The sequence below is a fragment of the Priestia sp. YIM B13486 genome, from assembly GCF_042787865.1.
Taxonomy (GTDB): domain Bacteria; phylum Bacillota; class Bacilli; order Bacillales; family Bacillaceae_H; genus Priestia; species Priestia megaterium.
The window spans coordinates 613,318-698,312 of record NZ_JBHZOZ010000003.1; the positions used below are offsets into that span (position 1 = coordinate 613,318).

At 37.0% G+C, this 84,995-nt stretch carries 91 protein-coding genes, 1 rRNA gene and 1 other annotated feature (1 of these 93 running past the window's edge); of the genes, 66 read left to right on the forward strand and 26 right to left on the reverse strand.

Annotation, left to right across the window (positions count from 1 at the left end):
• A protein-coding gene (locus ACFX4G_RS11580) for a DUF4183 domain-containing protein (protein WP_230183529.1) crosses the window boundary here: on the forward strand, window positions 1-351 show its 3' portion. 12 nt of this gene lie to the left of the window's left edge; 351 of the gene's 363 nt are visible here — the last part of the coding sequence; its start codon lies off the left edge, out of view; it ends in the stop codon at window positions 349-351.
• Window positions 352-408: 57 nt separating this feature from the next.
• Here the strand turns inward: ACFX4G_RS11580 and ACFX4G_RS11585 are convergent, their stop codons facing one another.
• Entirely contained in the window at window positions 409-543 is a 135-nt protein-coding gene (locus ACFX4G_RS11585; RefSeq protein WP_013083673.1) for a hypothetical protein, read from the reverse strand.
• Window positions 544-623: 80 nt separating this feature from the next.
• A complete protein-coding gene (locus ACFX4G_RS11590) occupies window positions 624-1,115 on the reverse strand; it encodes a hypothetical protein (protein ID WP_013083672.1) in 492 nt (163 codons plus the stop codon).
• Window positions 1,116-1,522: 407 nt separating this feature from the next.
• Here ACFX4G_RS11590 and ACFX4G_RS11595 point away from each other — a divergent pair, with 407 nt between their 5' ends.
• The 3 genes from ACFX4G_RS11595 (at window position 1,523) to ACFX4G_RS11605 (ending at window position 3,738) form a co-directional block, all read left to right on the forward strand.
• The gene (locus tag ACFX4G_RS11595) at window positions 1,523-1,942 is read left to right on the forward strand and encodes a hypothetical protein (RefSeq protein WP_230183530.1); all 420 of its coding nucleotides are present in this window, start codon (window positions 1,523-1,525) and stop codon (window positions 1,940-1,942) included.
• A gap of 72 nt (window positions 1,943-2,014) precedes the next feature.
• Entirely contained in the window at window positions 2,015-3,031 is a 1,017-nt protein-coding gene (locus ACFX4G_RS11600) for a glycine-rich domain-containing protein (RefSeq protein ID WP_377574713.1), read from the forward strand.
• 128 nt (window positions 3,032-3,159) lie between these two features.
• Entirely contained in the window at window positions 3,160-3,738 is a 579-nt protein-coding gene (locus tag ACFX4G_RS11605; RefSeq protein ID WP_028409020.1) for an HAD-IA family hydrolase, read from the forward strand.
• A gap of 2 nt (window positions 3,739-3,740) precedes the next feature.
• Here ACFX4G_RS11605 and ACFX4G_RS11610 read toward each other — a convergent pair whose 3' ends face one another.
• From ACFX4G_RS11610 to ACFX4G_RS11620, 3 genes are all read right to left on the reverse strand, one after another.
• Window positions 3,741-4,337: a mechanosensitive ion channel family protein gene (locus ACFX4G_RS11610; RefSeq protein ID WP_025751311.1), complete on the reverse strand. Its 597-nt coding sequence runs from the start codon at window positions 4,335-4,337 to the stop codon at window positions 3,741-3,743.
• Window positions 4,338-5,179: 842 nt separating this feature from the next.
• Complete coding sequence (locus ACFX4G_RS11615) at window positions 5,180-6,202, reverse strand: hypothetical protein (protein WP_377574716.1); 1,023 nt, start codon at window positions 6,200-6,202, stop codon at window positions 5,180-5,182.
• A 969-nt stretch (window positions 6,203-7,171) separates the two neighbouring features.
• Window positions 7,172-8,635, reverse strand: a complete 1,464-nt coding sequence (locus ACFX4G_RS11620; protein ID WP_013083667.1) for a hypothetical protein — start codon at window positions 8,633-8,635, stop codon at window positions 7,172-7,174.
• A gap of 311 nt (window positions 8,636-8,946) precedes the next feature.
• Between ACFX4G_RS11620 and ACFX4G_RS11625 the strand changes: the two genes are divergently transcribed.
• The 5 genes from ACFX4G_RS11625 (at window position 8,947) to ACFX4G_RS11645 (ending at window position 15,004) form a co-directional block, all read left to right on the forward strand.
• The gene (locus ACFX4G_RS11625) at window positions 8,947-9,828 is read left to right on the forward strand and encodes an HAD family hydrolase (RefSeq protein WP_230184827.1); all 882 of its coding nucleotides are present in this window, start codon (window positions 8,947-8,949) and stop codon (window positions 9,826-9,828) included.
• 577 nt (window positions 9,829-10,405) lie between these two features.
• Complete coding sequence (locus ACFX4G_RS11630; RefSeq protein ID WP_377574720.1) at window positions 10,406-11,230, forward strand: pyruvate, water dikinase regulatory protein; 825 nt, start codon at window positions 10,406-10,408, stop codon at window positions 11,228-11,230.
• Window positions 11,231-11,350: 120 nt separating this feature from the next.
• Window positions 11,351-12,853, forward strand: coding sequence for a malate:quinone oxidoreductase (locus ACFX4G_RS11635; RefSeq protein WP_377574723.1), 1,503 nt, complete (start codon window positions 11,351-11,353; stop codon window positions 12,851-12,853).
• 246 nt (window positions 12,854-13,099) lie between these two features.
• Window positions 13,100-13,759: a 2OG-Fe(II) oxygenase gene (locus tag ACFX4G_RS11640; RefSeq protein WP_377574726.1), complete on the forward strand. Its 660-nt coding sequence runs from the start codon at window positions 13,100-13,102 to the stop codon at window positions 13,757-13,759.
• Window positions 13,760-14,179: 420 nt separating this feature from the next.
• The gene (locus tag ACFX4G_RS11645; protein WP_377574729.1) at window positions 14,180-15,004 is read left to right on the forward strand and encodes a thermonuclease family protein; all 825 of its coding nucleotides are present in this window, start codon (window positions 14,180-14,182) and stop codon (window positions 15,002-15,004) included.
• Window positions 15,005-15,069: 65 nt separating this feature from the next.
• Here the strand turns inward: ACFX4G_RS11645 and ACFX4G_RS11650 are convergent, their stop codons facing one another.
• Window positions 15,070-15,213 (reverse strand): hypothetical protein, encoded by a 144-nt coding sequence (locus tag ACFX4G_RS11650; RefSeq protein WP_153254062.1) that lies wholly within the window; start codon window positions 15,211-15,213, stop codon window positions 15,070-15,072.
• A gap of 159 nt (window positions 15,214-15,372) precedes the next feature.
• Here ACFX4G_RS11650 and ACFX4G_RS11655 point away from each other — a divergent pair, with 159 nt between their 5' ends.
• The 9 genes from ACFX4G_RS11655 (at window position 15,373) to ACFX4G_RS11695 (ending at window position 23,535) form a co-directional block, all read left to right on the forward strand.
• Entirely contained in the window at window positions 15,373-15,927 is a 555-nt protein-coding gene (locus ACFX4G_RS11655) for a GNAT family N-acetyltransferase (RefSeq protein ID WP_013057535.1), read from the forward strand.
• 197 nt (window positions 15,928-16,124) lie between these two features.
• Window positions 16,125-16,685 (forward strand): hypothetical protein, encoded by a 561-nt coding sequence (locus ACFX4G_RS11660; protein ID WP_034651039.1) that lies wholly within the window; start codon window positions 16,125-16,127, stop codon window positions 16,683-16,685.
• A 199-nt stretch (window positions 16,686-16,884) separates the two neighbouring features.
• Entirely contained in the window at window positions 16,885-17,715 is an 831-nt protein-coding gene (locus ACFX4G_RS11665) for a YitT family protein (protein WP_377574732.1), read from the forward strand.
• Window positions 17,716-18,024: 309 nt separating this feature from the next.
• Window positions 18,025-18,438 (forward strand): DUF4395 domain-containing protein, encoded by a 414-nt coding sequence (locus ACFX4G_RS11670; RefSeq protein WP_377574735.1) that lies wholly within the window; start codon window positions 18,025-18,027, stop codon window positions 18,436-18,438.
• Window positions 18,439-18,681: 243 nt separating this feature from the next.
• Window positions 18,682-20,205, forward strand: coding sequence for a nickel ABC transporter substrate-binding protein (nikA, locus tag ACFX4G_RS11675; RefSeq protein WP_377574738.1), 1,524 nt, complete (start codon window positions 18,682-18,684; stop codon window positions 20,203-20,205).
• A gap of 2 nt (window positions 20,206-20,207) precedes the next feature.
• A complete protein-coding gene (gene nikB, locus ACFX4G_RS11680; protein WP_014459612.1) occupies window positions 20,208-21,149 on the forward strand; it encodes a nickel ABC transporter permease in 942 nt (313 codons plus the stop codon).
• Window positions 21,146-21,952: a nickel transporter permease gene (gene nikC / locus ACFX4G_RS11685; RefSeq protein WP_377574742.1), complete on the forward strand. Its 807-nt coding sequence runs from the start codon at window positions 21,146-21,148 to the stop codon at window positions 21,950-21,952. Before nikB ends, nikC begins: the two co-directional genes overlap by 4 nt.
• A 5-nt stretch (window positions 21,953-21,957) precedes the next feature.
• Complete coding sequence (locus ACFX4G_RS11690; RefSeq protein WP_323618302.1) at window positions 21,958-22,755, forward strand: ABC transporter ATP-binding protein; 798 nt, start codon at window positions 21,958-21,960, stop codon at window positions 22,753-22,755.
• A gap of 9 nt (window positions 22,756-22,764) precedes the next feature.
• On the forward strand, window positions 22,765-23,535 hold the full coding sequence (locus ACFX4G_RS11695; protein ID WP_377574747.1) for an ABC transporter ATP-binding protein: 771 nt from the start codon (window positions 22,765-22,767) through the stop codon (window positions 23,533-23,535).
• A gap of 65 nt (window positions 23,536-23,600) precedes the next feature.
• Here the strand turns inward: ACFX4G_RS11695 and ACFX4G_RS11700 are convergent, their stop codons facing one another.
• The gene (locus ACFX4G_RS11700) at window positions 23,601-23,897 is read right to left on the reverse strand and encodes a hypothetical protein (RefSeq protein ID WP_377574750.1); all 297 of its coding nucleotides are present in this window, start codon (window positions 23,895-23,897) and stop codon (window positions 23,601-23,603) included.
• Window positions 23,898-24,151: 254 nt separating this feature from the next.
• On the opposite strand from ACFX4G_RS11700, the gene ACFX4G_RS11705 reads away from it, so the two are divergent.
• Window positions 24,152-24,547, forward strand: a complete 396-nt coding sequence (locus tag ACFX4G_RS11705; RefSeq protein WP_377574753.1) for a P-loop NTPase family protein — start codon at window positions 24,152-24,154, stop codon at window positions 24,545-24,547.
• A gap of 38 nt (window positions 24,548-24,585) precedes the next feature.
• Here ACFX4G_RS11705 and ACFX4G_RS11710 read toward each other — a convergent pair whose 3' ends face one another.
• The gene (locus ACFX4G_RS11710; RefSeq protein ID WP_377574756.1) at window positions 24,586-25,974 is read right to left on the reverse strand and encodes a DUF2254 domain-containing protein; all 1,389 of its coding nucleotides are present in this window, start codon (window positions 25,972-25,974) and stop codon (window positions 24,586-24,588) included.
• Between the two features lie 104 nt (window positions 25,975-26,078).
• Between ACFX4G_RS11710 and ACFX4G_RS11715 the strand changes: the two genes are divergently transcribed.
• Window positions 26,079-26,525 carry a DUF4385 domain-containing protein gene (locus ACFX4G_RS11715; RefSeq protein WP_377574759.1) on the forward strand — a complete coding sequence of 149 codons (447 nt, stop codon included), beginning with the start codon at window positions 26,079-26,081 and terminating at the stop codon, window positions 26,523-26,525.
• Here ACFX4G_RS11715 and ACFX4G_RS11720 read toward each other — a convergent pair whose 3' ends face one another.
• Window positions 26,526-27,839 carry a hemolysin family protein gene (locus tag ACFX4G_RS11720; RefSeq protein ID WP_377574762.1) on the reverse strand — a complete coding sequence of 438 codons (1,314 nt, stop codon included), beginning with the start codon at window positions 27,837-27,839 and terminating at the stop codon, window positions 26,526-26,528. It lies immediately after the preceding gene.
• 269 nt (window positions 27,840-28,108) lie between these two features.
• Between ACFX4G_RS11720 and ACFX4G_RS11725 the strand changes: the two genes are divergently transcribed.
• Entirely contained in the window at window positions 28,109-30,142 is a 2,034-nt protein-coding gene (locus ACFX4G_RS11725; protein ID WP_377574765.1) for a Na+/H+ antiporter, read from the forward strand.
• 47 nt (window positions 30,143-30,189) lie between these two features.
• On the opposite strand, the gene ACFX4G_RS11730 is transcribed toward ACFX4G_RS11725, so the two are convergent.
• Window positions 30,190-30,726, reverse strand: coding sequence for a histidine phosphatase family protein (locus tag ACFX4G_RS11730; protein ID WP_013083645.1), 537 nt, complete (start codon window positions 30,724-30,726; stop codon window positions 30,190-30,192).
• Window positions 30,727-30,989: 263 nt separating this feature from the next.
• Here ACFX4G_RS11730 and ACFX4G_RS11735 point away from each other — a divergent pair, with 263 nt between their 5' ends.
• Entirely contained in the window at window positions 30,990-31,871 is an 882-nt protein-coding gene (locus tag ACFX4G_RS11735; protein ID WP_377574768.1) for a M23 family metallopeptidase, read from the forward strand.
• 30 nt (window positions 31,872-31,901) lie between these two features.
• Here the strand turns inward: ACFX4G_RS11735 and ACFX4G_RS11740 are convergent, their stop codons facing one another.
• Window positions 31,902-32,360 (reverse strand): hypothetical protein, encoded by a 459-nt coding sequence (locus tag ACFX4G_RS11740; RefSeq protein WP_377574771.1) that lies wholly within the window; start codon window positions 32,358-32,360, stop codon window positions 31,902-31,904.
• Window positions 32,361-32,559: 199 nt separating this feature from the next.
• Here ACFX4G_RS11740 and ACFX4G_RS11745 point away from each other — a divergent pair, with 199 nt between their 5' ends.
• The 4 genes from ACFX4G_RS11745 to ACFX4G_RS11760 all read left to right on the forward strand — a co-directional run bounded on the left by ACFX4G_RS11745 (window position 32,560) and on the right by ACFX4G_RS11760 (window position 35,535).
• Window positions 32,560-33,204: a GntR family transcriptional regulator gene (locus ACFX4G_RS11745; protein WP_377574878.1), complete on the forward strand. Its 645-nt coding sequence runs from the start codon at window positions 32,560-32,562 to the stop codon at window positions 33,202-33,204.
• Between the two features lie 78 nt (window positions 33,205-33,282).
• Window positions 33,283-34,314: a zinc-dependent alcohol dehydrogenase gene (locus tag ACFX4G_RS11750; protein ID WP_377574774.1), complete on the forward strand. Its 1,032-nt coding sequence runs from the start codon at window positions 33,283-33,285 to the stop codon at window positions 34,312-34,314.
• A complete protein-coding gene (locus ACFX4G_RS11755; protein ID WP_377574777.1) occupies window positions 34,311-35,072 on the forward strand; it encodes a glucose 1-dehydrogenase in 762 nt (253 codons plus the stop codon). The genes ACFX4G_RS11750 and ACFX4G_RS11755 overlap by 4 nt, the downstream gene beginning before the upstream one ends.
• Before the next feature lie 70 nt (window positions 35,073-35,142).
• Complete coding sequence (locus tag ACFX4G_RS11760) at window positions 35,143-35,535, forward strand: hypothetical protein (RefSeq protein ID WP_377574780.1); 393 nt, start codon at window positions 35,143-35,145, stop codon at window positions 35,533-35,535.
• Between the two features lie 10 nt (window positions 35,536-35,545).
• On the opposite strand, the gene ACFX4G_RS11765 is transcribed toward ACFX4G_RS11760, so the two are convergent.
• Window positions 35,546-35,776, reverse strand: a complete 231-nt coding sequence (locus ACFX4G_RS11765) for a hypothetical protein (RefSeq protein WP_043981603.1) — start codon at window positions 35,774-35,776, stop codon at window positions 35,546-35,548.
• Between the two features lie 263 nt (window positions 35,777-36,039).
• Between ACFX4G_RS11765 and ACFX4G_RS11770 the strand changes: the two genes are divergently transcribed.
• On the forward strand, window positions 36,040-36,552 hold the full coding sequence (locus ACFX4G_RS11770; protein ID WP_377574783.1) for a P-loop NTPase family protein: 513 nt from the start codon (window positions 36,040-36,042) through the stop codon (window positions 36,550-36,552).
• 79 nt (window positions 36,553-36,631) lie between these two features.
• Here the strand turns inward: ACFX4G_RS11770 and ACFX4G_RS11775 are convergent, their stop codons facing one another.
• Together ACFX4G_RS11775 and ACFX4G_RS11780 are read right to left on the reverse strand one after the other, a co-directional pair.
• Complete coding sequence (locus ACFX4G_RS11775) at window positions 36,632-37,303, reverse strand: glyoxalase (RefSeq protein WP_230184846.1); 672 nt, start codon at window positions 37,301-37,303, stop codon at window positions 36,632-36,634.
• Between the two features lie 39 nt (window positions 37,304-37,342).
• Window positions 37,343-37,744 carry a hypothetical protein gene (locus ACFX4G_RS11780; protein ID WP_028408992.1) on the reverse strand — a complete coding sequence of 134 codons (402 nt, stop codon included), beginning with the start codon at window positions 37,742-37,744 and terminating at the stop codon, window positions 37,343-37,345.
• A 129-nt stretch (window positions 37,745-37,873) separates the two neighbouring features.
• Here ACFX4G_RS11780 and ACFX4G_RS11785 point away from each other — a divergent pair, with 129 nt between their 5' ends.
• Window positions 37,874-39,109, forward strand: a complete 1,236-nt coding sequence (locus tag ACFX4G_RS11785; RefSeq protein ID WP_230184847.1) for an MFS transporter — start codon at window positions 37,874-37,876, stop codon at window positions 39,107-39,109.
• A 21-nt stretch (window positions 39,110-39,130) separates the two neighbouring features.
• Window positions 39,131-39,436: a GNAT family N-acetyltransferase gene (locus tag ACFX4G_RS11790; protein ID WP_230184848.1), complete on the forward strand. Its 306-nt coding sequence runs from the start codon at window positions 39,131-39,133 to the stop codon at window positions 39,434-39,436.
• A 109-nt stretch (window positions 39,437-39,545) separates the two neighbouring features.
• Here ACFX4G_RS11790 and ACFX4G_RS11795 read toward each other — a convergent pair whose 3' ends face one another.
• Together ACFX4G_RS11795 and ACFX4G_RS11800 are read right to left on the reverse strand one after the other, a co-directional pair.
• Complete coding sequence (locus ACFX4G_RS11795; RefSeq protein WP_097825101.1) at window positions 39,546-40,457, reverse strand: DMT family transporter; 912 nt, start codon at window positions 40,455-40,457, stop codon at window positions 39,546-39,548.
• 167 nt (window positions 40,458-40,624) lie between these two features.
• Window positions 40,625-40,771: a hypothetical protein gene (locus ACFX4G_RS11800; RefSeq protein ID WP_013057506.1), complete on the reverse strand. Its 147-nt coding sequence runs from the start codon at window positions 40,769-40,771 to the stop codon at window positions 40,625-40,627.
• 220 nt (window positions 40,772-40,991) lie between these two features.
• On the opposite strand from ACFX4G_RS11800, the gene ACFX4G_RS11805 reads away from it, so the two are divergent.
• Window positions 40,992-41,882: a LysR family transcriptional regulator gene (locus ACFX4G_RS11805; protein WP_377574790.1), complete on the forward strand. Its 891-nt coding sequence runs from the start codon at window positions 40,992-40,994 to the stop codon at window positions 41,880-41,882.
• 84 nt (window positions 41,883-41,966) lie between these two features.
• Entirely contained in the window at window positions 41,967-43,139 is a 1,173-nt protein-coding gene (locus ACFX4G_RS11810; protein ID WP_377574793.1) for an iron-containing alcohol dehydrogenase, read from the forward strand.
• A 38-nt stretch (window positions 43,140-43,177) separates the two neighbouring features.
• Here the strand turns inward: ACFX4G_RS11810 and ACFX4G_RS11815 are convergent, their stop codons facing one another.
• Window positions 43,178-43,510 (reverse strand): hypothetical protein, encoded by a 333-nt coding sequence (locus ACFX4G_RS11815; RefSeq protein WP_377574796.1) that lies wholly within the window; start codon window positions 43,508-43,510, stop codon window positions 43,178-43,180.
• A 199-nt stretch (window positions 43,511-43,709) separates the two neighbouring features.
• On the opposite strand from ACFX4G_RS11815, the gene ACFX4G_RS11820 reads away from it, so the two are divergent.
• The 7 genes from ACFX4G_RS11820 (at window position 43,710) to ACFX4G_RS11850 (ending at window position 50,233) form a co-directional block, all read left to right on the forward strand.
• A complete protein-coding gene (locus ACFX4G_RS11820) occupies window positions 43,710-44,747 on the forward strand; it encodes an EAL domain-containing protein (protein ID WP_230184850.1) in 1,038 nt (345 codons plus the stop codon).
• A 172-nt stretch (window positions 44,748-44,919) separates the two neighbouring features.
• Entirely contained in the window at window positions 44,920-46,164 is a 1,245-nt protein-coding gene (locus tag ACFX4G_RS11825; RefSeq protein ID WP_098248237.1) for a YeeE/YedE family protein, read from the forward strand.
• Window positions 46,165-46,466: 302 nt separating this feature from the next.
• Window positions 46,467-47,573, forward strand: coding sequence for a CapA family protein (locus ACFX4G_RS11830; protein WP_377574800.1), 1,107 nt, complete (start codon window positions 46,467-46,469; stop codon window positions 47,571-47,573).
• A 92-nt stretch (window positions 47,574-47,665) separates the two neighbouring features.
• On the forward strand, window positions 47,666-47,851 hold the full coding sequence (locus tag ACFX4G_RS11835) for a DUF4083 family protein (RefSeq protein ID WP_097825097.1): 186 nt from the start codon (window positions 47,666-47,668) through the stop codon (window positions 47,849-47,851).
• Between the two features lie 100 nt (window positions 47,852-47,951).
• Complete coding sequence (locus ACFX4G_RS11840) at window positions 47,952-48,170, forward strand: hypothetical protein (RefSeq protein WP_377574804.1); 219 nt, start codon at window positions 47,952-47,954, stop codon at window positions 48,168-48,170.
• A gap of 119 nt (window positions 48,171-48,289) precedes the next feature.
• Window positions 48,290-48,775 (forward strand): GNAT family N-acetyltransferase, encoded by a 486-nt coding sequence (locus ACFX4G_RS11845; protein ID WP_377574807.1) that lies wholly within the window; start codon window positions 48,290-48,292, stop codon window positions 48,773-48,775.
• Window positions 48,776-48,901: 126 nt separating this feature from the next.
• Entirely contained in the window at window positions 48,902-50,233 is a 1,332-nt protein-coding gene (locus ACFX4G_RS11850) for a TIGR00366 family protein (RefSeq protein WP_377574809.1), read from the forward strand.
• 43 nt (window positions 50,234-50,276) lie between these two features.
• Here ACFX4G_RS11850 and ACFX4G_RS11855 read toward each other — a convergent pair whose 3' ends face one another.
• Window positions 50,277-51,116, reverse strand: a complete 840-nt coding sequence (locus ACFX4G_RS11855; protein ID WP_377574812.1) for an SDR family oxidoreductase — start codon at window positions 51,114-51,116, stop codon at window positions 50,277-50,279.
• Window positions 51,117-51,340: 224 nt separating this feature from the next.
• Between ACFX4G_RS11855 and ACFX4G_RS11860 the strand changes: the two genes are divergently transcribed.
• From ACFX4G_RS11860 to ACFX4G_RS11870, 3 genes are all read left to right on the forward strand, one after another.
• Window positions 51,341-52,303, forward strand: coding sequence for a carbohydrate ABC transporter permease (locus ACFX4G_RS11860; RefSeq protein ID WP_013057494.1), 963 nt, complete (start codon window positions 51,341-51,343; stop codon window positions 52,301-52,303).
• Entirely contained in the window at window positions 52,303-53,130 is an 828-nt protein-coding gene (locus ACFX4G_RS11865) for a carbohydrate ABC transporter permease (protein WP_013057493.1), read from the forward strand. Before ACFX4G_RS11860 ends, ACFX4G_RS11865 begins: the two co-directional genes overlap by 1 nt.
• Window positions 53,131-53,200: 70 nt before the next feature.
• Complete coding sequence (locus ACFX4G_RS11870) at window positions 53,201-54,484, forward strand: ABC transporter substrate-binding protein (RefSeq protein ID WP_323618320.1); 1,284 nt, start codon at window positions 53,201-53,203, stop codon at window positions 54,482-54,484.
• Window positions 54,485-54,606: 122 nt separating this feature from the next.
• On the opposite strand, the gene ACFX4G_RS11875 is transcribed toward ACFX4G_RS11870, so the two are convergent.
• Window positions 54,607-54,930 (reverse strand): YnfA family protein, encoded by a 324-nt coding sequence (locus ACFX4G_RS11875; protein ID WP_162214445.1) that lies wholly within the window; start codon window positions 54,928-54,930, stop codon window positions 54,607-54,609.
• A gap of 311 nt (window positions 54,931-55,241) precedes the next feature.
• Here ACFX4G_RS11875 and ACFX4G_RS11880 point away from each other — a divergent pair, with 311 nt between their 5' ends.
• Window positions 55,242-56,228, forward strand: coding sequence for an MBL fold metallo-hydrolase (locus ACFX4G_RS11880; protein WP_043982729.1), 987 nt, complete (start codon window positions 55,242-55,244; stop codon window positions 56,226-56,228).
• Between the two features lie 40 nt (window positions 56,229-56,268).
• Here ACFX4G_RS11880 and htpX read toward each other — a convergent pair whose 3' ends face one another.
• Entirely contained in the window at window positions 56,269-57,141 is an 873-nt protein-coding gene (gene htpX / locus ACFX4G_RS11885) for a protease HtpX (protein ID WP_043982731.1), read from the reverse strand.
• 252 nt (window positions 57,142-57,393) lie between these two features.
• Between htpX and ACFX4G_RS11890 the strand changes: the two genes are divergently transcribed.
• Both ACFX4G_RS11890 and ACFX4G_RS11895 read left to right on the forward strand, forming a co-directional pair.
• Window positions 57,394-57,720, forward strand: coding sequence for a PadR family transcriptional regulator (locus ACFX4G_RS11890; RefSeq protein ID WP_097825092.1), 327 nt, complete (start codon window positions 57,394-57,396; stop codon window positions 57,718-57,720).
• Between the two features lies 1 nt (window position 57,721).
• Window positions 57,722-58,399, forward strand: coding sequence for a DUF1129 family protein (locus ACFX4G_RS11895; protein WP_097825091.1), 678 nt, complete (start codon window positions 57,722-57,724; stop codon window positions 58,397-58,399).
• A 172-nt stretch (window positions 58,400-58,571) separates the two neighbouring features.
• Here ACFX4G_RS11895 and plsY read toward each other — a convergent pair whose 3' ends face one another.
• Complete coding sequence (gene plsY, locus ACFX4G_RS11900; RefSeq protein ID WP_043982735.1) at window positions 58,572-59,159, reverse strand: glycerol-3-phosphate 1-O-acyltransferase PlsY; 588 nt, start codon at window positions 59,157-59,159, stop codon at window positions 58,572-58,574.
• Window positions 59,160-59,809: 650 nt separating this feature from the next.
• Between plsY and ACFX4G_RS11905 the strand changes: the two genes are divergently transcribed.
• From ACFX4G_RS11905 to ACFX4G_RS11960, 12 genes are all read left to right on the forward strand, one after another.
• Window positions 59,810-59,998, forward strand: coding sequence for a hypothetical protein (locus ACFX4G_RS11905; RefSeq protein ID WP_225049418.1), 189 nt, complete (start codon window positions 59,810-59,812; stop codon window positions 59,996-59,998).
• 307 nt (window positions 59,999-60,305) lie between these two features.
• The gene (locus ACFX4G_RS11910) at window positions 60,306-60,617 is read left to right on the forward strand and encodes a hypothetical protein (RefSeq protein ID WP_043982736.1); all 312 of its coding nucleotides are present in this window, start codon (window positions 60,306-60,308) and stop codon (window positions 60,615-60,617) included.
• A 129-nt stretch (window positions 60,618-60,746) separates the two neighbouring features.
• Window positions 60,747-61,487, forward strand: coding sequence for a GH25 family lysozyme (locus ACFX4G_RS11915; protein WP_080781705.1), 741 nt, complete (start codon window positions 60,747-60,749; stop codon window positions 61,485-61,487).
• A 34-nt stretch (window positions 61,488-61,521) separates the two neighbouring features.
• On the forward strand, window positions 61,522-61,848 hold the full coding sequence (locus ACFX4G_RS11920; RefSeq protein WP_162214441.1) for a nucleoside triphosphate pyrophosphohydrolase: 327 nt from the start codon (window positions 61,522-61,524) through the stop codon (window positions 61,846-61,848).
• A 174-nt stretch (window positions 61,849-62,022) separates the two neighbouring features.
• Window positions 62,023-62,967, forward strand: coding sequence for a DNA-binding transcriptional repressor DeoR (locus ACFX4G_RS11925; protein ID WP_026106623.1), 945 nt, complete (start codon window positions 62,023-62,025; stop codon window positions 62,965-62,967).
• Between the two features lie 5 nt (window positions 62,968-62,972).
• On the forward strand, window positions 62,973-63,296 hold the full coding sequence (locus ACFX4G_RS11930; RefSeq protein ID WP_097825087.1) for a hypothetical protein: 324 nt from the start codon (window positions 62,973-62,975) through the stop codon (window positions 63,294-63,296).
• A 182-nt stretch (window positions 63,297-63,478) separates the two neighbouring features.
• Entirely contained in the window at window positions 63,479-64,780 is a 1,302-nt protein-coding gene (locus tag ACFX4G_RS11935; RefSeq protein ID WP_097825086.1) for a pyrimidine-nucleoside phosphorylase, read from the forward strand.
• Window positions 64,781-64,801: 21 nt separating this feature from the next.
• Window positions 64,802-65,476: a deoxyribose-phosphate aldolase gene (gene deoC / locus ACFX4G_RS11940; protein WP_013057476.1), complete on the forward strand. Its 675-nt coding sequence runs from the start codon at window positions 64,802-64,804 to the stop codon at window positions 65,474-65,476.
• 59 nt (window positions 65,477-65,535) lie between these two features.
• Window positions 65,536-65,934, forward strand: coding sequence for a cytidine deaminase (locus tag ACFX4G_RS11945; protein ID WP_013057475.1), 399 nt, complete (start codon window positions 65,536-65,538; stop codon window positions 65,932-65,934).
• A 19-nt stretch (window positions 65,935-65,953) separates the two neighbouring features.
• Window positions 65,954-67,135 (forward strand): NupC/NupG family nucleoside CNT transporter, encoded by a 1,182-nt coding sequence (locus ACFX4G_RS11950; RefSeq protein ID WP_013083603.1) that lies wholly within the window; start codon window positions 65,954-65,956, stop codon window positions 67,133-67,135.
• Window positions 67,136-67,283: 148 nt separating this feature from the next.
• Window positions 67,284-67,898, forward strand: a complete 615-nt coding sequence (locus tag ACFX4G_RS11955) for an AmiS/UreI family transporter (RefSeq protein ID WP_377574819.1) — start codon at window positions 67,284-67,286, stop codon at window positions 67,896-67,898.
• Between the two features lie 43 nt (window positions 67,899-67,941).
• Window positions 67,942-68,186, forward strand: a binding site (T-box leader).
• 67 nt (window positions 68,187-68,253) lie between these two features.
• Window positions 68,254-69,477, forward strand: a complete 1,224-nt coding sequence (locus ACFX4G_RS11960; RefSeq protein WP_377574822.1) for an MFS transporter — start codon at window positions 68,254-68,256, stop codon at window positions 69,475-69,477.
• Between the two features lie 86 nt (window positions 69,478-69,563).
• On the opposite strand, the gene ACFX4G_RS11965 is transcribed toward ACFX4G_RS11960, so the two are convergent.
• Window positions 69,564-70,355, reverse strand: a complete 792-nt coding sequence (locus ACFX4G_RS11965; RefSeq protein WP_377574825.1) for a hypothetical protein — start codon at window positions 70,353-70,355, stop codon at window positions 69,564-69,566.
• 281 nt (window positions 70,356-70,636) lie between these two features.
• Complete coding sequence (locus tag ACFX4G_RS11970) at window positions 70,637-71,689, reverse strand: LLM class flavin-dependent oxidoreductase (protein ID WP_377574828.1); 1,053 nt, start codon at window positions 71,687-71,689, stop codon at window positions 70,637-70,639.
• 320 nt (window positions 71,690-72,009) lie between these two features.
• On the opposite strand from ACFX4G_RS11970, the gene ACFX4G_RS11975 reads away from it, so the two are divergent.
• The 5 genes from ACFX4G_RS11975 (at window position 72,010) to ACFX4G_RS11995 (ending at window position 77,097) form a co-directional block, all read left to right on the forward strand.
• Window positions 72,010-72,822, forward strand: coding sequence for an amino acid ABC transporter substrate-binding protein (locus ACFX4G_RS11975; protein ID WP_025751375.1), 813 nt, complete (start codon window positions 72,010-72,012; stop codon window positions 72,820-72,822).
• Window positions 72,823-72,973: 151 nt separating this feature from the next.
• Complete coding sequence (locus tag ACFX4G_RS11980; RefSeq protein WP_097825080.1) at window positions 72,974-73,783, forward strand: SRA domain-containing endonuclease; 810 nt, start codon at window positions 72,974-72,976, stop codon at window positions 73,781-73,783.
• Window positions 73,784-73,965: 182 nt separating this feature from the next.
• Complete coding sequence (locus tag ACFX4G_RS11985; RefSeq protein ID WP_377574832.1) at window positions 73,966-74,877, forward strand: NAD(P)/FAD-dependent oxidoreductase; 912 nt, start codon at window positions 73,966-73,968, stop codon at window positions 74,875-74,877.
• Between the two features lie 241 nt (window positions 74,878-75,118).
• Window positions 75,119-75,403, forward strand: a complete 285-nt coding sequence (locus ACFX4G_RS11990) for a putative immunity protein (protein ID WP_377574835.1) — start codon at window positions 75,119-75,121, stop codon at window positions 75,401-75,403.
• Between the two features lie 338 nt (window positions 75,404-75,741).
• Window positions 75,742-77,097: a TrkH family potassium uptake protein gene (locus tag ACFX4G_RS11995; RefSeq protein WP_377574838.1), complete on the forward strand. Its 1,356-nt coding sequence runs from the start codon at window positions 75,742-75,744 to the stop codon at window positions 77,095-77,097.
• A 289-nt stretch (window positions 77,098-77,386) separates the two neighbouring features.
• Here ACFX4G_RS11995 and ACFX4G_RS12000 read toward each other — a convergent pair whose 3' ends face one another.
• Together ACFX4G_RS12000 and ACFX4G_RS12005 are read right to left on the reverse strand one after the other, a co-directional pair.
• On the reverse strand, window positions 77,387-78,094 hold the full coding sequence (locus tag ACFX4G_RS12000; RefSeq protein ID WP_377574842.1) for a class I SAM-dependent methyltransferase: 708 nt from the start codon (window positions 78,092-78,094) through the stop codon (window positions 77,387-77,389).
• 561 nt (window positions 78,095-78,655) lie between these two features.
• Window positions 78,656-79,090, reverse strand: coding sequence for a GNAT family N-acetyltransferase (locus ACFX4G_RS12005; RefSeq protein ID WP_377574846.1), 435 nt, complete (start codon window positions 79,088-79,090; stop codon window positions 78,656-78,658).
• Window positions 79,091-79,684: 594 nt separating this feature from the next.
• Between ACFX4G_RS12005 and ACFX4G_RS12010 the strand changes: the two genes are divergently transcribed.
• The 4 genes from ACFX4G_RS12010 to ACFX4G_RS12025 all read left to right on the forward strand — a co-directional run bounded on the left by ACFX4G_RS12010 (window position 79,685) and on the right by ACFX4G_RS12025 (window position 83,898).
• Window positions 79,685-80,356, forward strand: coding sequence for a hypothetical protein (locus tag ACFX4G_RS12010; RefSeq protein WP_377574849.1), 672 nt, complete (start codon window positions 79,685-79,687; stop codon window positions 80,354-80,356).
• A 22-nt stretch (window positions 80,357-80,378) separates the two neighbouring features.
• Window positions 80,379-80,768, forward strand: coding sequence for a hypothetical protein (locus tag ACFX4G_RS12015; protein WP_377574852.1), 390 nt, complete (start codon window positions 80,379-80,381; stop codon window positions 80,766-80,768).
• A 634-nt stretch (window positions 80,769-81,402) separates the two neighbouring features.
• Window positions 81,403-82,758 (forward strand): purine-cytosine permease family protein, encoded by a 1,356-nt coding sequence (locus ACFX4G_RS12020; protein WP_043978993.1) that lies wholly within the window; start codon window positions 81,403-81,405, stop codon window positions 82,756-82,758.
• A 939-nt stretch (window positions 82,759-83,697) separates the two neighbouring features.
• Window positions 83,698-83,898, forward strand: coding sequence for a cold-shock protein (locus ACFX4G_RS12025; protein ID WP_025751380.1), 201 nt, complete (start codon window positions 83,698-83,700; stop codon window positions 83,896-83,898).
• Between the two features lie 249 nt (window positions 83,899-84,147).
• On the opposite strand, the gene ACFX4G_RS12030 is transcribed toward ACFX4G_RS12025, so the two are convergent.
• Entirely contained in the window at window positions 84,148-84,348 is a 201-nt protein-coding gene (locus ACFX4G_RS12030) for a cold-inducible protein YdjO-related protein (protein WP_043978988.1), read from the reverse strand.
• 362 nt (window positions 84,349-84,710) lie between these two features.
• Between ACFX4G_RS12030 and ACFX4G_RS12035 the strand changes: the two genes are divergently transcribed.
• A 16S ribosomal RNA gene (locus tag ACFX4G_RS12035) occupies window positions 84,711-84,995 on the forward strand; the annotation flags it as partial.

Genomic DNA, 84,995 nt, shown 5'->3' on the forward strand with positions numbered 1-84,995 from the left:
TCTTACGGCTGCAATCACTATACAACCTCTTGTTCAACACCTTTTATTAAGCTTCCCGTGTTGCCTCAGCAGGAATTTAGATATATATTTCCGAAAAAAGTTCGCATCTTTGAATACTATACGGTAGCCGGAGGCAGCAAGCGCATCTTTACAGATCAAGATGCGTTAAAAGAATACGGCACTCAGCATATATTGGATCCTGAGAGCTACTCATACAGTAATCTATTCATAAACGGTGTGTTACAGCCTTCCTCCAATTACAGCGTCCAAAGAGGACTTCTTATCATTAACACGGAGGATATTCCTTTAGAAAAATCACCCGTGATTTTACAAATGATTAAAGTAATCTAACTTTCAACCACAAAATGCGAAGTACACATGCCTGCACATAAAAAAACAAGGTGAACGTTAGTCAGTTCCACCTTGCTGTGATTCTTCTTTTTTAACCGGAGCGTCACGCTTGAACATGTGATAGTAGGTAAACCCCAAGCATAGAGCGCCGGCGATTGAACAAAAATATTGCAAAAAACGGACGAAATCCATTGGAATGACCTCCCATTTTCAGTTTCGCTTCTAGTATGTACAGGGAAGTGAAATAATATGTGAAAAAGGGAGGTTTTCTCTTATAGTTCGTATGGTTCTTGAAGAGTAAGGTAAGGCTGCAGATCTTCAAGACCCAGACGCTTATTTAATTGTCTTTTCATTAAATCGTACTGGTAGATGAGGTGAAATTGATTTTTTTTCGGTGTTTCACAGCGAATGTATGTTTCTTGCCCGTTCTTGTCTGTGAAATGAATGGTTAATTCACCGAAATAGCGTTGAACAGGAGCTCCGTGAAGGCCTTTTTCATTTTTGACAACCTTTGAAAATTCTGCTCGTTGAATACGGTTAAATGGAATAATAGCTACTTGATTGATAACAAGACGCTGATCGTACATGTCAATTTTAGATATGGAAATTTGATTAATTCCTTCTGCAAATTTAACATGCCCGTTTACAGAAACAAGCGGTTTGCGATCCTCAGGATCAACAGCGCCTTGAGGGCGCTTAATGACGTAGAAGCTAGCTACGCCAAGTGCTACGATACCAACCACAACAATAAGTGCAAACATCATTTTGCATTCCACCTCCTGAGTATAGATGTGTAATCTGAATTTAACAGCAAGCTGTTTCAGTTGCCATATTGCCTCAACAATAAGGGTAGAGAAAAGCAGTTCGGCAGTTCATTATAAGTATATACATACGTTCGACAATATGGTGTGATATTCCTTCTTATTATGACTTTTTTACGACAAAATGGGCAAAACTCTTTTCGAAAATGAAGTGAATCAGTTACAATTTAAGGATAAGGTACCAAATTTCTTTTTTATCTCAAAAAAGTGCAGAAAAGCGTAAAAAATTCTAGGTACTTTCTCATATTTTTACTATTTTTATAGAATTTATTCCAATTTCTAATCCTTTATCGTGTATAATCTCTTGTGTGCAGCATGATATACATAAAGGTGTAAGGAGGCACAGTTCATTGTCTTTATCAGCAAAAAAGATATTATTATTAGTTTTAGTAGTTATATGTTTAGTGTTAGTTGTGATGCAATTCATAAATCGATCAGCAGAGCCGACTTCCGAACAGGTCCAAGAAACACTGAGTAAGCTTCCTGAACAAGAAACCGTTAAAGAAAAAGCAAAGGGCGACGAGGAAGCCCACAAATATCGAGTGTATTATATTACTATTGAAAAAATCGAAAATGGTACATACAGCGGAACAACAAAAGAAGGAACGGGCATTAAATTTTCCGATAAAAATTTAAATGAACCGATTCCAAGCAATTTAAAAAAAGGGGATATCGTTAAAGCATACTTTGATCTTGAATATAGCACCAAAGGTCTAGTCAAAGTAGAAAAGGTAGACGAGATGCCCGATGATGAGGAGAGCTCAAGTTAATTGAGCTCTTTTTTTGTATTTTACGAATGTGGTAAAATATTGAATATATAGACGCGGTATAGGGGGAAGAAGATGATAACAGCAATTATAGTAGGAGCGGTAATTCTTTTAGCTTTGATTATTAAAGGGATTGAAAAGCCAAGGGGATTTCGCTTGTATAAAGAGGAGCTTCCAGATGAGCTCGGAATACATGAAGGTAATGGTTTTGAAGATATTGTTCATTCACTAGAAGATTCTTTACCGAAAGCCTATGTTCAACAGGTAAAGCAGCGTATAAAAGGGGGAAATACAAAAGACGATGAAGTAGAATGGACGTTTTTTGAGATGAAGCGCTACTTTTTATTAAATGCAGTTATCAAAGACGTACCGATGTTTAGTGCAAAAGTAGATGAAGTGTGGCACGAAATGATCATGTTTACAGTGGATTATAAGCGTTTTACAGAACACTTTTTCAGCCGTTTTTTGCATCACCAGCCAAATGTAGATACAACTCCATCCCCACAGCCGGATAAGCGAGCATTCTTCGATTGGATGTATGCTCATTTGTTTGACATAACGGGCAACAGCCGACTGCTTTGGGGGAAATTTTTTCAGCATCCGCTTGATAAAAGTACACTTCAAGATTTTCAAAGATTGTCAGAAAATGAATTACTAGATCGCTATTTTTTAAGAAACGGCAAATGGGAAAAACAGCAGAGAGCCCTGATTCAAACGTTAAAAGAAGAAATCGATGCTGCTCGAAAGAGAAAAAAAGCAGGCGGATCAACTTATTTTAAAAAAACGGCTAAAAAAGGAAATGTATCAAACGAACTTCTTCTTCAAGGCTTTGTTTTTTATTCTCTCTACAAAGCCACCAACTTTTCAAGCCATATGAATGAGTTGCTGCTATATAAAAAAACGATGTATGCGGGAGATACAGCCTCTTACAGCGGCTATAGCTGTTCAAGTCCAGGGGAAGACAATCGCCACCATCACCAACACGATGGAGGGCATCACCATCATGACAGCGGCAGCAGCTGTTCGAGTTCAAACTGCAGCAGCTCTAGCTGTTCAAGCTCCAGCTGCGGGAGTGGGTGCAGCAGCAGCTGATAAAGTAAAAAAACTCGTATAAAACGAGTTTTTTTACTTTAAATGCAACGACGACAAAATGGTTCACTGACAAGCAATGAAAAATTTGGTATAATCGTTACGTTTTTAAAAAAGGAGAGACAGTAAAAATGAATATTTTATGGGACTTTGATGGAACCATCTTTGATACCTATCCAACGATTGTAAAAGCATTCAAAGAATTACTAACAGATCAAACGATTTCAGAAGACGATATTTTAAAACAAATGAAGATATCTTCTGACGTAGCAATTAAGCACTTCGATATTGAAAAATCTTTGTTTGATAAACACTTCCATGTGCTCGAACAGAAAATCAATCCTAAAGATAAGCCTGCTTTTCCTCATGTAGAAGACGTACTGAGCTTTGCGGATACAAATGTAATTGTTACGCATAAATCTAGACAGTCTACTCTTGATATTCTGGCATTTTTTAATATGGAGCACTATTTTACGGAGATTATTACAAAAGATGATGGCTATAAACGGAAGCCTGATAGCGGCGCTTATGCCTATCTTCACGATAAGTATCAGCTCGATTTAGTGATTGGAGACCGCGAGCTTGATTTAAAACCTGCCCGTGAACTGGGAATCAAAACATGTGCATTTCAAAATGACGACATTGAAGCAGATTATCACCTTACATCATACGATCAATTTTTTACAACAGTAGTAAATAAAAACTCGTGAAGCTATTCTTCACGAGTTTTTATTTGTTCAGGCTTATGTACTTCGGGAATTTCACCGAGCGTATAGTTCGCTACTTTTGTAATGTTACTATTAGCAAAGAAGTAAAACTCTCCGTCAACTCCGCGAATTTTTGTCGTGCGCAATCCAATTTCTTCAACAGTTCCTTTCGTATCATTTATGGATACGTGATCTCCTACTGAGAATTGATCTTCAAATAGAATAAAAAAACCGTTTAAAATATCTTTAATCAAATTTTGTGCACCTAAGCCTGTAATAAATCCTGCTACACTAATACCAGCTAAGAGTGCTTTCATATTAATTCCGATTGCCTCTAAAGACGTAATAAGTACAATAAAATACACTACGTACATGACAATGCTCAGACAAAGCTTTTTCAGCGTTATTTCTTTACGTTCATTGTACCTCAGCAGTTTAGTTTTAAATCTGAAATCAAAGATTTTATTAATTACACTGCGAGCAAACCTGATAACGATTTGAGCAATAATGAAAATCAAGATAATCTTTATAATTACTTCACTAATGTCAATCCACTTACCGGTATTAAATAAAGTTTGCTGTACCCACTGTATGTCTTTCATGACTAAGTCCCTTTCTTGCTTTATAAAATTTTCTCTACTGAATAGTATAATTTATTTTTAAAAATATACTACTAGAATTTATGAAGAGGCGTTTAAACTATTATTTTATTTTAATTTATTTGTAGTTGGTATATGAAATGAAAACTCCTTAATTTAGAAAAAGAAAAAATCCTCAGGTATAGATATCTTTAAAACATTTCTTTATACAAATATTAAATAAAACCTTATAGCAGAGATTAAGATAGATCTTATTAACAAACATTATATACAGATATTAAAGAAAGAAAAATCCTTTAAAAACCCAATGATATCAAGGGTTAGCGAGGAAAATGCTTTTCAATAAATAACTTTGTGGAAAATAGCCCTTTTTTGTGAACAGCATCCTTTAGCTAAAGGATGTTTTTTATAACAACAGATATAGAAACTATTTTATTCACTATGTTTTTTCTTCTGCAATAGACGAATTTTAAAACTCATAGTATGAAGATTTCTATTAAAAGTATGAATTATTTCCACTGTGGATAAAAATAGTCGTGTTAAAGAGTAAATAACCTGGAAATTATCGTTAATAAAAAAATAAAAGGGATGTTTTTATTAACAAAAAGGATGATATAACATTAATTGAATATGTTTTCTTTCTTTTGTGGATAAGTATGAAGGTATTTTTTTAGCAATATTCCGTAGTTATACACAAGAAATATCATTTATTTGAACTCATTACGTTTATATAGATAGGATAATGGGATTGGATAGCTGCAAAATGGGGTGTTTGTTTGCATTATTTGTATCAAAAAGAGAAGAGAAAGGAGAGAAAATAAAAAAAGGCATGCCAAAGAAGCCCCTCATGAAGCTGTAAGTTCGGCAGGGACTTGATCTTGAAGATTTTTTGAAAGCTCTTTTCGAATGAGCGTACGGATTTTTCCACCGTAATTTTCAACGACTTGAGCATCATGGCGGAAGAAGGCCTGTTCAATCAGCGAATAAAGGGCAGACTTCACTCGTTCAATACCATATTCAAAAGAAAGCTGAACCAAATCAGCGATGTCTTCGTTTTGGAATGAAGACATAACAATTCCGGTAGAATCTGTGCTATGTCCAGATAATTTTACAAAAATCTCTTCAATAGTACGTCGAATCGCCGCATCGTATTGATCTTTCTTTTCTTGTTTTGACATCTTGCCATTTTTAGCTCCGTCTTTTAAAACAAAGAAAATAGTAGATCCTTGGACAACGGTTTTAAATGCGCTCGTCTGTGTTTCAGCTATTTTTTGCATCATACCTTTGTAGTGAGTATATTTCGGCGTGAAAATTTTATAATCATTAAAGCTAATTTTTGAAGTGTTTTCTCCAGGATTAAACTGACGCTTAATCGTATCGTTGTCATAAACCAATTCTTTGCGCAGCTCTAAGCGAAGGGCATTTACGTTTTCAATTAGAATAAGTTCTTCAAAGCGAGTATATTCTAATTCCATAAACCCAAAGCCGTGTTCTTCAAAATATTGAGGATAGGGAACAATACAAATATTGATTCCTTTGCCGCTGCGAGAATAGGAAATTAATTCTGTTTCTGCTAATACTATATTGTTGTTGCGAACTGTTCGAACGGTACAGTTCAAAGCAGCTGCAATCTCTTTTTCAGAAACATCACAAATAATACCTCTTTCATCAACGTGAAGGAAGTGATAAAAAATTAATTGTGAAATTTGAGATTTAGATAAACGGTGATGCTCTGCCACTGTTTTGATTGTAGGGTTCCCATGAGCGTCTAGGTCCATGTAATCTTCAATATCTTTATATTTTTCTACGGTGCTAGACAATTGGCGAATAATTTGTTTTCCAATTTTCGCAAATTCTTTTTTTATCATGAGAATCCCTCCAATCTATTTCATATCAACAATAATTTATTAGGGTAAAATAACAAAGAATACCTTGTGAAAATTATATCAATAAGAAACAGAATCGCAAACGAACGAGTAGTACGCTAAAAACGGCAAAAGGTTCAAAGAATGCTGTCATATCAAGGGGTGCAGCGTGTAGGTTTTTTAGTACGACAAAAACGGCAAAAGCAAGCAAGCGCCGGCAGAACAGTGTTTGTTACGATCAGTAAAAATCAAAAAAAACTTTATGCGTTTTAGTACGTAAAAAACGGCAAAAGGCTCAGTGTAGTACGCCAAAAATAGCAAAAGTGAAGAGTAGTACGCTAAAAACAGCAAAAGTGATCTCAAATCACCTAAAAAAAGGTAAAAAAATCACTTCTCTGATCGTTGTAAATAGCACAATGAATTTCATTAGTACGTCAAAAATGGCAAAAGCTATTTTTAGTACGTGAAAAACGTCAAAAACGACGTAGTAGTACGACAAAAACAGTAAAAGTTTTCGTTTGGTACGTCAAAAATGGCAAAAGCTTTATATGTGCTGCGAAAAAAATAAAAAATGGGGTTTGAAAAGGCAATAACAAAGGGAAAAGCAACGTTTAGTACGCAGAAAACGGCAAAAGTAGTGAAGGAGTACGTCAAAAACGGCAAAAGGTAGGATTGTTTTACGGGAAAAAGAGAATAATTAACAATTAATAAGTGATTACGAGTAAATAAAATGAATGTAGTACGTCAAAAATGGCAAAAGAATCAGAGTGGTACGTCAAAAACAGCAAAAGGTAGTAATTAGTACGCTAAAAACGGCAAAAGAAACGAACAGGTACGTCAAAAACGGCAAAAGCTTCTGGTTAGTACGTTAAAAATGACAAAACTTCCAAACTATGAAATAAAAGTAGAGGGATATTTTGTATTTATAAGCTGAAAGTGGCAAAATATCAAATAAAAAAGGAAGGGAACAATTTACCCTTCCAATGTTTCTCTATGTTCTCCTCCAAAATAGTCTTGAATTTCATAATTTTGAAGAGGAATAAAAGAGATTTCAAATCCTTGAAGTTTTTGCTGATAACTTTGGATCAGTACTTGATTGCTAACAAACTCTGCTAGAGATTCATTAATTAATTTTAGATTGACATCAATTTTCTTTGAACGAAAACGAACTTTTGAAGCAAAATATTGATACGGGTAAAAATGAGTGTAAGACTTCTCTTGTAAATAACAATCTAATCGCTCTTTTTGAAATGCATACAGCAGCAAAGAAGACAGCGAGTTATCTTTAAACTTTTTAATAACGTCACTGTAAATTTGTACAAACTGCTGATTTAAAAAGCCTTGATGCGTATCGTCGCTAAATACGATGGTTGCATATCGTCTGCCCGTTACTTCATCGGTTTCAATAACAGCTTTTTGGAAGAAGTTTATCGCAAATTTTGTATCTCTGGAATTTTTCTTCTTCGCTACACCTTCTACGTGGTACCTGGCAATTTTCATAATGCGGGCTTCAACCGCTTCATAGTTTTTTACACCTTTTGAATTATAAATTTCTTTCACGATATCCGCTAAATCAAGAGTCACCGTTTTTTCTTTATAAAACATCTCGTCGCGCTGTGAAAGAGCAAACTGGATAATTTGGGAATCTTTTGGGTCTAAAACCATATTTCGTTTGGAAAGAACGGTTTGATTATCATTCACAGGGATAATGGTGCGAATGAAATATTCTTCATCAACTTTATAGTCATTATATAAAACGACTTCTTGGGAGTTTGTTTTAACTTCCATATTGGTTTTAAGAGAATGACTTTCGTTTGAGAAGATAGGGGCCTCTACCCACGAATTTAATCGTTTATCAATCCAGTTACTCAAATTTCCATTGTATTTTTCTAATATGATTTCAGCAATTAAAAAAGTAAAGTCCGTGTGAAATGCTTTCTCTATTTGATAATTCATTTTTGAATCTAAATAAGGAAAATCGGTGATGTTTGTTTTTTTACTTTTAGCCCATGCCTCTACTTCTTTTAACTTTATCTTTAAAATATCTTCAGGTTTTTCCACGCCAAACAGCTTTTTTAAGTGTTCGGTATCCACTTTTTTATCCATCACTTTTTTGGCCAATTCAATGTCTTCAAAAATAGGATTAGGCTTTTCTGCTTTAATATCTTTTTTTAACGTTTGCAGCCAGTTTTTCTTATTTGATTGTCTTCTTTTGTAGGCCGGGTTTCGTATTTCCTTAGGATTTATTAATTTATTCTCTAAAACAAACGTATCTTGCAATATATTTAAAATGTAGTCTTCTATAAAATCTTTTTCATTCGAAAAAAACGAATGAGAATCATATAAAAAGTCTATGCACTTTGCTTTGATATTGTCATCGATCGCATCGCTGATTTGTTTAATAAGGTAAGGAGAAAAATTGGATGGTTCGTTCATGTTGACCTCCTCTGTATGTATTTAATCTGTAACAGTCTTATTATATCTTTTTTGAACGATACTCTAAAGGCTAAAAGGAAAATTCGTTTTTGTGAATGCTGTTTTATATCGAATTAGCCTAGCCGGCTATTAGTATAAAATATAAAATTCTTTCTTTATAGCGCTTGTACAATATCAGTATATACTTTAAATGTAAGGAGAGTATTATAGTAGTTTTATAAAAGAGAAAAGCAAAGTACATTCATTGAGTTTAAAAATGGAAAAGTTTATACTTGCCAAGTACACTCTTTTTACAAATAGGGGGAATAAATATGTTGTTAAAACCTAAAGCAATTTTTTTAGATATGGACGGTACGATATTAAATCGCTCCAACAAAGTAAGTATTCAAACAAAAGAAATCATTGACGAATTACGAAAACAGGGAATTTTTGTTTTTATTGCTACGGGAAGAGCGTTTGATGAAATAGAAGAGTTAGTTCCTGAAGGCTTTCAAGTAGATGGATTTATCACATCAAATGGTATGGCGGGCTGTGTAGGAAAAGAATCAGTCTTTCAGCACTCGCTTTCGCTTCAATTGGTGGAAACTATTATTGAAAAAGCAAGAGCGAATAAGGTGTACTACGAGCTTTTCCCGTACGGCACACCTCGCGTGACGTTAAAACAAGATCAATCCTATGTAGAAAATGAAATTAGAGATCCAAAGCCAGACAGTGTGGAAATTAACGAGTGGCTTTCTCGTAAACAAGCGATTAAAGAAGAAATTGACTGGAAAGATACTGTAGAGGGAAGTGAATTTTCAAAGTTCTATTTCTTTGCAAGAACGCACGAGCATATCGATAAATGGAAAGAGGAACTTGAAGAACTTAAAAAAGAAATCGACTTTACAACTTCTACTTCATCTAAACACAATGTTGAAGTGATGGTGGCAAACGTAAATAAAGCAACGGGAATTCAGCAAATGCTAAAACATTTTAATTTGTCCGAGCAAGACATTCTAGCAATTGGCGACAGCAACAATGATTTACCAATGTTTCAGTTTGCTAGCTATGCCGTAGCGATGAAAAATGCGCCGGATCATATTAAAGAAATTGTCGATGACGTAACGGAATTTAACTGTGACGAAAACGGCGTATCTCATTATCTTTCTAAATTTTTATTACAAAAATCTACTAGAAGTAATCCCATTTTATAAAAATTAATCTATTTCATGACAATGCATTATAACCAACTATTCAAAACATCGTCTTTTAGGCGGTGTTTTTAGTATACATAAGGTGGAAAGTAAACCGTTCATTATTTTTAGTTATAGCACTCTTAGCTAAAAAGAATAGATAAGAATAAATCTTCTATAATTTAAAAATCATGCTATAAACAACATAACTATATAAATATCCTCGTACCTATCGCTGCAAAACGCCTCTCAGCCCTGATGAGTGCCACCATGCCAAAGCAAAAAATATTTTAAAATCTAAACTTTTTCTTTCTTCAAACTTTTTATAAAATGCGGAGAAAAGGGATTGTATCTCCGTATATTTAATGCTAATATAACATTTAATGAAAATAGTATAACATATTTAGTTTTATTTTATAATTAGTATGACATAAATCCTGGATTCGCTCGTTTTTTTAAGTGTTTATAATCACAGTATCCAGGATATTAGCCCATTCATTACCCATAAAATATGTATCTTGCAAGCTGCTAAATGATAGCTGAACAAAAAATACTAGCGTTATTAAACTATTAAAATCAAAGAATAGGAAGATTTAATGTGAATAAAAGAAAAATTGTCTATATAGTTTCCGACTCAGTAGGTGAAACGGCTGAGCTGATGGTAAAAGCAGTTTTAACTCAATTTAGTGGAGAAGATATTGAAATTCAAAATACTTCTTACGTAGAAGATGAGGGAAATATTGATAATATCATTGCTGAAGCAAGGTGTAATAAGGCCATCATTGCGTATACTATCGTCATCCCACCTTTAAAACACTATCTTGACCAAAAGGCACATGAAGAAGGAATTGTAGCCATTGATTTAATGACCCCTCTTATGAGTGCCTTTAGCCAAACCTTTAATAAGGAACCTAATCTTCAACCCAGATTAACGAGAAAATTAGACGATAACTATTTTCGAAGAGTAGAAGCAGTTGAATTCGCTGTTAAATATGATGATGGACAAGACTTCAGAGGTATCAAGCGAGCTGATCTAGTGTTGATTGGTGTTTCGAGAACATCTAAGACGCCACTTTCTATGTATTTAGCTCATAAAAGTCTTAAAGTAGCGAATATACCTTTAGTTCCAGAAGTGACTCCTCCTGATGAACTTTTTACTATTCCGAAAAATAAATGTATTGGTTTAGTTATTACACCGGATAAGCTCAATGAAATCCGAAAAGAACGATTAAAAAATTTAGGTTTAGCGTCTCAAGCCAATTATGCCAATGTAGATCGAATCCTTGAAGAGCTGGACTATGCTGAGAAAATTATGAAGCGCATTGGCTGTCCTATTGTTAATGTCTCAGGTAAAGCAGTTGAAGAAACCGCTGAAGTGATATTGAGCATGTTAAAAAAGGACAAGACGAAAGGGTATGTATAAAAACACCCATTATGTAAGACAGATAACTTGTCAGACATACTTAATCTGTAGAGAGTCAGGTAGAACAGGCGTGTTGCTAAAAGGTACTTTTTAAAAATATAAAAGATAAGGAAGATTGTGATGAGCAATGTATATAAAAAAACAGACGTTATCTTAATTGGGGCCGGAGTGATGAGCGCAACGTTGGGATCTTTACTAAAAGAGTTAGCGCCGGAATGGGAAATCAAAGTATTTGAGAAACTCGCAGATGCAGGAGAAGAAAGCTCGAATGAATGGAATAACGCAGGGACTGGCCATGCTGCACTGTGCGAGTTGAACTATACATCTGAACAAGCTGACGGATCTATAGATATTACGAAAGCAGTGCAGATTAATGAACAGTTTCAGCTTTCAAGACAGTTTTGGTCGTATCTTGTAAGCAGTAATTTAATTCATCATCCGCAAGAGTTTATTATGCCAATCCCTCATATGAGTTTCGTACAAGGAGAAAAGAACGTATCCTTTTTGAAAAAACGTTTTGAAGCGCTATCAAATAATCCATTGTTTCAAGGGATGGAATATTCAGATCGTCCTGAAAAGCTAAAAGAATGGATGCCGCTTGTTATGAAAGGCCGTACATCGACTGAAGCAATTGCGGCAACCAAAATCGACTCAGGGACGGACGTGAACTTTGGAGCTTTAACTCGTATGTTGTTCACACATTTAAAAAGTAAAAGGGTAGAAATAAACTATAACCACAGCGTTGAAAATCTGACACGTACCGCAGACGGCTCGTGGGAAGTAAAAGTACATAATATTCATACCGGCAAACAGGAATATCACACGGCGAACTTTGTTTTTATCGGAGGAGGAGGCGGAAGTCTGTCTTTACTCCAAAAAACGGGTATTCCTGAGTCCAAACATATTGGAGGGTTTCCAGTAAGCGGATTATTTATGGTATGCAATAACCCCGAAGTTGTAGCGCAGCATCACGGGAAAGTGTACGGAAAAGCAAAGGTTGGCGCTCCGCCGATGTCGGTTCCGCATCTTGATACACGCTATATCGACCTCAAAAAAACACTGCTGTTTGGACCTTTTGCCGGATTTTCACCAAAGTTCTTAAAAACGGGTTCAAATTTGGATTTAATCAATTCTGTAAAACCGAATAATATCTTAACGATGTTAGCAGCAGGCGTCAAAGAGATGGGCTTAACGAAATACTTGATTCAGCAGGTGCTGTTGTCCGATGAAAAGCGTATGGAAGAACTTCGCGAGTTTATTCCAAACGCAAAAAGCGAAGACTGGGATATCGTCGTAGCGGGTCAGCGTGTACAAGTAATCAAAGATACGGAAGCCGGAGGTAAAGGAACTCTTCAATTCGGTACCGAAGTTGTGAGTTCAGCTGATGGTTCCGTTGCTGCATTGCTCGGGGCTTCGCCAGGTGCTTCGACTGCCGTTCATGTCATGCTTGAAGTGCTGGAAAAGTGTTTCCCGCAGCATATGAAGAAATGGGAATCAAAAATAAAAGAAATGATTCCTTCTTATGGCTTGTCACTGGTAGAAAATCCAGCGCTTTTTAACGAAATTCATGCTTCTACAGCACAAACGCTTGATTTAAGTAAAAAAGAACTTGTGTACCGATGATTTTAGGCAGCCTTTGATACGTATACTCTATATTAAAAGAGTTTTTTAGATAGTTAAAGCATTTAAACAACATGTGAAATCTATAAGAAAAAATGAGGGAAGTTCGTTATATAACGGGCTTCTTTTTATTTATTTCCTTTACTAGCAGAATTTACTTCGTATTCATGATATAATTCTTATTAGTAAGCGTTTACATATAATGGAGTGAAAAATTGGAAAATAGCTATTTCGAGGAGCCGATAAAAGATGATTCTAACTAATACATCTTTACTAACGAAAGAACAAACGATTTTTAACCATACAGGGAATAAAATTAAATTAGAAGACAGAGAGATTGATATTGTTGCTCGATTTGAAGAGCCTCTTGTTTTAGTTTTAGGAAATGTCCTAAGTAACGAAGAATGTGACGAACTTATACAGCTATCCAAAGATAAAATGCAGCGATCAAAAATTGGTGCTGCACGTGAAGTAAACAGTATTCGAACGAGCAGCGGCATGTTTTTTAAAGAAAGCGAAAACGAGCTTGTACATCAAATCGAAAGACGACTTTCTAAAATCATGGGACCATCTATTGAATATGCTGAAGGTCTTCAAGTTTTAAAATACTTGCCTGACCAAGAATACAAAGCACATCACGATTATTTCACTTCTGCAAGTAAAGCATCTAAAAACAACCGTATTAGTACATTGGTTATGTACTTAAACGATGTCGAAGAAGGAGGAGAAACTTATTTTCCTAAGCTGGGTCTTTCCGTATCTCCGACAAAAGGAATGGCCGTGTACTTTGAATATTTTTATAGTGACGCTGAACTTAATGACCGTACTCTCCACGGGGGAGCTCCTGTTATAAAAGGAGAAAAGTGGGTCGCTACCCAGTGGATGCGCAAACAAAAAATTCGATCGTAAAAACAAAGGTTTGAAGAGCCCTATTAGCTATTGTTAATGAGGGCTCTTATTTATGTTACAAAAAAATAGCAATCATGTTAGCCAGTTATTATATTGAAATATTCACACTTATTCTATTTGTGCGGCTATTCCTTATTCTTATAAGGCGGTAGACGATAAATGTATTTGTAGTGTAAAATATCCTCATGATTAAAAATCTGGATACACTAAAACGAAAAATGTGTTCGTGAGATAAAAATAAAATAGATGCTATTTAAAAGAATAACTTTAAAACAGGTAACCAATTTTTATAACAGTCGCACGAAAAAACTCGTGAAAGGTATTTTCACGAGTTTTTGTTTTTAGGTGATTTACACTATTTATAAAATCATTTTACTTTTATATAGTAGATAGGGAACGTGTTAAAGGAGGGCCCGGGTTTTGAAAGAAATAAAAGCAATTATTTGCACGATGCTTGCGATGTTTATGCTGCTTCTTACTGGATGCAGCGATGAGCAGGCAAGTCATTCAAACACATCTTCTGCCGATACAAAACAAGCAGTTCAAGTAGAAGATTCATCAGATCAAGAAGAAGATCATAGTCCTTCTAAAGCAAACCGTGAAGATGTAGTAGGTGAGGCGGCTACGGTAGAAAGAGTAGTGGACGGTGATACGCTTAAAGTGAAAATGCTGAACGGAAAGAGAGATCGCGTGCGATTACTTCTTGTTGATACCCCCGAAACAAAGCATCCCAAACTAGGCGTACAGCCCTTTGGTCCAGAAGCATCTGCTTACACAAAAAAAAGGCTAGAAGGACAGGAAATCACCCTTGAATTTGATGTGCAAGAGCGTGATCAATATGGCCGGTTACTTGCGTATGTATGGATAGACAATGAGCTGTATAATGAAGAGCTGCTAGCAAAAGGGCTAGCCCGCGTAGCAGTATTTCCTCCTAACACAAAGTACGTAGATGAATTTAAGAAAATCCAGGAGCAGGCTCGAAAAAGCGAAAAAGGAATCTGGAGCATTGAAAACTATGCTCAGGAAAAAGGGTATAATACGGATGCTGTAAAAAATCAGTCCTCTTCTAATCAAAAAGATACTCAATCTGCCGAAAGCTGCGAAGGTAAAATAAAAGGAAATCAAAACTCTAAAATTTATCACGTGCCAACTGGGGCGCACTACAATCAAACCATGAACAACGTCATTTGGTTTTGTACCGAAAAAGATGCGCAAGAAGCAGGATACACAAAAGCAAAAAACTAATAAAGAAATTCAGTAACTGCTGAATTTCTTTTTTTTGAGTTAAGTAAGTATTTGTATAGGAGTGGCTAAATACCATCCAACAAAGAGCGACCAATCCGTATAAGAAGACGCAGTGGCCATATGAGCAGCTGAGGCACTTGTAAAAGAATTTCTGCTAAAACTTCCCATCCACTTACCGTAGTATCTTTCTGCTGACGGCGTTTTTTCATAGTCATCATCCATTCATTTGAAAATATACATTAATTATACAATGAAAGGAAGATTAGGAGTTAATTTTTTCTTTCTTTTCTTTTTCGTGTTAAAGTAGATAGGTAAGAAGGTTTGCTACAAATAACGCAAGCGAAGAGAATAAAGGGAGTTTGAAAATCGTGAAAATAAGGAAAGCAAGAAAAGAAGATGCTTCTGCTGTAACGGAATTACTTTATGACATGCTTGGCAGTATTGCGCGCTCTCACACAGCGGCTACAACGAACGAAGAAGCGCTTTTAAGACTTAAAGCGTTTATTCTGTCTGAGAAGAATCGCTATAGCTATCATCATATTACAGTCGCAGAAGTCGACGAGAAGGTAGTTGGACTTATGCTTTGCTACGAAGGAAGTATGTTACAAACGCTTTATGAACCAGTTAAGCGTTTTGTACGTGCTAAACTTAATAATCCAGCGTGGGAAATTGATATAGAAACTGAACATGGAGATTATTATATTGACTCTCTATGTGTAGATGAAGCTTATCGTGGAAAAGGGATAGGAACGGCTCTTTTAAATGTAGCCAAGCAAGAAGCCAAAAAGCGTAAGATGTTTTTATCGTTAAACGTTGAATATAATAACGTAGAAGCCAAAAAATTGTATCAGCGTATAGGCTTTCAAGAGCATAAAACCATTTTTATTGATAAAAAACCATTTTTTTATATGAAGACTGCCTGAGCATCTTTACGGTAGTATTTTTTGTGATAAAATGGATATATAAGTAAAATAATAAGAACCAACAGCTCAGCACTTTTGCTGAGCTTTCCTGTAAATCGCGTAAACGTATCAAAATGGAAAGAATCCTACATCCAATGGACCAAAAGCAAGCGGTCATGAAAGTATGTTTGCTGATGTGCCACATGAAAGGAGCGTGCATGAACATCAGAGATCTTCCGTTTAATATGAGTTATCGATTTAATGAACAGCTTCGAGAAGTTCCGGTTAACCCACACCAAATGAAGCAGGGAATTATCTATTTAAAGAAACGAGCTCTTGAAGAAGAGGATGAGTGTGCCGCTGCTAAAACATATGGACATATTGGTGTATATGAGCGCATACTTGGAGAATTAACGAGCAGTGAAAGACATCTGCTGCTGGCCATTTATCTATATGACCGGCATGCTGATACAATAGGTGAATTTTTGAATACGATCCGGCTTGGACATACATATCACTGGCAAGAACAGTGGGATAAAGCGAATGAAACGTTTCAGCTACTCATTGAACAATTAAAAGCAGATGAAGACCTTCACATATATGAAGACTTTGTCTATCAGCATTATGGAAAATGTTTACTTGATCAGCGGGTTGTTTCCAGAGCACATCACTATTTTCAACGTGCGTTAGAAATTCGATTGAAAAAAGGCGATAAAGAATTAATTGAGTCAACTAATTCCTGCATTCGTCTTTGTTTAAATAAATTAAAGCATTCCTAGTATACATAAAAGATAAATAATTCATCGCCTTGGTTACACATAATGCATAAACTTTCCGTTTGACAAACGTATGTGAACATATTATAGTCATACATGGCAATTTAAGAATACGTAATATAAAAACTAAACATAAGCGTCTCTTCTCTTTTGGAGAAGGGGCTTTTTTATGTGAATTTTTATGTCGAGGAGGGTTTAATCGATGAGTAAAACAATAAAAGATGTCATCTTTTTATTAATAGGTTCGTTTGTATTTTCACTTGCAGTTAACATGTTTGTCATTCCAATAGGATTAGGTGAAGGCGGCGTTACGGGTATATCAATTATTTTATATTATACAATGCATCTTTCAACGGGCATCACTAACTTTATTTTAAACGGTATCTTGCTTATCGTAGGGTATAAATTTTTAGAGAAAAAAACCATCGTCTATACGATGATTACGATTATCGCTACATCTATTTTTCTTCACTTAACTGAAGGCTGGGGTCTTCATCTTCATGAAGAACTCATTGGCATGGTTTTTGCCGGTGTACTGCTAGGCGTTGGAATTGGGATGATTTTACGAGTTGGTGGAACAACAGCAGGTTCAGCCATTATTGCTCGAATTCTAAATAAGTTTTTAAACTGGAAAGTCAGTCATGCACTTTTAATAGTTGATTTACTAGTGGTATTGGCTTCTTATTTTATTATTGGAATCGAAAAGCTACTATTTACGATCGTCATGCTTTATATTACAACAAAAGTAATTGACTTCATTATTGAAGGATTTGATGCCAAAAAGGCCGTTACCGTTATTTCAAGCAACAAAAATGAAGTAGCGGATCAAATCAATGAACAGCTTGATCGCGGAGTAACGATTCTAAACGGTCGAGGGAACTATACAAAAGAATCAAAAGAAATCTTGTATGTGGTCATTAATAAACAAGAGCTTATTAAACTTAAAAAGCTGATTAAAAAAATTGATGATGAAGCATTTGTGATTGTGCACGATGTACGAGATGTAATTGGAAAAGGCTTTTTAAGCGCATAAAGCTGTGGTTCTTGGCAATTTTTTCTGACGTTGGTACTTTCCAAAAAAGTATGATATAAGTGTGTCTAGAGACAATTCAATATACGAAAGGAAGAACCCATATGCGTAATAAAAGGCATGTAAAACGTCTTCTTCAACGTCGAATTCGTTCTTTACGATACGTTGTCTTGATTTTATTTACGATACTGATCTTAAAGTACGTTAGTGAAATTATGTAACTTTTTTGTATGAGTCTTATCGCTCATTTGGAGTGCTTTTTCTTTTAAATTAGTAAACCAATTTGTATAATGGGTTTTGAGGAGGAGTTCCATGAGCATTCCCAAACCATTAGTTCAGCTTAATCAATTCTTTATCGTTATAACGGTTTTGATCGCTTTACTTGCGGCAAAGTGGCTTTTACTTTTGCCTTTTCTCGTTGGAGTAGTCACACTTGCAACAAAGCGTAATCCCGTAATTATGGCAGGGAAAACGCTTCTCAAAAAGCCTGCTTCTTCTTATCAAATGGAAGACCGGGATCAGCAGCTTTTTAACCAATGGATTGCAACGATATGCATTGGGATTGCTTTCATTTCATTTTTACTTAGTTATACGTTTGTTGGCTATGTATTTAGTATAATGGTGATTCTTGCTGCGGGTGTAGCGCTGATGGGATATTGTATAGGCTGCACGATTCGTTATCGATATATGATGTGGAAATATAAAAGAAAGAAACACGCTGCATAAACAAAGCCTCGAGAAGGCTTTGTTTTTTTTATGCTCATTTGTATACGTTATCAATAAATTCAATCATCACAACGAGTGAAAGCAGGTGCTAGAGCACCTGTATCCTTTAAAAACCTTTGTTGACAAAGTAAGGTAAACAAATTAAACTTTTTATGATAATAATAATCGTTACGATTTAAAGGGGGATTATATTTAGAGGCAGTACATAAAAGAAGGATAGTTTTTAACAAAGGAAGGGTTTATATGAGAAAAAAGATAAGTCTGCTGTGCTCAATGCTTGTTACGATAGGTCTGCTGGCTGCATGTTCGGATAACTCCGCGAGTACCGAACAAAAGAGTGGAAAGAAATCACTTACTTTTGTATCAAATTTTCCAAGCGACACGCTCGATCCGCAGCTAAATTATACAACTGTAAGAGCGGGAATTGCTGAGACGCTAGTCAAAGTGAATGAGCAATTACAGATTGAACCATGGCTCGCAAAGAAATGGAAAACAGAAGATAATGGGACGACCTGGATATTTGAGATTAGAGACGGGATTACGTTTCAAAATGGCAAGGATTTGAATGCTGAAGCCGTGAAACATTCGTTAGAAAGAACGGTAAAAGAAAGTGAAGCAATGAAAAGTGCACTTAAAATTAAAGAAATGAAAGCCAGTGGCCAAATCTTGACCATTACAACAACAGAGCCGCTTGCCACGCTGCCTTCTGAACTTGTTCACCCAAACACGGCAATTATTGATGTTGACGCTCCAGATATAAAAAATAAACCAGTCGGAACAGGGCCATTTAAAGTAGCTTCGTTTAAACCGGATAATGAAATGAAAGTAAAAAAATATAACGAATACTGGGGTGGAGAACCAAAATTGGATGAAGTTGTGTTAACATTTAATGATGATGAAAATGCACGAACGTCCGCTTTGCAATCAGGTGAAGCCGATATTGTGTACCGTCCGGCAATTGAAAGCTTAAACACGTTAAAAAAAGATTCTTCTATTGTAGTAGATATACAGCCGAGCCTAAGAAATCAAATGCTTTTCTATAATTCAAGGCAAGAAGCGTTTAAAGATAAAAATGTGAGAAAAGCGTTTGATGTATTATTAAATCCAAAAGATGTTGTCAACACAGCGCTTGCCGGTCAAGGATCCCCGGCAAAAGGTCCATTTTTAAAGAGTTTAGATTTTTCGAACGATCAAAAAACGAAAACCTATGGACCAAGTGAAGCTCAAACATATTTAGAAAAAGCCGGTTATATACTCAAGGATGGAAAAGCAATAAAAAATGGAAAACAGCTTTCTTTTAAGCTTGTTACATACCCTTATCGTCCAGAACTGCCTTTAATGTCACAAATGCTTCAGTCAGAAGCAAAAAAGATTGGTGTAAAAATAGATATTCAACAAGTTGAGAATATGGATGAGTATATGACAACAAAAGATGATTGGGGAATCGTTACATACAGTCTAGTAACCGCGCCGCGAGGAGATGCAGGATATTTCTTTAATGCTCTTTATAAGGAAGGAGGAGCATTTAATGTCGGACATTTTCATGAACCAGCATTAACTTCCATTATTAATAAACTCAATAAAACAGTTGATCAACAACAGCGCAATAAGTTAGCAAGACAAGCCGGAGAAATAGTAGAAAAAGAAACGCTCCACTCTTCGATTGTTCATCCGAATAATTTTGTGGCCTATAGAGACAATGTGAAAAATCGGGTTACAACCAAAAGTGAATACTATGTGATAACAAAGGATTTAGATGTGAAGTAGATATGAAATTAATTGGTAAAAGAATAATAGAATTACTCATCTTTTTAGTTATACTATCGTTTCTCAGCTTTGTTTTAATGAAGCTAGCTCCAGGAGATCCAGTTAAGCAAATGCTTCGCGTAGATGACGTGGCAGTTTCTGAGGAACAAATGAATAACTTGAGAACAGAGCTAGGGTTTAACGAACCTGTATATATTCAATATGGAAAATGGCTGACGCGTTTTTTTCAGTTTGATTTAGGATCTTCATACATGACAAAAGAGCCTGTCATCGATGAATTGGTAGAGAAGTTTCCGGCTACGCTGCGCTTGACGGCTGCATCTTTGGTTGTGATGCTGTTAATAGCTGTGCCACTCGGAACGCTGTCAGCACTATATCCAAATAAGTGGATTGATTATCTCAGCAGAAGTATTTCTTTAATTGGAGCGTCTATTCCAAGCTTTTGGCTCGGCCTTTTGTTTATACAGCTGTTCTCTGTACGTCTTCAATGGCTTCCTTCAATGGGTACAGGCACAGCAGCCCATCTTGTGCTGCCTTCTTTAACGCTTGGTTTTGCCATGTCCGCTGTATATATGCGAATGATTAGAGCTAGTCTGCTAGAAGGATTGAAACAAGATTTTGTACGATCTGCTCGAGCAAGAGGAATAAGTGAAAGCCGCATTTTTATTTTCCACGCGTTTCGGTATAGCTTAACACCGCTTCTGACTATTTTAGGGACAAGCTTAGGCAGTTTGCTTGGAGGAACGGTCATCATTGAAGTGCTTTTTGCTTATCCTGGAGTTGGAAAATTAGTTATTGATGCGATTATGAATCGTGATTATCCTGTTATTCAAGGGTATATTTTGTGGATGGGCCTGTTTGTTGTTTTAATCAATTCACTTGTGGATTTGAGCTACAAATATGTAAATCCCCAGCTCTATGTAAAGGGAGGGGATAAAACGTGAAAAAGCCGCAGCTTCCTTTTGTAGTAATAAGCGTGTGTGGTATTGCGCTTATTTTATTTTGTCTGTTTGGAAGTCAGCTAACACCGATGGATCCCACACAAGTCAATATGCAAGATCGGCTTCAAAGATCCACCGGTGATCACTGGTTAGGAACTGATCACTTAGGCAGAGATCTCTTTTCACGAATCGTAGCTGGAGCTCAGACCACAATTGGGACTAGTTTTCTTGTCTTAACTCTTTCTCTTTTGATTGGAGTACCTGTTGGCTTAGTTTCAGCGTATATTGGAGGAAAAATAGACCGCTTTTTAATGAGAATTGTAGACGCTTTTTTAGCTTTTCCTGACTATATTGCAGCCATCGTCTTAAGCGGACTGTTAGGGCCTGGATTATTTAACTTAATTGCTGCGATGGTTATTGTAAAGTGGGTTAGTTATGCGAGGGTAGTGCGCAGTATTGTACTTCAAGAAAAGTCAAAAGAATATGTGCTGATCGCTAAATTAAACGGAGTGGGAACACTACCTTTAATCCTGCGCCACTTTCTTCCTCATGTGGGAGGACATATTCTCGTGCTTGCTACGCTGGATATAGGGAAAATTATTTTAATGATGGCTTCACTATCCTATATTGGACTAGGGACTCAGCCGCCTACTCCGGAATGGGGAACGATGCTAAATGAAGGCAGGGCCTACTTTTACAATGCTCCGCAGTTAATGTTGATACCAGGCGTGGCCATTATTTTATTTGTGCTGGCGTTTACAGCTTTAGGTGAATATATTCGAGGGAAATATCAAGTTAATCAGTAAAAGAGGTGATCGTCATCGTTTTAGAAATAAAGCATCTAGCCATTCATAATAAAACAAAACAAATTGTAAAAGACGTTTCTTTTACAATCGAGCAAGGACAGTGGATGGCGCTCGTTGGAGAAAGCGGAAGCGGTAAAAGTATCACTGCTGCTTCGATAGGAGGACTGTTGCCTTCAGGTGTAACGCTTAAAGGAGGATCTATTATCTTTAAGCAGAAAGGAGAGGCGCCTATCCTTGGAAAAGATATTTCGTATATCTTTCAAGATTATCGAAGCGCCTTTACTCCTTTTTTAACAATTGGAAAGCAGTTTGATGAAACGATTCGTACACATAGTAAGCTTGCTAAAAAAGACAGGACTGCTGCTATTTTTCAGGCTCTAAAAGCTGTGAATTTACCTAATGAACGCGTGTATAAAAGCTATGCTTCTCAGCTGAGTGGAGGACAGCTTCAGCGAGCAGCGATTGCTTTAGCACTGGTGATGAAGCCTGCCTTGATTATTGCAGATGAACCAACCACGGCTTTAGATAGCGTGTCAGCAGCTGAAGTTCTTCAGCTGCTGCATAAGCTGAAAGAAGAAGCAGGCTGTGCCATTTTGTTTATTACCCATGATTTGCGTCATGTGCGGAAATATGCAGACCGGGCAGCCATTATGTTAGCGGGAGAGATCGTGGAAGAAAACAGTATCGAATCTCTGTTTCACGCTCCGGATCATTTTTATACAAAAAAACTGTTTAACGCCATTCCTTCTTTACAGAAAACGCCTGATCGATTGTTAGATACGCAGAAAAAAGTGTTGATATAGGAGTGAGATATGAAAGAAAAAAGTATATTACGCGTCACGCAGCTGGTGAAACAGTATAAAGACGTTAAAGCGCTAAATAATGTTTCCCTGCATATCGATAGAGGGGAATGTGTAGGGATTGTTGGAGAAAGTGGAAGCGGAAAAAGTACGCTTGTAAAAAGTGTGCTAAGGTTAATAGAGATTCAGCAGGGAGAAGTATGGTTTGCAGAGAAACCTCTTCACCGGTTAAAAGGAAAAAAACTGCAGCAAGCTCGTCTAGGCATGCAAGTTGTATTTCAAAACCCCGCGGCTTCTTTTAATCCAAAAGTAAAAATCATCGATTCTTTGCTCGAGCCTTTGCGGCAGCAGCGAACCGTTCCTTCATTTTTATCTCATGTGAGCAGAAACGAAAAAGAAATCGCTTTTTATTTGTTAGAAACAGTCGGGATTAGCGCAGAATATGCGTTGAATTATCCTCATGAACTCAGCGGTGGACAGCTTCAGCGTGTAGCGATTGCGCGTGCCATTAGCGTAGGTCCGTCTCTCGTGCTATTAGACGAACCAACAGCGAGTCTTGATGTTACGGTACAGGCAAAAATTTTAAATTTATTAAAAGATTTGCAGGAGACGTTTCAGCTATCTTATTTGTTTATTTCGCATGATTTAGCAGCGGTAAATTTTATGAGTACCCGCATGATAGTTATGCAGCAAGGTGAGGTTATTGATCAGTTTGAACGTGCAAAGCTCCTTGATAAAAACAGGCATCCCTATACAAAAAAGCTTGTGCGTTTATTTGAATAGAGAGTAAAGCTCTTCGTTTAATATACTAAACGAAGAGCTTTTTTATAAATGAGAATGAGACAAAGTCAGGGACGCGGCGGTGGAGTATGCATATGTATAAGATGATAGCCTGCTTGGCAAAGCATGACAAAACTAATGCCGAGTACAAGGAGAGGAATTAGCTTGTTTTTTCCTCGTTCTTCATATAGTCCGGCTGCGCTTAAAAGGAAGCCAATAGTAGCTAAAGGAGGAGAGACGCGAAAGAATAAATCTGCAGCGGTAAACGCTTGGTTTGTATATTTATAATAAAAAAATAGACCTGTAATCAATAAAAATAGTCCAATCCAAAACAGCGTAAGTTTTCCAAAAAGGGTTTTAGGCACTGCGATCTCACTCCTTTTTTCAGTCAAGTACCATAAAATACTAGCATAAAACGTTCTCGTTTGCATTAGAGAAAAAGAACGTGAATTATACAATATGTGTAAAAAAACAGGTTTGAAGTAGGAGGAGATGAAGTGTTCAACGCGCTTCATGTAAAAAAATACATATCGTTGGATCTGTTGGAAGTGGAAAAACAACTCTTGCCCGTTTATTATCCCATGAATTAAAAGTTCCTCACTACGAACTTGATAATATTATGTGGGAACGAACATATGAAGGAGATAAAAGAAGAAGTGAAGCGGATAGAAAAAAGTGTTTACATCATATTTCAGCTTCAAAAGAATGGATTATAGAAGGCGTACACTATACGTGGGTGAATGAAAGTCTTAATAGAGCTGACCTTATTATTTTTCTCGACATCCATTATCTAAAAAGAATATGGTTTATTATAAAAAGGTATGTTCTGCAAAAAGCTAAAATAGAAAAAGCAAATTATGCACCGACGCTTTCTATTTTCATTAAAATGTTTCAGTGGAATGCGGATTTCGAAAAGCACAGTAAACCTGAAATTTTGCATATCCTTCGTACGTCATATAACGATAAATTTATAATAGTGAAAAAGAGAGAAGAGATAGAGCACTTTATATCGTAAGAAAATGCCGCTCAGTTGATGAGCGGCATTTTTGGCTTTTATTCTATCAACATAGAAGCGCCTTTTTTTTCACAAGCTTTTGCAAGGTTTTTGAGTAGCTGATTAAGAAACTCTTTGTCCATTTTAAGCCACTCTTCTTTTTGCAGCCCTTCTACGATATAGGAAGAGAAAACCCACGCGTCGTTTTTGATGGCAGAGTGATTTGTTTCAGCGATTACGGTTAATGCCTTGATGACAGCAGACATCACGGAAACATCTTCTTTCCCATAATGGCGAATTTGATAGAACGCTTTGTACAAATAATCCATAAAAGAAGGTTTTTCTAGCATGACGCGAATGCATCCTTTTTCATCGTAATAATAAGGAGAAGAAGAATAGCTTTTTCCAAGTTTGATAAACACTTGCGTGAGCTGTTCAATGCAGTTAATGGCTGTTTCAGGATCATTAATAGCGGGTGAAATAGCTCTTAATGCAATTTCACTCAGCTTTTGAATCCCTAACTTCACATCTTGAATCGATTCTTGATCATTTGTAATAAACAAACAATGAAGAAATTTTTCGTGTTCTAATGATTGATCGTGATGGATCACGCTTAGCAGAGGTGTGTCTTCTTCGACGTACTCACCGGGTGCTTTTTCAAGTTTCACAATAACATTATATTTAGATGCTAGTGTAGTTAAATGCTTGAGTTCAATATAGTGAATATATCCTTGTTTGTTACTTTTAATTTGCAGCGTGTTTTCACTATCAAAATTAAGCTGTTCTTCATTTTTTGATTGAAGTGATTTTTGCTGTTCTAGCTGCCGTTCTTCAATGGTTAGCATCGTTTTTTTGGCAATGTTTGAAATTAAGTTGCCGACTTTAATCCAGTTAATAACATGATGAATTAAAAATACAAACATACCTAGACAAATGAAAGCTACCAAAATGGCTAGTGAAGGAACAATGAAAGTGTTGCTGACTTGATTGCTTCGAACTTGAATAAGCAGTACAAGCACGTACACATACCCACCGATAAAAGTGCCAAGCACGCGCTGAGTTTTGGCATCTGTATTAAAATTTTGAATCGTTCTAGGAGAAAACTGGCCTACAAACGTAGTCAGTACCACTAAAACAGAAGAAAACGTAATCGTCGTCATCGTTAATAAGGAATTTGATACTGAACTCAAAATAGTATGAGCAAGCTCTTTATCCGTTAGAAATACAGAAGGAACTAATTTTAACCACTGTTTATGAGCTGTTAAAAATCTGTCTATAAACGTACTAATAGTGGCTAAAACAAAAGCAACGATTCCGTATATAGAAGGAGTAATCCAAAAATTAGCTTTGATTCGATTTTGCTGTAGCTTTATTGACATAACGAAATCTCCCGTATCATGATTTAATAAGTTCGGCCTTCTTTTAGCATGGAGAAAAAAGTTAGTCATACTTATCCACCTATTATTACCCGCATCTGCATGTGAAAAACTTCTTTAAGAAAAGTTTTATCATTCATTTGTAAGGGGTAGAGATCAAAAAGGAGGGGAGAGCCGTGGCATTTGATTATTCACTTGACTTTGAGCATATCGATTTTAGAAAACATCCTGAAAAGTATAGAGTAGGAAAAGGAGAACAAGGAGTTCTCCTTGTGGAGCCGTATAAAAGTGAAATTCTTCCTCATTGGCGTTTTCGAACACCTGAAATTGCTGAGGAATCCGCGGACGCCATTTATCAGCTTTTTTTAACCTACAAAGAAAAAAGCGATTTTGTTGGAATGGATATGGCCCGGAAATTTCTCCAAATGGGATATACGCGATCCAGGCGCTACGCGAACTACAAAGGCGGAAAAAAATACAGCAAAGACGGAGAGCGTAATGAACGGCAAATTGATGAACAAAAAGCAAAATCGGCGGCTATTTTTATGAAAAAATGGAAGGAGGTACGAGAGAATAAAGAGTACTTGACATTTAAAAAAGACCATCAAAAAAAGTACGGATAATCAGCTGTTATCCGTACTTTTTTCCTTTGTTATTTCGATTCGTTTAATATGGTGATGTTCAATATCAATGACTTTAAATGAAAAACTTTCGTTTGTGATGCTGTCACCTTTAGCAAGATCAAACTTTTCGGTCAGCATCCAGCCGCCAATGGTATCAACGTCTTCTTGCTCAATATTTGTTCCGAGTAAGTCATTTACTTCTTCAATCAACACCTTCGCATCGAGTACGTAGTGATTTTCACTAATTTTGTGTACGTCCGGTATTTCATCATCATCAAATTCATCACGAATTTCACCAACAATTTCTTCTAAAATGTCTTCTACCGTTACAAGCCCTGTTGTTCCTCCGTACTCGTCTATTAAGATGGCCATGTGAATTCTGTCTTTTTGAATTTTAAGCAATAAGTCGTAAATGGCGATGGAATCAATGACTTGAATGATGGGTTTCATATACGTTTGCACGGTACGTGGTTTAATATCATCTTCTTTTATGTAATCCGCTAATATTTCTTTAATATTAACTAATCCCACCACTTGATCTTTGTTTCCATCTACAACTACTGGATAGCGAGTATATTGCTCTACTCTAGCCATTTTTAAGAATTCTTCTATCGTTTCATCTGCTGATACGCTAACAATTTCCGTACGAGGCACCATGATTTCTTTAGCCGTACGATTATCAAATTCAAAAATATTATTCATGAACTTAAATTCCGATTGATTAATTTCACCGCTCTCATAGCTTTCAGATAAAATAATTCTAAGTTCTTCTTCACTATGAGCTACTTCATTTTCAGAAGCTGGCTTCAGGCCGAATAATCCGACAACGCCTCTTGCTGAGTGGTTTAAAAGCCAAATAAACGGATAAAGTAACTTAGAAAAAAGAATAAGAGGACGGGAAAATAACAGCGTCACTTGTTCGGCTTTTTGAATCGCCACTGTTTTGGGCGCAAGTTCCCCAGCTACCACATTTAAAAATGTGACAACCGAAAAAGCAAGAACAAAAGATATGACATGCGAAAGTGATGCAGCAAAAGGAAGCATGTCAATAAGCGGCTCTAATAAATGACCTACCGTAGGTTCACCTATCCAGCCTAGACCCAGTGCGGTAACCGTAATGCCCAGCTGTGTGGCTGAAAGATAACCATCTAAATTTGATACTACTTTTTTTGCTGCTAAAGCGTTCCGGTTTCCTTCTTCAATTAACTGGTCGATTCTAGTCGACCGTACCCTAATGACGGCAAATTCCGTTGCAACAAAAAAGGCTGTTAATATGATTAATACGATGAATAAAATGACATTTACTGTTTCCAAATTTATCTCCTTACCCCGTTGAAACGGATAAGGGAACACCTCCCTTATAAAAGTTTGATGAGCTGATTTATATGGTAAATAAAGAATATCATGTATACTGTTCCCTTAATGTCCGCAGAAATAAACTTACCGAAAAGAAAGAGCACTTTTTAATAACCCACAACATTTTTTGGCACAAAAAGCGTAAACTAAACACTATAAAATGAATGAAAAGAGATAACGTGATACCTTTAAAAGGATGTAAATAGAAGTAGGAGTCGATTGTTTTTATGGAATTTTTTCTGACGATATTAGTCTTATTGGCTTTGATTGGTCTATCTAATATCATTAATCATTTTGTACCATTTATTCCTGTTCCATTAGTTCAAATAGCTTTGGGAGCAGGGCTTGCTATCTTGCCATTTGGCGGAGATGTACATTTAGAGCCTGAGTTATTTTTTATTTTATTTATTGCCCCGCTATTATTTAATGATGGGAAAAACGTGTCAAGAGCTGCTCTTTGGAAGCTTCGTACACCTATTTTATTACTAGCGCTGGGACTGGTTTTTGTAACGGTGGCAGTAGGGGGATATCTAATCAATTGGCTCATTCCTTCCATTCCGTTACCGGCGGCATTTGCACTAGCTGCTATTTTGTCCCCAACAGATGTAGTGGCTGTTGGAGCTATGGCGAGCCGAGTAAAGCTCCCTAAGCGAATTATGCATTTGCTGGAAGGCGAAGGGCTGATGAATGATGCCTCTGGTCTTGTAGCGTTTCAAGTAGCAGTAGCTGCTACCGTAACGGGCGTCTTTTCGATAGTAGATGCTACATTTCAGTTCCTTTGGGTAGCGCTGGGCGGTTTGTTTGTAGGAGCATTTATCGCTTTTTTGATTATCAGACTGCGTGTACTTGTTCGACGTTTGGGAATGGAAGATATTACGATTCATATGTTAATACAAATTCTAACTCCATTTGTTGTCTTCTACATTGCTGAACATTTTCATTTATCAGGAATCTTGGCAGTTGTAGCAGGCGGCATTGTACATGCGATTGAGCGTGACCGAGAGGAATCACCTAATCAGCAGCTTAAAGTAGTATCAAAAAGTACTTGGACGGTTATTTTATATTTGTTAAATGGCTTGGTGTTTGTACTGCTTGGTCTGCAAATACCTAAAGTGGCGAAAGCAATTATTCAAGATCCAAACTTTAATAATGGACAAGTGCTTCTTTATATTTTGATTATTACTGTCTTTTTGCTTGTACTACGATTTATTTGGGTGATGGTGTCATGGTCAGTAGGCTGGTATTACAAAAATAACAAGCATCTAAAACCTGAGCCTCGGTCTATTGGCATTATCACGGTTTCAGGTGTACGAGGAGCGGTTACGTTAGCCGGAGCGTTTTCGATCCCATATACGCTTGATAACGGCAGTGATTTTCCGGAACGCTCTCTGATTATTTTTCTAGCAGCAGGCGTTATATTGTTAACCTTAGTTACGGCAAGTATTCTTTTACCTCTCATTGCGAAAACAGAAAAGGCGCCGAAGAAGCCTGAGCGCAATACAAAAGAGGTTAAAGCGCGCATTAAAGTGCACAAAGCTGCTATTCAGCGGTTAAAAAGAGAAATGACCGAGGAAAATCGTGGAGCAGCCCTTTCGTTAATTTCAACGTATAATACAACGATTAATAACATCATCGTTAAAACTCATCCTTTAGAAGCCTCTGAAAACAAACAGTACGAGGAAAAAATTCGATTGCTGGCTCTTCAGGCCAAGGGGAAATTGGTGGAAAAGCTATTAAAAGAGGAAAAAATAGACCGTGAGACAGCGTATATTTGTTTGGAACATACGCACAAGCTTGAAATGGCTGTAACCAATCGTGTAAGGTACAAATTATTGGTGAGCTGGATGAGGTTTAAAAAAGTTTTATTATTACTAGTCCGAATTTTTTCACCTAATAAGCAGGCGTTAAGAAAACAAAGCTTGCGAAGAAGAAGCAAAGTGAATAAAGTACGTATTCAAATGATTGAAGAAGCGATAAAGGTCATTAAAGAAAATATGAACGAAGAAAATCGAATGATTTCACTTGCTATTATTAGCGAATACCATAGATCCATGGCAAGACTTAGAAAAGAGAGTACGGAGTATAATTCACGCAAACGTAAAAAAACAACGAGAGATTTATGTTATAAAGCGTTTCATACCGAGCGGGAAACGGTGCAAGAACTTTATGAAAAAGGAGAAATCACGCGTGAAATCGCTCATAATATCCGAAAAGATATCGCTTTGCGTGAAGCATTAACAATTGAAGAAAATGGTTATTAAAAAGTCGCAGAGAGTAGTCTCTGCGACTTTTTCTAGTAAGTTTCATTCTATTGCTTTTCAAAAAGATAAAGCTTTCCGTTAACAGCAATATCAAACCGAGGCCCTTTAAAGCCGCGTTTTATAAGTTCTTTACGCATAAACTTCATAATGCCTCCGTGGCTGACAATCAGCAAATCGTCTTCTGACTCGGAAATGGCGCGATCTAGCACTGCTGCTACTTTTCTCTTAGTCTCAGCCATATCTTTACGAGCTTGTTTGTTGATGAGTCCGGACATGCGAAACAGTAATACCCAGAGGATAAAAGGAAGTTTAAATTTTACTGGAATAATAGGCATAGGTATTTCTCTAAGTTCCGGAAGAAGCGTGATCTCTTGTTTATAAATATGCTTTGCCGTTTTGTGTGCTCGCGGCATATCGCTTGAAAAACAGCGTTTCCATTGGATATTATTCAAATCAGTCTCTCCATACGTAATATCTGATTCATCATATTCCTGAAACCAAGCCACTAGTTCGTCAGTGGATAAGCGGTGGTTTTCTGGAAGACCTTTGTTTACTTTGTAATGACGTACTAATGCTACTTTCATTGTGAAATCTCCTTAAAATCTAAGCGCCAAAAACACTGATTCGGCGCAGCTTGATTTTCTTATTTAATGTTATTTTCATCGTGCTGCACCTCCTTTCAAATATTTGTAAAATAAGTATAAAATGGATTAAGAAAATTGTAAATACGGTATAGAAGAAGATTTTGAGATAGAATAACTGGAAAATGAAACCTTTTTATAACATAAAACGTATTACTTATAGATAATTCAAACAAATTGAAATACATATAAAAGGGTGGATTACAATGGTGGATACAGAGAGAAAAGTGAACATCAGAGAAGAGTTTGGAACTTTATTTGCACAAGGGAATTTTAAGAAGCTTTATGATTGTGTAAGCGAAGAATTTAAACGTCAAGTTTCGCTTCAGCAATTTTTGGAGCAGAGCAAATTGTTTAATCAAGGAGAACAGTTCTACAGACTAGAAACAAATCTCTATTTAACTCCTCAAATTGAGCAGTTTATTTGGTTGAATTCTACGCAGACAAAATTCATCAGCGTTATGTTTGATGAACATAACATTATACAAGCACTTGTGATTGCTCCTATAGAATCATTTTCAGAGAGAGATCGATGGAGTACAAACAAATATACGATGCCGATTCAAAGTGAATGGTTTGTCTATTGGGGAGGAAAGCATGAGGTGTTGAACTATCACCATCCAGTCGAAAACCAAAGGTATGCGTATGATTTAGTCGTGCGAAAAGGAAAGCAAAGCTATAAAAATGATGGAATGAAAAACGAAGATTACTATGCCTATGGAAAAAAAGTTGTAGCGCCGCTTGAAGGAGTCGTTATCACAGCAGTTGATGGTCAAGAAGATAATGAAATTGGACACACGAATAAAAAAAATCCTTTAGGAAATTACGTTATCATTGAGCATCAAGGAGAAGAATACAGTGTGCTTGCGCATTTGAAGAAAGGATCGGTTTCTGTGAAACAAGGAGACGTGGTTCGTAAAGGAACGCTGCTCGGAAGGTGTGGAAATTCCGGGAATTCATCCGAACCCCACATTCATTTTCACGTCATGGATGCCTCTGACATCGAAACGTCAAAAAGTTTGCGAATTCGGTTTCATGCGGCCGTTGAACCGATTCGCGGAGATACGGTTATTCCATTTTTTTACTGATTAAAAAGCCATAGCGTTTGCTGTGGCTTTTTATGCAGGGCTTTCCTCAAATATGAAGTCAAGCAGCCGTTGAAACAAGTAAAGGATAATAGCTACGGTAGTCATGACAAGGAAAAGCCCAAAATGACTGATATCATACAGATTATAAAGCCCGATTTTAGCAAGAAAAGGAACAATAACATAACCATGAATCAAATCCAAAATAATGTTAACAATTATGTACAAGATAAACCCCGGATACGTAAGGTAAAAGACAAAGATCGTAATCACAATATGAAGGCAATAAATCGTTGCTCCCATGCTAGTAAGAAAAAATACGTTTTCTTGAACCGTCCACCAGTGCATTTTTTCCGCTACTTGATAGGCGATTGTCATTATTAATGCAGCAAATAACCCTACAGTAAAAAATCGTTTAACACGCTGTTTATCAAGCAGCAGCAGTAAAAACCATGGAATAACAAGAATCCCCCATAATATAATTTGATTCATTCATCTTCCCACCTTTTATTTATCAGTAGTTCTTAGTGTAAGAAAGAATTGTAAAAATATACATTCTATAAAGAAAACGTTTACAATCAGATTACTTCTCTATATACTAAATCTTGAATACTTGTATACAAGTTGGCTAAGGAAGTGATGACACATTAAAAAGGTAACCTACCCGGAAAAATGGCTTCGCGGAGCCTCGCTGGGAGAGCAAGTTGTAAGCAAATTAAGAATTCAAATTATGAGCGGCGAGCTGAAGAAAGGAACCATACTATCGGAAAATCAGCTCTCGGCAGAGTTTGGAACGAGTCGATCTCCTATAAGAGAAGCGCTGCGGACCCTTTCAAACGAAGGACTCATTGATTTACAGCGAATGGGAGCAGTTGTTATTGGTTTAACAGCTAGGGATTTAAACGAGCTGTACGATGTTCGTCTGCTTTTAGAACATTTTGTCTTAGAACGTCTATCTGAAGTCAACCATGATTCGCTTATTAAAAAGCTTGAGCAAAGTATTGATCAAATGAACATGGCAGCTAAATACGATGACTATGTAGAGTTTGCTTATCAAGATTTGCGGTTTCATGAGCTCGTGATTATCGAAGCAGACCACAAACGGATATTAAAATTGTGGGAAAGCATCCGTGAAATTATTTTAGCTGCTCTTTTAATTACCACTGAAAAAAGATTTCGAGATGATAAAGCAGCTGTGTTCCCACTGATAAAGCAGCATCATGAAATGATTAAAGCATTAAAGTCTCAAAATACAGAACGTATTCAAGATGAAGTGAAGCGTCACTTTGAAGACACGCGAAATACGATAACAGCTTCACTTTTGAATGAAGCATAAAAAAGGATAAAAGATTCAAAATGTTTTTGGACCTTCTTATCTTTAACTTGTCGACAAGTATACAAAGGGGTTGGAAAAATGAAAGCAGGTGTCTACGTTTCAGAAACAAAAGCCGTTATGCAGCAAAAAGCGAAACCGGTTATAAAAGAAGGAGAAGCGCTTGTAAAGGTATCTCATGCTGGAATTTGCGGAACGGATATGATGATTTATTTTGGAAAACATCCTAGATCACAAGCGCCACTTATTATGGGGCATGAATTCAGCGGACTTATAGAAGAGATCCGAGGGGAAACGAAATTTTCTTTAGGTGACCGCATAGCAGTTGAACCTACGCTTAGCTGTAGAACGTGTGAAGCCTGTGTAAGAGGACAGTTTCACGTTTGTAAGAAGTTAAAACTAATCGGCATTGATCAAGATGGAGGGTTCGCGCAGTACGTGGCTGTTCCAGTGAACCGCCTTCACCTCTTACCAGAGAAACTGTCTAGCGCGCATGCAGCTCTTGCAGAACCTGTAGCGGTTGCCGTACATACAGTACGACGCTCGCGGTTGAAAGTAGGGGACCAAGCTGTCATTTTAGGGGCAGGACCTATTGGACTGCTGATCGGGATGATTGCGAGACGAGCAGGAGCAAAAAAAGTAATGATCTCAGATATTAGTTCTTATCGCTTAACTAAAGCGAAAGAACTTGGCTTTATACCAATTGATGCAACGAAAAAAGACGTCGTAAAAGAAGTGCGCTTGCTTACGAATGACGTCGGTGCAGACGTTGTATTTGAAGTAGCTGGAAATCAAATGACAGCAAAACAAATGGTTGAAACAAGCCGTATTCAGGGAGAGATTGTGGTGGTGAGCGTATACAAAAACGCTCCAGAAGTAGATTTAGCAGCAATGCACTTTAAAGAAATTTCATTAACTACAACGAGATGTTATACAAGGGAAGACTTTCAGACGGCTATTGATTTACTGGCAAACGGTGAAATAGCAGCAGATTCTTTAATTTCTCATAAACTGCCGCTTGAAGATATTCAAGCGGGGTTTGAGTTTATGCAGCGGCCTGATGAATCACTTAAGGTTTTATTTGCACCAAACGGAGAGGAGAATGAACAATGACAGTAGATTTATTTTCTTTAGATGGTAAAGTAGCAGCGATTACGGGAGCAACGAGAGGAATTGGAAGAGCAATGGCGATTGCTTTGGCAGAAGCAGGTTCGGATATCGCTCTTCTGCAGCGATCAAAGGAATTTCTTGGAGTAAAAGAAGAAATTGAACGTCTCGGAAGAAAATGCTTTATTGTTAATTGTGATCTAGAAAATGCTTCTGAAGTAAGCGAAGCGATCTCATCGGTTGTTGCTTATTTTGGCAAGCTCGATATTTTAGTGAACAACGCTGGCATTCAAAGACGTTCACCCGCTGTAGACTTTGCAGAAGAAGATTGGGATGCTGTTATGAATGTTAATTTAAAAACCGTATGGTTGTTATGTCAGCAGGCGGGCCGCCAAATGCTTAAAAAAGGAAGCGGAAAAATTATTAATATGGCATCTTTGCTTTCTTACCAAGGAGGTATTACCGTTCCGGCTTATGCTGCAGCAAAAGGCGGAGTTGCTCAGCTTACAAAGGCTTTATCTAATGAATGGGCAGCAAAAGGCGTAAATGTTAATGGAATTGTACCAGGGTATATTGCTACTGATATGAATGAAGCACTTATTAACGATGAAACGCGCAGCAGACAAATCATTGAACGTATTCCCGCAGGCAGATGGGGGGAAGCAGATGATTTTAAAGGAGCGGTTGTCTTTTTAGCATCTGATGCATCTGCCTATATTCATGGGCACTTACTTGCTGTAGACGGAGGCTGGCTAGGAAGATAACGCATGAATGAATGAATGAATGAATTTTTTCATATCATGAACAAACTTAATTAAAAGGAGCGTTCGTGGTATGAAAAGGTGGATGTTAAATATGAGTATTTCTGTAACAGTGCTCATAACTGCTTGGGCGGTGTATACAAAGCCTGAAGAGAAAGAGGTTTCGCTATTTTCTTACGATCAGCCTTCTATAGTTGTTCAAAAAGAAAGCACAGACTTTGAAAAAGCGTTAAAAGCTTTTTTGACGCAGCATGGCTTTCAAGAAGTTAGGGTGCTGAATAACTATGCGGAAGCTCAAATTCTAGTTCTTCTGCCCCGCGAACACCTTTCTTCTCATAAGAAAAGGGAAATTCAGCAAATGGTAAATCAAGTTGCCAAACAGTATCACGTTCATCCTGATGTAGTTAATGTTCAGCTATATGAAAAAAGTAAAAAGCCTTTTAGAAAGGGGAATCCCCCTCGATAAAAGGCTTTTTTTACTCTTTCTTCTTCTCTTGTTCAGCGAGCTCTTCTTGTCTTTTAAAATGTGATTTTCCTAACGCATACACAAAACTAAAAAACAAAGGAAGTAAAATAGTCAGCAGCACAAGGCGGGTAAGCATATCGCCCAAATCATTTCTTGTTAAGTAAATATTAATAGCTGCAATGACAATATAAACAAAAATACCGAGGTTTCGTAAAAATCTCTTTAGCATAGATGCATTCATTTTTTTCACCTTACTTTTATATACTCACATTTAAGGTAAAGGAAACGATTCATAAAAGCAACCTATTTACTACAAAGCAAGAAGGAATATAGGAATTTATAATGAATATTTATAGGTTGCCTGAAAATTATGGAAATAAAAATCCTAACATGAAGTCGTTTTATAAAGCAGCTCGCTCCGAGTACACTGAATGCGCCGAGTCAGCTATAAACAGCTGCCTTCTCTTCAATAAGCTTTATTTCTTAAAAAGGTAAGGTGATAAGATGAAAAGAGTACTGGTAATGGGCGTTTCTCCAGGAGTAGGAAAGTCTACATTTGCCAAGAAATTAGGGAAAAAGCTTGATCTAGAAGTATATCATTTAGACAGTCTGTATTGGCAGCCTGGCTGGACGGAAAGAGACAATGATAGCTTTAGAGAATTGCAGGAGCACATTGTAAAAAAAGATAGCTGGATTATCGACGGGAACTACAGCAATTCGTATGACCTGCGAGTGAAGCGTGCAGATACCATTATTTATTTAGAGCTGCCGCTAATCGTTTGTGTGTACCGAGTAATAAAGCGGAGAATCGTATATGCAAGAAAAACGCGTGAAGATATGGCAAAAGGATGCCCTGAAAAAGTAGATTGGTCATTTTTTACGTTTATTCTTACTACGTATCGAGAACGGAAAAAAAAGATGAGAAACCGGTTTAAAAAGCTTAAAAAAGATGAGGATTACAAGGTTTTTATGCTGATGAACAGAAAGGACATCGAGAACTATATACAAAACCTATAGGGAGGAGTATGTGCTGAATTTTGAACAAAAATAGCCACGTAACAAGTTCGCTTGTTACGTGGCTTTATTAAAAAAACAATCATTCTTGCGTAATCTTCAACATTCCTTCTCCGTCGAGCGCAAGCGTTAGAGAATGATTGACTTTTACCATTAATGGATGAACTTCAGAGTCTCGGTTCGAAAAAAACCACCTTCTTTTAGGCGTCCCTACAAGAAAAAACGCACTGCCGCTTCCTAAAAAGTTAAAGGTCTCGTTTAATAGCCTGTTGTTACGTACGGTGATACCGGAGTTAATAAGCTGTGTCCCTACAGAGTGGACATGAGGAGTTGTCAAGTTGATTTCTCCTATGCTTAAAAGCGACTTAGAAGAAAAGGGGTCCTTGGATAACGCGCAGTCCGAATGTCTTGAAATGTATTCAACAATATTATGAGCAGGGTCTTCAAAATAAAAGGAATGAGCATCAAATGCTTCAAAATAAATCTCATCTTTCTTCTCTTCTGTATTGAGGAAGACTCTCTGAGTAGCCCATTGCTTTGCTTCCATAAACCGGTTTGCTGGAACATTAAAAGCAAAATGGTAAAAGGGCTTTGTATGTAGAGAACTTTCTTTAAAGGTTAGCTCACTTTCACCAACCTTGATTGAAAAAGAACGCGGTGAAGCGGCGGTTAATGGAAAATCGAGAGAATTTACATAAAAATCCTTCATTGTGTCCAACAAGTGGGTGTACAGGACAGCTTGATTAATGATCATAAACCATTCCTCCTCGTTTAAGCGTTGTCTAAAATGGTATTACACAAATTTTTCGCTCTCTTTTTGATTACTGCTTTTCCAGTGAAGCTGAAAAGAGCCTTTATGCTCAGAGCCTACAAAATTAATACGATATCTCCTCGTTTTTTCAGGTGTTAAATAAAGAGAGTTATTAGTCATTTCAAAAAATCGTGTCTGTTTTGGATCTTCTACGTACAGGGACAGGTCTCCGCTTTTGGTATTTTTAGATAGCGTAAAAGCGTAGGTTACGCCTTTTTTGAGTTTAATGCTCCGGGAGTAGCGGCCCGTAAAGCTGTCGTATTCGCCAAAGAAAACCTCACTTCGTTCCTTTTTTATTTTGCCTCCTACAATTTGATTTTCCTGGCCGTTAAAGTTAATAAGTAAAAAAGCGATAAGAACAATAAGAAAACTATATTTAAACATAAAAACCTCCATCTACTAAATTATAGATAGTTTTGGATTTCGTCAAATAGTGTTATAGTTTAAAAGGGAAAAATTAACAAAAATAAATTATCTTTTTGCATGTTACGTCTAACAGAAAGGAGAAAAGAATTGACTCAGCGTTTTTATCTTTTAGCAGCAAGTCAAGTAACCGCAAATGTAGGTTTTGTTCTTTATACAATGGCTGTCACTTCCTATATAAAGGAAAACACCGGTTCAACAGCTCTTGCGTCGATGATTACGATGACGAGCTTACTTGCACGGCTCCTTAGCGGCCTTAGCGTACCTTTACTAGCCGATACGTATAAATCCATTCACATTATGCGGTCTGTTCAAGTGATGCAGATAGGGATGCTTGTTGGATTGTATGTGCTGCTTACACAAGAATTTACAGTCACAGTACTAACGATGGGTTTTATCATTGTTGGAATCATTTCTTTTTTTAACGGCTTTTTTTTCATTTTTAAAACGTCAGTTGTACGCAGCTTAGTAAATGATAGTCAAAGAATGCAGGCGAATAGCTTGCTTTCAACAATTGATCAAACTTTTCTGTTTGCAGGGTGGTCGCTTGGTGGTTTCGTTTTGTCCTTAACGGGATCCACTCAGTCTCTATTTATAACGGCAGGTCTTCTATCGATCTCATTTGTTTGCTTACTGTTTATAAAAGAAGCCCATACATATAAACAAACACAAAAGCGAAGAGCTGCAAAACTAATGGAAGGATGGCGCTTTTTATGGATACATAAACGCATCAGAGCCCTCGTTATAATGGACATCATCGAGTCGCTTTTTGGAACCATTTGGATTGGAGCTATTACTCTTTCTTTTGTGAAAGAAGTGCTTGAAAAAGGAGAAGCGTGGTGGGGATATATAAACGGTGCGTATTATTTTGGAAGCATAGTTGGAGGAATTATTGTGTACCGAATGTCTTCTATAGTAAAAGGAAGGCTTTTGCTTTTTATGTTCGCAGGCTCACTCGGTTATGCTGTTTTAACCGGTTTTTACGGTCTAGTAACGAACCCGTATCTAGCTTTAGTACTTTTGATAATGATGGGTCCTGCCTATCAGCTTCGAGATGTAGCTCAGGAAACCATTTATCAAAATACCTGCAGCAATGGGATGCTTTCTAAAGTAATAGCGGCAAAATCAACTCTTGTACAGTCTGTGTTTATACTTTCCATAGCATTTGTAGGGACAATAGCCGATCTGTTTGGGGTAAGGTTTGTATATCTATTTTCAAGCTTCATGCTACTTTTAACGGCTCTAATAGGCATGGCAGGATTAATGTATAACAAGCATTCTATCGAAATAGACAAGACATCTGCTGAACGGAGAGAAGGTATATGAGAATCATTAGGCTAATGTATCTTGTGGAGCATTTACAGTCAACACAACAAATTAATTGGCGTAGCCGGCCTTAATGAAAATCCTCACAGCCAGTATGCTAACGCTGGAAGAGTAAGGAGGTTTTATGTTTCAGCTCAATTGTGCAGAAAGGGTATAGGCAAGCGACTTTTAAAAGAAGTCATTCACTATGCAGAGAATTATTACGACAGCCTCGGATTCTATACGGATACGGACAAAGCGAAACTATTTTATGAACGAAACGGTTTTAAACGCGTATACAATCAGCATAAAATCACTCATGAATATAAACTAAAAAATGTTCATTAATCAAACTAACGGGCGTTTAATTCAATTAGGACATTAAAATAATATACGAATAACGCCCAGAAAAAATCTGAGCGTTATTAGCATGAATCAACCGAACCCGTTACTCTTGTTAGTTTGCTTTTTTAAGTTTAAGAGCTGTTTTAGGAGCAGGGCTTTTTTTGACAATATACAAACCGCTAAAAATAATAAGTCCTCCAAGCAGCTGCATAGCATTGATGGTCTCTCCAATAGTTACAGCAGCAAAAACAACGGCGAACAAAGGAATAACATACATGTAAACCATTACTTTTGTAGAACCAATTTTTCCAATTCCTACATACCACATCACCAGCCCGTACACTGTCACGAACAAAACAGAGTATGCCAGAGAGCTCCAGCTACCTATATCTGTTGGCCATACAAGTGTTTGATAGGTGAAAAGACAGTAGACAGTAAGCGGAATAGCGCCGATTAAAGCGGACCACGCAGTCACGCGCAAAGCAGAATATTTTACGACTAAAGGTTTTGCTAAAATCGGGTACCAGCCCCAAGCAATGGCTGCCACAATCCCCATGATGTTTCCGAACCATGCAAGCTGCGACAGCGCATGACTAGAGTGACCAAACAGCAGTACAAACGCAGCCCCAAAAAAAGCAAGCACAGAGCCTAGCTGTGTTTTTAACGAAAAAGCTTCATGCTTATATAATATAGCTAGGATTCCTGTGAAAATAGGAGACATCGAAATAAGTAAAGAAGCATTTGTAGCTGTCGTATACTTAACAGATACCATAAACAGCGTTTGATAGAGCGTAACCCCTACTATACTGACCGCTATTAAGCGTCCCCAGTCTTTTTTTTCGATCCGAATGCCTCGCTCTATTATTCCTGTAATAAGTAAAAGAATAGGAGCAACCATTATAAAACGCAGTGCGCTAAATTGAATGGAAGACATATGAGCAACTCCAAATTTTCCGATTGCATAATTGGCTCCCCAAATTAACGCCACGGATAATAATATCCATTCCAGCCAGCCTTTTTTCATGTAATCACCTCGAGTAAGTATAGAAACTAAATAAGTGCGAATATCCTTAGTTACAAAGTATACAGGAAGAAATTATGTAAAAGGCCAGCCAATTCAGCTATTTTTATCTCATCCACTTGTTTTTAATACAAATAAAAAAGCAGCTGCATTAGCTGCGTTCATGATTGTTATCCACATTGTTCTATCTCATCTAATCGCACAAGTTCGACTTTAAAAGCATGATCAATCGGTCGGATTTCACAGTATCCTGAATCATATACGTGAATCAGTACAAAGCGTTTTCCTTTATATAACACTTCTTTGTAGGCTGTCATGAGATACACCCTTTCTTTTCATAGGTTTGTTTTTCATCCTATGAACAAAAAACGGCGTAATTGCCTAATATAAAAAGAATTTTTAAGGTTGATAAAATTGCTTGGCAAAACGAGTTCGCTTATACTGTACTGTGATTCTATTTACGTATAAGTTCTAATTACTAGAACAGCTTTAAAATATGGACAACGAAACCAAACAGCAGTACATAAGGAGCAGCACATGGATATTAATTATTTATATACATTTAAAGAAGTAGCGAAGTGGGGGAGCTATACACGAACGGGCGAGGAGTTAGGGTATGCTCAGTCAAGCGTTACCACTCATATAAAAAAATTAGAGGATCATTACGGTCAAAAACTATTTGAACGAACAGGACAAAAAATGAAGCTGACTCAGCCTGGTGAAGAATTGCTTTATTATGTGAATCAAGTAACCGAGTTATTAAATGAAGCAAAAGAGCGTCTTACTACGAACGAAGATGCTAGAGGAACCGTTTCAATAGGAACCGTGGAGTCGCTGGCCGCCTATTTTATTACACCGTATATTCGTGAATTAAAAAAACAGCACCCTTCTCTAAAGATTATGCTAGAAGCGGGTTTATGTCCAAATTTAACACAAGGAATTATTGACGGAAAGTATGATGTAGCCGTTTTGCTTGATCGCCTTCAAACATCTTCAAGTTTAGAAGTGATTCCTATTCGAAAAGAAAACATGGTTATGATTGCTTCGTCTTCTCATTCTTTTAGTAAAAGAAACAGCGTTCTAATGGAAGAGTTTGAGGGAGAGACCATTATTTTAACTGAGAGCGGCTGCCCTTATCGCACGCTTTTAGAAGAGATGATGCGCAGCAGCGGTATTCATATGCAATCGCTCATCTCGTTTAGCAGTCTTGAAGCGATTAAACAGTGCGTAGCGGATAATTTAGGTATTGCTCTTGTACCGGAAATAGCGGTAAAACAAGAGATGGAAAGTGGAAAACTGATTAAAGTCCCGTTTGACCACGAAGAATTTTATCTTTATTCACAGCTCATATTCAAAAAGAAAAAATGGCTGACGGCACCTATTCAACAATTTATTTCACTTGTTCAAGAAGGTTATCAAAAATATTGATAATAGATATAGAGAATCTTCAATAATGATGAAGTTGTTTTCGTGCTACACTTTTTATAAAACATGAAACTAGAGGTGTAGAACATGAATATATTTTTGCAGCACAATCCTACAAAATTATACTTTGGAAAAAATCAAATTACGAAGCTATCGCAAGAGCTTGCTTCTTATCATAAACAAGTAAACGTTCTGTTAGTATACGGAGGAGGAAGTATCAAACGAAATGGCGTATACGACGAAGTGAAAGCTGAACTTCAGTCTATTAACGCGGTTGTTCACGAGCTGTCTGGTGTAGAACCTAATCCTCGTTTGACTACGGTAGCTAAAGGCGTGGACATATGTAAAAAAGAAAACATTGATTTTCTTTTAGCTGTTGGGGGAGGAAGTGTAATCGATTGTACAAAAGCTATTGCAGCTGGAGCCGTGTATGAAGGAAATACATGGGATTTAATTACACGTAAAAAAGAGATTACAGATGCGCTTCCTTTTGGAACGGTATTAACACTTGCAGCAACTGGGTCTGAAATGAATTCAACTTCTGTTATAACAAATTGGGAAACAAAAGAAAAGCTCGGATGGACGTCTTCTCACGTATTTCCCGTCTTTTCTATTTTAGATCCGGCGTACACATTTTCAGTGCCGCGCGATCAAACCGTCTATGGAATTGTTGACAGTATGTCGCATGCGCTTGAACACTATTTGCATCGCACGGAAAATACGCCGATGATCGACGGCTTTATTGAATCTTTACTAAGAACGGCTATACAAGAAGGTCCTAAGCTTCTTAAAGATCTGACTTCTTATAAGTATCGTGAAACGATGATGTATATCAGCACGACGGCGTTTAACGGAAGCTTAGCAAACGGAACGGACGGGGGAGACTGGGCTACTCACCGTATCGAACATGCTCTGTCGGCCGTATATGATATTCCCCACGGAGGCGGTCTTGCTATCTTGTTCCCTAACTGGCTGGAGCACGTCTTAAAAGAAGACCCTTCCCGTGTAAAACAATTGGCTGTAAACGTATTTGGCATTGATCCAGCAGGAAAAAGCGATGAAGAAACAGCAATGGAAGGAGCAAAAGCGCTTCGCACTTTCTGGAATGACTTAGGAGCCCCGAACTGCTTGCGTGACTATGATATTGATGATCGTGAATTTGATGCGATTGTTGAAAAGACCTTTGTAAAACCAGGTGTTGGCACTTATAAAGAGCTTGACTATGCAAGCGTTCGAGATATTCTAGAAAGATCCAAATAAAAAAAGACGAGCTGCCTGCTCGTCTTTTTTATATGTACTCAATAATCCATTAGAAAATAAAGAAAAAGAAAAAAGCACAGCACAATGCATCCTGCTCCTACCGTTATTTCGGAAAAACCTTGAATAAACGTACTTTTAGGACTGCCTCCATCGTTTTGCAGATGAAATACACGTTTTCTTTTGCATTCATGTACGATTACCAACGAACCAAAAGCAACCGATAATAAGGTGAAGAGCGGCACCGCGATTAAAAACAGTTTAATAGAATACGCCCAGTACGATAGATACAGCATATAATACATTGCTCCGGTACTTAAGGCAAAGAGTATTAAAGAAAATAAAAACCACTTCGTAAACCGGTTTTTGCTCATGTATCGTTCACTTCCTTTTATCAAGTGCGTCTTATGATGTAGACAATAAAATACGTCTATCATTTTACCAAAACTTTTTGGTACATTCTATTTTAACGGGAAAATAGGGTTTGTAAGTTTCTTAAAAGTGGTATAGTTCCTAAGAACTATCCATGTATACATACAAAAAACTGATGATAAATGAGGAAGAAGATGAGCTATGGGGTGCGACGCGTGTCTGCCAATTAGGACAGGATATACGGTTTCTTTTCAGAAATCAAGCGATGTGAAGAAATTGGAAAAATACTTTAAAGATATTTCTCAAAGCCAATGGAAGACTCTTGGAGAAGATATGGTCTGGATGAGGGAAGATATTTTTTGGAGTTTTATGGATTATGTTCATCAGCATCTAGACCCTCGGCATGTGTGGGCTGTAGAAGCCAAGCAGCGGAGCCCGTTTGAAAACCTGCGGGGTATGGAGCCAATCACCGTTTTTCAAAAAATGAAAGATGCCTTGTGGATTGATGAGCTGATTGAAGACAAGCGAATTTGCTCATATTATCAGCCCATTGTATCGATTGATCACGAACGCGTGCATATCGTTGGCCACGAAATTTTATCAAGAGGATTAGAAGAAGACGGAAGTATTATACCGCCTTTTAAAATGTTTGAAGCTGCTCAAATAAGAAATAAAACCTTCGCTCTTGACCGAGCCTGCCGCTTAGAAGCTGTAAAAAATGCTAGTATTATTGATCGTCAGCTGATTTTTATTAACTTTATTCCTACAGCAATATATAATCCTGAGCATTGCTTGGCATCTACATTTGCGTTAATTCAAGAATTGAATATAAAACCCGAACAAATAGTGTTTGAAGTGATTGAAACCGAGGATGTTCAAGATATTGAGCATTTAAAAAACATTTTGAATTATTATCGTTCCCACGGATTTAAATATGCTTTAGATGACGTAGGGGTTGGTTATAACACGCTGAAGAGGCTTTTAGAAGTGGAGCCTGACGTGGTGAAGTTAGCATTTGAATTCACAAATGGAGTCAGTAAAAATAAGAAACAGAAAAAAGTGGCCCAAGAGATGTTAGCTATCACCCATAAAATGGGGGCAAAGGCTCTTGCGGAAGGAGTAGAGACAGAAGAAGATTTAAAATGCCTGATAGAGATGGGATATGATTTGTTTCAAGGGTATTATTTTGCAAAGCCTCATCCTACTCCGATAAAAGAGATTCATTCTATTTACGCTTAGCAGCGAAAAGCAGAAGAATAGAAACTTCTGCTTTTTGTATGACTAAAGGTAAGAATATTTAAAAAATAAACAATTCACTTTCATTTTGCTAAACAGTTTACAGAAGAAGGGAAGTGCTATAAGATGATAAATATTAATTCTTAGTATTTCTATCAGAAAAGGAGTGGATGATGTGTCGCAAACGTTGCACTCATCATATAAATCAAAGCCTACTACTGTTGTAACAGAATTAAGTCCTATGCAAAAGCCATTATTTGCAGGAGGGGTTATAGCAGCAGTTATTTTATTTCTTGCGATTGTGCTCACGACTAATTGGACGCAAGGTGTTTTATTTATTATCGGCCTAGCGTTAGGGATGACGCTTCTATACGCACGTTTTGGCTTTACATCAGCATTTCGCCGCCTTGTATCTGTCGGCAATGTTCAAGGCTTGCAAGCGCATATGCTTATGCTTGCAATTGCGTCAACATTGTTTGCTATTATTTTAAGTACAGGCTTTAGCTTTACAGGGGTAACGCCAAAAGGATATGTCTCACCTGTAGGAGTAAGCGTGATAGTTGGTTCGTTTATGTTTGGAATTGGCATGCAGTTAGGAAATGGATGTGCCTCAGGGACGCTGTATTCGTTAGGCGGAGGTTCTTCTTCTATGATTTTAACACTTTTAGCCTTTATTGTAGGTTCTATGTTTGGGGCGTATCATTTGCCATTTTGGCAAAAGCAACCTTCGCTTCCCCCTATCTCATTAGCTGAATCGACAGGTCTTGGTTATTTTGGAGCTTGGATTATACAGCTTATCGCGTTCGCAGCGATTTACTGGATTACGATTCAAATTGCTAAAAAGAAAAATCCGCCTATGATGAAACAGCTTCCTACTACAAAAGGGTGGAAAAAGATTATTCGAGGCTCTTGGCCTCTATTCACAGCAGCGATTGTGCTGGCAGTATTAAATGCATTGACGCTTGCTGTAAGAGGAAACCCTTGGGGAATCACTTCTGCTTTTGCATTATGGGGCGGAAAAGCCATGATGGCAGCCGGGATAGATGTATCGAGCTGGGGATTTTTCCAAGGTGCAAATGGAGAAGCGCTAACGCAAAGTGTGCTAGCAGACTCTACCAGCGTGTTAAACTTTGGGATTATACTAGGGGCCTTCATTTCAGCGACGGCGCAAGGGACGTTCAAACCAGGAAAGATTAAGCCCGGAGTTGCGGGAGCAGCTGTTGTTGGCGGCCTTTTAATGGGGTATGGTGCGCGTCTTGCTTTTGGCTGTAACATCGGCGCTTACTTTGGCGGCATTGCTTCATTTAGTCTTCATGGATGGGTATGGATGGTTATGGCGATGCTTGGCACAGGCTTAGCACTATTTATCCGACCGATATTTGGACTCAAAAACCCTAAATCTAATGATTCGATTTGTTAAGTTTAGATAAAACCTTCTTTGCATGAGCAAAGGAGGTTTTTTATTTTAGGTGATCTTTGAAAACCTCTATATTTTTGTAAATTCCTTGACGTTTATCAAAGATCATCAGTTTTCTTTATAGCGCTTGTATTAAAAAAACCTCTTGTTTTAACTCAAAAAGAAGATAGGAATTTCCTTTTTTTTATAAAAATTTCACTTATTTTGCCGATATAACAGGAAGATTGTATGTATTTGGCGAAATGTACATTAAACACCATGTCCAAACACAGTTATTAAAACGTAAAAAGGGGTTTTAACGTTACATGAATAAGTATTTAAAAAAAGCTGTTATTTATGGAAGTTTGTGTTTTTTACTAGGAGCGTGCGGAGGAGCAGGAGAACAAACATCTTCTGAACCGCAGAAAAAAGAAGAAGCTGTAAAATCTAAAGAAGAAGCGACAAAAAAAGAAAAAAAAGAGGGCATTAATACAACCATTAAAATTAGCGCAGCGGGAGATTTTACTTTAGGAAATGATGAAAGCTTCAGCTATGATTCTACTTTTAATGACGTAGCGGCAAGAAATGGCCTTCCATATTTTACGCAAAATGTAAAGTCGATTTTTGAACAAGATGATTTAACAACGGTTAATTTAGAAACGACGCTGACAAAGGCGACCGAAAAAGCAAGTAAAACATTTCGTTTTAAAGGTGATCCTTCTTTTGTGAATATTTTAAAACAAGGAAGTATTGAAACCGTTAACTTAGCTAATAATCATACACGTGATTATTTGCAGCAAGGATATGATGATACAAGAGAGAACTTAAAGAAAAGCGGAATAGGCTATTTTGGCTATGAAGATACATACATCACAACGGTAAAAGGAGTCAAAGTAGGATTGCTTGGATATCCGGGCTGGGATGACACCAAAGAAATAAGAAGCCAGATTAAAGACGGAATTAAGTCTTTAAAAGAAAAAGGAGCTAAAATTATCATTGTGCATTTCCACTGGGGGTCTGAACGACACTATATTCCTGATACAGCGCAGCAAGCATTGGCGAAATATACAATTGATAACGGAGCAGATTTAATTTTAGGTCATCATCCTCATGTTGTTCAAGGAATTGAAGAGTACAAAAATAAATTTATTGTCTATAGCTTAGGAAACTTTATGTTTGGCGGAAACAAAAATCCAAGTGATAAAGATACATTTGTATTTCAGCAGACATTTACGATTAAAGATGGAAAGCTAACGACGAATAAAGACATCAACGTCATTCCATTCCGTATTTCTTCCACAACAGCACGAAACGACTACCGACCTACGCCTTTAACAGGCCCGGAAAAGGATCGAGTAAAAAATAAACTGATTGATGTTTCCAATCAAATCAAACAGGAAAAGTGGACGGTTTATGATGAAGATAGTAAATGAAGCTCTCAGCACTGAGAGCTTTTTTTATAAAATAAAGCAATATACATCCAAATAAATGATACAATGTAAAAAAATAGATAAAAGGTGGAACTATGGTTAATATAGGTGATATTATTTTTCAAATTCTTATGCTGCTGATCCTTATAGGAGGAGCAGGAGTTATTATCGCATTTATTATAGGCTTAAAAAGGCTGATTCAAAAGCAAGGGGCAAATGAAAAAAGGCTTCAGAGAATGGAGCAAAAGTTAGATGATATGCTGAAAAATAAAGAGTCTTGACTATACAGAAGCACTGTTAACACATCAGTGCTTCTGCACTTGACAATTTATAAAAAAGCAGTAAGATATGTATACATCGTTTATATAGGGAGGAAGTTACATGGCAAAGTCAAAAACAAAAAAAATGCGTGATAAAATGACGCGTGAAGGAAAGCGAAATCCAGAATTAAACCGCAGCCTGTTTATATTTGCAGACATGGAAACGCGCAAAACCAAAACAAAGAAGGAAAAACTTCAGCATCAGCAAACAAAACATAAAAAACGATTATCAGACGGAGCGTACAGTACCGGAGATGATCGTTTTTTTGTTTGCATTTAATTTATCCACAAAATGAAAAAGAGCTGTTTCACTATCTATCTTTACTCTGCCCCAAACATTTTTACTGTAAACTTTCACAAAAAACCCTTATGATAGGAAAAGAAGGAGATGAACTAAGAATGCTTACGATTGAAAAAGTACCTAAAAGCCAAGCGGGCGTTTTGCAAAATTTGTATTCTCTTTATCTCCATGATTTATCTGCGTATACACCTTCTTTAGATATTCGCGAAGATGGAGCTTTTCATTTTGAAGAGCTGCCCCTGTTTTGGAAAGTAGAAGGCCTCTCGCCATACTTTATTAAAGCAGATGATAAGCTGATGGGTTTTTTTTTACTTCTTGAACAGCCCGCACTTCAGCAAGAAGCAGATTACTGCATCAATGATTTTTTTATCTTAAACAAATACCGAAAGCAGGGCATTGCTTCTGAAACGGTAAAAGACATTTTCTCTCATCGAAAAGGAACGTATATGATTATTGAGCTTGCAGGCAATAAGCGGGCTATTTCATTTTGGAAACATATTTATGAAAGCTTACATATTCCCTTTCAAGAAAAGAAAATTGAACTTGACGGAGAGCCAACTCTTATTCAAACGTTTAGTGTGTAAAACCCTTCTGGAAAGCAGAAGGGTTTTACATTAAACTAAATATTAACAATTTTCAACAAATTATGTATAATTAAAGATGCTTGTCGACATTTATTCACAGGAGCATTCCTGTAAAGGAGGAGTAAAATGAAAGCGTTATCTAATTTTTTTACGACGCTTGTGCAGCGTTTTTTACCTGATCCGTTTGTATTTGCTTTAATCCTGACGCTGATTTTATTTGTATCAGGTATTGTTTTTACTCCTCACGGGCCGATTGAAATGGTTCAGTTTTGGGGAAGTGGCTTTTGGAACCTTTTAGCATTTGCGATGCAAATGAGCTTAGTGCTTGTCACGGGACATGCGCTTGCCAGCTCGCCGCTTGTAAAGAAGTGGCTTGTGAACATAGCACTGTTAGCCAAAACTCCGGCACAAGGGGTAATTCTTGTCACGCTCGGCGCAGCTATGGCCTGTATGATTAACTGGGGGTTTGGCTTAATTGTAGGTGCGCTGTTTGCGAAAGAAGTAGCGAAACGCGTGCCGGGATCTGATTACCGGTTTTTAATTGCCTGTGCTTACATAGGGTTTTTAACATGGCACGGAGGCTTGTCGGGTTCGATTCCTCTTGTCGCTGCTACACCTGGAAACCCAATGGAAAAAACGGCTGGACTTATTCCGCTGTCAGACACGATTTTTACAGGGTACAACTTATTTATTACCCTCGGGTTATTAATTGTCCTTCCTATTATGACAAGACTGATGATGCCGACGGGAAAAGAAGTGGTAGAAATTGATCCAAGACTGTTGGCGGAAGATGAAATGGCTCCGGCTACAGTTGTTGAGACAACTTCTTCTAAGCCAACATTTGCTGTACGCATGGAGAACAGCAGGTTTTTAAGTCTGACGATTGCGTTTCTTGGGTATTCATATTTAATTTATTATTTTGCTACAAACGGTTTTAAAATGGATATTAACACAGTGAACTTATTGTTTTTTACAACGGGTATTTTACTTCACCGCACGCCTTTATCCTATATGAATGCCGTTTCTAATGCTGCGAAAGGAACCGCCGGGATTGTGATTCAGTTTCCATTCTACGCAGGTATTCAAGGCATGATGGAGCTATCGGGATTAGGCGGGAAGCTAACGAACGCATTTATCTCGATTTCAAATGAAACGACATTTCCGTTTCTTGCGTTTTTAAGTTCTGGCGTTGTGAACTTTTTTGTTCCGTCGGGAGGAGGACACTGGGTTGTACAAGGACCTTTTATTATGCCGGCAGCTGAACAGCTCGGCGTAGATCCGGGAGTCGCTGCGATGGCCATTGCCTACGGAGAAGCATGGATGAATATGGCGCAGCCGTTTTGGGCACTGCCCGCACTAGCTATCGCAGGGCTCGGAGCACGCGATATAATGGGCTACTGCGTGACGACCTTAATTGTATCAGGCTTTATTTTTGCTATAGGACTAACGTTTTTCTAATACGAAAAGGTCAGCTGAAAAGCTGACCTTTTTTTATTCTACATTATAAGCCAACTTCGCGTGCACTCCAGTTCCAGAATTCTTCCGCACGCCGTTCATTTTTTGCTCTTGAAGAAGGGGGCGTAACGCGTTTTTTATAAAAATAAGCGCCGCTAATATGCGTCACTTCAGGGCTGTCTGCTAAATAAATAGCTGTTTCGGCACCTTGAAGAGGTGTTAAAAAGAAAGGGCGAAGCACGGCGTGAACGCTTTTTCCAAAACCTGTTTGACGATTAACGCCGATGGCGGTAGAGACTGCACCGGGGTGTAGGCAATTTACGGTTACAGAAGTATCTTTTAGCTTTTTACTTAAATGGACCGTAAATAAATTATTCGCTAATTTAGACTGAGAGTATCCTCGCCATATTCCGAATCCTGTTGTTAAGTGAGGGTTGTTGAAGTCTATTTTTCCAGCTTTATGAGCACCGGACCCAACGTTTATAATGCGTCCTTGCTGAGATTTTTTCAGCAGATCTAAAAGTAAATTAGTTAACAAAAAGTGACCCAAATGATTGACACCAAGCATCATTTCGAATCCGTCTTGTGTTGTTTCACGCTTGATTGTCACCACGCCCGCGTTATTAATCAACACATCAAGTACACTGTAGCGAGACGTAAAGTCTTCACTGAAAGCCCGGATACTGTCAAGAGAACCTAGGTCACAGGTCATAAGAGATATGGAATCCGATCCGCTTTGACGCTTCGCTTCTTCTAAAGCCGTATTTCCTCTTTCTTCATTTCGGCATACCATAATGACTTCGAATCCTTTTTTAGCTAGTTCAATCATTGTGGCCAGCCCCATTCCAGAATTGGCACCCGTAATTAACGCTCGTTTGGCTGTCATGCGTATGTTCCTCCCAACTACATCTTTTTTCTAGTGTATAAGATAAGAAGATACGTCGTCCACTTCTAGCTTTTCTTTCATGCATACTTTAAAAAAATGCGTAAAATGTGCACAAGGGAGAAAATGTTGCACAAAGGTCAATATTTTACACCCTACTCGTCAATTAAAGCGGTTTCATAAATAACTGATTTCGCTAAAATAAGACATAGGGAGGTGCTAGTAAGATGAATAGCCAAAGTAAATTACAGGAGACAGAATATGTTCCTTTAGAGCAAGAACTTAAAAGAGAACCATCTATTAATACGAAAAAACGTAAAAATTTGAAAAATGTAGGTTTGTTTGCTCTATTTGTAGGGCCCGCACTTTTAGCGTTTTGTGTGATTGTACTTATACCATTTTTTACAGGGATTTATTACTCATTTACAGACTGGAACGGAGTAAACGGCACGATTAACTGGGTGGGCCTTGATAACTTTAAGTACTTGTTCACCGAAGATAAGCAGTTTCAGCAGTCGTTTTGGATCACAACAAAATATACGGTCGTTGCGATTATCTTAACGAATGTGGTGGGGTTCGTGTTAGCAATCCTTGTTACTCAAATGTTAAAAACACGAAACATTTTACGTACGGTTTTCTTTATGCCGAATTTAATTGGCGGACTTTTACTAGGATTTGTATGGCAGTTCATTTTTGTAAAAGGATTTGCATCTATCGGACAAATCACGGGAATTTCGCTTTTTGAACTTCCTTGGTTGGGAGACGCAAAAACAGCATTTTGGGGCATCGTGATTGTAAGTGTATGGCAAGGAGCGGGTTATATCATGCTTATTTACACAGCAGCACTGCAAAACGTACCGCAAGAGCTGATTGAAGCAGCAAAAATTGACGGAGCAAGCAGATGGCAAATTCTTCGTCACATTACAATTCCAATGGTAGCACCGGCAGTAACGGTTTGTTTATTCTTAACGATTTCATGGTCATTCAAAGTATTTGATGTCAACTTATCATTAACAAACGGTGGTCCATTTAAATCAACAGAAATGTTAGCGCTTAACATTTATACAGAAGCATTTGTTAATAACAGATACGGTCTAGGTGAAGCAAAAGCCTTAATTTTCTTCATCGTCGTAGCAGCAATTACAATTATTCAAGTAACATACACCAAGAAGAAGGAGGTTGAATCGTGATGGGAAACAAATATACGAGCAAAACCTTTATTGTTGAAATTTTAGCAGTCCTGCTTGGACTAGTGTTCTTGGTTCCATTTTATTACGTGCTTTCAAACTCACTGAAGTCATTTGCAGAAATTTTGTCAAACACATCGGCGCTGCCGACAACAATTCAGTTTCAAAACTTTGTTAATGCATTCAACCAAATGAATTACTTAAAAGTGCTTAGCAACTCGCTGATCATTACAGTCATTAGTAACGCAGTTCTAGTCATCTTCTGTTCAATGGCAGCTTACATGCTGGTTCGAACAAAGAAAAAAATCAGCAGCATTATCTTTATGGCATTCGTAGCGGCAATGGTTATTCCGTTTCAATCCATCATGATTCCACTTGTAAAAGTAGCAGGAAACTTAAATCTGTTAAACAGCATCTGGGGTATTGTGATCATGTATTTAGGCTTTGGTTCTGGTATGACGATTTTCTTATACCACGGATTTATTAAAGGAATTCCAGTTGAGCTAGAAGAAGCCGCAATCATCGACGGATGCTCACGTCTAGGCGTATTCTGGAGAATTGTGTTCCCGTTGTTAAAACCAATTACAGTAACCGTAGTTATCTTAAACAGCCTATGGATTTGGAATGACTTCTTACTTCCGTCTCTTGTTCTGCAAGATCCTGAGCTAAGAACGATTCCGCTTGCGACATTCTTCTTCTTTGGTCAGTATACAAAGCAGTGGGATTTAGCACTAGCAGCACTTGTGATCAGTATTATCCCGCTATTAATCTTCTTCTTTGCAATGCAAAAACACATTGTTAAAGGAATTACAAGCGGTTCAATTAAATAATAGAAACGGCAACAGGGCTGATTTTGATGCTGAGGCGTCAAAATCAGCAGCACATAGGGAGGAACGGAAAATGGCATTTAAAATGAAAAAATGGCCTTTAGCGGCAGGTGTTTTATCGGCTACGCTTTTATTTTCAACCGCGTGTTCAAACGAAAGCGCATCGGGTAATAAAAAAAGCGGCGGAGATCAAGTAGTAGTAGATGTATTCCAAGGAAAAGTAGAAATTGCTGATCAGCTAAAAGCTCTAACTGATCAATACACAAAAGAACATCCAAACGTAAAGTTTAATATCCAAACGGTTGGTGGAGGAGCTGACGGTGCAGCTGCTTTAAAAGCGCAGTTTGCGTCGGGGAATGCACCTGACCTTTTCACAAACGGGGGATATCAAGAGGCAAAAACGTGGAAAAATAAATTAGAAGATTTATCCGATCAGCCTTGGATTGATGACGCTTACGAAAACACACTTACACCAATGACGATGGACGGTAAAGTATATGGACAGCCAATCAGTCTTGAAGGCTATGGATTTACATATAACAAAAAACTGTTCAAAAAAGCAGGCATCAAAGAACTTCCAAAAACATATTCAGAATTAGAAGCAGCGGCTAAAAAGCTGAAAGCTGCCGGTATTACGCCATTTTCTATCGGCTACGGCGAGTGGTGGGTGCTTGGAAACCACGGCTTAAATATTCCATTTGCTAGTCAAAAAGATCCGGATGCATTTATTAAAGGGCTAAATGACGGCAGTACGAAAATCGCAGGAAACGAGCAGTTCAAACAGTATGTGAAGCTGCTTGATTTAACGGTAAAATACGGAAACAGAAATCCGTTAACGACGGACTACAACACGCAAGTAACGAAGTTTGCGAACGGTGAAGCAGCGATGATTCAGCAAGGAAACTGGATTCAGCCAATGCTTGATAAAATTACGCCGAACATGGATGTAGGCATTTTGCCTATGCCGTTAAGCGATGATGCAGCTGTATCTGACAAGCTTGCAATCGACGTTCCAAGCAATTGGGTTGTTCACAAGCAAGCGCCAGCGGCAGATAAAAAAGCAGCCAAAGATTTCTTAAACTGGATGGTTACATCTAAAGAAGGTCAAAAAGCGTTAGTAGAAGACTTTAAGTACATTCCAGCCTTTAAGTCAATCGAAGCAAAAGACATCGGTCCTTTAGGCGAAGAACTTCTTAAATATTCTAAGGATCAAAAAACGATTCCTTGGGAATGGACAAAATTCCCTGAAGGCGTAACGCAAAAATTTGGAGCGGATGTACAAGAATACATCGGCGGCCAAACATCTGAAGATGAGCTGTTAAAATCATTAGATAAAAGATGGGCTGAGTTGAAGTAATGAAAAAGACAACCTTGGGGTTGTCTTTTTTGTAAGTGCATAAACTGGCAATATAGCTGTATTTATCTAAAAAAATAAAAGGCGGCAGAATTCATGTATTCTGCCGCTTTCTGCGTTATCATTTAACTTCTTGGCCAAAGCATAACGGCTACGCCAAGTAGACACACAAGTCCGCCAATCCAATCATATGTATCGGGCATTTTTTTATCAACCCACCACGCCCAAAACAGGCTTAAAACAATAAAAATACCGCCGTAAGCTGCATATACACGTCCAAAGTCCGGGAACGACTGCCACGTAGCAATGACGCCGTACAGCACCAAAGCAATACCGCCCAGAAGTCCTAACCAGCTTGATGCTCCTTCGCGCAGCCACTGCCAAATCAGATAGCCTCCGCCAATTTCAGCAAGACCTGCTAAAATAAAAAGAAAAATTGCTTTAATCATAAACTATACTCCTTATATCATCATTCCATCTCTTTATTCTATCTTACTTTCTTAGTTTGATAAATCATTCGTTTGCTTTAAATAAGTACACTGGAAAGCATTCCTTTATCAATTTGTCTTCAAACCTGCTAAACTATTAATAGTATGAGTTTATGTAAAATGTTTGTACGAGTACAAAGAGTCATCCAATTATTGAGGCTCAGCACACTTTTACAAAAGGTAGAAGTTAGCAGGAAATTGACTATTTAAAAGAATAAAACGTTTAACAGTATAAAGCAGTAAAAAGAATGCAGATATAGGGGTTTGGTAAAATGAGTTTAGATCATAAGGTAATACGCATTGAGCTGCCTACGCCATTTCCAATTGGACCAGTGAATGTGTTTTTATTAAAAGCAGACAAGTTAACGTTAATTGATGCAGGTATGAAAACCAAAGAAGCGTGGAATGTTTTTGAAGAGGCGCTTCGTAAAGAAGGATATAAAGTAACAGACATTGAACAAGTGATTCTTACTCATCAGCATCCGGATCACACTGGATTTTTAGAATGGCTGCCGAGTGATATACCGGTTTACGGTCATAAGCTTGTGGAGCCTTGGATTTACCAAGATGAAGAGTTTGTTCAGCAGCATAATGAGTTATACCGTAATTTCCTTATGGAGTTTGGAGTCAGTGATGATGTAATGGATACATGGCTTCGTAAAGCAACGGCTGCAATTCAAGTATATTCACCTAAAGGACAGAAGCTAGCAGGGTATTTGAAAGAAGGAGATACACTTCCGTATGCCAGTGATTGGGAAGTGATTGAAACGCCGGGACATTCCTTGAGTCAGCTGATGTTTTACAATCGAAAAGAAAAAGTCGCGTTTGGCGGAGATCATATTTTGCCAAAAGTACCGTCAAATCCATATTTAGAGCCAACCATTCAAAATCCTAAGCCAACGCCGCTATTGGACTACTTGGCGTCTCTTGAAAAAACGTTAAACTACGACATTGATTTGATCTACAGCGGACATGGTGAACCGCTTGGTGACATTCATTCTTTAATTATGGAACGTATTCAAAAGCAGCATAAATGGGCCCTGCGCGTGTTACAAGTAATGGGTGAAGGAAAAAAAACAACGCTTGAAGTCAGCGCAGCTTTTTTCCCGGATATGTATCAAAAAGCACCGGACTTTATTTTCTCAGAAGTGTACGGCCAGCTTACGTATTTAGAGAAAGAAGGATACGTTGAATTAACAAAAAATCAAGATGGCGTCTTGCTGTGGGAAACTACACGTGTGCTTGCTCCTCAGTCATAACATAAAAAACCAGCTTCTATAAAGAAGCTGGTTTTTATGCTTATAGTGAATGCAAGCGCTCAATGCGTTTTTCAAGCGGCGGGTGAGTAGAGAATAAGCGTGAGAACTTTTCTTTGCCGCTAATTTTAAAAGCAGCAATTGATTTTTGACGGTCATCTACTAATGAAGTAGTATGACGAAGCGATTCTAACGCATAAATCATTTTTTCTTTACCACCGAGTTTAGCTGCAAGCGCATCGGCTTTGAATTCACGTCTTCTTGAATGCCAGAAGATAATTGGGCTGCTTAAGATACTAAAGAGAATCTCAAATACAATCGATGTAAGGAAATAAACAACCATCGCAAACTCTTCTCGCACAAAGTTTGACACCGCTTTGGCTACTAAACGAGAGAAGAAAATAACGAATGTATTTAATACTCCTTGCAGAAGCGTAGTTGTGACCATATCCCCGCTTTTAATATGCGCTATTTCGTGAGCGATAACGCCGCTGATCGCATCGCGGTCCATTCGTTCAAGCATTCCGCTTGAAACGGCAACAAGCGAGCGTCTTTTACTTGGCCCAGTTGCAAAAGCGTTAACTTCCGCTGAATGATAAATTCCGACCTGAGGCATTTTTCTTAATCCTGCAACAGATGCAAGTCGATGCGTTTCTTCTAAAACAAATCGTTCATATTCACCTTGAGGAGAACGTTCATCAATAACTTGAACACCCATCATCCACTTTGCCATCACGCGTGACATCATAAGAGAAATAATCGCGCCGCTGAAGCCGGCAATTACGCTAAATGCCAGCAGGCCGCCGTAACCGCTGCTTCCCATATAGCTTTGAACACCTAATAAAGATGTAATCGTTGTGATTGTGATTAATACTAAAATATTAACGAAAATAAACAGTGAAATTCGTTTTAGCACAAGTCTTCCTCCTTTAACTAATACGTGCATGATAGGTATACGGTTAGTAGAGAAGAAAGGTTTCATTTATTTATTCAAATTTACTAAAAAGATTACTATGTTAAGTGGTTTAATGAAAAAAAGTAAATAAATGGTTGATCGTTTACCATAAATAGTTTATTATGAGTGATATAAAGCTATCTTGTCTTGCAAGGTAGCTTTACTTTAAAAATGTATCTTGTATAACAAGATAGTGAAAAGGAAGAAATCAATATGTCTTTGAGAAGTCAATTGTTAAAAGGAATTTTAGAAGGGTGTATCTTATCAATCATTCAAAAAGAAACGGTTTATGGCTATGAGCTATCCCAGAAGCTTCAACAATATGGATTAAATGATGTGAGTGAAGGTTCGATTTACCCAATTTTACTACGTCTTCAAAAGGAGGGATTAATAAAGGGAGAAATGAAAGCATCGCCTTCGGGTCCTAAACGAAAGTACTATCATCTTACGGCATCTGGTGAGAGCGCATTATGTGAAATCCAAGAGGAATGGATCAACATTCAAAACCCTGTAGATAAATTGTTGAATAGGAGTTTTTAAGATGAACGCTAAGGAATTAATTAAATTAAATAATAAGAAGCGAAAAGAGCTGACCAAGGAAAATGAAGAGTACTATGATAATATGCTTGTTTACATTCGAACGAGTGTGTCAGTTTCTGAACAGCAGGCTGAAGAATTATTGATGGAGCTTTTAGATCACCTTATTGACGCACAAGCGGAAGGGAAGCGTGCTGAAGAGGTGTTTGGAGAAAACCTTAAGACGTACTGTGATGAAATGATTAAACAGTTACCTAAAGAACCCTTAAAAAGCACTGCTTTTTTTATAAGCTTTTTATTGTTACAGCTAGCAAGCTTGATGGCTATAGTAAGCGGGATAGGAAATATCGTTGTACATTATGTTAAGGATAGCAGCCAGACTGTTTATATCGGAACAGCAATCGTCACTTTTGTTATTGTTGCAGCTATTATTTCTCTTGATGTTTTTCTGCTTTTAAAATGGATACAAAAATCTGTTTACAAAATTTCGAATAAGATTAAGGACTTTTTTCTACTCTTTGTCTTAATTTTTATTTCTCTTGCCGGGATGGTTTTTTTACCAAAGCTTATTCCACCTTTTGGGTATGTAATAGAAGTTGGAGGTTTCTTATATTTAGCTGCTGGTGCCGTAACACTCATCGTTTTAAGGTGGTTAAATAGTAAATATCAAATTACAAAATGAGATATAGGAAGCAGCGAAATGTATTGTTTAGTCTATAATCAAGAGCATTTTTAAAGAAATTTCATAATTTACGTCTATCTTGGGACAAGACATACTAAAATAATTAAAAAGGTGTTCAACGCATGAACACCTTTTTGGTAACACCATTTAAAAATTACTAACTTTAGTACGTTTAAAAATTAACCTTAGGTTCTGTACCTAATTTAATGCGTTTGAAGTTTTTAATATGCTTCCATGTAATAAAAACAAAAATAACGGCTGCAAATACCATCAATACTACATCACCTATATAGAGTGATACCAAAAAGGCAACCAATGCCCCAATAGGTGAAGACAAGGATACGTATTTAGAAATTTTGAGAGAAATTAAAAAAGCTAGAATCCCTAGAATGAAAGCTAATGGTGAAAATGCAAGGAATACACCAGCGGCAGTCGCTACAGATTTTCCTCCTTTAAACTTTGCAAAAATCGGATAGCTATGTCCAAGAATAGCAATAAATCCAGGGACAAGCATATGCAAGTGACTATTCATCATAAGCGGTAAACAGACAGCTAGCGAGCCTTTTGCTATATCGCCGATCAACACTATAATACCTGCTTTCTTTCCTAAAGTACGAAAGGTATTAGTGGCTCCTAAGTTACCGCTTCCGTGCTTGCGAACATCGGTTTTGTAAAAGCCCTTTCCAATCACTAAAGCAAAAGGAATGGACCCAATTAAATAAGCTAATAAGATAATTATAGCGTTTGTTAATACGTTCATTGTTGGCACCTCAAATTGTGTTGTTATTATTTATTTTATAGCAAGATATCAAGAGTAAAGTTTATTTTGTTTCTGAACACTTCTATTAGTATGTATTACTTCCCAGCGAGTAAATTGCGGCCTCTTAATAGTGGAAGATAGCCTTTTATATCTCTACAAAAGATAAACGCGGTAAAAGCAGTCTTTTGTATGGATAGAGGGTGCTAGCTGTTTCGGTAGAGCATTTGTAGATTCAACTATATTTTTAGCGGAACAGCTTCATGACTTTATGTTAAGATATTTTTGGATTTTCAAGCCTTCCTACGTATTAGGACGAATCCATATGTCCATTATAAATATGGAAAAAAAGAAAAGAGGATAGGCGGAAAGGCAAAAATAAAAAAACTTGCTACAACAACAGCAAAGTTTTTTGCGCATCAGCCGTTCTGATTTTTTCTACAAAAATAAAAACTTGTAATACAATTTTTAAAATATAACATAAATGTTTAAGGATTAAAAGATATTTTGGGTATATTGTATTAGAAGAAATGTGTTTTAATATTTTTTTATAAAAAACAAGACAAAGAAATTAACAAATCAAAAGAAATATAATAAAATGTAAAACGGTGTTTCGAAATATTAACTTCTTAAAGTTGAAAGGGGTCCTGCACTTGTTGTGGACAGATATCAAAGAACGAGAAGTAGTTATGTACAAAAACTGCCAGGCGAAAATTTTAGAAAAAAAGGTGCCGAATAAAATAGTCGTGCGCAATCTAGAATTCCCGGAAAAAGGTGATTGGATATCAGCCGAGCTTGATTTTGAAGCTGTTGAAAAATTTGAGAAGAGTCGAGAACACTAATACGAAAAACATTTTATAATACTTCTATTTGTTATATAAGAAAAAGCCGAGCTTACATTTTGAGTTCGGCTTTTTTGTTTATGTTTAATTCGTTCTCTTCACGAAGAGCTGCTCGTTATTAAATGTAAAACCACGTCTTTTTCCTCTCATTCATTTTCCACTATTACACTAGCCCCGTATAAAAACGTATCTTTATACGGGACTATCGATTTATTTTTAGTACACGTATTTTTGCCGCTTTTTTCATATACAACTGTTCAGAAACAAAACCTCTGTGCATACATTGAAGACAAAGGGGGAGGATACATTGGGAAAAACAAGTCGTATATTGAAATGGGTCAGCGGAGGATTAGAGGCTCTTTGGGGGATTCCCCTCCTAGGCGGCACCTTGGTTATAAGCCTAGCCTACACGCCGCTTATTCTAATGCTCGCATTGCACGTCGTAGGTTTAGTATTTGCGATTAAAACAAACAAAGTTCGGACAGGGCATATCATGGGAATTGTCTGTTCTGCTATTGCGTGGATTCCAATTGTCGGCATGATTATGCATATTTTAACGGCTATTTTCTTACTTATAGAAGCAGCCAAAGATAACGAGCCATCTGAAGACGCAGCATAAAAGAAAAGCCGCCTGATTTTTAGGTGGTTTTTTGTATTTAATACCACAGACTTGGAGGCTATATTGTTTTGGAAAATCCTTTTTATGTTAGGATATTAGAAGTATTTTCTAAAAAAGGGGGTAAACATAATAGGCAAAGCCAATCGAAAAAACAAAAGACTTTTTACAGCAGGACTCATATTAGTCGCTCTTGTAAGCTTTATATTTTTACTATGGAGTAAAGGATGGGTAATTCCTAATGCGATAAGTGCCAACCGCTATGATGTAAAAGGCGTAGACGTATCTTCTTATCAAGGGGAGATTGATTGGAGTGTGCTGAGTAAACAAGATATTCAGTTTGCTTTTATCAAAGCAACGGAAGGAAGTTCATTTCAAGATCCTTTATTTAAACAAAACTGGGAACAAGCAAATCGGAAAAACATGCGGATCGGAGCTTATCACTTTTTTAGCTACGATAGCAAAGGTTCCACACAAGCGGCTAATTTTATCAAAGCGGTCTCTCTTAAAAATAATGATTTGCCTCCAGTGATTGATGTAGAATTTTACGGAGATAAAAAACAAAGCCTGCCGTCTCAGAAACATGTATACAAGGAGCTTTCTAGCATGATTAAACATCTTGAATCTCATTATGACAAGCGCGTCATTCTTTATACGACGCCTAAAGCGTATAACTTGTATATTAAAAACAGATATCCTGAGTGTGATATTTGGATTCGCGATGTTGTGAAAAAGCCTACTCTTGAAGAACAGAAGAAATGGGCGTTTTGGCAGTATACGGACAAAGGGCGGTTAAGCGGCTATAAAGGTAAAGAAACGTTTATTGATGTAAATGTGTTTAACGGAAATCAAGCAGAATTTGAAAAATACTAGTTTACTAGAAAGGTAAGAGATGGAGGAAAAAATAATGCCTACTTATAACAAGCTAGTGCGAGATAAAATTCCCACGATTATTGAACAAAGCGGAAAAACCTTCAAATCACGCGTGCTCCAGCGAGAGGAATATCAACATGAGCTGACGAAAAAGGCAAAAGAAGAACTTCAAGAGTACGTAGAAGCCCAAACGCATCAGGAGGCAATTGAAGAGCTCGCGGATTTACTGGAAGTTATGCAGGCGCTAGCAGCTGTGCACGGGGCCACGCCAGAACAACTTGAGAAAGTGCGTGAAGAGAAGGCCAGGGAGCGCGGGAAGTTTGATGATCGGATTTATTTAGTGGAAACAGAAGAAGTGTAGACCCGTGTTTTGTTATCTTAAATTGGTCACCGTCCTTCCTTAGTATTTCTCTTTTCAACCCAGTTACAAAATCCCCTCTTGAAATTTTGTTCACCAAACAAGTAAACTAAAGACATAAGTTTGGTAAAATTGGGATAAGAAATTCATGAGGTAGGGGAGAACAAGTCGATGGAGATGGATCAAGAGAAATTTAATAAAGTGATTGAAGCGGCAAGGATGTATTATATTCTTGATTATAATCAAAGTGAAATTGCAAAAAAGCTTGGTGTATCAAGGCCTACGGTTTCTCGATTGCTGCAGACAGCAAAAGAAGAAGGCATTGTTCAAATTAAAATTGTGGATTCATCTATCAATAGTGAAAAATTGTCTTCTCAACTTGAACAAAAATTCAATTTAAAAAAAGCAATCGTCACACCGGTGCCTCAATATGAAAATCACATTATTAAAAGTCATCTAGGCGTGGCAGCAGCTGACTATCTCTATGACATCGTAAAAGACGGAGATATTATTGGGGTGACGTGGGGAACAACTCTTTATCAAGTGGCCATCGATTTAAAACAAAAGTATGTGAATGACGTGCAGGTTGTGCAGTTAAAAGGCGGAGTAAGCCATTCGGAAACGAGCACGTATGCTTCTGAAATTATGTACTTATTTGGAAAGGCATACAATACGCCTCCTATGCATCTTCCTTTGCCTGTAATTGTCGATCACGTGGTAGTCAAAAAAGCAATGGAAACGGATCGTCATATTAAGCGCATTTTAGATTTAGGCAAACAAGCCAATATTGCCGTCTTTACTACGGGACCCATTAAAACCGATTCGCTGCTTTTTCAGCTTGGCTACTTTTCCGAGCAAGATGTAGAGATGATTTCTTCGCGAGCCGTAGGAGACATTTGTTCACGCTTTTTTGATAAAGATGGACAAATTTGCAATGAAAGCCTGGATGAACGGACGCTAGGACTTGATTTGGAGGAACTGAAGAAGAAAGAGTACGCGATTTTAGTAGCGGGCGGGGATCAGAAAATTGACAGCATTTACGGAGCACTGCAAGGGAAATTTGCAAATGTGCTCGTTACTGATCAGTTCACTGCGCGCTTTTTGTTAGATAAACAAGAGTAAGGGAGATGAAGACGCTGTTTTTTCAAGAGCAAAAGCTTCATCGTATTGAAATAGTAGAAGATATTGTATCTTATTCGGCGTCATCTCTGCAGGCACAGAGAAACCGGTATCCTTTTCAACCAGACGTTTCAAAAGACGGAATGATTGCCAAAGGAACCACGGGCTACATCATTAAACAGTGGGGAAGAATTTACTTTTCTCCTGATGCTAATCAAAAAGGAATTGAACAATTTACACCCCCTGATCAGCCATATGTATTAATTCCTTATAAAAAGGTAAAGAATAAGTACCGAATCATGTTGTCATTTGTGATAAAAGCTGAAAAATAAGGGAAGACTTCCGAATGCGGAAGTCTTTTTTTATTCACTAAAACAGCAGTTATAAATATTTTTGAACAAATGTAAATATATCTGTTTACAATTGTTCAAAGCTATTATATAGTAAGGGTGTAAGTTGTTGAAAACGTTTTAGTGGATGCACAATATGCAGATACTTTTAGGGGGAAAACGTCATGAGAATGGTTGACTTAATTGAAAAAAAACGTAATGGACATGAATTAAATAAAGCAGAAATCGATTTTATTATCGAAGGTTATACAAAAGGGGATTTACCTGATTATCAGCTATCGGCATTTGCGATGGCAATTTACTTTCAAGGAATGACGCAGGAAGAACGCGTAAATTTAACGCAAGCAATGGTTGAATCAGGCGATCAAATCGACTTATCAAAAATTGAAGGTATTAAAGTAGACAAACACAGCACAGGCGGCGTAGGTGATACAACAACACTTGTATTAGGACCTTTAGTAGCTGCGGTTGATGTACCGGTTGCTAAAATGTCTGGCCGCGGCTTAGGACACACTGGCGGTACGATTGATAAACTTGAAGCAGTGCCTGGCTTCCACGTTGAAATTACAAACGAAGAATTCATTCGTTTAGTAAATACAAATAAAATTGCCGTTATAGGTCAAAGCGGAGACTTAACGCCAGCGGATAAAAAACTTTATGCGCTTCGTGATGTAACAGCAACGGTTGATTCGATTCCGTTAATTGCAAGCTCAATTATGAGTAAGAAAATTGCAGCTGGAGCAGATGCCATTTGCCTGGATGTAAAAACTGGGAACGGCGCGTTTATGAAAAAGCTTGAAGACGCTGAAGAATTAGCAAAAGCAATGGTTGAAATCGGAAAAGGCGTAGGCCGAAACACAAAAGCCATCATTTCAGATATGAGCCAGCCTCTAGGTTTTGCGGTTGGTAATGCGCTTGAAGTGAAAGAAGCGATCGACACGTTAAAAGGCCAAGGTCCTGAAGATTTAACGGAGCTTTGCTTAACATTAGGAAGTCACATGGTTGTACTTGCTGAAAAAGCAAACAGCTTAGATGAAGCGCGTGCAATGCTTCAAGAAGTAATTAAAAACGGAAAAGCATTAGAATCATTTAAAACATTCTTAAGCGCACAAGGCGGAGACGCTTCTGTGGCAGACGATCCGTCTAAATTACCGGATGCAGCGCACAAAATTGAAGTGCCAGCAAAAGAAGATGGCTACATTTCAGAAATCGTTGCAGAAAAAATCGGCGTAGCAGCAATGAAGCTAGGTGCAGGACGTGCAACAAAAGAATCTGAAATCGACTTAGCAGTTGGTATCATGCTTAATAAAAAAGTTGGAGACCAAGTGAAAAAAGGCGATTCTCTTGTTACAATCCACAGCAACAGCGAAGATGTACAGGAAGTAATGGATATCGTTTATGATTCTTACAGCACGGTCGCTGAAAAAGTGGAAGCTCCAACGTTAATTTATAAAGAAATTCATTAAGAGACAGAGAGGAAGAACAAAATGAGTCAAAACATTACGGGTATTATTGATCATACATTATTAAAAGCAGATGCAACAGAAGAGCAAATTACGGTTTTAGCACAAGAAGCAAAAGAATATTCGTTCGCTTCAGTTTGCGTAAATCCAACGTGGGTAAAAAAAGCAGCTGAATTATTAAAAGATGCTCCAGAAGTGAAGGTATGTACGGTAATCGGTTTCCCTCTTGGAGCTACTACTTCAGCAGTAAAAGCATTCGAAACAACAAATGCAATCGAAAACGGTGCAGATGAAGTAGATATGGTAATCAACATCGGCGCGTTAAAAGATAAAAACTATGACTTAGTGCAAAGCGACATTCAAGCAGTAGTAGATGCTGCAAAAGGCAAAGCGCTAGTAAAAGTAATTATTGAAACAGCTCTTTTAACAGACGAAGAAAAAGCAAAAGTTTCTGAGCTAGCTGTAAAAGCTGGAGCTGATTTTGTTAAAACGTCAACGGGCTTTTCTACAGGAGGCGCAACGGTAGAAGACGTAGCGCTTATGAGAAAAACGGTTGGACCAGATGTAGGTGTAAAAGCTTCTGGAGGCGTTCGAGGCTTAGAAGATGCAAAAGCAATGATTGAAGCTGGTGCAACACGTATTGGTGCAAGCTCTGGCGTATCAATTGCAAAAGGTCAATTAAGCAACTCTGATTATTAATAAATGACAGCAGGTTAGTACTAACTAACCTGCTGTAAACTAAGCAAAGGATGATGACTGTGGAGCCAAAACAATTAATAGATGAAGCAATCGCAGCAAGCAAACAAGCACATGTACCATATTCTCACTTCCATGTTGGTGCAGCTCTTTTAACAACCGATGGGAAGATTTATCGTGGATGCAATATTGAAAACGCTTCCTATGGATTGACGAACTGTGCTGAGCGAACGGCAATCTTTAAAGCTGTTTCAGAAGGGGACAAACAGTTTTCAGCTATTGCAGTTGTAGGAGATACGGACGGACCAATTTCTCCTTGCGGCGCATGCAGACAAGTATTAGCTGAGTTCTGTGATGATCACACACAAATTATCTTAGCAAACCTAAAAGGAGATTTTGTGATTACCAACATCAACGAAATCTTACCGGGCTATTTTTCATCAAAAGACTTACAAAAATAAGTAAGCAGTGGAGGATACTATGAAATATTTAATTGGCATCTTAGGGTTACTCGTTGTCTTTGGATTAGCGTATCTTGCAAGTAATAACCGTAAAGAAATCAAATATAAACCAATCGTTATTATGGTTGTGATTCAAGTTCTTTTATCAGCTTTACTTCTTAACACAAAGTTTGGTTTGATTATTATCAATGCGATTGCCAGCGTTTTTGGAAAGCTGCTTTCATACGCAAACCAAGGAGTAGAGTTCGTATTTGGAGGCATTGCGAATAAAGGATCAATGCCGTTTTTCTTAAACGTGCTACTTCCGATCGTTTTTATCTCTGTCTTGATTGGGATTTTACAGCACTTTAAAATCCTTCCGTTCATTATGAAATGGATTGGCTTAGTTCTCAGCAAGATTAACGGAATGGGAAAATTAGAGTCTTATAACGCAGTAGCTTCCGCGATTGTAGGTCAGTCAGAAGTATTCATTACTGTTAAAAAGCAACTAGACAAACTGCCGCCAAATCGTTTATATACGCTTTGTGCATCAGCTATGTCGACTGTTTCAATGTCAATTGTCGGTGCTTATATGACAATGATTGAACCAAAATACGTAGTAACAGCAATCGTTATTAACTTATTTGGCGGATTTATTATTTCTTCTATCATTAACCCTTACACAGTAACGGATCAAGAAGATATTTTAGAGGTACAAACAGGTCATAAGCAAACGTTCTTCGAAATGCTTGGCGAATACATTATGGATGGATTTAAAGTAGCGATTATCGTAGGTGCGATGCTAATTGGTTTCGTTGCGCTGATGGCTGCGATTGATAACGTGTTTGAAATGTTATTTGGTCTATCGTTCCAGCATCTTCTTGGCTATGTGTTTGCACCGTTTGCATTCATCATGGGTGTTCCTGCTTCAGAAGTTGTGGCAGCGGGTGGAATTATGGCAACAAAACTTGTAACAAATGAATTTGTGGCAATGATGAGCCTATCGGATATGGCTTCAACATTCAGTGCTAAAACGCTTGGAATTGTATCTGTATTCTTAGTATCATTTGCTAACTTCTCATCAATTGGAATCGTGTCAGGAGCTGTTAAAGGCTTAAGCGAAAAGCAAGGAAATACAGTAGCGCGCTTTGGTCTTCGTTTACTGTACGGAGCTACGCTTGTAAGCGTACTGTCAGCAATTGTTGTCAGCTTCATTTTATAAGTGTAATAGAAACAGAAAGAAAAGCAGTTTCCTTTTCAAAAGGAATTGCTTTTTCTTTTTTACATGTAAACTACAACTCCGCACATCCTAAAGAAAAACATCGACGCAGAGGAGGACAAGAAAAGCTGGGGGCTTTTCTTACTGAAAAATGGATCAAATTGGACTGTTGCTGTCAGGTGCAGCTTTATTTTTAAACGGACTGATGCTGCTTGGAAAAGCAGATGAAAAAAACGTAGGCGTATTTAACTTATTTGTTGGAGCTTTTCAAGTTATTGTTCCGTTTTATTTAATTATTACGTCAGATCAAAGCAACTGGATTTTGTATGAAAGAACGGCAATCTTTTTATTTGGCCTTACGTATTTGTATGTAGGGGTGACTGTATTAAAGGGAATGCAGGGAACAGGACTTGGCTATTACTCGCTTTGGGTATCCATTATCGCTTTAGTGTACGTTACGGTTTCTCTTGTTCACTATCATGACGTAGTTAATGCCATTACATGGATTCTTTGGTCGTTTTTATGGTTTTTATTTTATGTGCTTAATACGAGCAAAAAAGATGTATCTGCATATGTGGGGAAAGTGGCGATTGTCCAGTCGTGGGTGACGTTGACGATTCCAGCGCTGTTTTCACTAACAGGCGTATGGGAAAATAAGGATATGTACAATATGTGGGGAATCGTGCTGGTGGCGTCCATCATTTATTTTGTATACGTAGGATATCGACTATTCTTTTCTCAGCCGCAAAAAATGATTTTGAAATAAAGTATTTGCAAAAAAATAGATAATAATGGTAAGATGTTAGAAATTAAATGCCGTGAAGAGAAAAGTAGACAGCGCGTATTCTTAGCAGAGAGCTCCGGAAGCTGAAAAGGAGCAAGAAAAACGCTGTTGAAACAAGCCTCTGAGCAGCGCATTGGATCTAACGTGATAGTGCGACGGCTGCTTCCGTTACAAAGCTAGAGTATAAGCGAAAGCCGTACTCGATAAGGTTTATATGGCGACATATGAACAAACTAGGGTGGCACCGCGATTCATAATCTCGCCCCTAAGACAAATGTCTTGGGGGTGGGATTTTTTTATTGATCGAAATCAATAGTGAAGCGGAGGCCTTTCTTTTATGAAAAATAAGCTGTTGTCTTGGAAATACCCGTGTTTATTACTGTTTGGAATTGGCATTAGCAATATCGGGGACTGGATTTATTTAATTGCTTTAAATGTCATGATGCTTGATATGACGAATTCGCCGCTTGCGGTTTCAGGGCTATACATGATAAAGCCGCTTGCTGCGCTATGTACAAATATATGGTCTGGAAGCTTAATTGACCGCATGAACAAACGGAAGCTTATGATGTTTTTAGATTGGACGCGCGCGGGGATTATTGCTTGCTTTCCGTTTTTCTCATCTATACTGATCATTTATGTGCTGGTATTTGTCATCAGTATGGCAAGTTCAATGTTTCGGCCAGCATCGATGGTTTATATCACAAAGCTTATTCCACGTAAAAAACGAAAAAGATTTAATTCGCTGCGCAGTTTGATTGACTCAGGCGGTTTTCTTATTGGGCCAGCCGCAGCAGGTGCGCTATTTATGATTGGAACGCCTGCGTTTGCCATTTATGCTACTGCTGCAGCGCTGGTATTGTCAGGAGTGGTTACTTTGTTTATGCCGGACCTGGATACAAAAACAGAAGTTAAAGAAAATAAGCTGTCTGTAAACACCATTCGAGAAGATTGGAAAGCGGTGTTTCGTTTCAGTAGAGCCAACAGATACATTATCACCATTTATGTATTATTCAGTTTCTTAATGGTCATGGCCACGGCAATTGATTCTCTTGAAGTTTCATTTGCAACAAAAGTCATTCCTTTGTCCGAAAGCGAATACGGATTTTTATTAAGCATAGCAGGAGCTGGCATTATGATTGGAGCAGTTGTGAATACACTGTTTGCTAAGAAGCTGTCGACGAACTTTCTCATAGGCGCCGGCAGTGTAGGGGTGTCGCTTGGTTATTTGCTGTATGCGTGTTCCTCTTCTTTTCAAACTATCGGAGCAGGATTTTTTAGCTTATCTTTTGCGTTAGCTTTTGCAAGTGCTGGTTTTCAAACCTTTTATCAAAACAGTATTCCCGTTGACATGATGGGTCGAGTAGGAAGTATATATGGACTGCTTGAGTCATTTCTGATCATTATCATGACTTTTTTATGCGGCATGGCTGCGCACATCTTTTCGATTCAAGGAGCTGTAATTGGTGGAAGCCTCCTGATGCTTTTAAGTACAAGTGTGCTTGCTGTATTTACGCACATTATAGCCCACAAAAGCTTTGTTTTATATGAAAATTCATAAAAAATAACAGTCAACACTATTATCTTTTACAAAATAACATAACTAGAATTTAGTGAGGAAGATAGGATTTCTTTATATACAACGCTTTATTTAATTTTAATTCGAATATATTTATGCAAAATATTTTCTTTAAAATAAAAAACATATATTGGCCAAGGCAGTGTGTTGTCCTTTAAACCTCTTTTTATTGTTAATATTTGTATATCACTATTTAGTGTAAAAGCTAAATAAAGGTTTGATAATTCATCTTTAATAAACTCTTCCTCTATAACCTGTATTTTATACTGAAAGGCTTGGTGTTTGTTATGAGCGAAGGTACTTAAACTGTACTTGATTGTAATTAATACAACTGTAAAACAAGCAGTTAGTAATAGTGAATAAATAAGGAAATAATTAACTGATTCTTTGGACACAGCTAGTCGAAGCTGACCATTATGGAATAACAAAATGTTTAAGGTAAGCACATTTAACATGATGAGAGTAAAGCAAATTTTAATAAGGTTAATAGCTAATGTATTTGCATTTATTGAAAAATTAAAAATTTTAAATAAAAAAATTATAACTAAGGTTGAGATGACTAGTATTATGATATGAACTGAAATTAACATAAGTATTTTAAGTGAAGCGAAATAAATTGGAGATACTAATGATTTTTCTAATAAATACCCCAGAGAGATTAGTGCAAGTGAAACTATGAGAGAGGTAACAGCAGATTCTAAAAAACCCTCCCATACTTGTTTTTGTCTAGGTGTTAATAATCTTTCAATTTCACTTTTAAAAAGAAAGGTTATTGAAGATTTGAATATGCCAAATACTAATGCTATAAATCCAATTATAGTTGTGATGATTTGGGTTACCTGTTTAACGGTATCAAACAAAACCTGTTTCTCCTTTCATTTATTTATAATTATGTATGGAATAAGAATGTTTATTCTATCATTAAAAGAAAGGTAGAAAAATATAGAATTGATTCTAATTATATAATTGGTTAATTTTTACTATTAATCATTATCTATAAACTGTATCTTTATAACTAATAATTTTGGTGAAAATAGTATTTAAATAAAAAATTCGGCTTAATATAATAATTATTTCCTAATGAAGTGTATTATAATAACTATTGTGTTTTCCTTTAATAGGAAAACGTAAATTAATCGTTTCAGTACATTTTCTTATTTGGTTCCCACACGCTGCTGGGAAGTTCTTTTCGAAGAACAGGTGCAATATCATCTGCAAAGCGCTCTAGCTGTTCGCGCTGTTCTGCTTCGCTTAGACCGTCTACGCTGATGCTCAGCACTTCGTTTCCATAGGCATGGTGATAGTCTATTATTTTTTCAATGATTTGCTCAGGGCTTCCTACTAAAGCAGGACCATGTTGAACGATATCTTCTAGTGACGTGAACGGCGATTGATTATGTTTGGCTGCTTCTGTATTGCTAAAGGCGTTATAATACGGGCGATAGCGGCGAATCGCTTCTTCCGCTGTATTAGAAATATAGAGGCTGCTCGCCCCCGAACCGACGATGGCCTTGCGTGGGTCATGGCCATAATAAGCCAAACGTTCGCGGTAGTGGTCAATCAGCGCTTTATATTTAGCCTGAGGATGGAAGGAATTAGATGAAAATAGCGGCTCTCCGTATTTAGCCGCCAGTTCTGTAGACAGCGGACTTGACGCGCTTCCATGCCAAACAGGAATAGAAGTCTGCAACGGTCGTGGCTGAGTTGTAACGTTAGTTAAAGGCGGACGATAACGGCCGCTCCACGTGACATTTTCTTCTGTCCAAAGCTGTTTCAAAAGAGCGTATCTTTCAGCAAGAGACTCCCATTGTTCTTCTTCTGTAATGCCAAAAAGCGGATAATGACGCGGGTCATTGCCTTTTCCGATAATCAGTTCAAGGCGTCCACCCGACAGGTGATCAAGCGTTGCATAATCTTCAGCTACTCGTACAGGGTCTAAAATGCTTAGAACGGTAACAGTCGTAAGGAGACGGATGTGTGACGTTTTAGCCGCAATTGCACTTAAAACAACGGGAGGAGAAGAAGACAAAAAAGGAGCTCCGTGTCTTTCACCGACTCCGTAAGCATCAAAACCTAACTTTTCTGCCAGCACTGCTTGATTTAACACATGCTGAAACTTTTCTTGAGCAGTGAATGTTTCTCCAGTAACCGGGTTCGGGATGTTTTGAATAAGACTAAATAAAGCAAATTTCATACGCTTTACCTCCAAAAGATAAAATGGTGGACGACAATAAAAAAAGCAAACGTACACGCATTATCGTGTCCATTTGCCTCCAGTTGACTGGTAGATATGTAGTTTTATTGTTTTATTAGTTGTATCTTAAGCGGTAGATACCAAGCTGTCAAGATAATCTTTTTCTAAAAACCTACTTGATTTATCGGTTAACTAGTATTATGATGTGAATAATCTTACACGAAGTAAGCCCACTGGTTAACCAGAGGATCTTGAGGAAGCAGCTGCTTCCTCAAGATCCTCTTTTTATTACATAATATGGGAATTTAAGGGAGGAACGTATGAAAAAATATTGGCTGTTTTTACTTTCAATTGTAGTAGCTGTGAGCGTGGCAGGCTGCGGAACCAACGCATCTTCAAGTGCAGGAGAAAAGAAAGAAAAAGATGTTCAAACGATTGTTGTTGGAACGGGCACTCAGTTTCCTAATATTTGCTTTATTGATGATAAAGGCAAACTGACCGGCTATGATGTAGAAGTAGTAAGAGCAATCGACAAAGAGCTAAAGGATTATAAATTTGAATTTAAAACGATGGAATTTTCAAATCTGCTTCTCAGCTTAGAAAGTAATAAAATTGATATGATTGCTCATAACATGGCTCAGAACGCTGAGCGAAAGAAAAAGTTTTTATTTAATGATGAAACATATAATTATTCTCCGCTTTATGTAACAGTTCCTAAAAATCGAAATGATATTCATTCATTAAAAGATTTAGAAGGTAAAAAAATGATTGTAGGAGCTACAAGCAATGCGGCTGTCTATCTAGACAAATACAATCAAAAACACGGCAATAAAATCGATGTAGTTTACGCCGGTCAAGGTGCGGATGATGCCACAACTCAATTAAAAACAGGCCGGGCAGATGCTACGCTTGCGACACCATTTTCCATCGACTTTAGCAATCAAGCGCTGAAATTTCAGCAAAAAACGGTTGGAGATATCGTGATTAATTCAAAAGTATATTTTATGTTTAACAAAAAAGATGAAAAGTTAAAGTCGGAAGTCGATCAGGCGATTAAAAAGCTGAAAAAAGACGGTACATTAAAAAAACTCAGCACAAAATGGCTAGGAGAAGACTATACGGTGCAAAATTGACTATCGCAAAAAAGCAGCTGCCCATACAGCTGCTTTTTTTGTATGATATAAATCCAATAGATAGAAGAAACGATCTGCAAAGAAAACAAAAATTAGTGTATAGTAGAGCTATAAGTACTATAAAAGCAGGACCGCAGTAGGAGGCAATTCATTGATTACGGATTTACAGCGCGGAGATTTCTTTCAAAAAGGACATCGTTATCGCAGAAAACAAATTCATAAGCTTTATAAAGGACAGGAACAAAGCGAAATATCAACCCCGAAAGCGCATCCATGTATTTTTATTTTCACAAAAGAAAGCGGAAGTGAATACGGAACAGGACACGGGTGGAACAGAGATAAAACCGCTTTTTTCTATACAGGAGAAGGCCAAAGAGGATCGATGCAGCTCATTAAAGGCAATAAAGCGCTTCGTGAACATTTCTTATCAGGAAAAGCCGTTTACTTGTTTCACTACGTGGAGCCTGGAGTAGTAGAGTTCATTGATGAAGTGACGTATATTAATCATCAATTAGAAATCATGTGGGACTCAGACGGAGAGCTTCGTGAAGCTATTATTTTTGAACTTGAACGAAATCCTGTGATTGAGGAAAAAGCAGCAAAGCTGGATGTTTCACCTTATTCAACTGAACAGCTTCGCCATATAGCATTAGGAGAAGAAAAAAAGACAAGTATTTACGAACAAACGGCAGCTCTTAAACAATATGTTCACAAACGCGCAGCAGGTATTTGTGAAGCCTGCGGAGAAAGCGCGCCGTTTATCGCAAAAGATGGAAGCTCCTTTTTGCAAATGTACTATCTTTCAAAGCTTTCAGAGAGCGGACTCGCTAAGCCAAAGGACGCTGCGGCACTATGTCCCAACTGTTATAGTCGTCTACGCTACGGGAAAGATAGTGAAGTATATAAAGAAGAGCTGATTACTAAAATTAATGAAAAAGAAGCAGGAAAGAAAAATGAGTAATATCGTCTTTTTTCATTTTATAAAAAACCGTCTCTAGGCAGGGCAGCTGCCGAGGCGGATTTTTTGTATGTAGAATGACTTTAAAAAATAAAGGCAATAAAGCGTATAAAAATAATGGAAAAACAGATAATGAAAAACTGAAGCTTTCGTTTAGAAAATAGTAAAAGTTGGGGTGATGTGTTGTGGCAGACAAGTATGACTGTGTCATTATAGGTGGAGGAATTGCAGGACTTCAAGCCGCTATTCAGCTTGGAAGATATAAGCGCAGTGTATTGGTTATTGATTCAAACGATGGCCGTTCCAATCTTTGCAAAAATTATCAAAATATATTGGGATGGCCTGAGGGAATAAGCGGGCAAACTCTAAGAGAAACGGGAAGGCAGCAAGCAAAAAGCTACGGCATTCAATTTGCAGAAGAGCGTGTCCTTCAGTGTGAAAAAGAAATAGAAGGGTTTAACGTCATTACAAACTCTGCGAACTACGAAGCAGCTACTTTACTGTTTGCGACGGGAGTAGTAGATCGGATTCCGCCTGAACTTCAGCAAGAGCTATATCCGTGCATGGGAACAACCGTATATGTATGTCCCGACTGCGATGGGTATGAAGTAAATAATAGAAGGGTATTAGTACTAGGGTCAGGAAAAGCAGGAGCCAGTTTATCTCTTACGTTAACATATTGGACAAATGACATTACGTACATTAATCATGACAAAAAAGAAATTGGACCTTTAGCAGATACTTTGATGCAAAAGGGAATTACCTATAAAGAAGCGGCAATAAAAAAAGTCATAGCTGAAGCAGACATGTTAAAAGGAGTCATCCTCGAAAACAATGAATTTATCTATGGAGAAAGAGGTTTTTTAGCGTTCGGAGGAAATAAAGTTCGAACAGAATTAGCGCATGAGCTCGGAGCAGAACTTCTAGAAAATCAGCACATTATCGTAAATCCGCGTACAAAAGAAACAAATGTCTCAAACGTGTGGGCAGCAGGAGACATTGTAGCTCATTCTGAACAAGTGACGGTAGCGATGGGAGAAGGTTTACAAGCCGCTATTTGGATACACAAACGCTTGTTAGAGCCTTATGAAAAATAATTGTTTTTTATCCGTTTCTGCACACGCTACATTCTGAGTGGGAAAAGTCGATTTTTAATGTTTTTTGTAATAAAACTCTGTACAGTATTCTGTGTTCAATAACCTTTCTTATTCTATTTTATATTACAATCGAATAAGAGAAAAATAAGAAAGAGTGATAATAGGTGTTTATTGGATATGCACGTGTATCAACAGGATTATAAAAATAAAAGGTATTTTCTACAAATAGAAAATACCCCCCGTGCAAAAACGAATAGAAGAAAGTATTAGAGCTTTTGATTTACGAAAAGTTGGATTTATTGTAAATGAATTGGCTAAAAACTCCAAATCTGACGTTAGTAAATATTCTGCACGTTCATTTGCCCAAGCCATAGCAACAGGACATATGAGAAGACAGGCAATGGTTAGCAGTGACTACGCAATAAAAGTAACAAATCTTCTAACACATAACTCCTTAGATTCCTCAACAAAGGAAAGGGTAAGGCAATTAAAGATAATAGATGAATTGTTAGAATCGCCAAGCTGATAATCAACAATAAGAAACAAGAACACTATGTTTTATTCAATATAGTGTTTTTCTTTATTCAAAAAATCAACAATAAAGTTTAACAGAGCCTTATAAAACTATTATTTTTATAAATTAGTTTGTTATTTTACTTCTTTACATAGAAGATGTGATCTTTTTATTTTTAATAAATTGTATCTTATTTAAAGTATATTAACATTAGATACTTTATTATTTACTTAATGTAACGTACTTTCTGAAAAGATAGGAAGGTAATAAAAGTAATGACCATCTTTTGAAATAAATGGGTATGATATATAATAAATCTTTAATCAAAACATTTTGAAAGGAAATGTAATATGATAATTTCTAAGTCACGTAAAAAACATAAAGTGAAGCATCTGGAACCTGCAAGTATCTTATTCGTGGGGTTTTTAGGATTAATATTGCTCGGCACCAGCTTATTAATGATTCCTGCTGCTACAAGCGATAGACATCATCTAAGCTTTATTGATGCTCTTTTTGAAGCCACTTCTGCTGTATGTGTAACAGGCCTAGCCGTGGTAGATACGGGGACAACATTTACTTTATTTGGACAGCTCATTTTGCTTGTGCTCATTCAAGTTGGTGGCTGGGGATTCATGACTATTGGTATACTCATGTTTATTGTACTAGGTAAAAAAATAGGATTACAACAAAGATTAATACTTAAGGAATCTCTAAATGCTTTTTCGCTACAAGGCGTTATTGCATTAGTCCAACGTGTTGTGCTAATTACATTGGCTGTGGAAGGTATAGGAGCGCTTATCCTAGCTATTCGTTGGTCCCAAGAAATGAGCTGGGGAAAGGCTATTTATTATGGCATATTCCATTCTATCTCTGCTTTTAATAATGCAGGATTTGGTTTGGAACCAGATAATTTAAGCAAATGGGTAGGAGATCCAACCGTAAATATTATGATTACGTTACTTTTCATAATAGGAGGGACTGGATTTTTTGTCATTGCAGACATTTTTCAGAAACGAAACATAAGAAAGTTTTCTCTTCACACTAAAATTGTATTAGTTTCAACTATCCTACTAAATGTCGTGAGTACACTCATTATTTTTACTCTAGAATATCATAACTCTCATACTTTAGGTCAATTAAGCATGGGGGATAAATGGTGGGCAGCTTACTTTCAGGGTGTAGTTCCTCGTACTGCTGGTTTTAATACCTTGGATATCGGGGCGCTCACATTGCCTTCGAAAGTGTATATGATGGGTCTTATGTTTATTGGAGCGGCTCCAGGTTCAACAGGCGGTGGAATTAAAATAACTACGTTTGTCTTAATATTGTTTGCTTTATGGTCAGTATTGACAAATAAAGAAGAGATTAATGTTTTTCGACGCCGAATTCCTAAATCGCTTGTGTATAGAGCTTTTTCTATTGCTACTTCTGGCATTATTTTTGTTTCTATTATTTTCTTTCTACTCACAATCACAGAAAAAGGTATAGACATGTCTACCCTTTTGTTTGAAACGTTCTCTGCTTCTGGAACAGTTGGATTAAGTGCTAACTTTACAGGAGATTTAAGTCCTATAGGTCGAATTCTGATTACAATTATGATGTTTATTGGCAGAGTGGGACCTCTTACCATTGGCTTTGTACTTGCGATTCGTTCAAACAAACAATCTAAAATTAGGTATGCAGAAGAAAAGATTCTTATTGGTTAAAAATTTATTTTAAATATATAATTTGGTCAACATATTCATGATTTAGGCACAAGTAGCCTAAACCACGAATATCTCTTTTTATTATGAACAAACTACTCAAGGTGCTGAGAATTATCTTCGCTCTAAATCTCATTAACCTGTAGAAAAACTCCCTATTTATTGGAGGGAGTTTTTTCTAATTTTAAACTGTATATGATTTTAGTTAACATAAAACGTATTATCGGAAATCATTTACGGCTTCATAAAAAAACAAGTCTCTCTCTATTGGGGAAAGACTTGTTTTGTATCGTTATAGTTTATTTATAGTTAAAAGTTCAGTGGCTGCAGGAACAAAGCGAAATGTTGTATCTGTCGTTTTAACTATTGTATTTTCATCATTTAAAGCTTCCAATAATTCATCTAAATAAGGATATCGTTCATTTTTAAATCCTACTAACGGATAAATTCTAATCATACCGCCTTTTTTAGTTACTCGAATCATTTCTTGAATGGCACGTAAATGAAACTCAAGATCAAATTGCTCTTGATAAAGAAATAAGAAATGATTACATAACACAAGCGAGAATGTCCCATCATCAAAAGGTAAATTCGGTAAAGTTCCAGCAACAAAACGTTTTTCTATAGAATTTTCTTTATAGTGATTTAAAAAGGTTTTAAAAGCATCTTCTCTTATCTTATCGTGTTCTTCCAGGTTCTTATAAGAATCCCAAGAGAAGTACGACATATTTTTGGCCAGTTTTTCGGTGGCTTCTTTCATTTCCTTCTGTCCATGTAAGGTCATTTGCTCAACTGTTAAATCATAGAGAGGATCTACAGCAACAGCATCATAGCCTCTTTCGTTAGCTTCTGCTATAAATGAAGAAGCTCCAGCTGCAACATCTAAGATTTTACCTTTCTTAAGAAAGTTGTCTTCTAGCAAAAACATCTTTTCGTATTCCCCATAAGACCTACATGTCATGGCTACTCCAACTTGCTCATAAAACTCTGCTTTACTCATCTCAACTCATCTCTCCTTTACTCAACTCTGCTAAAACTAGAAGTTAGAAAAATCTAACAATTATAATTCTACCTTTTACTTTTTCTATTTTCAATAGTAACTTTGTGCATACAATATGCACTTGTAGTTAACATAATCAAAATTCTAGGCACTCTTAACGACCAAATATTAAACCTATGATAGCCGCAACTAACATAATGATTAGTATTAATACATTAACTTTAACCAAAAATAAGGCCCATATCTTGTTTTTCATAGCAAAGTAAAAAACAGCAACATAAAACAATACAGAGATTGTCCCTCTTATAATAAATTGTGTTCCTAATCCGTAATCTGTGAAGAAAAAGTACAAACTTAGCAATAAAGAAAGAATAAAAACGGACAAGTATGAGTTATGAATTAACTTTTTTCTTTTTTGTTCATGTTCAAATAAATACATGTAGAATACCTCAAAGTTGGATTTTATACCATTTTATCAATAATATAACTTCTAATCACTATGAATATCATATACAGGAATAGTTAACATAATGGATTTTATCGGTAGGAAAAGTACTTGAATTAATTCAAGTACTTTACAAATAGAACCTTATCTTGATTGTCTTTATTCTCTTGGTCAATTTCAAAACCCATTTTAGTATGATAAGCAATTGAAGCCTTATTCACAGGAGAAGTCACACAGCGAACAATATTGCGGCCACTTTGTTTAATTACATCGAAAAATTGATTATATAGTTGTCTCCCAATACCTTTTCCCCTGTATTCCGGATGGATTCCAACAAAATGAATGTATGCTTCATTCGAATAAGATTGAGATAAGAATCCAATTAAAAAGCCTATGATTTCACCTTCTTCTTCAACAATAAAGCTAGTATTTTTAAAATGATCAAAAAAAAGCTTTGGCAACAAGTCAGACATTTGCCTTCCATTCCACCAGTCGTTGATTAACGGAGATATTACATAATAATCTGATCCTTTCACTAAACGAACTGTCATTCTAATCTCTCCCTAATTTATTTATGAATTTACTTAAATTGATGCTATCACAGGAAGAAAATGCTATGTTGTTCTTTCTTATTTTTTATTAATGAGTGCTAATATGAAAAGTGAATAGAATATACAAAATCAGTTTACATAATCACTCTTTCCGGAAGACATAAAAAAGAGAACCCTTGGTAGGCAAAGGTTCTAGTCAGGCTACGATTTCTGCAATATGCAGCTTTTTATACATCCTTGATATGACGGGTTTTACAGTAGGTATGAATGACCTAAAGATGTATAAAAAGTGCACCTTTTATACATATGCTTGTACGGTAAAATATAGTCTATATGGAAATAATGTGTTATTATATTTTTGCACATGCATTTTAATAGTGAAAAGCCACCTGTCCTGCAAATACTGGGTGGCTTTTTATTTTGCTCTTGTACATAAAGGACTTTACTACTCCTCCAGATGTTATTTGCACGGCTGTTTTAGACAACAAATCTGAACCATAACTATTTTTCTATACAATATGCAACAAATCTTTAAAGCCAAATAAGAAAAATTATTAGCTTATGCAGGTCTCTTATATGTGAAGGAGGTTTTATATGAGTGAGATTTGGATTCAAGAGGAACATTTAAATGCGGAGTTTGATGAAATGGTGGGGCATTATGTTCAATTGGAAGGACCTATTGATTCTGTTTACTTTATATCTGAAACAATGGAAAGCGTTGACGATAGGGATGAACAAAGGGATTTTTTACTCGCTTTCTTAATTAAGCAGGATAGGTATCCTTTATATCTTACATTCCTTTGTGATGATATGATGGCAGAGGAGTTTGAAAAGGAATTTAATGAATTAGGTATAGAATATAGGTATGAATTATTAGAGGGAAAACAAGCTTACTATACATTTTTTAAACGGGTTACCTATCACCCTAGATGTTTTACTTTACCAATTAAAGACGCGCGTACATTATCCTTAGCATTAGAACATACCTTTTACCTTGCTAATATGAACGAATTTTATTCGCTTTCTTATTCTGAAAATTTAAATTTTGAGCTCAAGAGAGTTAAGGAATGGGGCAGATGGAAAAACGTATCTATCCCTATTTTTAAAACGGAAGGAAATACTACATTCATAACTATTTTCCATGATGGAGCAGGGTTTTTCTTGTATTCAAATGAGGATAGATATTCATCTATACAAGAAGTGTGCTCAACTTTCCCAGAAGACTCAAAAGTAGTACAAATTAATGACCGACTACTTGATATTTAAGTAAAAGAAAGGGGACTAGATGATGGGGCATATTTTCAAGTTCGTAAAAAATATATTTTTAAAGGAATATCAAACTTTTGCTAAAGAATTAGGCTTTAACTCTTGGGATGATGTCCTTGAGAATACATATGAGATATTCAAAATGCATCCCGATGCTTCTTACCTTGTTACACAATCTAAAGAAGATAAGTGGATTGTATGGAATGATGAAGGTAGCCTTCCTTATTCATTTTTAGTATTTAGTACATGGTTTGATGCTATCAGTTATCTTAGAAAGATATTTGAAGAAGGTAAGTACGAAGAACACTATTGGAGACCAGAGGGATTTGATCCAGGAGAAAATATTTTTAAGAATATACCTGACAAAAAAAAAATAATGAATAATAGAATGTTTACACCTTTAATGTTTTGAAATAAAGTCAAATACACAGTCCGTAAAAGTATACCTTTACGGACTTTTCTTTTATATAAGGAATCTATCACTTTGATCGTTCGTTTTAGTTTTAAAGCAAATTACGAACGTCTTCATATGTTTATGCACTTTTATGAACGTTTTTGATGAAATAAAAGGAGTTTGATATTTGAATAAATAAGTTAGATTGGAAAAGCTGGCGTAGGGAAAGCAATTTCAATACCTCAAGTAGTATTGGACGGTCCTAAAGAAATTGTTGATAGAAGACGCATACGCATCTATGTTATTATGTATACTAATGCTCTAAGAGACCGTATAAAAAATTATCAAATTAAATAAGAAGATACCTAAGCAGTTAGATACTAAAACCTTGCAGTTCCTCTTATTAAGAAAGTTTATCCCTCCATTGCACCACCTTTTTTATGAACAGCAATTTATAAAAGGAGCACAGATGAAATTGTTACTTAATTAAACGTAGCGAAGTCTTATATAGCTGTTATATCAAATGATTCAAGGGAATACATGTTAATTATACGAATGATTCATCACCTACTATAAGTAAGTATTAAAACGTTGAATTATATAGTTTGACTTAGAGTGCAAGCGGCAAATATCTTACAAGGTGGTATATCTATTGAAAGTTGAAACACGTAGCGTTGAATTTGTTCCAGTAGACGAACGTCATGGAAAGGCAAAAGGTTTGTTCCCCATTTGGTTTGGAGCAAACATGCACATTACAACTCTTGTAACAGGTGCATTACCAATTAGTTTAGGTCTTAATTTATTTTGGAGTTTCGCAGCTATTATACTTGGAACCTTATTGGGTGCTATTTTCATGGCTTCACATTCTGCTCAGGGACCTAAACTTGGAATTCCTCAAATGATTCAAAGTCGAGCACAGTTTGGAGTAATCGGAGCTATTTTCCCGTTATTTCTTGTAATGTTTGTGTATTTAGGTTTTTTCGCAAGTAGTAGTGTGCTTGCAGCACAAACATTAAACAGTTTAATACCCATTAATCAAAGCTGGGCCATAATAATCTTAAATATTCTTTGTTTTATTGTTGCAATTTTTGGCCATGATTTAATTCATAAAATGCAGAAAGTATTATCATGGTCTTCATTTGTTGTGTATCTAGCAGCAACAATTATTATATTTCAGTTACCACTTCCGACAGGAAGTTTTTCATTAAGTGGTTTGGATTTACCTGTATTTTTACTCGCTATAAGCATTGTAGCAACATGGCAATTAGCATATGCACCATACGTAGCAGACTATTCACGCTATCTGCCCGTTAATACATCAACTGCACAAACCTTTTGGTATAGTTACCTGGGTACATTTGTAGGGACTGTATGGATGATGATTTTAGGAGCAACTTTAACAACTACTATTCCTAATTTCCTTGATCATTCTGGTGGGAATTTAGCTCACTTATTCGGAAGTTTTGCTATCTTTATGTATTTGATCATTATTTTTGGTCAACTAGCTATTAATGTTTTTAATTTATATGGTGCTTTCATGTCAACCATTACAACTATAGAGCCCTTTTGGAAGCTGAAAGTAACACAAAAAGTTAGAGTAGGGATGATGTTTTGTGTTACATTGGCAGGTACTATCCTATGTTTATTAGGCCAAAGTAATTTTCTATCATTTTTCTTAAATTTTATCTTTTTCATTAGTTATTTCTTAATTCCTTGGACGTCTATCAATCTTGTAGACTACTACTTATTACGCCGTGGTCAATATAATGTAAAAGATATCTTCGATGTAAATGGTCAATACGGAAAAATAAACGGAATCACTTGCATGGCATTTGCTGTATCAATTATTGCAGAGGTTCCTTTTATTAACACATCATTCTACATTGGTCCTATAGCAAAGGCATTTGGTGGCGCAGATATTGCCTGGCTAATTGGAATAATAGTTCCTGCGATCTTATATTATTTTCCGATGAAACAAAAGTTAAATAAAGAAGTTTGTAGTAACTGAACTCGAAAGAAAGGCCTGTATCTAAACAAATACAGGCCTTTCTTTAACCCATGAAAAGAGAATGAACATTCTTTTTTTATGTAACAAAAACGGGATGCAAACGATTATGCATCCCGTCATGTGAAGAAGGAAAAAAATAGCTTTTAATGCAGCATATGATCTTTAAGGAACACCTCATTTACGTAATTACATTGCCTAATGAAACAGTAACTTGAAAAAGTATATTCTCTTTAACAAACACCTCATTTAAGCATTGAACTAAAAAGATATACAATGTGAACGAAATCGTTCTTGGTCTGGGACAAACACCTCATTTGCATAGTTATAAATGAACGTTATTGCCTACCCATTATATATATTCTTGCTACGCTCATGACTACCATCCCCTTATGAATCAAACATACATCGATTTACAATAAGGTTTTCTGAAATATGCCTGCTGTAGACACCTCATCCCAAATGTAAGAAGCTTTGTAATGATTAGTTGCAATCAATAACTTGTTTTCCTTCTTCCTTAAATAGAATATCCCAATAGCCTATTTATAATTCAGTAAAGTTAACAGGGGTTTTTTGGATTACATGCACCCTTTATTTATAACAAAGATTAAATAAAGAGGCTTTATTATGAATAGCTATAATAAATAGAGAGATGTATGTACTTATTCATTTTATGTGATGTGTTGGAGCATCAAATAGCTATGCCACTTATGCGATATCATAAATTTTTGATAGGGGAAAGGTGAGTAGATAGAATTTGTTGAAGGGGATATTTTCCTTATTTGCTATAAACTCTACTATATGTTACACTACAGATAACTTATTTTTGTTCGGTATATTGAGAAAAGAAAAAACCTAATTAGAAGTTTTTATCTTGAAATAGTATGTTTGGGCAAGATTGGTAATACATTTGTGGAGTATTCCACAGCAGGAGGCAACATTATGACACAAGGTACAGTAAAATGGTTTAATGCAGACAAAGGTTTCGGTTTCATTGAAATCGAAGGCGGAGACGATGTATTCGTTCATTTCAGTGCTATTCAAGGTGAAGGTTTCAAATCATTAGAAGAAGGTCAAAAAGTTACTTTTGATATCGAAGAAGGTCAACGTGGAGCACAAGCTGCTAACGTTCACAAAGCATAATTAAAAGTGATAACAAAAAAGGCTCCTTATAAAGGAGTCTTTTTTTATGGTCTTATAATTAGCAAACTATGATTTATCTACTATTAGTTCAATAGAAAACCCAGGCTTTAAAAAAAGCCTGGGTTTTAGACAAGACGATCGATACAAGGTTAATTAGTTATAACATATAATAGAAATAGAAAGCAAATATGAACAAAGACTTTTATATATATAGGTAGTGTTTAATCTTTTAAAAAGCATAGATGTACATTATCTTCTATGGGGATTACGGGGGATTTTATCAATAAGGCGTTTTTTAGCTTCCATCTGACTTTTACATAAAGGACATTTCTGATGACTATCGTAAGAGAAGTCTTTCCTCATCCAGCCTTTACATTTTTCTACTGTACATTCCCAAATTTCTGTTTCTTCTTGAACCGGAGGTTCTTGATTTCTTTTACTATAATACATACTGATCACTACTCCTCTCTTTATAAGTATGCCTTATAAAGAGAGCATAGATACTTTATATCTTTTCTTTCATTCATATTTTATTAGCATCAATTTCATATTTGAAAAAAGTGGAGTGGGGATATTAAGATATAATAATTAATGTTTAATGAATAGTTGTTACCGTGACGTGTAAAATACAATGGAAATAAAAAAAGAATGTTTTTTTAGAAAAACTATTGACGTTTCATTTGATATGTTTTATTATTATTAAGCGTCGTTGAAACGACAACTTATGATTTGAACATTGAACTTTGAAAACTGAACAAAGCGACAAACGTCAACGTTAATTTTTATTTTTTAAATTGAGCAAGTCAAACATTTCTTCGGAGAGTTTGATCCTGGCTCAGGATGAACGCTGGCGGCGTGCCTAATACATGCAAGTCGAGCGAACTGATTAGAAGCTTGCTTCTATGACGTTAGCGGCGGACGGGTGAGTAACACGTGGGCAACCTGCCTGTAAGACTGGGATAACTTCGGGAAACCGAAGCTAATACCGGATAGGATCTTCTCCTTCATGGGAGATGATTGAAAGATGGTTTCGGCTATCACTTACAGATGGGCCCGCGGTGCATTAGCTAGTTGGTGAGGTAACGGCTCACCAAGGC

What these genes read in the sequence shown, in the direction of transcription:
- ACFX4G_RS11585 (WP_013083673.1), bottom strand. Translation starts at nt 543, where the DNA reads ATGGATTTCGTCCGTTTTTTGCAATATTTTTGTTCAATCGCCGGCGCT.
- ACFX4G_RS11590 (WP_013083672.1), bottom strand. Translation starts at nt 1,115, where the DNA reads ATGATGTTTGCACTTATTGTTGTGGTTGGTATCGTAGCACTTGGCGTA.
- ACFX4G_RS11600 (WP_377574713.1), top strand. Translation starts at nt 2,015, where the DNA reads ATGATAACAGCAATTATAGTAGGAGCGGTAATTCTTTTAGCTTTGATT.
- ACFX4G_RS11605 (WP_028409020.1), top strand. Translation starts at nt 3,160, where the DNA reads ATGAATATTTTATGGGACTTTGATGGAACCATCTTTGATACCTATCCA.
- ACFX4G_RS11610 (WP_025751311.1), bottom strand. Translation starts at nt 4,337, where the DNA reads ATGAAAGACATACAGTGGGTACAGCAAACTTTATTTAATACCGGTAAG.
- ACFX4G_RS11615 (WP_377574716.1), bottom strand. Translation starts at nt 6,202, where the DNA reads ATGATAAAAAAAGAATTTGCGAAAATTGGAAAACAAATTATTCGCCAA.
- ACFX4G_RS11620 (WP_013083667.1), bottom strand. Translation starts at nt 8,635, where the DNA reads ATGAACGAACCATCCAATTTTTCTCCTTACCTTATTAAACAAATCAGC.
- ACFX4G_RS11625 (WP_230184827.1), top strand. Translation starts at nt 8,947, where the DNA reads ATGTTGTTAAAACCTAAAGCAATTTTTTTAGATATGGACGGTACGATA.
- ACFX4G_RS11635 (WP_377574723.1), top strand. Translation starts at nt 11,351, where the DNA reads ATGAGCAATGTATATAAAAAAACAGACGTTATCTTAATTGGGGCCGGA.
- ACFX4G_RS11640 (WP_377574726.1), top strand. Translation starts at nt 13,100, where the DNA reads ATGATTCTAACTAATACATCTTTACTAACGAAAGAACAAACGATTTTT.
- ACFX4G_RS11650 (WP_153254062.1), bottom strand. Translation starts at nt 15,213, where the DNA reads ATGAAAAAACGCCGTCAGCAGAAAGATACTACGGTAAGTGGATGGGAA.
- ACFX4G_RS11660 (WP_034651039.1), top strand. Translation starts at nt 16,125, where the DNA reads ATGAACATCAGAGATCTTCCGTTTAATATGAGTTATCGATTTAATGAA.
- ACFX4G_RS11665 (WP_377574732.1), top strand. Translation starts at nt 16,885, where the DNA reads ATGAGTAAAACAATAAAAGATGTCATCTTTTTATTAATAGGTTCGTTT.
- ACFX4G_RS11670 (WP_377574735.1), top strand. Translation starts at nt 18,025, where the DNA reads ATGAGCATTCCCAAACCATTAGTTCAGCTTAATCAATTCTTTATCGTT.
- nikA (WP_377574738.1), top strand. Translation starts at nt 18,682, where the DNA reads ATGAGAAAAAAGATAAGTCTGCTGTGCTCAATGCTTGTTACGATAGGT.
- nikB (WP_014459612.1), top strand. Translation starts at nt 20,208, where the DNA reads ATGAAATTAATTGGTAAAAGAATAATAGAATTACTCATCTTTTTAGTT.
- ACFX4G_RS11695 (WP_377574747.1), top strand. Translation starts at nt 22,765, where the DNA reads ATGAAAGAAAAAAGTATATTACGCGTCACGCAGCTGGTGAAACAGTAT.
- ACFX4G_RS11705 (WP_377574753.1), top strand. Translation starts at nt 24,152, where the DNA reads ATGTGGGAACGAACATATGAAGGAGATAAAAGAAGAAGTGAAGCGGAT.
- ACFX4G_RS11710 (WP_377574756.1), bottom strand. Translation starts at nt 25,974, where the DNA reads ATGACTAACTTTTTTCTCCATGCTAAAAGAAGGCCGAACTTATTAAAT.
- ACFX4G_RS11725 (WP_377574765.1), top strand. Translation starts at nt 28,109, where the DNA reads ATGGAATTTTTTCTGACGATATTAGTCTTATTGGCTTTGATTGGTCTA.
- ACFX4G_RS11730 (WP_013083645.1), bottom strand. Translation starts at nt 30,726, where the DNA reads ATGAAAGTAGCATTAGTACGTCATTACAAAGTAAACAAAGGTCTTCCA.
- ACFX4G_RS11735 (WP_377574768.1), top strand. Translation starts at nt 30,990, where the DNA reads ATGGTGGATACAGAGAGAAAAGTGAACATCAGAGAAGAGTTTGGAACT.
- ACFX4G_RS11740 (WP_377574771.1), bottom strand. Translation starts at nt 32,360, where the DNA reads ATGAATCAAATTATATTATGGGGGATTCTTGTTATTCCATGGTTTTTA.
- ACFX4G_RS11750 (WP_377574774.1), top strand. Translation starts at nt 33,283, where the DNA reads ATGAAAGCAGGTGTCTACGTTTCAGAAACAAAAGCCGTTATGCAGCAA.
- ACFX4G_RS11755 (WP_377574777.1), top strand. Translation starts at nt 34,311, where the DNA reads ATGACAGTAGATTTATTTTCTTTAGATGGTAAAGTAGCAGCGATTACG.
- ACFX4G_RS11760 (WP_377574780.1), top strand. Translation starts at nt 35,143, where the DNA reads ATGAAAAGGTGGATGTTAAATATGAGTATTTCTGTAACAGTGCTCATA.
- ACFX4G_RS11765 (WP_043981603.1), bottom strand. Translation starts at nt 35,776, where the DNA reads ATGAATGCATCTATGCTAAAGAGATTTTTACGAAACCTCGGTATTTTT.
- ACFX4G_RS11770 (WP_377574783.1), top strand. Translation starts at nt 36,040, where the DNA reads ATGAAAAGAGTACTGGTAATGGGCGTTTCTCCAGGAGTAGGAAAGTCT.
- ACFX4G_RS11775 (WP_230184846.1), bottom strand. Translation starts at nt 37,303, where the DNA reads ATGATCATTAATCAAGCTGTCCTGTACACCCACTTGTTGGACACAATG.
- ACFX4G_RS11780 (WP_028408992.1), bottom strand. Translation starts at nt 37,744, where the DNA reads ATGTTTAAATATAGTTTTCTTATTGTTCTTATCGCTTTTTTACTTATT.
- ACFX4G_RS11795 (WP_097825101.1), bottom strand. Translation starts at nt 40,457, where the DNA reads ATGAAAAAAGGCTGGCTGGAATGGATATTATTATCCGTGGCGTTAATT.
- ACFX4G_RS11800 (WP_013057506.1), bottom strand. Translation starts at nt 40,771, where the DNA reads ATGACAGCCTACAAAGAAGTGTTATATAAAGGAAAACGCTTTGTACTG.
- ACFX4G_RS11805 (WP_377574790.1), top strand. Translation starts at nt 40,992, where the DNA reads ATGGATATTAATTATTTATATACATTTAAAGAAGTAGCGAAGTGGGGG.
- ACFX4G_RS11810 (WP_377574793.1), top strand. Translation starts at nt 41,967, where the DNA reads ATGAATATATTTTTGCAGCACAATCCTACAAAATTATACTTTGGAAAA.
- ACFX4G_RS11815 (WP_377574796.1), bottom strand. Translation starts at nt 43,510, where the DNA reads ATGAGCAAAAACCGGTTTACGAAGTGGTTTTTATTTTCTTTAATACTC.
- ACFX4G_RS11820 (WP_230184850.1), top strand. Translation starts at nt 43,710, where the DNA reads ATGGGGTGCGACGCGTGTCTGCCAATTAGGACAGGATATACGGTTTCT.
- ACFX4G_RS11830 (WP_377574800.1), top strand. Translation starts at nt 46,467, where the DNA reads ATGAATAAGTATTTAAAAAAAGCTGTTATTTATGGAAGTTTGTGTTTT.
- ACFX4G_RS11835 (WP_097825097.1), top strand. Translation starts at nt 47,666, where the DNA reads ATGGTTAATATAGGTGATATTATTTTTCAAATTCTTATGCTGCTGATC.
- ACFX4G_RS11840 (WP_377574804.1), top strand. Translation starts at nt 47,952, where the DNA reads ATGGCAAAGTCAAAAACAAAAAAAATGCGTGATAAAATGACGCGTGAA.
- ACFX4G_RS11845 (WP_377574807.1), top strand. Translation starts at nt 48,290, where the DNA reads ATGCTTACGATTGAAAAAGTACCTAAAAGCCAAGCGGGCGTTTTGCAA.
- ACFX4G_RS11850 (WP_377574809.1), top strand. Translation starts at nt 48,902, where the DNA reads ATGAAAGCGTTATCTAATTTTTTTACGACGCTTGTGCAGCGTTTTTTA.
- ACFX4G_RS11855 (WP_377574812.1), bottom strand. Translation starts at nt 51,116, where the DNA reads ATGACAGCCAAACGAGCGTTAATTACGGGTGCCAATTCTGGAATGGGG.
- ACFX4G_RS11860 (WP_013057494.1), top strand. Translation starts at nt 51,341, where the DNA reads ATGAATAGCCAAAGTAAATTACAGGAGACAGAATATGTTCCTTTAGAG.
- ACFX4G_RS11865 (WP_013057493.1), top strand. Translation starts at nt 52,303, where the DNA reads ATGGGAAACAAATATACGAGCAAAACCTTTATTGTTGAAATTTTAGCA.
- ACFX4G_RS11870 (WP_323618320.1), top strand. Translation starts at nt 53,201, where the DNA reads ATGGCATTTAAAATGAAAAAATGGCCTTTAGCGGCAGGTGTTTTATCG.
- ACFX4G_RS11875 (WP_162214445.1), bottom strand. Translation starts at nt 54,930, where the DNA reads ATGATTAAAGCAATTTTTCTTTTTATTTTAGCAGGTCTTGCTGAAATT.
- ACFX4G_RS11880 (WP_043982729.1), top strand. Translation starts at nt 55,242, where the DNA reads ATGAGTTTAGATCATAAGGTAATACGCATTGAGCTGCCTACGCCATTT.
- ACFX4G_RS11890 (WP_097825092.1), top strand. Translation starts at nt 57,394, where the DNA reads ATGTCTTTGAGAAGTCAATTGTTAAAAGGAATTTTAGAAGGGTGTATC.
- ACFX4G_RS11895 (WP_097825091.1), top strand. Translation starts at nt 57,722, where the DNA reads ATGAACGCTAAGGAATTAATTAAATTAAATAATAAGAAGCGAAAAGAG.
- plsY (WP_043982735.1), bottom strand. Translation starts at nt 59,159, where the DNA reads ATGAACGTATTAACAAACGCTATAATTATCTTATTAGCTTATTTAATT.
- ACFX4G_RS11920 (WP_162214441.1), top strand. Translation starts at nt 61,522, where the DNA reads ATGCCTACTTATAACAAGCTAGTGCGAGATAAAATTCCCACGATTATT.
- ACFX4G_RS11925 (WP_026106623.1), top strand. Translation starts at nt 62,023, where the DNA reads ATGGATCAAGAGAAATTTAATAAAGTGATTGAAGCGGCAAGGATGTAT.
- ACFX4G_RS11930 (WP_097825087.1), top strand. Translation starts at nt 62,973, where the DNA reads ATGAAGACGCTGTTTTTTCAAGAGCAAAAGCTTCATCGTATTGAAATA.
- ACFX4G_RS11935 (WP_097825086.1), top strand. Translation starts at nt 63,479, where the DNA reads ATGAGAATGGTTGACTTAATTGAAAAAAAACGTAATGGACATGAATTA.
- deoC (WP_013057476.1), top strand. Translation starts at nt 64,802, where the DNA reads ATGAGTCAAAACATTACGGGTATTATTGATCATACATTATTAAAAGCA.
- ACFX4G_RS11950 (WP_013083603.1), top strand. Translation starts at nt 65,954, where the DNA reads ATGAAATATTTAATTGGCATCTTAGGGTTACTCGTTGTCTTTGGATTA.
- ACFX4G_RS11955 (WP_377574819.1), top strand. Translation starts at nt 67,284, where the DNA reads ATGGATCAAATTGGACTGTTGCTGTCAGGTGCAGCTTTATTTTTAAAC.
- ACFX4G_RS11960 (WP_377574822.1), top strand. Translation starts at nt 68,254, where the DNA reads ATGAAAAATAAGCTGTTGTCTTGGAAATACCCGTGTTTATTACTGTTT.
- ACFX4G_RS11970 (WP_377574828.1), bottom strand. Translation starts at nt 71,689, where the DNA reads ATGAAATTTGCTTTATTTAGTCTTATTCAAAACATCCCGAACCCGGTT.
- ACFX4G_RS11975 (WP_025751375.1), top strand. Translation starts at nt 72,010, where the DNA reads ATGAAAAAATATTGGCTGTTTTTACTTTCAATTGTAGTAGCTGTGAGC.
- ACFX4G_RS11995 (WP_377574838.1), top strand. Translation starts at nt 75,742, where the DNA reads ATGATAATTTCTAAGTCACGTAAAAAACATAAAGTGAAGCATCTGGAA.
- ACFX4G_RS12000 (WP_377574842.1), bottom strand. Translation starts at nt 78,094, where the DNA reads ATGAGTAAAGCAGAGTTTTATGAGCAAGTTGGAGTAGCCATGACATGT.
- ACFX4G_RS12005 (WP_377574846.1), bottom strand. Translation starts at nt 79,090, where the DNA reads ATGACAGTTCGTTTAGTGAAAGGATCAGATTATTATGTAATATCTCCG.
- ACFX4G_RS12010 (WP_377574849.1), top strand. Translation starts at nt 79,685, where the DNA reads ATGAGTGAGATTTGGATTCAAGAGGAACATTTAAATGCGGAGTTTGAT.
- ACFX4G_RS12015 (WP_377574852.1), top strand. Translation starts at nt 80,379, where the DNA reads ATGGGGCATATTTTCAAGTTCGTAAAAAATATATTTTTAAAGGAATAT.
- ACFX4G_RS12025 (WP_025751380.1), top strand. Translation starts at nt 83,698, where the DNA reads ATGACACAAGGTACAGTAAAATGGTTTAATGCAGACAAAGGTTTCGGT.
- ACFX4G_RS12030 (WP_043978988.1), bottom strand. Translation starts at nt 84,348, where the DNA reads ATGTATTATAGTAAAAGAAATCAAGAACCTCCGGTTCAAGAAGAAACA.